Source organism: Sphingomonas sp. LY29 (genome assembly GCF_035593985.1).
Taxonomy (GTDB): Bacteria; Pseudomonadota; Alphaproteobacteria; order Sphingomonadales; family Sphingomonadaceae; genus Sphingomicrobium.
Window position 1 is genome coordinate 1126399 of record NZ_CP141587.1, and the last position, 112132, is coordinate 1238530.

Genomic DNA, 112132 nt, shown 5'->3' on the forward strand with positions numbered 1-112132 from the left:
AAGCCGCGGCAGCCGGCCTGGAAGTCATCGTGTGCGACCACCACCAGTGCGCCGCCCGCCTGCCGACCGCGCATTCGGTCATCAATCCGAACCGCCTTGACGAAAGCGAGACCGGGGCCGCGCACGGGCACCTTGCCGCCGTCGGCATGGCCTTCCTGCTCGGTGTCGCACTCCTTCGCGAGCTTCGCCGCCGCGGCCGCTTCGTCGGCGACGTGCCCGAACCCAAGATCATCGACCTGCTCGACATCGTCGCGCTTGGCACCGTCGCCGACGTCGCCAAGCTGCGCACGCTCAACCGCGCCTTCGTGACCCAGGGCCTCAAGGTCATGGGCCAGCGTCGGAACATCGGCCTCGCCGCGCTGGCCGAGGCGGCGCGGCTGGTGAAGGCACCGACCAGCCGCGACCTCGGCTTTGCACTCGGCCCCCGGATCAACGCCGGCGGTCGCGTCGGCAAATCCGACCTTGGGGTCCGCCTGCTCACCGCCACCGAGCCCGAGGAAGCGCGGGAAATCGCTGCCGAGCTCGACCGGCTCAATGAGGAGCGCCGAGCGATCGAGATGGTCGTACTCGACCAGGCGACGCAGGCCGCCGAAGCGCAGGCCGACCAGCCGATCGTGCTGGTGTCGGGCGCGGGTTGGCACCCCGGAGTTATCGGCATCGTCGCCAGCCGTCTGAAGGAACGGTTCGATCGCCCTGCACTGGTCATTGCCGAGGAAGACAGGGGTATCGGCAAAGGGTCGGGCCGATCGATTCCCGGCGTCGACCTTGGCGCGGCGGTGCTGGCCGCCAAAGACGAGGGATTGCTCGTCGCGGGCGGTGGCCATGCGATGGCGGCGGGACTGACCGTCGCCCCGGGCGGAATTGCTGCGCTCCGCGATTATCTGGTCCAGCGCATCGCCGCCGACGTCGAGGTGGCTCGGGCGAATCGCTCGCTTCAGTTGGACGCGCTGCTTGCCCCCGGCGGCGTCGCCGGCAATTTGTGTGACGCGCTCGATGCCGGGGGGCCGTACGGCGCGGGCTGGCCATCGCCACGTGTTGCCGCTGGACCGGCGCGACTGATGCGCACTGGCATCGTCGGCAACGGCCATGTTCGCGCGATTGCAGTCGGCGATGACGGCAAGTCGTTCAAGCTGATCGCCTTCCGCGCCGCCGACACCCCGCTGGGCCAGGCGCTCCTGTCATCGTCTCCCGACCAGCGCTGGTGGCTGGCCGGATCGATCAAGCGCGACGAGTGGAACGGGGGCAATGCCGCAGAAATGCACCTCGACGACGCCGCACCGGCTTGACCCCTGCGCGCCCATCGCCTAACCGCGCGGCGCACCACTAACGTGGCCCCTTCGTCTAGCGGTTAGGACGCGGCCCTTTCACGGCTGAAACACGGGTTCGATTCCCGTAGGGGTCACCAAAAACCCGTCATGCCGGGGGCATGACGAGATTTTGGTGACAAATTTCTCAGCCTTCATCGCCGCAGCCGCTCCGCGTGCCAGCGAACGTGATCGGCCATGAAGGTCGAGATGAAATAATAGCTGTGGTCGTAGCCCGCATGGCAGCGCAAGGTCAGGTCGATCCCCGCTTTGCGGCATGCCGCTTCCAATAGCTCCGGCTTTAGCTCGCGCTCGAGAAACGGATCGGCCTCGCCGACATCGACGAGGATTTCCGGGAAGCGTGCGCCGTCCTCGATCAACGCGACCGCATCGTGCGAGCGCCAATCGTTGCGGACCGGCCCCAGATAGTTCGATAGTGCCTTTTCCCCCCACGGCACCTGGCCCGGCGCGACGATCGGCGCAAAGGCCGATACACTGCGGAACCGGTCGGGATGGCGCAGCGCCACCGTTAGCGCGCCGTGGCCGCCCATCGAATGGCCGGTGATCGCCTGCCGCGCTGGGTCGATCGGGAAGTGATCAGCGACCAGCGCGGGCAGTTCCTGCGTGACGTAAGACCACATGCGATAGTTGGCTGCCCATGGCTCCTGAGTCGCATCGACGTAGAAGCCCGCACCCAGGCCGAAGTCCCACGCGCCTTCGGGATCGTCGGGAACGCCGTCGCCGCGCGGGCTCGTGTCGGGCGCGACGAAGATGATCCCCGCTTCCGCACAGGCCGCGCGATACTCGCCCTTGTCGGTAACGTTGGCGTGGGTGCAGGTCAGCCCCGACAGATACCAAAGCACCGGCATCGGCTCGCCGTTTTCGGGCTGGGACGGCACGAACACCGAAAAGGTCATGTCAGTGCCGGTCACGGCGGAGGCGTGGCGATAGACGCCCTGCACCCCGCCATGGCTCAGCGCTTCGCTGACGGTCTCAATGCTCATTGCTGCGGGCGATGAAGTCCGCACAGCTTGTTGCCGTCGGGATCGCGCAGATAGGCGAGGTAGAGCGATCCGAACGCGTTCGACCGAAGTCCGGGCGGGTCCTCGATCGCGGTGCCGCCGGCGGCGATGCCGCGCTGGTGCCAGGCATCGACTTCCTCGGGCGTGTCGAAGTGGAAGCCGATCGTCGAGCCGTTGCCATGGGTAGCCACACCGCCGTCGATCGGGTTGGTGACCATGAACACGCTGCCCTTGCGGCCGTAGGACAAACGGCCCTTGTCGTCCTGGCGACCTTCCTTTTCGAACAGGCCGTCGTAGAATTTCTTCGATCGTTCGAGGTCGTTCGATCCGACCATCATGTGACTGTACATGGCACCCTCTCCTTATCGTTGAATCAGTAGACGACGACGCTGCGGATGCTCTCACCCGAGTGCATCAGGTCGAACCCCTTGTTGATCTCGTCGAGCGTCAGGACGTGCGTGATCATCGGGTCGATCTCGATCTTGCCCTTCAGATACCAGTCGACGATTTTCGGCACGTCGGTGCGCCCCTTCGCTCCGCCGAATGCGGTGCCACGCCAGTTGCGGCCGGTGACCAGCTGAAACGGGCGCGTGGCGATTTCCTTGCCCGCTTCGGCGACGCCGATGATGATGCTGGTGCCCCAGCCGCGGTGGCAGCATTCGAGCGCCTGCCGCATCACGTCGGTGTTGCCGGTGCAGTCGAAGCTGTAGTCGGCACCGCCGTCGAGCAACTCGACCAGCTTGGCGACGACGTCGGGCACCAACTTCGGATTGACGAAATCGGTCATGCCGAAGCGGCGGCCCCACTCCTCCTTGTCGGCGTTGATATCGACCCCGACGATGCGGTCCGCACCCGCCATCCGCGCGCCCTGGATGACGTTGAGGCCGATCCCGCCCAGCCCGAACACCACGACATTGTCGCCCGGCGCGACCTTGGCGGTGTTGACCACCGCGCCAACGCCGGTGGTGACGCCGCAGCCGATGTAGCAGGCCTTGTCGAACGGGGCCGCTGGATCGATCTTCGCGACAGCGATCTCGGGCAGGACGGTGAAGTTCGAAAAGGTCGAGCAGCCCATGTAATGGAATACCGGCTGCCCCTTGTAGGAGAAGCGGGTGGTGCCGTCGGGCATCAGGCCCTTGCCCTGCGTTGCGCGGATCGCGGTGCACAGGTTGGTCTTGCCGCTGAGGCACGACTTACATTGGCGGCATTCGGGCGTGTACAGCGGGATGACGTGATCGCCCGGGACGACCGAGGTGACGCCGGCGCCGACTTCGCGAACGATGCCTGCGCCCTCGTGGCCGAGCACGCTGGGGAAGATGCCTTCGCTGTCGAACCCGTCGAGCGTGTAGGCGTCGGTGTGGCAAATGCCGGTCGCCATGATCTCGACCAGCACTTCGCCGGCCTTGGGTCCTTCAAGGTCGAGTTCGACGATTTCGAGCGGCTTCTTGGCTTCGAAGGCAACGGCGGCGCGGGTCTTCATCATGGCTCCTTTAGGCTGGCCCCGCCTGTTGCCACGCCGGACCCGCCCGGCCAAGCCGCCTTGTCGCTCATTCGGGCTTGCGCACCGTCACCCGCAGAAACGCCGCGGGAATTTCGGTCCGTTCGTCTCCGCCCTGGTTCTGATCGTTGAAGAGCGCCGCCAGTTCCTCGCGATACAGGTCGGCGCGCCCATCCTTTTCGGCGGCCTCGAGCGCGTTCATCGTCGGGCCGTAATAATCGAGGAAACGCCCGAGCAGCGCAGAGGGCGGCTCGTCCAGCCGGAACGTAAAGGTGTCGCGCTCGCAGGTGATGTGATCGTCGGGAATGCCGGCGGCGGCGAAGCGTTCGCGCACGATGGCCTCCTGTCCCCACAGCATCGGACTGACGAAGCCTTCGGGCGGCGGCGGCGAGAAGGCCGCGCTGGTCCTTAGAATTTGCGCCACGAGTGTCGGGTCTCCCGGGATCCAGTTGCCCATGACGATCGTGCCGCCGGGCTGCGTCACCCGCACCATTTCGCGCGCGACATCGTCGGGTCGCGGGGCGAACATCGCGCCGAAAACGGTAACGACGTGATCGAAGCGACCGTCCTCGACGCCCGCCAGATCGCTCGCGTCGCCTTCCTCGAAACGGATATTCACAAGGCCTGCTGCTTCGGCCCGGCGCCTGCCCGCCTCGACCAAGTTCGCGGCGATGTCGATTCCGGTGACATCGGCACCTCGTTCCGCCGCGGGGATCGCGGTCGTGCCGTCGCCGCAGCCAAGGTCGAGAACCTTTTCGCCCGGCGTTACGCCGATCCGGTCGACCAGTTCGCTTCCGCTCTGCCGCATGCAATCGGCGATTCGCGTGAAGTCGCCCTTCTCCCACAGTGCCTTGTTGGGGTTCATGCCGTTCTCTCCCGCCAGGATTAACGCCACTACACCGCCCGCTCATACCATCCTTTGCAGGCCGGGTCTTGCCGGTTGCCTCGCTGCCCGTGCTCGGCCAAGCTGCGCGTCAAAAGGGGATGCGAGAATGGGTTGGGCAACGGGACGCCACGCGCTGATTACCGGGGGCGGGACCGGCATCGGCGCCGCCGCTGCGCGAATGCTGGCCAAGGAGGGCGCCAAGCTGTCGCTGCTCGGTCGCCGCGAGGCGCCGCTGAAGGCGGTCGCGGAGGAAGTCGGCGGCCGCGCCATTCCTTGCGACATGACCGACCGACCGGCGATGGAAGCCGCGTTCGACGCAGCGCGCGAGGCCAACGGCACGTTCGATTTCGTGGTTCTCAACGCCGGGATTGGCGACAGCGCACCCTTTGCGCGCACCAGCCGCGCCAGCTTCGACGCGATCATCGCCACCAACCTGACCGCGGTGTTCGACGGCGCGCAACTGGCGCTCGCCGACCTGCTGGCGGGCGAGGACACTCGGTTGATCGTGGTGGCGTCGGTCGCGGGGCTTAAGGGCGGCGCCTATGCCGCGCCCTACGTCGCGTCGAAGCATGGCGCGGTGGGGCTTGTGCGCAGCCTTGCGCTCGAATTCGCCAAGAGCCCTATGACGGTCAATGCCATCTGCCCGGCGTTTGTCGATACGCCGATGGTCGACGACAGCGCGGAGCGGATCAGCCGGGTCACCAAACGCAGCGTCGACGATTCGCGCGGCGCGCTCGCGGCGCTCAACGCCAACGGTCGGCTGGTCACTGCCGACGAGGTCGCGGCGTCGATCCTTAACCTGTGCCATCCGCTCAGCCGGTCGATCAACGGCGCCTGCGTCACCATCGATGGCGGCACCAGCGCATGAGCTTCGATCCCGTAACCTTTGCCCCCAAGCATTTTGGTTGGCGCTTCGTCGACGGGGTCGCGACGATCACCCTCGATCGGCCTGAGAAGAAGAACCCGCTGACGTTTGACAGCTATGCCGAGCTTCGCGACACCTTCCGCGCGCTCATCGTCACGCCGCAGGTCCGCGTGGTCGTGATCGCTGGCGCGGGTGGCAATTTCTGCTCGGGCGGCGACGTGCACGAAATCATCGGCCCGCTGACCAAGATGGCGATGCCCGAATTGATCGCCTTTACGCGTATGACCGGCGACCTGGTCCGCGCGATGCGTGCCTGCCCCCAACCAATCGTCGCCGCGGTCGAAGGCGTCTGCGCTGGGGCGGGCGCGATCCTTGCGATGGCGAGCGACATCCGTTTTGCCTCGCCAAGTGCGAAGACCGCCTTCCTGTTCACCCGCGTCGGACTGGCCGGCGCCGACATGGGCGCCTGCGCGATCCTGCCGCGCTTGATCGGGCACGGCCGCGCCGCCGAGCTGCTGTTCACCGGCCGAAGCATGAGCGCCGAGGAAGGAGAGCGGTGGGGCTTCTACAGCCGTATCGTCGACGACGTTCACGCCGAAGCGGTCGCAGCCGCAAAATCGATCGCCGGCGGCCCCGCCTTTGCGCATTCGATGACCAAGCGGCAGCTCGACATGGAATGGGCGGTCGCGATCGACACTGCGATCGAGATGGAAGCGCAGGCGCAGGCGATCTGCATGGCCACCAACGACTTCACCCGTGCCTACGACGCCTTCGCCGACCGTCGCACGCCGGAGTTCAAGGGTGACTGACTGGCTCGACTGGCCGTTCTTCGAGGAGCCGCACCGCGGGCTGTCGGAACGGCTCGACGCGTGGTGCAAGGGCCGCGCCTTCCCACACGGCGCTGACATCGACGCCGCCTGCCGCGAATTGGTCGCGGAACTGGGCAAGGCCGACTTTCTGTCGCTGTGCGTCGGCGGCGAACGCACGCCCGACGTTCGCAGCCTTGCCATCGCCCGCGCCACGCTCGCCTATCATTCGGGCCTGGCCGACTTCGCCTTCGCGATGCAGGGACTGGGATCGGGCGCGATCAGCCTTGCCGGCGATGAGGCGCAGAAGGCCGAGTGGCTGCCCAAGGTCGCCAACGGCAGTGCCATCGCGGCCTTCGCGATGACCGAACCCGAGACCGGAAGCGACGCCGCCAATGTCGCCATGACCGCGCGCCATGACGGCAACGGCTATCGGCTGGATGGTGAGAAGACCTACATCTCCAACGGCGGGATCGCCGATCTCTACACCGTCATCGCTCGAACCGGAGAGGCCGAGGGCGCGCGGGGCCTAAGCATGTTCATCGTCCGCGGCGACGACCCCGGCCTGAGCGTCGCCGAACGGATCGAGGTGGTCGCCCCCCACCCGCTCGCGCGCCTTCGCTTCGATGGCGTGCGCGGCGAGTTGATCGGCACATCGGGCGACGGCTTCGGAATCGCGATGCGCACGCTGAACCTGTTCCGGGTGACCGTCGGCGCGGCCGCCCTCGGTTTCGCGCGCCGGGCGCTGGACGAAGCGGTCCGCTTCGCCTCGATGCGCAAGCTCGGCAACGCGACGCTGGCGGACAATGCGGTGACTCAGGACCGGCTTGGCGACATGGCCACCGCGATCGACGCATCGGCGCTGCTGATTGCACGCGCGGGCTGGGCGCAGGATCGCGGCGCCGGGGACAATCGCCGTGCCGCCGCAATGGCCAAGCTTCACGCCACCGAGGAAGCGGGGCGCGTCATCGACTTGGCGGTGCAAATGCACGGCGGTCTTGGGGTCACGGTCGGTGCGACCGTTGAATCGCTCTATCGTGAGATCAGGGCGCTGAGGATCTACGAGGGAGCGAGCGAGGTGCAGCGAATGATCATCGCCCGTGACCTGCTCAAGGAGCGCCGCGCATGAAATCCCTGCTACCCCCCGGTTGGCCCAGGCCCAAGGGCTATTCGAATGGCATGGCGGCGCACGGCCGGTTCGTCGTCACCGCCGGCGTGGTCGGCTGGGACGCCGAGGAGCGGTTCGTGTCGGACACACTCGCCGGGCAGTTCGAGCAGTGCCTCCGCAACATCCTCGCCATTCTCGAATGCGACGGCGCGGAAGCGCGCAACATCGCCCGGCTGACCTGCTACGTCACCTCGATCGACGAATATCTTGCCAGCCTGGCGGAGATCGGCGCCGCATGGAAATCGGTGATCGGCCCGCACTATCCGGCGATGGCGCTGGTCGAGGTAGTGCGGCTCGTCGAGCGTGCGGCGAAAGTGGAGATCGAAGCGACCGCGGTGGTGCCCGAATGATGACCGACAGCTTCGTCCGCGATCGCTTGCCGGGCGCCGAGCAGCTGCCCCATTTCGACCTGCTCGACTATCCCGACCGCCTCAACGCCGCCGCCGAATTGCACAAGGGGGGCGAGCCCGGCGCCCTCGCGGTGGTCAACGATCACGGGCGCTGGACCTATCGAGAGTTGGAAGACTTCAGCGGCCGCATCGCGAGGCTGCTGGTCGACGAGGAAGGGCTGGTCCCCGGCAACCGCGTGCTCCTGCGCGGTCCGAACGGCTATACGATGTTCGCGGCATGGCTCGGGGTCCTTAAGGCCGGAGGAGTCGTCGTGGCGACGATGCCGCTGCTTCGACCGGGCGAGATCGCGACCGTCATCGACCGCGCGCAGATCAGCCATGCGATCGTCGACAGTCGCTTCATCGGCGACTTCCGCGACGCGATGGAGCAGACGCGGCACGTCAAGCATCTGGTCAAATATGACGGCGACTATGGCCATGGCGCGCTCGAGGAGCGCTGCGCGAAGCTGACGCCGCTGCCTCCGGTCGACACCGCGCAGGATGACCCCGCGCTGATCGCCTTCACCAGCGGGACGACCGGCGCGCCGAAGGGCTGCGTCCATTTTCATCGCGATATCCTGAGCCCCTGCGACACGTTCGCGGCGACGCATTTGGCGATGAAGCCCGGCGATATCGTCATGACCTCGGCGCCGATCGCCTTCACCTTTGGGTTGGGTGCAACGCTGCTGTTCCCGCTTCGAGCAGGCGCGGCCACCGCCACGATCGAACAACCCAGCCCGCCCGCGATGCTCGACGCCATCGCGAAGCACGGGGTCACGCACCTTGCCACCGCTCCGACCGCCTACAAGGCGATGCTCGGCCAGCCAACGCTCGACGCCGCGCTGGCTTCGCTCACGACCTGCGTCAGCGCCGGCGAGCACCTTCCCTCGGCGACATGGCAGGCGTGGAAGGATCGTACCGGCATCGCCATCGTCGACGGCATCGGATCGACCGAGATGATGCACATCTTCATCGCGGCAAGCGGCGACGCGATCCAGCCCGGGGCCACCGGCCAAGCCGTCCCCGGCTACACCGCGACCATCCTCGACCCCGACGGCAACGAGCTGGCAGCCGGCGAAGGCCGCCTCGCGGTTCGCGGCCCGACCGGGTGCCGCTACCTCGATGACGAGCGGCAGGCCGATTACGTCCAGAATGGATGGAACGTCACAGGAGACACTTACGAGAAAGATGCCGACGGCTATTTCTGGTACCGTGCCCGGTCCGACGACATGATCGTCAGCTCCGGCTACAACATCGGCGCGCCAGAGGTCGAGAATGCACTCCTCGGCCACCCCGCCGTGGCCGAGTGCGCGGTGATTGGCGTCCCCTGCGTGGAGCGCGGGCAAAAGGTGAAGGCGTTCGTCGTGCTGGCCGATTTTGCCGAGCCCAGCGTGGAATTGACCGACGGACTCAAGGCTTTCGTGAAAGAGCGCATCGCCCCCTACAAATATCCGCGCGAGATCGAGTTCGTCGACTCTCTTCCCAAGACCGCGACGGGGAAGCTTCGTCGCGTGGAGCTTCGGCAGCGCTAACCGAAGCCGACCTTCGCCGGCGCCGCTTCCCTGAAATCCTCGCTGTCGCCGACCGGGCGGTCCTTGCCGAAGCGCCCGATGTGTTGCTGCCAATATTCCTCCGACTGGCCGTAGGAGCCGTCGGCAAGGACCCGGAGCGCCGCGCGGTCGCAGATCGTCACGCAGCCGCGCGACGTGTCGACCATGCCGTCGCTGCGCATCTGGTGGAGGACGTTGGTCGCGGTCGGCCGGTGCGCGCCGGCCATCTGTGCAAGCGTATCGTGCGTCACCATGATGCTGTCGCCCTCGATCCGGTCGTGACACATCAGCAGCCAGCGGGCGAGCCGGGCCGCGACCGAGTTCTGCTCGACGGTCAGGATGTTCGACGCCAGCTGCGTGACGAAGGCGGAACCGGACTTTCGAACCAGCACCCTCGATTCCTTCGACGCCGACAGGATACGGTGAAAGTCCTTCGCCCTGATCCTCCAGCCGCGGAGCGTTCCCACTTGCGCGACGACCATCTTGGGGGCGGACGGAACATAGAGGAGCGCGGACATCGGGAGCATGCTGATGGTTCAACTGCATACCAACGCGGCGTTTACCGGTTGACGCCCAACATTGAAGGATAAGTTAATCCGTTTCCTTCAATGAGGAGAAGCAGCATGTATCGTCATCGCCAAGTAGTTTCGTCCGAAGCCGGCAACTTCTTCAACGGTATTTCGCGCGGCCGGTAGGTCGGGCCCATCGGACGTCTTTCGGCCATTGCGGCCATCGCCTCGACGACTATCCTTTCAACGCCTGCCCAGGCTCAACTGCTTCCTCCCGCTCCCTCGTCCATCGTCAGTGTCTGCTCGGGCGTGAGCCTGCCGCGCTCGACGGTGACGGAGATCATCGACGACGTCGTTCTCGGCATCTACGCGCCGATTGAAACCAACCTGAACTCGACGCTCGGCGTGCTTCGCCTGGCGCCGCTCGGTCTGGTCGGACTTCCTACGAACCTCAGCGTCGATGTGACGACGCTGTTGGCAAATGCCGCGGCGGGTCAGCCGATCACGCTCCAGACGATTGCAAGCGATGGCACCCTCGTCGGCCCCAGCAGCCAGTGCGATGCGGCCGCCGACAGCTTCACGCTCGACAACCCCGCCGGCATCGCCATCGGCGGCAACCGCATCACCGGTCTTGGCGCCACGGGCCAGGAAGCCGTCGCGGGTGAGATCGACTCGATCGCACTAGGCAACCGCGCGTCGACCGCTGCTACCGCACTCGGATCGATCGCGATCGGACCTGACGCGGTTGTCGGAGCGGGCGCGGTCGGATCGATCGCGTTCGGCGACGGCGCGAACGCCACTGCCGCGAACAGCGTTGCACTGGGTGCCGGATCGACCGCAACCCGCGCCAATACCATATCGGTCGGTGCGCCCGGCGGCGAACGGATCATCACGAACGTCGCTGCGGGAACGCAGGGCACCGATGCGGTGAACCTGTCGCAACTCAACGCGGTCGCGGCGGCCATTCCGGCTAATGCGGTCGAGTATGACGACGCGACGCGGACCGTCATCACGCTCGACGGTGCGGGTGGGACGCGGATCACCAACGTGCTTGCCGGCGCGGTTACCGCAACCTCGACCGACGCCGTGAATGGCTCGCAGCTGAATGCCGTTCAGACGCAGGTCGACGGAATCCAGACGCAGGTCGCCGGCAACACCACCGCGATCACCAACCTGCAGACGCAGGTCGGCGGCAACACGACCGCGATCACCAACCTGACAGTGCAGGTCGATGCCACCAACACGGCAATCACCGACCTGTCGATCGCCATCGCCAATGGCGCCATCGGGCCGGTGCAATACAGCAATCCGGGATCCCCCACCGTGCCCAATGGCGGTGTTCCGACCAACGACGTCACACTGGTCGGCGCGGCGCCGGGTCCGGTCGGCCTCCACAACGTCGCCAACGGTGTCATCGCCGCCGGGTCGACCGATGCAGTCAATGGCGGCCAGATTTATGGACTGGCGCTGACGGCGGTGAATGCGGTCCAGTATCAAACCGACGCCGGCGGCAACCGCACCAACACCGTCGTCCTTCAGGGCGGCAACGCGGCGGCGCCGGTGACCATCACCGGCCTGGCACCGGGCGCGCTCAATGCGACGTCGACCGATGCGGTCAACGGGTCGCAACTGTTCGCCACAAACCAGGCGGTCGTCACCGCGCAGGGGACGGCCAACACTGCGCTCGCGCTTGGCCAGAACAGCGTCCAGTATGACAATGCGGCGCGCACCAGCGTAACGCTGGCGCCGGGCGGCGCGGTACCGGTCACGCTGCGCAACGTGGCGGCGGGCACGGCCAACACCGACGGCGTCAACGTCGGTCAGCTGAATGCCGCCACCGGTAATGCGGTCAACATCGCCAATGCCTACACCGACTCGCGGATCGAGGCGCTCGACTTCGACCTTCGCGGCGCTCGTCGCGATGCACGGGCCGGGTCGGCGGCTGCGCTTGCGGCGGCGGGCATGCCCCAGGCAATGGACGCCGGGCGCACGATGGTGGCCGGCGGCGTCGGCACCTATCGCGGGCGCAGCGCGATGGCGATCGGCGCTTCGCACCGTACCGCGAACGGCCAGTCGATCTTCAAGGTCGGCCTGACCTACGACAGCAGCGAAAAGGTCGGAGCGAACGCCGGGGTCGGCTTCCAGTTCTGATCCGGGGCATGGGGAGGGGCAGCGCCCTTCCCCATCGTCCGTCAGCGGCGCCAGAGTTGCAGGGGCCGCACCAGCGCGGGGATTTTCTCGTCGCTCTCCGGCCGCGAGAGCAGCCGCTCCATCATCCGCCACCCGCGGGTAACGGTGGATTTCTGCCACAGGTCGGTAACCCAGACTTCGCCCGACAATTGATGGTCGTCGATCGTCGCTTCAAGCTCCATCCGCGTCGCGAATACTGCCATCCCGCCCACCTTGCGGACATAGATGTCGCCGAAGCGATAGGATGAGCAGAAGATGCGCGTCCGCGCCGCTTCGATCCAGCTGTTCGAATCCAGGATCATGCTCGGCTTGGTCGCGAATACCATCCGGAAATTGCGCGAGGTGAGCGACTTCAGGGCGCGTGTGTCGCCGCCCACCCACGCCCGCATCCAGCGGTTTTCGAGCGTTTCGATGACAGGCAGCAGGTCGGCCATGCTATTCGAACTCGACGATGACCTGGTCGACGGCAAGGCTTTCACCGACGCCTGCCGATACCGACTTCACCGTGCTCGCCTTGGTCGCGCGAAGAATATTCTCCATTTTCATCGCTTCGACCACCGCGACCGGCTGTCCGGGCTCGACCTTGTCGCCCGCCGCGACTTCCAGCCGCGTCAGCAGGCCCGGCATCGGTGCCAGCAGGAAGCGCGACAGGTCGGGCGGCACCTTTTCGATCATGTGGCGGGTGAGGTCTGCGATATGCGGCGCCATCACCGATACGCGATGCGCGGCACCGCGCGTGGTCAACAACCAGTCGCGACCCTTGCGCGCGACTTGCACCACGCGCTTGCGGCCGTCCATGCTGGCGACCAGCAGCGGATCGCCCGGCGCCCAGTCGCCGACGACGTCGATTTCCTCGCCATCGTCGATACTGACGAGGTTGCCTTCGTCATAGGGCGTCACCGTCGCTTCGTAATCGCGGCCCGCAATCCGGACGATTTGGGTCTCCTCGGGGAAGACCGGTTCGCCCAATTGCCCGTCGATCAGCGCGGCGCGCGTGTCGTGGGTCAACTCAACGATCGCGGCCAGCGCGGCAAGGTCGGTCAGCAATTCGTCGTCGGCGGGCGCACCGTGGAAGCCGTCGGGATATTCCTCGGCGATGAAGCCGGTGGTCAGCGCGCCGGCGCGGAAGCGCGGATGCTGGAGAAGCGCGGACAGAAAATCGATGTTGTCCGACAGGCCGTTGATCTGGAACGCGTCGAGCGCCTCGACCTGCGCGTCGATCGCGCCTTCGCGCGTCGGCGCCCAGCTGATCAGCTTGGCGATCATGGGATCGTAGAACATGCTGACCTCGCCGCCCTCGGTCACGCCGTCGTCGACACGAATGCGCGCATCCTCGTCGCTCGACGCTTCGGGCGGCCTGTAGGTCGTCAGGCGCCCGGTGCTGGGCAGGAAGCCGCGATAAGGGTCCTCGGCATAGACTCGGCTTTCGATCGCCCAGCCGTTCAATTTCACATCGTCCTGACCGAACGCCAGTTTCTCGCCGGCAGCGACGCGGATCATCTGCTCGACGAGGTCCAAGCCGGTGATCTCTTCGGTGACAGGATGCTCGACCTGAAGCCGCGTGTTCATTTCCAGAAAGTAGAAGCTGCGGTCGGCGCCGACGATCAGTTCGACCGTCCCCGCCGAATAGTATCCGACCGCCGCCGCCAGCGCGACCGCCTGCTCGCCCATCGCTTTCCGCATCTCGGGCGTGACGAACGGCGACGGCGCTTCCTCGATCACCTTCTGGTGACGCCGCTGGATCGAGCATTCGCGCTCGCCGAGGTAGAGAATCGTGCCATGCTGGTCACCCAGCACCTGAATTTCGATGTGGCGCGGGTCCTCGATGAATTTCTCGATGAACACGCGGTCGTCGCCGAAGCTCGACAGGCCTTCGCGCTTGGTCGCCTCGAAGCCTTCGCGAATATCCTGCTCACTATAGGCAAGCCGCATGCCCTTGCCGCCGCCGCCCGCCGACGCCTTCATCATCACCGGATAGCCGATGTCGGATGCGATCTTCACCGCCTCGTCGGTGTCGGCGATTTCACCCAGGTAGCCCGGCACGACCGACACGCCCGCCTGCTTGGCAAGCTTCTTCGATTCGATCTTGTCGCCCATCGCCGCGATTGCGCGGGGCGGCGGTCCGATGAAGGCGATTCCGGCGTCGGCCAGCGCCTTGGCGAAGCTCTCGCGCTCCGACAGGAAGCCATAGCCCGGATGCACGGCTTCGGCGCCGGTGGCCTTGCACGCATCGATGATCAGCTCGGCCTTGAGGTAGCTTTCCGCCGCCGGCGCGGGGCCAAGGCGAACGCTCTCGTCTGCCAGCCGCACATGCGGGGCGCGCGCGTCGGCGTCGGAATAAACCGCGACCGTCTTGATCCCCATTCTCCGCGCGGTGCGGATGACGCGGCAGGCGATTTCGCCGCGGTTGGCGATCAGGATCTTGGAAAACATGGCGGCTCCGGAAACGGACAGGCGTTTCGCCTATGCCGTTCCCGACCCGTCATTTCAATGTCACCATTTGGGATGGCGATGGGCGACGTGGTTTTCCGACCTTGCTACCAGCGAATCCCATTCGGCCAGCAACGCCTTGGCCTGGGCCGGACCGCCCGCCCGCTTGGCCAGCGCGTTCATCCAGCGGACCTCGTCGGGCGACGTCGCCCAGCTCATGTCACCCGGGCCGCCGCGCATCGGAAAGACGACGACCGCATCCCAAGGCCCGGTTTGCATGTGGAGGTCGATGACCCCTCCGCCGCCGAGGTCGCGATCGGCCGCCGCGAAATATTTCTCGACGATCTCCATCGCCCGTTCGCGCTTGCCGGAATGGAATTTGACCATCTCGATCGAGTGCCAGGTGACGTCGGTCATCCGCTCGGCCTTGACCTCCTGGGCGGAAACGCTGGTTACAGGAACACACAGGGCCGCAACTGCGGCCGCCAAAGCAAATGCCTTCATGGTGTTTCTCCCCTGTGAGAACCACCGTCATACCATTTAACTACGGTTAACTCGAATCATTTCGGGGGCAGATCGACCGGAGGTTTGTTGTGCCCGAGCAACCGCAACACCTCGTCCGCAGCGTCGGCCAGGTTCGTTCCCGGTCCGAAGATCGCCTGCACGCCCGCCTCGCGCAGCATGGCGTAATCCTGCGCAGGAATGACGCCGCCTGCGACGACCTTAATGTCGGCGCGGCCCATGTCCTTCAAATGCCCGATCAGTTCGGGGATCAGCGTCTTGTGCCCAGCGGCAAGGCTCGAGGCGCCGACGACGTCCACGTCTTTCTGCACCGCAGTTTCAGCGGCTTCGCGAGGCGTCTGAAACAGCGGTCCCGCGACCACCTCGAATCCCAGGTCGCCGAACGCCGACGAAACGAGGTTGGCGCCGCGGTCGTGGCCGTCCTGACCCATCTTGGCGACGAAGATGCGTGGGCGGCGGCCCATCCGCTGCGCAACGCTTTGCGTGCCCGCCACGGCCTCGTGCCAGCGTTCGTCATCGCGCTTGCCGTAGATTCCGCTGACCGGGGTCGGTGTTGTTGCATAGCGGCCGAAGACGCGTTCGAGTGCATCGGAAATCTCGCCGAGCGAACAGCGCAACCGCGCCGCCTCGACCGCGAGGGCCAGCAGATTGTCGCCCGACCGAGCGCCCGCTTCGAGCGCATCCAAGGCCGCGCGTGCCTGCGCCTCGTCGCGACTGGCGCGCATCTTTTCCAGCCGCGCGATTTGACCCGCGCGGACCTTGGCATTGTCGACTTCGAGGATGTCGAGGTGCGCTTCCTCGGCTAATCGATAACGGTTGACCCCGACGATCACCGTCTCGCCCGTATCAACCTTGGCCGCACGTGCAGCGGCGGCTTCCTCGATGCGCTGCTTGGGCAGGCCCTCGGCGACCGCCTTGGTCATGCCGCCATGCGCTTCGACCTCGTCGATCAGCGCCTGCGCCTTTTCCTCGAGTTCGCGCGTCAGCGCCTCGACATACCAGCTTCCGCCGACCGGATCGGCAACGGCGGTGACGCCACTTTCCTCGGCCAGGATCAGCTGCGTGTTGCGCGCCAGACGCGCGGAGAAGTCGGTGGGAAGCGCGACCGCTTCGTCGAGGCTGTTGGTGTGGAGCGACTGCGTCCCGCCCAAGACCGCGGCCAGCGCCTCGATCGTCGTGCGGATGACGTTGTTGTACGGATCCTGTTCGGTCAGGCTGACGCCGCTGGTCTGGCAGTGGGTTCGAAGCAGCTTCGACTTTTCGGTCCGGGCGCCAAGGTCGGTCATGATCCGGCCCCACAACGTCCGTGCCGCACGAAGCTTCGCGACCTCCATGAACAGGTTCATGCCGATTCCGAAAAAGAAGCTAAGGCGCGGCGCAAAGGTGTCAATGTCCTGCCCCGCAGCCGCCGCGGCGCGGACATAGGCCATGCCGTCGGCGAGCGTGTAGGCAAGCTCCTGCACCGCCGTCGCCCCGGCCTCGTGCATGTGATAGCCGCTGATGGAAATGCTGTTGAACTTCGGCATCTCGGCCGACGTGTAGGCGATGATGTCGCTGACGATCCGCATCGAAGGTTCGGGCGGATAGATGTAGGTGTTGCGAACCGCGAACTCTTTCAGAATGTCGTTCTGGATCGTGCCGCTCAGCGCCTTGCGATCGACCCCCTGCTCCTCGCCCGCGACGATGTAGAAGGCCATGATCGGCAGTACCGCGCCGTTCATCGTCATGCTGACCGACATCTCGCCAAGCGGGATGCCGTCGAACAGCAATTTCATGTCCTCGACGCTGTCGATCGCCACGCCCGCCTTGCCAACGTCGCCGGTGACGCGCGGATGGTCGCTGTCGTAACCGCGGTGGGTCGCAAGGTCGAAGGCCACCGACAGGCCTTTCTGCCCGGCCGCGAGGTTGCGGCGATAGAAAGCGTTCGATTCCTCGGCGGTCGAGAAGCCGGCATATTGGCGGATCGTCCACGGCCGCCCCGAATACATCGTCGCATAGGGACCGCGCGTGTAGGGCGCGACGCCGGGATAGCCGCTGTCGATGTGCGCGGCGTCCTCGGGCCCATAGACGGGCTTCAGGGTGATGCCCTCAAGGGTTTCGCGGCTGAGGTCGCGGCCCTTCGATTCCTTGGCGGCCAGCTGGTCCCATTCGTCGCGCTTCGATCGGTCTGTCATGCGCCATCGCATAGTCGCGACCGCACCCGAACCTCAAGGGCGCGCGCGGATCAGCAGGTCGGCATCCGGCTACGTCCCTGAAGCCGATAGCGGCCGTTCGACCAGGCATAGGTGTCGCGGAAGCGCATCGAACCCGAATAGTTGACGACGAACGAGCGCCCGGGGACGATCGCACCGATCTTTCCCTCGATGCTTCGGCGGTTGTTGCCATTCTCGTACACCGTCGGGATCTGCGCGATCTCGACCGGCCCGGCGGGGGTGAGCGCGGTCAGTGTCGCGGTGGCGCAGGTCAGCCCCTGCCCGGTGAAGCCGCCTTCGGCGTAGATGACCGGGCGCGGCCCGAAGGCGCGTGACACGCTCCATTCGCTCAACGATCCCATCGATCCGCCGACCACCGCCGACGGATAGGCGCGGCCGCGCACGAAGCCGTTGCCGGCACGGCGCAGGTAGAAGGCGCCGATGCGGCCGGGGCTGACATGGCTGAACTGGCCGACGCTGCCGGGTGCGACCAGCACTGGTCCGAACGGCGTCGCCACCAATTGCCCGCCGCTGAAGCGGACGTTCTCGCCGCCGGTCCGAAGCGTCGTGCTGCCGGGGCGACCCCATGCGGCGCGCTGCGCGGAGGCGAGTTGCACGCCGCTCGATTGCGCGGTGGCGGGCGGGGCGACCGCGAGGATCGACAGGGCGGACAGAAGCAGGACGGGACGCATCGACATTCTCCCTCGAATACAGCGTCATCAACGCGGTACCGCGAAAAATCGATCCGCCGCGTCAGTGCGCCTGGCGGGGGCTTTCCATGATCTCGGTCAGCACGCCGCCCATGTCCTTGGGGTGGAGGAAGAAGATCGGCGTCCCGTGCGCACCGATGCGCGTCGGCCCCAGGATGCGAACACCCTTGGCGTCGTACCAGGCGCGCGCTTCCTCGATGTCGTCGACCTCGAAACAGAGGTGTTGTTGCCCACCGAGCGGATTCTTCTCGAGAAACTTCACGATCGGCGAATCCGCACCGAGCGGCTCGATCAACTCCACCTGCATATTGGGCGCATCGACGAAGCACACCCGGACGCCCTGCGCGGGCAGGTCGAACGGATCATGCACCGTCGTCGCGCCCATATGATCGCGATACAGCGCGACCGACTGCTCGATCGAGGGCGTTGCAACGCCGACATGATTCAACCTACCCAGCTTCACGCACTTGCTCCTGCCCAATGTGTCGTTCCGCCGAGTTGGCGGCAACCAAGAATGCACTCCCAAACAAGATCACCAACGCAGCGCCAACCAGCCCCGACCGGCCGACCGCCACGTCAACTGCCGCCGCCAAACGGATTTGAAGCCCGCCAACATGATCAAGCCCCCGATCGCGGCAAATGCCGCCCCAGCGAGCCGGAAGTCCCTGGGCATTTCGGGATAGGGAGCAACATAGTTCTTGGTGAAAAAGCCCATCGTCTTGGGATCGAACTGCGGTGCTTTCCACCAGGCGACCGCTGCCAGCGTAGCAACGATGACCAGCCCGAGGACTTCCTTGGGAAAGTCTCTCTTCACGATTCGATGCCTTTTGGTGGCAGTCCGCAATGGGAAAGCAAGTCGCACCTCGTTATTGTGCCGCCGACATTGCTGAGTCCCAAACGGATGTTCGCCATCAAAGCGGGATGTTGTCGTGCTTCTTCCAAGGGTTCTCAAGCTGCTTGTCGCGTAGCTTGCGGAGGCCCAGCGCGACCCGCCGCCGCGTCGAGTGCGGCATGATCACTTCGTCAATGAAGCCCTTGCTCGCCGCCACGAACGGGTTGGCGAAGCGCTCTTCATATTCGCGGGTTCGCTCGGCCTGCTCCTCGGGCGTCTTGCCGCGGAAGATGATCTCGACCGCCCCCTTGGCCCCCATCACCGCGATCTCGGCGGTCGGCCAGGCATAGTTCAAGTCGCCGCGCAGATGCTTCGACGCCATGACGTCGTAGGCACCGCCATAAGCTTTGCGCGTGATGACCGTAATCTTGGGCACCGTCGCTTCAGCGTAAGCGAACAGCAGCTTGGCGCCGTGCTTGATGATGCCGTGATGCTCCTGCCCCACGCCCGGCAGGAAGCCCGGCACGTCGACGAAGGTCACGATCGGAATTTCGAACGCGTCGCAGAAACGCACGAACCGCGCGCCCTTCTTCGACGAGTTGATGTCGAGGCAGCCCGCCAGCACCATCGGCTGGTTGGCGACGATGCCGACGGTGCGGCCTTCGACGCGGGCAAAGCCGACGATGATGTTGCCGGCATGGTTCGGTTGAATTTCGAAGAAGTCGCCCTCGTCGGCGACCTTCCGGATCAGCTCGTGCATGTCGTACGGCTGGTTGGCCGAGGGCGGGATCAGCGTGTCGAGGCTGTCCTCAATCCGGTCCCACGGATCCTCGGTCGGGCGCGTCGGCAGTTCGTGCCGGTTCGACAGCGGCAGGAAATCGAAGAAGTCGCGCGTCGCGAGCAGCGCGTCGATGTCATTCTCGAACGCCACGTCGGCGACCCCGGACTTGGTCGTGTGCGTCACCGCGCCGCCCAATTCCTCCTGCGTCACCACTTCGTTCGTGACCGTCTTCACCACGTCGGGTCCGGTGACGAACATGTAGGATGAATCCTTCACCATGAAAATGAAGTCGGTCATCGCGGGCGAATAGACTGCCCCGCCAGCGCACGGGCCCATGATCAGCGAAAGCTGTGGCACCACACCAGATGCCAGCACGTTGCGCTGGAACACCTCGGCATAGCCGCCAAGGCTCGCAACGCCCTCCTGGATGCGTGCGCCGCCACTGTCGTTCAGCCCAATCACCGGCGCCCCGACCTTCAGCGCGGCGTCCATGATTTTGCAGATCTTCTGCGCATGCCGTTCCGACAGGGAGCCGCCGAACACGGTGAAATCCTGCGCGAAGACATAGACCAGCCGGCCGTTGATCGTCCCCGATCCGGTCACAACGCCGTCGCCCGGAAACTTCTGCGTCTCCATGCCGAAGTCGACGCAGTTGTGCTCGACGTACATGTCGACTTCCTCGAACGAGTCGGGGTCGAGCAGCACCGACAGCCGCTCGCGCGCGGTCAGCCGCCCCTTGGCGTGCTGCGCATCGATGCGCTTTTGCCCGCCGCCCATCCGCGCCGCGTCGCGGCGTGCTTCCAATTGTTCGATCGTCGTAGCCATGGGCTGCGCTTTTCCACGCCTGCCGCGCGCGGTCAAACGGGGCTTTGCGGAAACAACTGCGTCGCGGCAGTGTTGGACTGGTCAGCAGGAGGGATGAATGCCGGCACGACAACATTGGCCCGAGCGGATGTGGCTGGTCCGGCACGGGCAGAGCCAGGGCAATGTCGCCCGCGACGCCGCGCATGAGGCCGGGCATCTCGTCATCGACCTCGACCTTCGCGACGTCGACGTGCCGCTGAGCAAGCTTGGCCATCAGCAGGCCGAGGCGGCGGGTCGCTGGTTCGCCGCGCTGCCCGAGGATGAAAAGCCCGAGATCCTGCTCTCCTCCCCCTACGTCCGTGCGATCCAGACCGCGGAGGCGATCTGCAAGGCGGGCGGGTTGGCAGGCGGCGCGAAGCCGACGATCCTCGACGAACGACTGCGCGAGCGCGAGTTCGGGGTGTTCGACGGCCTGACCACGCTGGGCATCCGCGACAAATATCCCGACGAAGCCGCACACCGGAACAAGATGGGCAAATTCTACCACCGCCCCCCCGGCGGCGAGAGCTGGGCCGACGTCATCCTTCGACTGCGATCGATGATGAACACGATCAATCTTCACTATGCCGACAAGCGTGTGCTGGTCGTCGCGCACCAGGTCGTCGTGCTATGCATGCGCTATGTGCTCGAGGAACTCACAGAGCAGCAGATCCTCAGCATCGACAAGCAGGCCGAGATCCTCAACTGCGGCATCTGCGCATTCGATTTCGAACCGAACGAGCAATCGCTGTGCGTGCCCACGCTGGCGCTGTGGAATCACGGCGCGCCGATGGAGCAGGAGGGGACCCCAAAGACTGCCGAGCCCGACATGATCACCGGCACGCGATGAGCGATCCCGCGCCTCTCGACCGCCAATTGCTCGGCCGGCACCCGCTGCCGCCGATCGAGGGCGGCGACAAGGATAGCCATGGGACGGTGCTGATCGTCGCCGGATCCCGCGACGTACCCGGCGCGGCGCTTCTGGCGGCACATGGCGCGATGCGGAGCGGCGCGGGTAAGCTGCAGATCGCCGCGCCCGACGTGATCGCGGTTCCGCTCGGGATCGCGATGCCCGAGGCGATGGTGGTCGGACACGCCAGCCACGCCGACGGCGGCTTCGCGACCTCCGCCATCGCCGACCTCGCCGAGCTGGGAGAGAAAGCAGACGCGATCGTCGCGGGGCCGGGGCTCGCATCCAATCGCGCCGGGCCGCCGCTGGCATCGGCGCTGCTGAGCCTCGGCAAGCCACTCGCGCTCGATGCCGCCCTGCTGCACATCTTGCCCGGTTGCGCCGAGCAATGCCGCGCCAGCAAGGTCCCGCCGATCCTGCTTCCGCACGCCGGCGAACTGGCAGGCCTGCTCGATTGCCCGATCGAGGAGGTCGAGGCCGATCCGCTCGGCGCCGGACACCGCTGCGCCGACCGCTACGGCGCGATGGTGCTGGTCAAGGGCTCACAGAGCCACGTCGTCGCGCCCGACGGGTCTTGTTTCCATTATCCGGGCGGCGGCCCCGGCTTGGGAATTTCTGGATCGGGCGATGTGCTCGCGGGCATCGTCGGCGGTCTTCTCGCCCGCGGCGCCGACCCACTCACCGCACTGATTTGGGCGGTCTGGCTCCATGGCGAAGCCGGCCGCGCGCTGGCTCTAAAGGTCGGCACGGTCGGCTTCCTTGCCCGCGAGATCCCGGGCGAGGTCCCTGCGCTGCTGCCTACTCGTTGAGGTAGTTTTCCAGCTCGTCCCCGGCGAGCTTCACGACGTGGATGACGTTGGTCGACCCGGTCGTCTTGAACGGCACGCCCGCCATGATCACCATCCGGTCGCCGGGCGCGGCGAGGTGGTGGCGAAGCGCCATGCGGCGCGCCTTGCCGACCATTTCCTCGAAGCTCGACACGTCGCGGGTGTGGACGGCGTGAACGCCCCACTGCAGCCCCAACCGCCGCGCCGCCTTCAGGCTGGCGGTCATCGCCAGCGTCGGCACCGGCGCGCGCTCGCGGGCAATCCGGCGCGCGGTCGATCCCGACGAGGTGTAGCAGGCCATCGCCTTGGCCGAGAGAATGCGCACGATCTGCGCCGCGCTTTCCGACAAGGCGTCGGCGGCGGTAGCTTCGGCAGGCGTCTCGGTGAAATGGATGCGCGCCGCGTAGACAGGGTCGGCTTCGACGCTCTGGCCGATCTTGTCCATCATCTGCACCGCTTCGATCGGGTAGGATCCCGCAGCGCTTTCGGCCGACAGCATCACCGCGTCCGCGCCTTCGTAGATCGCGTTCGCAACGTCACTGACTTCGGCGCGCGTCGGGGTCGGGCTGACGATCATCGATTCGAGCATCTGCGTCGCGACCACCACCGGCTTGCCCGCCTGCCGAGCCGCGGCGACGATCCGGTTCTGAAGCGGCGGAACACCTTCGGGCGGAAGCTCGACGCCAAGGTCGCCGCGCGCGACCATCACCGCGTCGGCAAGCTCCAGGATTTCGTCGAGCCGCTCGATCGCCTGCGGCTTTTCGATCTTGGCGAGCAGCGCCGCCCGGTCCCCGACCAATTCGCGCGCCTCGGCGACGTCCTCGGGCCGCTGCACGAACGACAGCGCGATGTAATCGGCGCCCTGCGTCAGCGCGAACTGCAGGTCGCTCCGATCCTTTTCGGTCAGCGCGGGGATTGGCACGACCACGTCGGGCACGTTGACGCCCTTGTGATTGCTGACCTTGCCGCCGACCATCACTTCGGCCTCGATCCGGTCGCTGGTGACCTTGAGCGCCTTCAGCCGAACCTTGCCGTCGTCGATGAGCAAGCGGTCGCCGTCCTGCAACGCCTCGAACAATTCGGGATGGGGAAGCTCGACACGCGTCTCGTCGCCGTCGGCGGGATCGCGGTCGAGGATGAAGGTCTTGCCCGCCTCCAACATGACCGAGCCGTTCTTGAAATCACCGACCCGGAGCTTGGGCCCCTGAAGGTCGAACAGAATCGTCGTCGGCCGGCCGAGCGGCTTTTCCAATCCGCGGATCGTCTCGACCAACGCCGCCTTGCTGGCCTGGTCGCCGTGGCTCATGTTGATGCGAAAGGCGTCCGCGCCCGCTTCCATCAGCGCGCGGATCATCTGCGGGCTCGACGAAGCCGGACCCAGCGTCGCCAGGATTTTTACCTTGCGCGCTCTTGGCTTGAGCATCGTCATAATTCCTTTTTCAGATCGGCTGTGGCGCGCCTGCCATAGCGGGTCGCCCGTCTCGTTCAACCGGGTTGAGGCGCGCCGAGCGGTCGCTTAGGACCACCGCCGAACGACCCGGACCGGGCGAATCGAAAAGGAAACATGATGAGCGAGGACAATGTCGCAGCGGACCAGCTGCGGCTGTTTATCGAGCGGATCGAACGGCTCGAGGAAGAGAAGAAGGGCATCGCCGACGACGTGAAGGACGTCTACGCCGAAGCCAAGTCGAACGGCTACGACACCAAGACGATGCGCGCGATCGTCCGCTTGCGGAAGATGGAAAGCCATGCGCGGCAGGAAGCCGACGCGCTGCTCGAAACCTATCGCAACGCGCTGGGCCTCGCCTGATCCCGCTGATCCGATGATGACGGGCGGGCCCTTAAAGCCCGCTCAGCATCATCGACAGGAACAGTCCGTTCGATAGCGCATGGATGGTGACGTTACCCCACATGCCGAAGCGGACGCGGGCGTATCCGTTGATCAGGCCCGCCACCAGTTGCGGGACCACGAACAGCAGCAGCAACGCCGACGGCGGCTGCTTGTAATTGGTCAGGTGGACCAGCCCGAATGCGATCGCCTGTCCGAAATAGACCAGTGGAAAAATCCTGGCGAACCATTGCGGCGCCTGCCCGTGATGCCGACCGCGCCACCAGGCCACCAGGATCGCCGCCAACGCCGCGCCAATCGCGGCCATTCGCGTCCATGCGGGCGCCTGAAGCCCTAGCAGCACCCCGACAAGTACTACGGCGACCACTGCAATCGCGATGACGACGAGGCTGGTGCGTCGCCCATTGATCCAGCCGCGGAAGAAGATTTCCTCGACCAGCGGAATGCCCAGCGCGCCGAGTGCGAGCGTGAACAGCGGACCGTTCTCGGTGAGCGCCTCGAATTGCGGCGTATCGACCGACGCGCTCTCTGCCAAATGGGTCAGCAGCACCGCCAGTGGCAGCGCGATGGCGATGTTGAGCAGCAGCAGCCACCCGACCGCCCCCAGGGAATGGCCGTCGAACGGCTCGGTCCGCTCGGGCAGGCGCGGTCGCCGAACGAAGGCCGCGAAGTCGCGATAGATCGCCAAAGGGCTAGGTCGCACCGGGGTGCGGCTTGTCGGCTGCTCGGTCATTCGGTTAAGGGGACGCCTTTCTTCACGCCAGGAGCCCCGCCCGCATGGCCGGCCATTCCAAATTCAAGAACATCATGCATCGCAAGGGTGCGCAGGACAAGAAGCGCTCGGGCATGTTCTCCAAGCTCAGCCGCGAAATCACCGTCGCGGCCAAGATGGGCCTGCCCGACCCCGACATGAACCCGCGCCTGCGCGCCGCGGTGAACGCGGCCAAGGCGCAGTCGATGCCCAAGGACAATATCCAGCGGTCGATCGACAAGGCCGCGCGTGGCGATGCCGAGACCTATGAGGAAGTTCGCTACGAGGGTTTCGGCCCCGGCGGCGTGTCACTGATCATCGAAGCATTGACCGACAACCGCAACCGCACTGCCACCAACGTGCGCACCGCGGTCAGCAAGAATGGCGGCAATCTGGGCGCGAGCGGAAGCGTCAGCCACGCCTTCGACCGCGTCGGCCTGATCAACTATCCCGCCAGCGCGGGTGACGCCGACAAGGTGTTCGAAGCCGCGCTCGAAGCCGGCGCCGAGGACGTCACTTCCTCCGATGACGGCCACGAAATCTGGACCGAGATCGGCGCACTCCACGAAGTCGCCAAAGCGCTCGAGCCGGTGCTCGGCGAAGCCGAGGGCGCGAAGCTCGCGTGGCGGCCGCAAGTCATGGTCGACGTCGGCGAAAGCGATGCGGGAACGCTGCTCAAGTTGATCGACGTGCTCGACGACGACGACGACGTGCAGACCGTGTGGGGCAATTACGAAGTCAGCGACGACGTGATGGAGCGGCTGGGTTGACCCTTTCCCCCTCTCCGCGTGGAGAGGGTTTGGTCGTCCTCGGTCTTGATCCGTCGCTGTCGTGCACCGGCTGGGGCTTGATCCGCGCGTCGGGCAATCGCCTGACCCACCTTGGCAACGGTCAGTTGAAGACCGACGCCAAGGAACCGATGCCGCGCCGCCTGTCGCACCTCGCCAGCCAGCTTGAGTCGATCCTTGTCGATACCGCCCCCGACGCGGCGGCGGTCGAGGAAGTGTTCGTCAACAAGAACGCTCAGTCGACGCTCAAGCTGGCGCAGGCGCGCGGCGTCGTGCTGATGGTTGCGGCGCGTGCCGGCATCGACATCGGCGAATATGCCGCGCGGCTGGTGAAGAAGGCCGTCGTCGGGGTCGGCAGCGCCGACAAGAGCCAAGTTCATGCGATGGTCCAGCGGCTTCTTCCCGGCGCCACCATTGCCGGCGCCGACGCCGCCGACGCGCTCGCCGTCGCGATCACCCACGCGCACCACTTGGCGAGCGGGCGAAGCGGCCTTACGCAAGGCCGATGATCGCCCGCCTCACCGGCATTCTCGCCGAAACCAGCGCCGACGGTGCCGTCCTCGACGTCGCCGGGGTCGGCTATGCCGTGCTGGCCTCGACCCGGACGCTCGACGCCATCGGCCCGATCGGCGGCGAGGTCATGCTGCTGACCGAATTGCAGGTGCGCGAGGATTCGATGACGCTGTTCGCCTTCGGCTCGACCGGCGAGCGCGAGGCGTTCCGTCAGTTGACCAGCGTGCAGGGCGTCGGCGGCCGCGTCGCGCTGGCGATCCTGTCGGTGCTCGACCCTGCCGAACTAGCCGCTGCGGTCAGTCACGGGGACAAGGCGATGGTCGCCCGCGCCAACGGCGTCGGCCCCAAGCTGGCGATGCGGATCGTCAACGAACTCGCCGGCAAGATGGGCAGTCCCGCTCTCGCCGCCGTCGCCGGCGCCGCCCCACCACGCGGTACTACCGCACAGGACGCCCTCAGCGCGCTCGCCAACCTCGGCTTCAAGCCCGCCGAAGCCAGCGCCGCGGTCGCCGCCGCGGTCGCCGATCTTGGCGACGGGGCGACACTTGATAGCCTGGTCAGGCTAGCCCTAAGAAAAGCGGCGAAATAATCGGGACGGGGGTTGGGAATGTCGAAAGGTCGTATTGCTTTGTGTGCGCTGTCGGCGGTCGCGCTGGCGTCGTGCTCGATCGGGGTGAAGAAGACTCCCGGGATGAACCTCTACTCCGCCGGCGATTTCGCGAAGGCGATCCCGGTCCTCGAACAGGAAGTGAAAGACGGACAGGTGTCTGCACGCTACTCGCTCGGCCTTGCCTATCGCGACGGAACCGGGGTGACGCGCGATGCGGACAAGGCAGAAATCCTGCTTACCGGCGCAGCGATCGGCGGCGATCCGCGCGCCGTGTCCGCCATTCGCGCCATGCTGGAGCCGCCGCGGTGCGACAAGGACAAGCGCCTGCGCAGCCATTGGGGCGGGATCGGGCTGATGCATCGCAACCTGGTCACGGGGGTCGTCGAACTCAACTCGGCCCCTCCGGTCATGCTCCGGCAGATGGCCGAAATCTACGAGGAGCCTTGCGAAGGCCGTCCACGCCAGCCGCAGGCGGCGGCGGCCTTGAGAGGACTGTCGGGGGGTCCGCGGCGTGTCTGGATCTACGTTCCGGGCTGATGCGATCATGACCGCCCACACCGCCTCCTGCCGCTGCGGCCAACTCAGCGTGACCGCGACCGGCGAGCCGGTGCGCGTGTCGGTCTGTCATTGCCTTGACTGCAAGAAGCGCAGTGGCTCCGCCTTCGCGGCGCAGGTTCGCTTTTCCGCCGAGGCGGTCCTGGTCGAGGGCCAGTCGCGCGAATATCTGACCACCAACGACAAGGGCGTCACTCGCTTCCACTTCTGCCCCGAATGCGGAATGTCGCCCTTCTATCGTCACGACCATGCGCCGGAAACGATCGCCATCGCGATCGGCGCGCTCGACGACGCGTTCGCCTTCACGCCCGATTTCTCGGTGTGGGAAAATCGCAAGCACGATTGGGTTGCGATTTCGGGCGATAGCGTCGAGCACGACTGACATGGCCACCGACCCGACCCGACTGACCACGCCCGAGCGCACCGCCGAGGATGCCGACGCGGCGCTGCGTCCGAAGAGCCTCGACGAGTTCGTCGGGCAGCAGGGCGCGCGCGAGAATCTGCGCATCTTCGTCAACGCCGCCCGCGCGCGCGGCGAGGCGCTCGACCATGTCCTGTTCTTCGGGCCGCCCGGCCTCGGCAAGACGACGCTCGCCGGAATTCTCGCGCGCGAGATGGGTGTCGGCTTTCGTGCCACCAGCGGCCCCGTGATCGCCAAGTCGGGCGACCTTGCCGCGCTGCTGACCAATCTTGAAGACGGCGACGTCCTGTTCATCGACGAAATCCACCGCCTTAATCCGGCGGTCGAGGAAGTGCTCTATCCGGCGATGGAAGACCGAGCGCTCGACCTGATGATCGGCGAAGGCCCGTCGGCACGAAGCGTCCGGATCGACCTGCCGCGCTTCACCCTCGTCGGCGCCACTACCCGGCAGGGACTGCTGACCACCCCGCTGCGCGATCGCTTCGGGATTCCGATCCGCCTCAACTTCTACACTGTTGGCGAGCTAGAACTCGTCGTCAGCCGCGCCGCACGGTTGCTCAACGCACCGCTGTCGCGGGACGGCGCGCACGAGATTGCCCGCCGCAGCCGCGGCACCCCTCGAATTGCCGGCCGCCTGCTCCGCCGGGTGCGCGACTTCGCCCATGCCGCCGGTGCGGCCCAGATCGACGCCGAAGCCGCCGACCGCGCGCTTGGCCGCCTCGAGATCGACCAGCTTGGCCTCGATGCGATGGACCGCCGCTACCTGACGATGATCGCCGACCTCTACGGCGGCGGCCCCGTCGGCATCGAGACCCTCGCGGCGGGACTCAGTGAGCCGCGCGACACGCTCGAAGACGTGGTCGAACCCTATCTCATCCAGCTCGGCCTGATCGCGCGCACTGCCCGTGGGCGCTGCCTCAACGGCCGCGGCTACAGTCACCTCGGCCTCAACCCGCCCCCCGGCGCGCAGACCGGCCTGTTCGATGTTGGAGATCCCGCCAAATGATCCGTCCGTTCGTCCTTGCCCTTGCCCTTGCCCTTGCCCTTGCCCTTGCCCTTGCCGCCCTGATCGAGACGCCCGCCTCGGCGCAACCCGCCGCCGCCCCGGCCGCGACCGATTATGACCGTCCCGGCAACTGGCTGTGCCTGCCCGGCCGCACCGACCCCTGCGCCGTCACCGTCAAGGCGACCGAGCTCAACCCGTCGGGCTATGGCAAGCCGCTGATCACTGGCCCGTCGCGCGACGCCGACGTCGATTGTTTCATCGTCTATCCGACCGTCAGCCGCGATCAGGGAATGAACAGCGACCTCACCCCGGGCGACGGCGAGGAGCGCGCCTCGATCGTCAGCCAGTTCGCCCGCTTCGCCAGCGGCTGCCGAACCTTTGCGCCGATGTATCGTTCGATGACGCTTGGCGCGGTGACCGCCGCCGCCGCTGGCGCCAACGTCGCCGGTCCGGCGATGCTTGCCTACGGCGACGTCGCCGCCGCGTGGCGCACCTATCTTTCCAAATATAACGAGGGCCGCCCGTTCGTCCTGATCGGCCACAGCCAGGGCTCGCTGATGCTCCAACAGCTGATCGCGCGCGAAATCGAGGGTAAGCCCGCCGCGAAGCAGATGCGCCTCGCGATCATTCCGGGCTTCAACGTCATGGTCCCGCAGGGCAAGCTGGTCGGCGGCACGTTCAAGTCGACCCCGCTGTGCAGCCGCGCGATGCAGACCGGCTGCGTGATGAGCTGGGTCAGCTATCGCGAGCGCAACGCGCCCCCCGCCGGTGCGATTTTCGGGATCGCCGACAAGCCGGGGATGACCGTCGGCTGCGTCAACCCGGGCAAGCCCGGCGCGACCGGCTGGGTCCCTCTCGAATCCTACTGGAACACGCGCTCGACCCTGCCCGTCCCCGGCGGCCCGATCACCTGGTCGAGCGAGGGTGCCCCGCCCACCCCATTCGTCCGCACGCAAGGCCTCGTCTCGGCACGCTGCGTCAACGACGGCCCGCGCGGCTATCTGTCGATCCGCACCAACGCCGATCCCGCCGACAAGCGCACCGATCGCATCGGCGGCGAGGTCGGCGCGCTCGGCTTCTTCATTCCCGGTTGGGGCATGCACCTGATCGACATCAGCGCGGCGCAGGGCAACCTCGCCCGCCATGTCGAGGCACTCAATCTTCGAGCCAGAACAACTCTTCAACCGGCTCGGTAAGCACCGCCGCAATTCGAAGCGCCAGCACGGTCGAGGGAACGAAAACGCCGTTCTCGACCGTATTGATCGTTTTCCGAGAGACGGCACAATGATCGGCCAGTTCAGCTTGGGTCAGCCCAAGCTGCGTACGCCTGTCCTTGATTCGATTGACGAGCCTCACGCGTCGTCGTCCGCCACCCCTCGATTGAGCCAGGCGTAACGCAGACCCGCCGTCAGCATGCCACCGTTGACCAGAATGAATATCAATTTGGGTCCGTCAAAGGTGATCCACCGGTCAGCCACAATCATGCCGACGCCCAATGTGGCAACTGCTGCCAACCCCCAGCGCGACGCCTCTCCGCTGATGGCGCGATGCCATTCGTCGTTGAGGATCGCGTTCTCGCGCTCACCGAGCCATCGAACCTTCCAGGCGCTCAAATATACGAATTCCACCAGTATCAGGAATGCCCAGGCGACGATGCCGAGATAAGCGGTGAACGGCGATCCGCCCTCGCGAAAGATCAACGACGCCTGCTGGAAGAACAACAGCGGCAGAAACCAGGCGTTCATTCCCCGCATCTGCTCGATATCTTCGGCACTCGGCTGATCGAATGTTGCCTTGCTGCGATAGGCCATGAATGCCCCCCTTTTTGTAACCTTGAGGTTACGTGTAACCTTGACGTTACATGGAAGTCAATTGTCAGTTTGAAGGCTCGGCTGGGCGACGCAGGGTTGCGGCGCACCATTCATGCTCGCTAAGGCGGGCCGCAATGGAGCCATCTCCCTTCGACAAGCCGTATCGCGGCGGGTTCGTAGGGTCGGAGCACCGCTTCGCCCTGACCGTCTTCTACGAAGACACCGACACCGCCGGGATCGTCTATCACGCCAACTACCTCCGCTTTTTCGAGCGGGCGCGGTCGGACATGCTGCGCGTGGCGGGCATCGACCAGCGCGCGGCGATCGAGGACGGCATCGGCACCTACGCCGTCAGCGAAATGGCGATCAAATGGCGCCGCCCCGCAAAGCTCGACGACGACTTGCTGATCCTCAGCCGGGTCACGCAAGTGCGCGCCGCATCCTGCGCCATTCATCAACGAGTCATGCGCGGAAACGAACTCTTGGCCGAGGCCGAGGTCGTCGCCGCGCTGCTGAGCCCGGAGGGTCGGCCGCGGCGTCAGCCGGCCGAGTGGGTGGACATCTTCAAACGCCTGGAAACCAAAGGGGAATAATGCCCGCGCTGCAGACAACCGCCGACTTGATGTCGCCGCTCCACCTTTTCGCGCAAGCCGACATCGTCGTGAAACTGGTGATGGTCGGCTTGCTCGCCGCCAGCGTGTGGACGTGGGCGATCATCTTCACCCACGCCATCCGGCTGAAGCGCATCAATCGCCAGACCGAGGCCTATGAGCGCGATTTCTGGGCGGCGAGCGATATCGACGCCTTCCACGCCAAGCGCGGCGAGGAAAAGCTGCCGACCGCAAGCGTCATGTCGGCCGCGCTCGACGAATGGCGCCGCTCGACCCGCGGCGTGGTGGTGGACCGCGCCGGCACCCGCGAACGCCTCGCCAGCCGGATGAACGCCGCCGTCGCTGCCGAGCTCGAGCGGCTCGGCGACCGGCTCAACATCCTTGCCACCGTCGGATCGGTCGCGCCGTTCGTCGGGCTGTTCGGAACGGTGTGGGGCATCATGCGCAGCTTCACCGCGATCGCGGGCGCCAATAACACCAGCCTGGCGGTCGTTGCGCCGGGCATTGCCGAGGCGCTGTTCGCCACCGCGATCGGGCTGTTTGCCGCCATTCCTGCGGTCATCGCCTACAACCGCCTGACGCATGGCCTCGACCGGCTCGAAGCGCGTCTCGGCCGCTTCGCCGATCGCTTTCACGCAACGCTGAGCCGCGAGCTCGAGGTCGAAGTCGGCGGCGGTCACTGATGGGCGCTAGCCTTCCTTCGTCGGGACGCCGCCGCGGCCGCCGCGCGCCGATGGCGGAGATCAACGTCACGCCGCTGGTCGACGTCATGCTGGTGCTGCTGATTATTTTCATGGTCACCGCGCCGCTGCTGGTCGCGGGCGTGCCGATCGACCTGCCCGAAAGCCGCGCCGGCGCGCTCGACCAGCAAGCCGAGCCGGTGCAGGTCGCAATCGACGGGACGGGCGCGATCACGGTCGACGACGTTCCGGTCGCCGAGGCCGCGTTGGCTGCCAAGCTGATGGAAATCGCCGCGCAGCCCGCGCCCGCCGAGGGACGGCGCATCTACCTGCGCGCCGACCGCGGGCTGGATTATGGGCGCGTGATGCGGGTGATGGGCGAACTCAACCGCGCCGGCCTCAACCGCGTCGCGCTGGTCTCGGTCGGGGGAGAGGGCCAATAGCCATCGACCGGGCAGAGCTTGCCGGGACCGGGGCGGCGCTGGCGTTTCACGTCGCGCTGGTCGCCGCCCTGTCGCTCAGCCTGGCCAGCGTCGACACGCCGCCCGAGCCGCCGTCGATGGATGTCGAACTGGTCGAGGAAGTCGGCCTGACCGCCGCGGCGCCGACCCCGATCGCCGAGCCGCCTCCTGCTTCGCAAGCGCCCGAAATGGGCGAGGACGAGCCGGTCGCACCCGCGCCCGCCCCGGTCGACCCCGCCCCGCCCCTGCCGCGCGAGGTGCCGATCCCGACCCCGCGACCGCCCGAGCAGGCAGCGCCAAAACCCACGCCCCGCCCTGTCCCCGCGAAGCCCGCGCCTCGCCCGACGCCCGCCAAGCCCGCCCCTGCAAAGCCGGCGCCGGCGAAGGCGGCTCCGGCCAAGGCGGCGCCTGCAAAGCCTGCGCCCGCCAAGGCTGCACCCCGCGTGTCGCGGCTTGGCGATGACTTCCTCAAGGGCATCTCCGAAGCCCCGTCGCGCCCTTCGCGGTCCGAAGCTCGCCCCTCGGCCGCGCGCTTCGACGCCGCTGCGAAGGCCGACGTCGCATCGGCTATCGCCGCGCAGATCCGCCCGTGCGCCGAGCAGCAGCGCGACCTCGGCCCCGGCGCCAACCGCATCCGCGTCGTCCTCAACCTTCGCCTGTTTCCCAACGGCCGCCTCAAGGGCACCCCGACCATCGTCCGCACTAGCGGCGTCGACGACGAGAACGGGCAGTATGAAAAGCTCGTCGCCGACCAGGCGATCGCCAGCTACCGCCAATGCGCGCCGCTACGGCTCCCCGCCGACCTCTACAATACGCCCAGCGGCGGGTGGGCGAACATCAACATGACCTACCGAGTCCCATGAGGAGTGCCCCGATGAGCATCCGCCTGTTCGCCCTGCTGACCCTGCTCGCGCCGATGCCGGCGCTGGCGCAGGAAGAGCCGCCCCCCGTCGAGGTCGAGATCGTCGGCGGCGGCGTGAAGGGCAATGTCACCATCGCCATTCCCGCCTTCCCCAGCCAGGCGGGTCCCGGCGACGGCGTCGGGCGCCAGATCGCCGAAGTGATCAGCGCCGATTTGCGCTCGACCGGGCTGTTCACGCCGCTCGGACCCAACGGCGTCGCCACCTACGGCGCATCGCAGGCGGCGACCCCGGCCTATCCGACGTGGCGCGCGGCGGGCGCTTCCGCACTCGTGTCCGGCTATGTGGAGAGCGGCGCCGGCGGTCGGCTGACGCTCGCCTGCTATCTGTTCGACGTGACCGCGGGCCGCGAGCTTGCGCGGCAGGGCTTCGCGGTCAACGCTGGCGACTGGCGCCGCGCCGCGCACAAGTGCGCCGACCTTGTCTATTCGCGTCTGTCGGGTGAACAGCCGTTCCTCGATACGCGCGTCGTCTATGTCGCCGAAACCGGTCCGAAGAATGCGCGCGTAAAGCGGATCGCGATCATGGACAGCGACGGATCCAACCATCGCTACCTGACGCCCGGGCAGGCGACCGTGCTGACCCCGCGCTTCAGCCCGCGCGGCGACAAGCTGGTCTACATGAGCTATCAGGGCCGCCGTCCGCGCGTCTACGTGATGGACATGGCCAGCGGCTCGACCCGCCTGCTCGTCCCCGGCACCGCCTTCACCTTCGCCCCGCGCTTTTCGCCTGACGGCAACCGCATCGTCTTTTCGATGGCTAGCGGCGGCAATACCGACATTTATGTCGTAGGCGCTAATGGCGGCACTCCGCAGCGTCTGACATCGACCCCGGGCGCCGACACCGCGCCCAGCTTCTCGCCCGACGGTCGGCGCATCACGTTCGAAAGCGACCGATCGGGCAGCCAGCAAATCTACGTCATGAACGACGACGGGTCGGGCCAGCGCCGGATCAGCTTCGGCGGCGGCGCCTTCGCCACCCCGGTGTGGAGCCCGCGCGGCGACCTGATCGCCTTCACCAAGATCGGTGGCGGCGCTTTTCGTGTCGGCGTGATGAATTCGTCGGGCAGCGGCGAACGCCTGCTGACCAACGCGTGGCAGGACGAGGGGCCGAGCTGGGCCCCCAACGGCCAGTTCGTCATGTTCCACCGCACCGCACAGGGGTCGGGCAACGCGACCCTCTACTCGGTCAGCATCAATGGCGGACAGCCACGCCGAATGCCGACCCCCGTCGGCGGATCCGATCCCAGCTGGTCGCCGCTCAACGATTGAGCCGCCGGCAACCCATTTGAAGGAGTGACATCATGAACAAGACCATCCTCATCGGCATGACCGCGCTGGCTCTGACTATCGGCGGCTGCGGACGAAAGACCCCGGTGGCCGATGCGTCGAGCGGCGCCATCGATCCCAATGCCGGAGCGCCGGTGACCGCGGCCGACGATTCGGTCGATCTCGTCGAACTGCCGGCGATGCAGGCCGACCTCGTCGCCAAGGCGGGCAGCGACACCATCTATTTCGGGACCGATCAGTACGGGCTCGACCAGGCGTCGCGTGCGACGCTGGGGGCTCAGGCGCGCTGGATGCTCGCCAACCCATCGGTGCGCGGGTCGATCGAAGGCCATGCCGACGAACGCGGCACCCGCGAATATAATCTCGCGCTGGGCGAGCGGCGCGCCAACAGTGCCAAGGACTTCCTGATCGCCAGCGGCGTGCCAGCAGGCCGTCTGACTGTGATCAGCTGGGGCAAGGAACGCCCGGCCGCGCAAGGGTCCGACGAAAGCGCCTGGGCGCAGAACCGCCGGGCCGTGACGGTGGTGGTAAAGTAAGTCTTACGCGGCGTAGCGCTGGTGCGTGCCCTGGCCCAGCCAGCTGCGCGCCTGGCGCTGCGCTTCGGCGATTTCGCGCGCGGTCATCTCGTAGGAGATTTCGGCGCGGCAAGCCTGCGCGCGGGTGTCGCCCGACAGCGCGGCGAGGTTGAACCACTTGTGCGCTTCGATCAGGTCGACCGGGGCGCCCCCGCGGCCCGTCGAGTAGCTGACGCCAAGGTCGTAATAGGCTTCGACGTCGCCACGCTCGGCGTCGGCTAGTCGGCTACGAATTAGGAAGTCCGCGCTCTTCTGACTGATGGCCATTTCAAATTCCCCTGTTTCCCTCTGTGGAACGGAGAATTCGGCTCAAAGCATGTTCAAATGGTTAACGCGGCAAAAACCCTAATTGGAAACTGTTGCCGAAACGACACGAATGTTATCGATCAGTCGGGTCGTTCCGATCACTGCGGCCGCCAGAAGTCGCATCTCGCCTTCAGCGGTCCTGACCGGTTCGAGCGTAGCGGCGTCCACCAGCGCGACATAGTCGATCCGCTCGAAACCCGCATCGCGGAGCGATTGCCGCGCCGCGTCGAGCACCTCGCTCACCGGCTCGCCTTCAGAAATCTCGCGCCGTGCCTGTTCCAGCGCCATCGGCAGCGCAAGCGCCCGCTTCCGTTCGTCAGCGCTGAGGTAGGCGTTGCGCGAAGACAGGGCGAGGCCATCGGCATCGCGGACCGTCTCGACACCGTGAATGGCGATGCCAAGGCCAAGGTCGCGCTCCATCCGGCGGATCACCGCGAGCTGCTGGAAATCCTTTTCGCCGAAAATCGCTGTTGTCGGTCGCACCGCCAGGAACAGCTTGGCGACCACCGTCGCGACCCCGTCAAAATGACCCGGCCGCGCCGCGCCGTCCCAGCGCTCGCTGACCCCGGCGACATGCACCGTGGTCTCGAATCCCTCGGGGTATAACTGCGTCGCGGTCGGGGTCCACAGCAGGTCGCATCCAGCCTCCCCCAGCAATGCGGCGTCCTCGGCCTCGCGCCGCGGATAGCGATCGAGGTCGTCGGTCGGCGCGAACTGAAGCGGATTGACGAAGATCGTAGCGGCGACGCGGTCGGCCCTGGTCCGCGCTTCGGCGATCAACGCGAGGTGCCCGGCGTGGAGCGCCCCCATCGTCGGGACGAGGGCGATCGTCTCGCCGTTCGCGCGCCATGGCGCCAGCGCGGCGGCCAAATCGCTCAATTCACGAACAATTTGCATGCGATTCGGGCCTTCGATAGAGCTTGGCATCGGGGCATCGTCTGTAACGGCGGGCCGAGGGGATCAACAAGGGGCACGTCGATGGCCATGGGCCAGCCGCATTTCATCATCTTCGCCAACGAAAAGGGCGGCACGGGCAAGTCGACCACCGCGGTCCACACCGCCGTTGCGCTCGCCGCCTCGGGCCACCGCGTCGCCGCGCTCGACCTCGACCAGCGCCAGCGCACTATGACCCGCTATCTCGAAAACCGCGATGCGACGATGCGTCGGCTCGACAAGAAGCTTCCGCACGCAGTCTACGAAGTGCTTGAGGATCAGCGCGAGGAAGCGCTCGAGGCCGCGATCGAGCGCCTGTCGGAACAGGCCGACGTGATCGTCATCGACACGCCCGGCCGCGACGATCCGATCGCCCGGGCCGCGATCCAAAAGGCCGACACGCTGGTCACCCCGATGAACGACAGCTTCGTCGACCTCGACCTCATCGGACAGGTCCACCCCGAAAATTACAAGATCACCAAGCCCAGCTTCTATGCGGAAATGATCTGGAACAGCCGCACCCAGCGCGCCAAGGCGACCGGGCGAAGCGTCGACTGGGTCGTCCTGCGCAACCGCCTGCAGCACATCGAATCGCACAACCTTCGCCGCGTCGGTGCCGCGCTCGACGAGCTGGCGCGCCGCGTCGGTTTCCGGGTGATTCCGGGCCTCGGCGAACGCGTGATCTACCGCGAACTCTTTCCCAAGGGACTGACCCTGCTCGACCTTGCCGACATTGGCGAAGTCGCGGTGGGACATATTGCCGCCCGTCAGGAGTTACGCGAGATGATCGCGGGGTTGGCCATCCCGGCGCGGGCCGACATCGGCCAGGCGCCGAAGGCTGCCGCTGCGGGCTGAGCCGTTTCTACACAGGAATTCCAATGCACCAGTTCAATCGTACCATCCTGCGCGAATATGACGTGCGGGGCATCGTCGGATCGACCCTGTTTCCCGAGGACGCGCGCGCGCTCGGCCGCAGCTATGCCGCGCTGGCGATCGGCGAAGGCGCCAAGCGGATCGCGGTCGGCCGCGACGGCCGCACCCATTCCCCCGAGATGGAAGCCGCGTTGCTCCAAGGCCTGACCGAAGGCGGGCTCGACGTGGTCAAGATCGGCATGGGCCCCTCGCCGATGCTCTATTTCGCGGTCGCGACGCTCGACGTCGACGGTGGCATCCAGGTTACCGGCAGCCACAATCCGGCCGACTATAACGGTTTCAAGATGCTGCTGAACGGCCGCTCGGTGTTCGGCACTGAGATCCAAGACCTCGGCCGCCGCGCCGCGGAAGGCGACTGGACCGAAGGCCAGGGCCAGGTCAGCGAGACGGACGTGATCGACGATTATGTCGATGCGCTGGTCAAGGGCTTCGACGGCAATGCCTATCGGATCGGCTGGGACGCGGGCAACGGCGCCGGCGGTCCGGTGCTCGAAAAGCTGGTGAAGCGCCTGCCGGGCGAGCACTTCACGCTCTACACCGACGTCGACGGCCGCTTCCCCAACCACCATCCCGACCCCACGGTCGAGGCGAACCTCGCCGACCTCAAGAAGCTCGTCGCCGACAAGAAGCTGGACTTCGGCATTGCCTTCGACGGCGACGCCGACCGCATCGGCGCGGTCGATGGCGAGGGCCGCGTGATCTGGGGCGACCAGTTGCTGATGGTACTCGCCGGTCCGGTACTGAAGGACTTGCCGGGCGCGACGATCATCGCCGACGTGAAGGCCAGCCAGACCCTGTTCGACCGCATCGCCGAAATGGGCGGCACTCCGCTGATGTGGAACACTGGCCATAGCCTGATCAAGTCGAAGATGAAGGAAACCGGTGCACCGCTCGCAGGCGAGATGAGCGGTCACATCTTCTTCAAGCATGAATGGTACGGCTTCGACGACGCGCTTTACGCCGCGGTCCGCCTGATCCGCGCGGTCAGCCAGAGCGGCAAGTCGTTGACCCAGCTCAAAAGCGAGATGCCGGTGTCGGTCGCGACCCCCGAGCTTCGCTTCCAGGTCGACGAAAGCCGCAAGTTCGCAGTCGTCGGCGAAGTCGCCGAGCGGCTCGCGGCCGAGGGCGCCTCGGTCGACAAGACCGACGGCGTTCGCGTCAAGACCGACGACGGCTGGTGGCTGCTCCGCGCTTCGAACACGCAGGACGTTCTCGTCGCGCGCGCCGAAGCTAGGGATCAGGCCGGGCTCGATCGCCTGATGGGCACGGTCAACTCGCAGCTTGAAGCGTCAGGTATCGAAGCGGTCGAAGCCGCGCATTAGGTCGGTCGGATCAGGGGCCTTTGTCCGCCTTGGGCAAAGGCGCCTCCGCCTCCCGCGCTCGCCGCAGCGCCATCGCGCGGCGGTAGGCCGAATATTCGTCGTTGCCGGTCTGGAATGGCTCGCGCCAATCCTCGCCCTTCACCGCCTGCGTAACCGCCTGGATCGTCTTGATCGCCATGGGCAGGATCGGGATGACGCCCGAGCCTTGGCATTTCGTCGGCAGATTGTGACAGCTCTCGGCAGTCGCGGCCTCCTTGCGGCCGCGCTCGCTGATCGGCGGCGCATGGCGCGATCGCTCGCCGGCAAGGATGTCCGGGTCAATGCGATAGTCGGGAATGCGCTTGGCACAGACCACGGCGTCGATATCGTCCTCCCCTTCCGGACATGGCGGGGGCATCAGATCGATGACCAGAGGCGCCGGATTGCTCGCGGCACCCGGCTGGCTTCCCGCCAGGACAATCGCCGTCCAGATGCTCGCGACCATCAGATCTTCCTCTCCAGCCGACCAAGCCTAGGCGGATTCCCCGAAACGACAACGCGTCCGATGGACGCATCCCGCTTGAGCCACGCGTCATCGAAGTGACATTGCGGTTTCATCGCCCGTACCTTTTTGCAGGCTACCTTGGCGAAGCGGGAGGAACCGGAGATGAACAAAGCCCATCGATCGAGAAAGACTGGCTTCGCGGTGCTGCTAGGCGGCGTGGTCGCGGGGCTGGCGTTGTTCGCTGTCCGTCGCCAACCGGCGTCCGACCCTTGGGCGGACTGGCTGGCAACGCACTAGGACAGACAAGTGGCCAAGTTACCGTCGGCCGCTTTTCGCGCTTGCTCGCTCTGAGCCGGGCCGGGCTCGATCACCGCGACGATGCACGGCGTTGGCTGAAGCCGCGCCACGACCAGCTTGCTTGAGTCGGGCCGCGACGGCGCCGAACCGTCGGCGACGCCAAGCCGGAAGGTCAGCGTCTCGGGACGCGCCGGATCGGCCCCGCGCCACTCGGCGGTCGGTCCGAGGGTGCTGAACGCGCCTTTCGCGACCAGCTCGTTGAGCTTGATGTCGGTCTTCGCCCCGCCCGGCGCGACGACCTCAATCCCCTGCCGAAGATCGCTCTCGCTGACTTCAAGCGCATAGCCTGCGGGTCCACCGCAGCGGCGAAGGACATAACCCGCCTCCTCGCGATTCTCACGGACGACGCGGCAGTTGGCGGCATCCAGCTTGGCGAAATTGCTCATCCGCGCCGGAGTATTCGAATGTGACGCAGGCGTTGCGGCCTCGGTCTGCGACGACGAGTTCGGCATCACCGGCGCAGCCTCGGCCGCTTCGGACTGATTCTCGACCGGCTGCGGCTGCTCGGTCGCGCCACACGCGGCCAGGCTCAGCGACAGCATGACGATGCTCGTCCTCATTCTTCCTCCTCATCTTCATAGCCAACCAGATTGAGTTCGCGCGACTTGATCTGGTGGGTCATGCACCAGTGCATCAGCGCATCCTCGCGGCCGTGGGTGATCCACACTTCCTTCGGCGCGACCTCGCGGATCGTGGTGGTCAGTTCGTCCCAGTCGCTGTGATCGGAAATGACCAGCGGCAGCTCTACATTCTTCTGCCGCGCGCGTTGACGGATCCGCATCCACCCCGATGCCATCGCGGTGACCGGATCGGGCAATCGCCGCGACCAGCGGTCATTAAGCGCCGACGGCGGGCAGATGATGATCCGCCCCTGCAACTCTTCCTTCTTCGCGCCCGCAACGGGCCGAAGCTCGCCGAGCGGAACGCCAAGCTCCTCGTACAGGCGGCACAAACGCTCCATCGCGCCATGGTAGTAGATCGGCTCGTCGTGTCCCCGCGCGCGGATTTCGGCGATCACCCGCTGCGCCTTGCCCAGCGCATAGGCGCCGACCAAGATGCAGCGCTCCGGCTCGGCGCGAAGGCGGTGAAGCAGCCGGTCGATCTCGCTGCCCGTGTCGGGATGGCGGAAGACCGGTAGGCCGAACGTCGCCTCGGTGATGAAGATGTCGCACGGCGTCACCACGAACGGTGCGCAGGTCGGGTCCGGGCGGCGCTTGTAGTCGCCCGACACGACCACTCGCTCGCCCTGATAGTCGAGGATGATCTGCGCCGATCCCAGCACATGGCCGGCGGGGACGAAGCTGACGTCGACCTCGCCCAGCCGAACCGTCTCGCCATAAGCGACCGGGTTGGCCGACTGCTGACCATAGCGGACGTCCATGATCGCCAGTGTTTCGGGCGTCGCCCACACCGCGCCATGACCGCCGCGCGCATGGTCGGCATGGCCGTGCGTCACCAGCGCCTTGTCCTTTGGTTGTGACGGATCGACCCACGCCCCGGCGGGTTTGACGAAGATGCCTTCGGGAAAAGGCTCGATCCAGGAACCCGGACGCGGCATTGCGGGGTTATAGCCGATGAGACGCCGGCAAGTTCCCGGCCCAGTCGAGAGGAATGACATGGAAGAAGGCAGCCTTTGGCCCATCGCGACGATCGTCGGCCCGATCATCCTGCTGGTGGCATTCGTGTGGGTGATCCTGCGCAACCGCCAGGCGAAGACCCCGCGCGACGTCACCGAACGCGCGACGCATGACCTGTATCAGGCCGAAGATCGCGACGCGAAGGCCGCCGAGCGTCGGAACGAGGACATCTGACCGACCTTCCCGATGTCATTGCCGGCTGGTTCGATAAGCGCGGCTGGGCGCCGCGCCGGCACCAGTTGGCGATGCTCGACGTCGCGCGGAAGGGCGACCACGCGCTGCTCGTCGCCGCCACCGGGGCGGGCAAGACGCTGGCAGGGTTCCTGCCGACTCTGGTTGACCTGATCGAGCGACCGACCGAAGGCCTGCACACGCTTTACGTGTCGCCGCTCAAGGCGCTCGCGGTCGACGTGCAGCGCAACCTGCTCGGCCCGATCGCCGAGATGGACCTGCCGATCCGGGTCGAAACGCGTAGCGGCGACACGCCGTCGGATCGCAAGGCGCGTCAGCGGGTGAAGCCCCCGCAGATCCTGCTGACCACGCCAGAATCACTGTCGCTGCTGCTGAGCTATCCTGACAGCGAGGCGATGTTCGCGGGCCTCCACACCGTCGTCGTCGATGAAATCCACGCCTTCGCCAAGGAGAAGCGCGGCGACCTGTTGTCGCTCGCGCTGTCGCGGCTGCAAGCGATCCGACCCGAAGTGCGCCGCGTCGGCCTGAGCGCGACCATCGCCGATCCCGACGCCTATCGCGCGTGGCTTGCGCCCGACGGCGACATCGACACCGTCGCGATGGTCCAGGGCGATCCCGGCGCCGAGCCCGACCTCACCATCCTGATCCCCGACGGCCGCGTGCCATGGTCGGGCCATTCGGGCCGTTATGCGGCGAAGCAGGTCATGGAGCTGATCGAACAGCACAAGACGACGCTCGTCTTCTGCAACACGCGCAGCCTCGCGGAGCTGATCTTCCAGGAATTGTGGACCGCCAACGACGCGCAACTCCCGATCGGCATCCACCACGGCAGCCTAAGCCTCGAGGCCAGGCGCAAGGTCGAGGCGGCGATGAGCGACGGCCGCCTGCGCGCGCTCGTCGCCACGGCCAGCCTCGATCTCGGCATCGACTGGGGCGACGTCGACCTCGTCGTGCAGATGGGCGCGCCGAAGGGAAGCTCGCGCCTGCTCCAGCGCATCGGCCGTGCCAACCACCGGCTCGACGAGCCGTCGCGCGGAATGGTCGTGCCCGGGAACCGCTTCGAATATCTGGAGGCACGGGCGGCGCTCGACGCGGTCGACGCAAAGGAGCTCGACCCCGAGATCTTCCGCCCGGGCACGCTCGACGTGCTTGCCCAGCATATCCTCTCGGTCGCGTGCGCGGCACCGTTCGAGGAGGCCGCGCTGCTTGCCGAGGTGCGCACCGCCGCGCCCTACTCGGGGCTGACCGACGAGACGTGGCGCCAGGTGCTCGAATATATCGCGACCGGCGGCTACGCGCTGCGCGCCTACGACAAATTCAAACGGCTGGTCGAAGACAGGCCCGGCCACTGGCGCGTCACCCGGCCCGCGGTGATCGCACAGCATCGCCTCAATGCCGGGGTGATCGTCGACAATCCGATGATGGACGTCCGATTCAAGAACGGGCGGATGCTCGGCCGTGTCGAGGAAGGCTTTGCCTCGACGCTGACGATCGGCGACCACATCTTCTTCGCGGGCCTCAGCCTTGAGGTCGTCGGCATGAAGGACAGCGACATTCTCGTCCGCGCCTCGACCAAGCAGGCGCGACTGGTCACCTACGGCGGGCAGCGCATGTCGATGTCGACTCACCTCGCCGACCGGGTCCGCGGCTACTTGGCCGACGACCGCGACTGGCACCGCTTCCCCGACGACGTGCGCGAATGGCTGGAAGTGCAGAAGCGCCGCTCGATCCTGCCGCAGCCCGACCAGCTGTTGGTCGAGACCTTTCCGCACGAAGGTCGCCACTTCATGTGCGCCTACAGTTTCGAAGGGTGGAACGCGCACCAGTCGCTCGGCATGCTCGTCACCAAGCGGATGGAGAGCGCGGGCCTCAAGCCGCTCGGCTTCGTCGCCAACGACTATGCCATCGCCTGCTACGGGCTGGAGCCGGTCACCGACCCGCGTCCTCTCTTTTCGCCCGACATCCTCGAACAGGAATTCGTCGAGTGGATCGAACAATCGCACCTGCTGAAGCGCGCCTTTCGCGAGGTCGCGGTGATCGGCGGACTGGTCGAGCGCCAGCATCCGGGCAAGCGCAAAACCGGCAAGCAGGTCAGCTTTTCGACCGACCTCATCTACGACGTGCTTCGCAAGTACGAACCGGGCCACCTGCTGCTGAAGGCGGCGTGGGAGGATGCGCGGGCGCGGATGACCGAGCTTGGCCGGCTCGCCCGGCTGGTCGATCGGGCCGCCGAGACGATGGTCCATGTCCAGGCCGAGCGCGTCACCCCGCTCGCGGTGCCGCTGATGGTCGTGATCGGGCGCGAGTCGGTACCGGCGGGGACTGCAGAGGACCAGTTGCTGATCGAGGCCGAGGCACTCGCCGCCGAGGCGATGCGGCTCGACTGATCCGCCTCGACGAGGGTGGACGCATAAGGCATGATCGCCCCATGCGCCGCATCCTCATCTTGTCCGCCCTGCCGATCGCCCTGTCGGGCTGCGTCGTCGGCACCATCGCCAGCACCGCGGTCGATGTCGTCACCCTTCCGGTCAAGGCCGCGTCGGCGGGCGTCGATGCGGTGACCACCAGCCAGTCGGAAGCCGACGAGAAGCGCGGACGCGAACTTCGCAAGGCCGAGGAAAGAGCCGGCAAGCGCGACCGCGAATGGCAGCGTCAGTGCAAGAAGGCACAGGACCGCGGCGAACCCTGCCCGCCGCGCCCCGCCTCCGACATCAACTGAGCAGCGTCGTCCCGCGTCTCACCGCGAGGGACGGACTGGACCCGGCCCGCTCGCTCGTTCAGACGGTCTTACGTGCGCTACTTCCTCGACACCGAATATAATGGCTTCGGCGGAGCCTTGCTCAGCCTGGCGCTGGTGCCCGAAGACGGCGGCGAAGAGTTTTATGCGACCATCGCGCATGACGGCCCGCTCGACCCCTGGGTCGAACGCCACGTCGTGCCGTACCTCGACATGGTCCCCGAATCGTTGAAGGCGCCGCGCCTGTCGCGCCTCGCCGCGGCGGAATCGCTCGCGCACTGGCTGGCGCATGACGAGGCGCCCGACATCATCGCCGACTGGCCCGAGGACTTGTCGCACTTCGCGATGCTATGGGTGATCGGCCCGGGCCAGATGCTTCACGCGCCGCAGTTCACGCTCCGCTTCGTGCCGATGCCCGGCTTTTCGACCGCGGCGAACAGCGCGGTGCCGCACAATGCGCTGCACGATGCCCGGTCGCTTCGCGATCACGTCATGGGGTTGGAATAGCGCGCGAAAGCGGGTTACAGCGCCGCTCATGGTTCCCTTTTCGTTCGCCGGTCACGAATTCCTCGCCAGCCCCGATGGCGCGCTGCACTGGCCGGCTGAGGACGCCCTGCTGGTCGCCGACCTGCATCTGGAAAAGGCGAGCTGGTTCGCGCGGCTCGGCCAGATGCTGCCGCCCTATGATTCGATCGCGACCCTGTCGGCGCTGGAACGCGACATCGAGCGCAGCGGCGTTTCGCGCCTCTATTGCCTTGGCGACAGTTTCCACGACCGCTTCGGCTGCGACCGGCTGCCCGACGATGCGCGCGCGTTGCTGACCTCGCTCACTGCGCGGCTCGATTGGGTGTGGATCACCGGCAATCACGACGCGGGCTTCGTCGATCATTGCGGCGGCCGGATCGTCGAGGAGATGACGGTTCGCGGGCTGGTGCTTCGGCACGAAGCCGTCGCCAACGACCCCGCCCCCGAACTGTCGGGCCATTATCACCCCAAGCTTCGCCTGCGCATGAAGGGGCGGCACGTGTCGCGGCGGTGCTACGTCACGACCGCGACCAAGCTGATCCTGCCCGCTTATGGCTCGCTGACCGGCGGGCTCGACGCGCACCATCCCGAGATCATGCGCAAGGTCGGCCCCGGTGCGTCAGCGCTGGTCCCGGTCACCGACCGAGTCCTGCGCTTTCCGATCGCCGCCTAGGCGAGCTTCGCGGGGATCAGCCCTCGCACCATGTTGCCGATGAAGAAGCCCCCCTCGAGGTCGGCCTGCGTCAGTTCGGCTTCGACCGCGCGCCCTTCCTCGATCAGCGTCGAGCGAAGGATTCCGGGCATCCTCGCGCGCGCCGCCGGCGGAGTCAGCAGGCGGCCATCGCGCTCGACGAAGATGTTTGTGAAGCTGCCCTCGGTCAGCGCTCCGTCGGGGGCGACGAAGATCGTCTCGTCGGCGCCGCCGTCGGCTCGCGCCTGATCATAGAAGCGCCGGTCGCTGGTCTTGTGCGCCAGCCGGAAGTCGCTTTCGTCGACCGGCAGCGGCCGCACCGCGACCCGCGCTTCGCGGAACGGCCGGTCTAGCGGTTTGACCTGGATCGCCATCGCTCCGGTCGGCGACAGCAGGAGCCGCACCACGCCGGCCTCCTTGCGCCCGAAGGTCGCGGCCTGAAGCTCGTTGCGCGCGCCGTGGCGGTCGAACTTGAAATCGAGCGCCTTCGCGGATGCTCCCATCCGGTCGAGGTGCCTCGGCAATTCGACGATCCCGCTGCTGGGATCGAACCGCATCGTTTCGATCAGGTCAAAAGACTGACGCTCGGCCCTCACATAGTCCCCCTTGAGCAAGCACTCGTCCCATTCCTTAGTCGGCACGCTGTCCACGACAAGCCCCGAGCCGAGCCCGATCGTCGCGACATCGCGCGAGGTCTGCCATTCGAAGGTTCGGATCAGCACGTTGAAGGCCGCATCGCCTGCGCCGCCTGCACCGTTCGGCTCGATCCAGCCCATCGACCCGGTATAGGCCCCGCGCGGATCGGGCTCGAGCATCCGCAGCGCGGTCATCGCCGCGATCTTGGGCGCGCCGGTGATCGACCCGCACGGGAAGATCGTTTTCAGCACGTCGATCGCATCGAGCCCCTCGCGGAGCCGCGAGGTGATGCGGCTCGTCAGCTGGTGGAGTGTCGGATAGGTTTCGACCGCAAACAGGTCGGGCACCGCGACGCTGCCCGTCTCCGACACGCGCGCCAGATCGTTGCGCATCAAGTCGACGATCATCAGATTTTCCGCGCGCTGCTTCTCATCGGCGGCAAGTTCCTCGGCCTCGGAACGGTCGGCGGCGGGATCGGCACGGCGCGGTGCGGTTCCCTTCATCGGCCGCGCTTCGACCGTGCCATCGCGAAGCGTGAAGAATTGCTCGGGCGACAGCGACACCAGCGCGCGGTCGTCGTGGATCAGCACGCCGCCCCACCCGGCACGCGACGACCGCCGCAACCGGGCATAGAGCGCCTTCGGATCGCCAGCGACCGCAACGTCGCACCGAAAGGTCAGATTGGCCTGGTAATAGTCCCCGGCGAACAGCGCCTCGCGAACCTTCCGCACCCCCGTTTCATAGTCGGCCTGCGCAGTACGCGGTCGCGGGTTTCCGGCGTAAGCACCAGCGGGCGATGGCAGGATGTCGGCGAGGTCGGGCGTGTCGAACCCTTCGAACAGCCCGAAGCAGAGCAACGGCCCTTCGCCGCGACGGAACAGGTCGGTCAGCTTGGGATCGAACGCGAAGCCCGCTTCATAAGCGAGATAGCCCGCCGCATGTCGCCCCGCCGCCAATCCGGCACGGACCCGCTCTAGCGCGGGTTCGACTTCCTCGATCTGCCACGCGACGACCGTCTCGACCGGATCGCGATACAATCGCGGCGGCGCGCCGTTCGCCCTGGCGTCGTCGAAGAGGATCCACATGGCCTCGCCATTGCCCTGCCCGGCGACGCTTCGTAAACCCCGCCTCAATTCCAAGGGGAAATATCGATGCGTCACCTGCTGCTGCTGTCCGCCCTCCTGCTCGCCATGCCCGCCACGGCGCAGACGATCGACGCCCGGACCAAGGCGCGGATCGATCGCATCCTCAAACGCACCCCGCTAATCGACGGGCACAACGATCTGCCCTACGCCCTGAGAGAGGACTATGGGTTAAAGGTCGAGGGCCTTGCCGCGGGCACCGACTCCCGGACGCCGCCGCTGATGACCGACATGGCGCGGCTTCGCGTCGGCCGCGTCGGCGGCCAATTCTGGTCCGTTTATATCCAAGGCACCGTCGTCGGCGACGAGGCGATCCGCCAGACGATCGAACAGATCGATGCGGCGAAGCGGCTGATCGCCGCCTATCCCGATGACCTTGAGCAGGCCCGCACCGCCGACGACATCGTCCGCATCCACCGACGCGGCCGGATTGCGTCGATGTTCGGGGTGGAGGGCGGGCGCCAGATCGGCGGGTCGATGGCCACGTTGCGCCGCTTCCACGATCTGGGCGTGCGCTACATGACGTTGACCCACAACCAGACCACCGAGTGGGCCGACAGCGCGACCGACGAGCCGAAGCATAAGGGCCTCTCGTCGTTTGGACTGACGGTGGTCAAGGAAATGAACCGGCTCGGCATGCTTGTCGACCTCAGCCACGTCTCGCCCGATGTCATGCGCCAGGCGATCGCCGCGAGCCGAGCGCCGGTCATCTTTTCGCACAGCTCGGCGGGGGGCATTTCGCCGCACCCGCGCAACGTGCCCGACGACGTATTGCAGCTGCTGCCCGCCAATGACGGCGTCGTCATGGTGACGATCGTCCCCGGCTTCATTTCGAAGGACGTATGGGCCTGGTCGGCCAACCGCGCCGGTGAGGAAGCCCGGCTTGGTCAGATCCACCGCGCCAGCAAGGCCGCAGTGGCGGACGGGCTCAAGGCGTGGGAATTGGCCAACCCCCGCCCTCCCACCGACGTCCGGCTGGTCGCCGACCACATTGAACATGTCGCCCGCGTTGCCGGCCATGACCATGTTGGCATCGGCGGGGATTATGACGGCATTCCCTACACCCCGACGGGTCTCGAAGGTGTCGAGGATTATCCCAATATCTTCGCCGAGCTCATTCGCCGCGGATGGAGCGACGCCAACCTTGCCAAACTGGCGGGCGGGAATGTTCTTCGCGCGCTGCGGCGGGCCGAAGCGGTGTCGGCATCGATGAAGGACGTGCCCCCGGCAATCGACGAACTTCGCTGATTTTCGACGAAGCGGCTTGCCGCCCGGGGGACGTGCCGCCAAGCTGGCGGCCTGATCTCCTGGGGGAATGTCGAATGAACCGTCTCGTCCTTGCCGCGCTGTTTGCCGGCGTCGCCGCCTCGCCTGCCTTCGCTCAAGTCGCCAAGCCCGCCGCGCTGACCGCCGACGGCGTCCCCGCCGTTCCCGACGCGCTTGCCGCCGCCAGCCGCCCCTACATGGAAGCGCGCGCGGCCGGGTTCGCCGGATGGAATGCGCGCGACCGCTCGATGCTGATCTCGACCCGTTTCGGCAACGTCAGCCAGCTTCACCGCGTTGCCGGTCCAGGCATGGATCGCCGCCAGATCAGCTTCGAAGTCGAACCGCTGGGCGGAAGCTGGTCCCCGACCGGCGACACGCTGGTCGTCAGCAAGGACAATGGCGGCGACGAATTCTTCCAGATCTACACGCTCACCGACGGCAAGCTGACGCTGCTGACCGCGGGCGGGAAAAGCCGCAACGGCCTCAGCGGCTGGAGCCATGACGGCAAGCTGATCGGGTTCAGCTCGACCGAGCGCAACGGCACCGACAGCGACCTCTACGTGATGGATCCGCGTGACCCCAAGACCAAGCGCCGCGTCGCCGAGGTCAAGGGCGGCGGCTGGGGTATCGCCGACTTCGAGCCTGGCAACCGCCGCGCGGTCGTCGTCGAATATGTTTCGGTCACCAAATCGAATCCGTACCTGCTCGACCTCGCCAGCGGAAAGATGACCCCGATCGGCGATCATTCGAAGGCGATCGCCTACGGCGGCGGTCAGTTCGCACCCAACGGGACGCTGTGGGTCACCTCGGACGAGAATAGTGACGTCCAGCGTCTCGGCCGCCTCGACCTCGCCACCGGCCGCTTCACGCCGATCTCGGCGACCGGTAAATGGGACGTCGACGGCTTCGACATCAGCGAAGACGGCCGCACCATCGCCTTCGTCACCAACGAAGCGGGCATCGACCGCCTGTCACTGATGGACGTCGCCAGCGGCCGCATCCGCCGCGTCGAGAATATTCCCGCCGGCACTATCGGCGGCTTGGAATTCGCGCCGTGGGGGACGCTCGGTCTTTCGCTCAACTCGGCCAAGTCGCCGACCGATGCCTATTCGCTCGATCCGCAGTCGCTCAAACTGACCCGCTGGACGCAGAGCGAAACCGGCGGACTCGACCCCAACGTCAATGTCGAGCCGCAACTGGTCGAGGTGAAGAGCTTCGACGGCGAAACCGTGTCGGGCTTCCTCTACCGCCCCGACCCGCGCAAATTCCCGGGCAAGCGTCCGCTGATCGTCAACATCCACGGCGGCCCCGAAGGCCAGTCCCGTCCCGGGTTCCAAGGCCGCAACAATTACCTGCTTAACGAGCAGGGGATCGCGATCTTCTATCCGAACGTGCGCGGCTCGACCGGCTATGGCAAGCGCTTCGTCAGCCTCGACAACGGCCCGTTCAAGCGCGAGGATTCGGTCAAGGACATTGGCGCCTACCTCACCCGGCTGAAGGCCGACCCCGCGCTCGACGCCGGCCGGTTCGCGGTCACTGGCGGCAGCTACGGCGGCTACATGTGCTACGCCTCGGCCATCGCCTATGCCGACACTTTCAAGGGCGCCTTGTGCAACGTCGCGATCAGCAACTTCGTGACCTTCCTTGAGAACACGCAAAGCTATCGCCGCGACCTTCGCCGGGTCGAATATGGCGACGAGCGCGATCCCGCGCAGCGTGCCAAGCTGATGGACATCTCGCCGCTCCGCCGCATCTCGGAGATCAAGGCGCCGCTATTCGTGGTGCAGGGCGCCAACGACCCGCGCGTGCCGAAGACCGAGGCCGACCAGATTGTCGCCGCGGTCCGCAAGCAGGGCGGCACTGCCTGGTACCTCGTCGGCGAAAATGAAGGCCACGGGTTCGCCAAGAAGGAAAACCAGGACTATCTGTTCTGGAACACCCTCATGTTCTGGGACCAGACCCTGCTCAAGAAATGACCGACGCCCCCATCCCCCCGCTCCGCGCCGCGATCATCCCGGTGACCCCGCTGCAGCAGAATTGCAGCCTGATCTGGTGCACCGAGACGATGCGCGGCGCGTTCGTCGATCCCGGCGGGGACATCGACAAGCTGACCGCGGCCGCTACGCAGGTTGGGGTCACGATCGAGAAGATCCTGATCACCCACGGCCATATCGACCATTGTGGCTCGGCGGGAATCCTCGCCGAGCAGCTTGGCGTGCCAATCGAGGGGCCGCAAGAGGAAGACCGCTTCTGGATCGCCCGGCTCGACGAGGATGGCGCCGCCTACGGCGTCGTCGGCAAGCCGTTCGAGCCCGATCGCTGGCTGGAGGATGGCGACCAGGTCACCGTGGGCAAGCTGACCTTCGACGTCGCCCACACGCCGGGCCATACGCCCGGCCACGTCGTCTTCCACAACCCGGCTTCGAAGCTCGCGCTGGTCGGCGACGTGCTGTTCGCCGGATCGATCGGCCGCACCGACTTCCCGCGCGGCGACCATCAGGCGCTGCTCGATTCGGTCGTGCAGAAGCTCTGGCCGATGGGCGACGACACCCACTTCATTCCCGGCCACGGCCCGACCTCGACCTTCGCCCGCGAGAGGGCGAGCAATCCGTTCGTGGGCAACGCGGTATTGGGCGCGCCAGCGTCCTAGCGCTTGCGCCGCCCGCTCATTTCGCTATAGGGCGCCTTCGTTCGCGACAATCCGGCCGCCGCCTTGGGGTTCACCCCTCAGGAGCCATGGCGAGGAGCGTCGCCAATTTTTTTGGTACCCTAAGCGAGGAAGAGCCGAGATGGCCGTCCCTAAAAGAAAAACGTCGCCGTCGAAGCGCAACATGCGCCGCAGCCACCATGCGCTGTCGCCTGTGAACTTCCAGGAATGCTCGAACTGCGGCGAACTGAAGCTTCCGCACAATCTCTGTTCGGCCTGCGGCCACTACAACGGCCGCGAGATCGTTTCGACCGACGCCTAACCGGTCATCGCGAAAGGGTGACTGATCAGTGGCGTTAAGCCCGCGAATCGCGATCGACGCCATGGGTGGGGACATCGGGCCGACGGTCATCGTCGGCGGGATGGCCCGCGCCCGGCGCAAGGACCGCAGCTTAAGCTTCGACCTTTACGGTGACGAAGCGCTGATCGCACCCGAACTCGCCAAGCACCGTCCGCTGGCCGAGGCGGTGACGATCCACCACACCACCGATTCGATCGATTCGAGCGAGAAGCCCAGCCAGGCGATCCGCCGGGCCAAGACCACTTCGATGGGCTTGGCGATCAACGCGGTGAAAGAAGGGCGCGCCAACGCGGCCCTCTCGGCCGGAAACACCGGCGCGCTGATGGCGATGGCCAAGCTTGCGCTCCGCACCATGCCCGGCATCGACCGGCCCGCGCTCGCGGCGCTGCTGCCGACGATGAATCACGACCTCGTCATGCTCGACCTCGGCGCCAACACCGAGTGCGATGCCCAGAACCTGGTCCAGTTCGCGGTCATGGGCGCCGCCTATTCGCGCAGCGTGTTCGGCGTCGCCAAGCCGCGCGTGAAGCTGCTCAACATCGGCACCGAGGAACTCAAGGGCACCGGCGAGCTGAAAGAGGCCGCCGCGCTGTTGCGCGAGGCGAGCTATCTTCCGCTTCGTTTCGACGGCTTCACCGAAGGCGACAAATTGTCGCGCGGCGACGTCGACGTGGTCGTGACCGACGGCTTCTCGGGCAACATCGCGCTCAAGACCGCCGAAGGGACCGCGCGCTTCGTCACTGACCTGCTGCGCCGCGCCTTTACCTCGTCGCTGCGCTCGAAGGCCGGCTTCGCGCTGTCGAAGCCCGCGCTCAATCTGCTCAAGGTCCACCTCGACCCCAACAACCACAATGGCGCGGTCTTCCTCGGCCTCAACGGCCTGGTGGTGAAAAGCCATGGTGGCGCCAACGTGAAGGGCATCGCCAATGCGATCGCGGTCGCGGCGTCGCTGGTGAAGAACGACATCACACGCAAGATCGGCGAGGATCTCGACAACTTCCGCGCCCATGCCTTCAACGACGAGCCGGCTGAATGACCCTTCGATCCGTGGTGATGGGAACCGGGTCTGCGCTACCCGCGCGCCGTGTCGACAACGCCGAACTGGCCGAGCAAGTCGATACGTCCGACGAGTGGATCGTCGAGCGCACCGGAATCCGCACGCGCTACATCGCCGGTGAAGGCGAGACCACCGCGACGCTTGGGGCAGACGCCGCCCGCCGCGCGCTTGAGGCCGCTGGAATCGCCGCGACCGACATCGATCTGATCGTGCTGGCCACCGCCACACCCGACCAGACCTTTCCCGCCACCGCGACCAAGGTGCAGACGATGCTGGGCATCGGCGATTGCATCGCGTTCGACGTCGCCGCGGTCTGCTCGGGTTTCCTTTACGCGCTTTCGGTCGCAGATTCGATGATCCGCGGGGGAAGCGCCCGCCGCGCGCTCGTGATCGGTTCGGAAACTTTCAGCCGCATCCTCGACTGGGAAGATCGCACCACCTGTGTCCTGTTCGGCGACGGGGCCGGCGCGATCGTCCTTGAAGGCCAGGACGGCGAATCGGGCATCCTTTCGACCAAGCTCCACGCCGACGGCCGTCACAATCAATTGCTGTTCGTCGACGGCGGCCCCTCCACCACCGGCACCGTCGGCAAGCTGCGCATGAAGGGCCGCGAGGTCTTCCGTCACGCGGTCACGAACCTCGCCGCCGTGCTTAACGAAGTGCTTGGCGACGCCGGCCTCACGCCCGCCGATGTCGACTGGGTCGTCCCGCACCAGGCCAATGCGCGGATTCTCGACGCGACCGCCAAGAAACTTGGCTTGTCGCCCGACAAGGTGATCGTCACGGTCGACCGCCACGCCAACACCTCCGCCGCCTCGGTGCCGCTGGCGCTCGACGTCGCAGTGAAGGATGGGCGAATCAAGCGCGGCGACCTGTTGGTGCTGGAAGCGATGGGCGGTGGCTTTACGTGGGGCGCTGCCGCAATCCGATATTGAACTGACTGAAAAATCTGCCAAAAGTCGAATTGCCGACATGGCAACTTTGCGATAGCGTAACGATCGGCGCGAGTGTGCGCCAACAAGGGGGCGGAGAAATTTATGGCAGACGCGGGGATTGCCCGTTCGCATCCGGGACTGCAGTCGGGGACGCTGACGCGGGCCGACCTTTCGGACATCGTTCACAACCGCCTGGGCCTGTCGCGCGCCGAGAGCGCCGGCGTGGTCGAACGCATTCTCTATCACATGTGCCATTCGCTCAGCGAAGGCCAGAACGTGAAGATCTCCGGCTTCGGCACCTTCATCCTGCGCGACAAGGGCGAACGGATCGGGCGCAATCCGAAGACCGGCGTCGAAGTGCCGATCGCGCCGCGGCGGGTGATGACCTTCCGCGCCAGCCAGATCATGCGCGACCGAATCGCGAAGTAGGCGGACAGGCGTGGACAGCGGCGGCAAGGCGCCGGATGCGTTTCGCACCATCGGCGAACTGAGTGCGGAGCTTGGCGTCGCGCAGCACATCCTGCGCTATTGGGAAACCAAGTTTCCAGCGCTCAAGCCGCTGCAGCGCGCCGGCAATCGGCGTTATTATCGCCCCGCCGACGTCGCGCTCGCGCGGCGGATACATCGTCTGCTCAACGAGCAGGGATTCACCGTCAAGGGCGCCCAGAAGGCGCTGCAGGGCGATGACGAGCCTGTCCACGTGCCTGCTCCGGTGGCCGCGGCGCCGGTTGCTCCAGCACCGTCAGTCGCGGCGAAGGTCGCTCCCGGGATCGACCGCAACCGCCTGATCGCGATCCGCAACTCGCTCGCCGCCGCGCTCGCCGAATAGGCGCTGACGAACCCGCGCCAGCGCCGCGTCGAGCGGCAGGCGTGACACCGATACTTCGGGCGGAAACGCCGTCAGCAGTCGCGATGGCATCGCGCTCGACAAAATCACGAACAGGCCGCGATCGCCCTGTCGGCGGATCAGTCGGCCGAACCCTTGTGCCAGTCGCGCCCGAACCAGCCGGTCGTCATAGGCGCTGCCCCCGCCTGCCAGACGCCGCGCCGCATGAAGCACGGTCGGCCGCGGCCACGGCACCCGCTCCATCACCACCAGTCGCAGCGACTCACCCGGCACGTCGACCCCGTCGCGAAGCGCGTCAGTGCCGAGCAACGATGAGCGCGGGTCGTCGCGGAAGATGTCGACGAGCGTCCCGGTGTCGATCGGATCGACGTGCTGCGCCAATAGCGGCAGGCCCGCCCGCGCCAGCCGGTCGGCAATCCGCGCATGCACCCCGCGCAATCGCTGGATCGCAGTGAAGAGGCCCAATGTCCCGCCCCCCGCCGCCTGGATTAGCCGCGCATAAGCCCCCGCCAATGCGGCAAGGTCGCCGCGCGGCAGGTCGGTAACCACCAGCACTTCGGACTGCGCGCCATAATCGAACGGGCTCGCGGCTTCGAAATGCCCGGCCTTGCCCGCCAGATGCGCGGCGCCACTTCGCGCTTCGGCGCTTGGCCAGCCCTCGGCTCCGCGCAACGTCGCCGACGTAACCAGTACCCCATGCGCGGGCTCAAGCACCGCCTTCGCCAACGGCCGCGTCGGATCGAGCCAGTGACGATGAAGCCCCATGTCATATTCGCGCCCTTCGACCCGGTCGATCGCCAGCCAGTCGACGAAATCGGGGTCGGGCGACGATCCGATCCGCCCAAGCAGAGCGATCCACGCCGCGAGCGTTTCGCGCCTCCAGGTCAGCCCGCTGATCGCCCCCTCAACCCGTGCCCGCGCCGCCGAATCGAGCCAGTCGGGCGCATCCTCGAGGATCGCTTCCAACCGCCGCGAAAGCTCAGCGAGAGGCCGCGCCAGCGCGTCGAGCGCCTCCAGCGCGCCCGCCGCCGCCGCGATCAGCGCGCCGTCGGGTTCGGCCAACTCGGTTTCCAGCCCATAGCCCGCTTCCTGCGCCTTCGACCGCGCGTAGACCGTGCCGCGAACCTCGTGCAGCAGCTTTTCAACTGGCCCGAACGGATCGCCCTCCGACAAGCGCTGCAGCCAGCCATCGGACGGCAGTGCCCGCGCCGCCTCGACCGCCGCGTCGAGTGCCTCGTTGCCCTGGTCGTCGTACGAACAGACGTCGAGCAACCGCGCCGATAGCCCGCGCCGTCTGCCACGCGACTTTCCTTCGGGGCCGACGATCCAGCGACGAAGCTCGATCGCTTCCTGCCCGGTCAGCGCCGCGGAAAAGGTCGAATCGGCGGCATCGAACAGGTGATGGCCTTCGTCGAACAGGATCCGCGTCGGCGCGTCGGGCCGTCCGCGTGCCGCATTGACCATCACCAGCGCATGGTTGGCGATGACGATGTCGGCCTCGCGTCCCGCCCGCTCGGCGCGCTCGATGAAGCACTTCCGATAATGCGGGCAGCCGGCATAGACGCACTCGCCGCGACGGTCGGTCAGCGCGGTCGCTCCCGCCCGGCGGAACAGGCTGGGGAGCCAGCCGGGCAGGTCGCCTCCGACCATGTCGCCGTCCTTGCTGTACGCCGCCCACCGCCCGACCAGATGCGCCAGGATCGCCGCGCGCCCGAGAAACGCGCCCTGCATCGCGTCTTCCAAGTTGAGCAGGCAAAGGTAATTCTCTCGCCCTTTGCGGACGACGATCCGCTTCTTGCGCTCCGCGGCGTCGGGAAACAGCTTGTGCCCCTCGGCATCGAGCTGGCGCTGCAGCGCCTTGGTGTAGGTCGACACCCACACCGTCCCGCCGGCACGGTCCGCCCACAGCGACGCCGGCGCCAAATAGGCCAATGTCTTACCGATGCCCGTGCCCGCCTCGGCGAGCAGCATGTTCGGCTCGCCCGCCGCCCGGCGCGGCGAAAAGATCGAGGCGACTGATTCGGCCATCGCCGCCTGCCCCTCGCGCGGCTCGGCACCCTTACCCGTGAGCCGTCCTAGCGCGCTGCGCGCCTCGCCGACCGGGATCGACAGCGTCCGCGGCGGCGGGCGTTCGGCGCCTTCCTCCCACTGCGGCAGCCGCGTGAATAGCATCCGCTCACCGCGCTCGGGCTGGGCCAGCCGCGCACCGATCAGCGGCGCCCATGGCCAGCCCAGTCGCGCCAACGTGGCATTGGCGGTCCACGCCCCCTCGCGTTCGGGCCAGTGCGGATTGTCGAGCGTCGCCAGCAGTGCGTCGGCTATCGCGATCAGCGTGGGCGCAGCCTCTTCGTCGCGCGCGGGCGGCTCGACTCCGACCGCGCGCGCCATGCCGGCGACGGTCGGAACCGCGAACCGCGCGGGATGGATGAAGGCGAATAGTTCGAGCAGGTCGAGACCCGATACCTCGGGCGTGCCCAGCCGCTGCCCGACCAGCGGCGCGTTAAGCAGGATATGCGGCGTCTCCGCCAGCCGGCCGATCGCCTGCCCGCGCGGCACCTCGCGCACCGCGCCACGCTCGGCAATCCAGATGCCGGCATGGGTTGCATGGAGGGACGGAAGAGGCAAAGGAACGGCCACGACGCCCCCGTCATGGAGGGGCCGGAACGAAAGGGCAACAGTTGAGCGCCGCTGATCTTCGCACTGCCGCCATCGCAGCCAAGGCCTGGCCGTATGAGGAAGCGCGAAAGCTGCTCAAGCGCTGGCCTGACGGAAAGCCGAACGGTGAGGCGATCATCTTCGAAACCGGCTATGGCCCCTCGGGCCTGCCGCACATCGGCACCTTCAACGAAGTGCTGCGCACGACGATGGTGCGCCACGCTTATTCCGAGCTGACCGGCGGCGCGCCGACGCGCCTGATCGCGTTCAGCGACGACATGGACGGGCTTCGCAAGGTCCCGGACAATATCCCGAATGGCGAGATGCTGACCGCGAACCTCGGCAAGCCGCTAACGCAGATTCCCGACCCGTTCGGCGAATATGAAAGCTTCGCGCATCACAACAACGCGATGCTTCGTCGCTTCCTCGACCGGTTCGGCTTCGACTATGAGTTCGTCTCCTCGACCGACACCTATCGTTCGGGTCGCTTCGACGACGCGCTTCGCCAGGTTCTGCGCCATTGGGACGACATCCTCGGCGTGATGCTGCCGACGCTGCGCGAAGAACGCCGCTTGACCTACTCGCCGGTCCTGCCGATCTCGCCCACTTCGGGCCGGGTGCTGCAGGTGCCCGTCACCGTGGTCGATGCCGACGCCGGCACGATCGCCTTCACCGACGAAGACGGCGCCCGCATCGAGCAATCGGCGCTCGGCGGCCTGTCGAAGCTTCAGTGGAAGGTCGATTGGGCGATGCGCTGGGTGGCGCTGGGCGTGGATTATGAAATGGCGGGCAAGGACCTGATCGATTCGACCATCCAGTCGGGCAAGATCGCGCGCGTCCTCGGCGGCCGCCCGCCCGAAGGCTTCAATTACGAGATGTTCCTCGACGAAAAGGGCGAGAAGATTTCGAAGTCGAAGGGCAACGGCCTTAGCCTCGAGCAGTGGCTGACCTATGGAAGCGAGGAGAGCCTCGCCTTCTTCGCCTACCGCGAGCCGAAGAAGGCCAAGAGCCTGCACATCGGCGTCATCCCCCGCGCGGTCGACGACTATTACCAGTCGCGCGAGAAATATGCGGACCAGCCGATCGAGCAGAAGCTGGGCAACCCGGTGCATCACATCCACGGCGGCAAGGTCCCGACCGAGGGGTTGCCAGTCTCGTTCGGTCTGCTCCTGAATGTCGCTGGCGTTCTAGGTGCCAACGCAAACGAAGATCGCATCTGGCAAATGTTGGCGCGCTATGCCGACGCGACAGCCATTGCGTTTCCCGAGCTCGAGAAGCTGATACCTTTGGCGTTGGCCTTCAATCGCGATTTCGTCGCCCCGACGCTCAAGCGCCGCGCGCCGACCGAAATCGAAGCGGCCGCGCTTCGCGACCTCGACGGCGAACTGGCGAAACTTGATCCCGACACGCCGGGAGACGAGATACAGAACATCGTGTTCGAAGTTGGCAAGCGGCACGAGTTCGAAAGCCTGCGCCACTGGTTCCAGGCACTCTACGAAGTGCTGCTCGGGTCCGCGCAGGGCCCGCGCATGGGCAGCTTCATCGCGCTTTACGGCATTGACAACAGCCGCCGCCTCATCGCCGAAGCGCTCGCCTAGAGTCTTCGGCCGTGGCGCGGAGTTTCAAGCCGGCGCTGGCCTTCATCTTCGTCACCGCAGTGCTCGACATCATGGCGATGGGGATCGTCATCCCGGTCCTGCCCGCGCTGATTGAGGAATTTTCTGGATCGAACGCCAGCGCGGGCCTGTGGAACGGCGCGCTGGTCGCGGCATGGGCGGCGATGCAGTTCATCTTCTCGCCGATTATCGGCTCGCTGAGCGACCATTATGGCCGCCGTCCGACGATCCTGCTGTCGACTGCGGGTCTTGCCGCCGACTGGGTGCTGATGGCGCTGGCGCCGAATCTTTGGTGGCTCGCGCTCGGCCGGATTCTCGGCGGGATCACCTCGTCCAGCTTCACCACCGTCTTCGCCTACATGGCCGACATTACGCCGCCCGAAGAGCGGTCGCGCGCCTACGGCCTGATCGGCGCCGCCTTCAGTGCGGGCTTCGTCGCAGGGCCGCTGGTCGGGGGCGTGCTCGGCGAATGGGGACCGCGCGTGCCGTTCTGGGCGGCCGCGGCGCTGTCGGGGCTCGCCTTCCTCTACGGCCTGTTCGTGCTTCCCGAATCGCTCGCGCCCGAGAAGCGCATGGCGTTCAGCTGGCGCCGCGCCAATCCGTTCGGCGCGCTCCGCCTGCTCCGCTCGCACCCCGAACTGTCGGGCTTGGCCGTGGTCAATTTCCTGCTCTACTTCGCCCATCACGTCTTCTCGGCGGTGTTTGTGCTCTATGCCGCGGCGCGGTACGGCTGGGGCGCGCTCGAGGTCGGGCTGCTCCTCGCGATGGTCGGCGTGCTCGACATGCTCGTGCAGGGTCTGGTCGTCGGGCGCGTCGTCAAGAAGCTTGGCGACCGCCGGACGATGGTCATCGGCCTGATCGGCGGCGCGGTCGGGATCGCCTGCATGGGCCTGGCCCCGACGCCACTCGCCTTCATCGCCGCGATGTTCCCCAACGCCATCTGGGGGCTGGCGATGCCGACGCTGCAATCGCTGATGACCCAGCGGGTGAGCGAAAGCGAGCAAGGCCAATTGCAGGGTGCGAATAACAGCGTTGCCAGCATTGCCGGCGTGATGTCGCCGCTGTTTTTCGGCTGGGTGTACACGCTGTCGGCGACGACCATGCCGGGCTTGAGCTTCCTGATCGCGGCCGGCGTCCTCCTCGCCGGCGCGCTGATCGGTGCATGGGTCGCGCGACAGGCTTCGAAGGTCGCTGCTAGCGCGCCCTGAGCTTGTCGCGGTGCACGGGTTCGGCGGGCTTTTCGGTCGCGTCGATGCGACGCGCTTCGGTCGCCGAGAGCCCGGCCTTTTCCAGCGCGACGACCAGCGCCGTTTCGGGCGGCACCGCGATGTCAGGCGCGACGCCGACACCTTCCCAATCCTTGCCCGTCTTCACGTCGAACGTCCTTCCGACCGGCATGAAGGCGGTGAAATTTTCGCCGATGGGCGTTGGCCCGCCGAAGTGATTGGCGCCCGCTGTCGCCTCGCCGATCAGCGTGCCGCGCCCGGTCGACTTGAACGCCAGTGCGAAATGCTCGCCCGCCGACCCGGTCACGTTCGAGGTGAGGAGATAGATTGTTGCATCGCGCAGCGGCGTCGCCTTCCCAGGTCGTGCGACGTGAGTCGCGCGGACATGGTCGGCGTCCTTCGCGAACTCGAGAGTCGCCGCTTCCCCGAATGGCGATCCGTGCCGGTCGAAGATCGATCGCGGCATTTCCAGGGTCACCAGCGGAGTCCGCGCGGCGAACAGATAAGGGAAGATCTCGTCCATCTCGCCCAGCCGCCCGCCATGATGACTGCGAAGGTCGAAGATCATCGTCTTCGCGTCGCTATGCTTCGCCATGAACGAACGGGTGGCGCGACTTCCTCGTCGGTCGATATGAAGGCGGTAAAGCGGATGTAGGCGACGCCGGGCGCAAGCCATTTCGCCGATTGGATCAGCGGTGGTCCTCTCCACTCGCCCTCGCCACCATCGCGCCGCCGCGGAGGCTCAGCGACGGAGACGCCGAGGTGGCCGTCTTTCTGCACCGCCATCAGGTCGGCGGTCATCCGCGTGGCCAGGTCGCCCCGGCTGCCCGCGTCATACTTGCCCGCCGCCGCATTGGCGCGAAGCATGGCCGCATAACGTCCGCCCTGCTCGGGGTAGACGAAGTTCTGGGTCAGCTCGTCGGCAAGCTTCGTCGCAACTGCGCGTCCCTCGCCCGACTGCAACGGCGCATCTTTGAGCGATGCCGCGTCGTCCACGGCGACGGCGGGCTTGGCAGTCGGAACCGGTTGCCCCGCGGACATCGCCGCGGCGATCGCGAAAATGGTGACAGAGATCATGGTCGTTCCTTGGCTGGCATGGTCTGTAGCGTGTTACACCAATAACACACGTCGAGCCATGCCGCCGGTCGAACGACCACCGCCGTTAATCGACGGTCAGGACGCTTTCTGCGCGGCGATCCAGCGGTCGATCTTTTGCTCCAAGATCGCGAGCGGAAGCGATCCGGTCATCAGCACTTCGGCGTGAAAAGCCTTGATGTCGAACTTCGGCCCCAGTTCCGCCTCGGCCTTGCGGCGCAGGCGCTGGATGGTCATCGCCCCGGTCTTGTAGGCGACCGCCTGGCTCGGGATGGCGATGTAGCGCTCGACCTCCGCGGTGGCGTCGGTCCGGCCCATGCTGCTGTTGGCCAGCATGTAGGCGATCGCCTGGTCGCGGGTCCAACCTTTCGAATGAAGCCCGGTGTCGACCACCAGCCGCATCGCGCGCAGCATCTCGTCGTCGAGCGTGCCTTGCCGCTGAATGGGATCGTTGAACACGCCCATGTCGTAGCCCAGCGTCTCGGCATAGAGCGCCCAGCCTTCGACATAGGCGGTGTTCCCGCCAAAGCGCATGAACGCCGGCAGCGCCTCATTCTCCTGCGCCAGGCTGATCTGGAAGTGATGCCCCGGCGAACCTTCGTGCAGGTAGAGCGTCGTCGCGCCGACGATCGTCCGCGACGGCAGATCGTAGGCGTTGAAATAGAAAATGCCGGGCCGCGAGCCGTCGGGCGTGCCCTGCTCATAGCTTCCGCCCGCCTGGAATTTCTCGCGGAATTCCTCGTAGGGGCGGATTTCCAGCTTGGCCTTCGGGATGGTCGAGAAATAGGTGGGAAGCTTGGCGTCGATGGTTTTCCCGACGTCGTAATAGACCTGCGTCAACGCGGCGCGCGTCGGCTTCTTGAACTTTGGATCGGTCCGCAGATAGTCGAAGAACTTGGGCAGATCGCCCCTGAAGCCGACCTCGGTGCGGACCTTTTCCATCTCCGCCCGGATCCGCGCGACTTCGCTCAGGCCCGTCTGGTGGATTTCGTCAGGCGTCAGCGGCAGCGTCGTCGTCTGTTCGATCAGGTGGCCGTAAAGCTGCTGGCCGCTCTTCATGTACATCAGGCCGACGCCTTCGCGCGCTTTGGGCAGATAGCTTGCCGACAGATAGTCGCGCAGCCGCTTCATCGCCGGGTAAAGGTCGTTGGTGATTGCGGCGCGATAGGCGGTGGTCAGGCGCGCCTTGTCGGCGGCGCTGAACGTCGCGGGCAGGTTGACGATCGGCGCGTGGAAGGGCGAATCCTCGACCTTCTGCTTCAGCTGCGTATCGAACTGCTCGATCATGTTGCGCGTGGTCAGCTTGGTCTCGAATACGCCGCTCGCTTCGCCCTCGCGAAAGCGCGCCAGCGCGGCATCGAGGAAGCGGACATAGCCTTCGTGCCGCTTGAGCGCATTGTCATAGTCGGCAACGGTCTTGAACGGCGCGCCGCCGCTGCCGCTCGAAAAGCTGGGGTAGAACGTCTGGAAGCCCGAGAAATGGTTAATCGGGCGAACCTCGGTCAGCGCCAGGATCGCGGGGTCGTAATTCTTCAGAGTATCCTTGGTCGTGAATTCGAACACGTCATAGGCAAGCTGGTCGGTCGGATTGAGGCTGGCGCGATCGACGGTGCGCAGCGCGGCGAGGTCGGCCTCGCCCGCCGCCTTCTCGGCCGCGTAATAGTCGTCGCTGATGTAGTCGCCGAACTGGTCGGCGTAGCGCATGTCCCCGCGGAACAGTGCCGACAGCGGGTTGCGCTTCAGCTGCGCCTCGTCGCTTTCCTTGAAGATGCGGAACAGGCGGTCGTGCGCGGACTCAGCTGGCGCGGCGGTCTCGGCAACGGGGATCGGCGGCGCGTCCACGACCGGCGCGGGCGTGGTACCGGTCGTGCATCCCGCCAGCGCGATCGCGGCGGTCGAAAGGGCCAGAAGAAGCTTGGTCGTCATCGCGGTCACACCCCTGTTTCAGGCGCGCTCGCGCCCCATCCATTGCACGCCGCAAAAGGGGCGCCGCGGCCATGCCGCAACGCCCCTTCGACCAATGACCGCCGTTCGTCTACCAGAAGAAGCTGTGCACCACGTCGACGACCTGTCCGGTGTAGATATTCACCAGCAACGCATCGTCATAGTAACGCACCCAGCGATAGGGTCCGTAGGCCGGCGGCAGGCGATACTGCCACGGATCGTTCAGCCAATAATTCGACCCATAATAGCTCGATCCGAGACTGAAGCCGATCGACAGGCGGCGATAGCCCCAGCCGTATGGATCGTAATAGCGGCCGACCCGGAACAGCGAGCGGTTCTGGTCGCGATAGCGCTGCCACGAATAGCGGCGATCCTGGCGCCAGTCGCCGCGCCAATTGTCGGTGCCACGCCACGTCCGCACGCCATCGCGGTCGCGACGGTCGTTGTCGTTCCAGCGCTGCCCGTCGCGGCGGTCGTTGCCCGACCAGCGGCGATCGCCGTCGCGCGATCCGTCGTTGGTGCGGTCGTCACCCGACCAGCGTCGGTCGCGATCACGGTCGCGCGATCCGTCGCGGCTACGGTCGTTGCGCCGCTCGATCTCATTCTGCTGCATCGATTGCAGGGTCGCATCGCGGACGCGCCCCACGACCCCGCCGATCGGACGAACCTGTCGGCGGGTCTGCTCGACGTCGCCCCGGCGTTGTTCCCGCGCACCGCGGGCGACGAGTTCGCGGCGCTCTTCGCGCTGCGGTTCGGCGGCGCGTTCCTGCCGCGGTTCGGGTGCCGGGCGATCGCGCGCCGGGCGCGCCGCACGGTCGCCGCGTTCGCGAATCCGCTCGGCGCGAGTCTCTGCGTCCTGCGCAACCGCCGCTGCCGGCACCAGCGCCGACGCCACCATCAATCCCATTAGAAACTTACGCATCTCGAACCTCCGGCACGAAGATCCGGCATCAATTGCCGTCGGATGCAGATTGTGCCTCCGCCGATGAGCCGACGCTTAACGACGGTGAAGCGTTTCGTTCAGTATTGGGCGCCGGCCGGGGCGGAGCCGCGAGCGCCGCGCTGGCCGCAGCCGCGCGCGCGATCGCCTTCATGATCCTTGGCGTCGCGCCGCAGCGACAGATGTTCGGCAAGGTAGCCAGTTGCTCGGGCGACGGATTGGGCGTCGCGCGCATCAGCGCCGCCAGCGCCATGATGAAGCCCGGGTCGCAGCGACCGCACTGGCTGACCTGCTCGGCCGCCCACGCCTGTTGGAGCGGATGCGCGCGGTCGGCCGATAGTCCTTCGATTGTCGTCACGTCGGCGCCTTCGGCTGCGGCGATGCTCAACTGGCACGACAGCATCGCGCGCCCATCGACGATCACCGTGCAGGTCCCACAATCGCCGCTGTAGCAGCCATGCTTGGTCCCGGTCAGGTTCGAGGCGTCGCGAAGCGCGAACAGCAATGGCGTCTCAGGATCGAGCCGGTAGCGAATGGCCTCGCCGTTGACGGTCATGCTGGTCATGGCGAGAGCCTAGTCGGCGGCGCGATGCTTGCAAAGCCGCCGCGCCGCCGACTAGGGCGTGGGCCATGGCACAAATCGACACCCGTCTCGGCCCTGTCGGCATCGACCAGCGTGGGGATGGCACCGCGATCCCGATCGTCTTCCTGCACGGGGTCGGATCGGACAAGTCGGTGTGGGCGCCGCAGCTTGCCCATTTCGGCACCGACCGCCGCGCCATCGCCATCGACTACCCCGGCTATGGCGAAAGCGCACCGCTCCCCGAGGCCACGCGCGACGATTTTGCCGCGGCGGTGTTTGCGGCGATGGACGCTCTTGGAATCAAGTGCGCGCACGTCTGCGGCCTGTCGCTCGGCGGCGTGGTCGCCATTGCCATGGCCGCCGCGGCGCCCGAGCGCTGCGCCTCGCTGGTCCTCGCCGACAGCTTCGCGGTTCATCCGGAAGGCCAGGCGATCCACGACCGTTCGGTTGCGGCGAGTCAGGCGATGTCGATGCGCGACCTGGCGGAGGCCCGCGCGGGACTGCTCCTTGGCTCCGCCGCGACCGACGCGATGCGCGCCGAAGTCATCGCCACGATGGCCGGGATCGATCCCGCCGCCTATCGCCTCGGCGCGGCAGCGGTATGGCTCGCCGACCAGCACGACCGCGCCGCGCGGATCGACTGCCCGACGCTGATGCTCTGCGGCGACCAGGATGCGATTACGCCGCTCGCGCTCAGCGAAGACCTGGCCCAACTCGTCCCCGGCGCGTCGCTGGAAGTCATCGCCGACGCCGGTCACCTTACCAATCTGGAGCAGCCGCGCGTCTTCAACGACATGGTCGACCGCTTCCTCGCCAAGGTCGAGAATCGCCAATAGGTTAGCGCCGCTTTTACCATAGGGTTTCACCGCCTGTTGGTCTTGTCCTGCGAAAAGCAGCGACATGGCAAAGGCTTCGCTCCGCAACGCACGCCGCTGGATCGCCGGGATCGTCCCCGCCGCGGCCCTGCTCGTACCCGTCGCGGCCGCGGCGCAGATCGCCCCGCCAACCCGGAGCATGTCGAAGACCGAGGCGATCCTCGGCGGCGGCAGCGCGCTTGGCGCGATCCTCGCTCAGCAGTCGGCACAACCGACACGCCTGGCGATGGCTTCGACCCCGACGCTTCCCTATTATCGACCCGCCATTCAGCGCTTTGCGCCGGCGCCGGTGTCTACCGACCAGCCCGACGTCTTCAACAGCGTGGCCTTATCGATCGGCGGAAGCCCGCTCGACCGCCGCTGGGACGCCGTCGCGCGCCGCGGCATTGGCGGAGAGGCCGGCGCCTTCGCGGCCTCGCTCCGATCAAGTGACGAGACGCAGCGGATCGAGGCAATCAACGCCTACGTCAACGCCCGCGTCCGCTTCGTCGACGACCGCGTGCAGTTCGGGGTCGGCGACCGCTGGATGGCGGCGTCCGAAACGCTGTCGCGAGGACGTGGCGATTGTGAGGATTATGCGATCGCCAAGCGCGCGCTGCTTCGCGCCGCCGGCTTGGCCGACAAGGACCTCTACCTTGTTGTTCTTAAAGACACGCTACGCCGCGCCGATCATGCCGTGCTCGTCGTCCGCAGCGAAGGTCGTTTCCTGGTGCTCGACAACGGCACCGATCGGATCGTCGATTCCAGCGCGATGTCGGATTACCGGCCGGTGCTGACCTTCACTGAGGCGCGAACCTACACCCACGGATATCGCCGCAACGCGATGCCGCCGGTCACCTATGCCAGCTACGAGCCGCAGACGCCGATCGCGATCGCCGACGCGCGCTTCGAGCCGGCGTCGGGCGATCGAGATTTACCCGAAGTTGTGCGCACGTCGGTCAGCCTCGTCCCCGCGCCGACCCCCTTCACGATCTAGCGTTCGCGCAGCGCGTCGCTGCGGGCTTTCAGCACCGGCTTGAGCAAATAGCTCAGCACGCTCTTGCGCCCGGTGATGATCTGCGTGTCGGTCATCATGCCCGGCGTGATCGGCAAACGGCGACCCGACGCGACCAGATAGCTGCGGGTCGTCTCGACGATGACGGTGAAGAATGCCTGGCGCTCGACCTCGTCGTAGATGCTGTCGGCCGACACCTGCACCACGCGGCCGTCGAGCCCGCCGTAGGAGGAGAAGTCATAGGCCGTGACCTTGACCAGCGCGCGGTCGCCGACCTTGATGAAGGCGATGTCGCTCGGCTTGACTCGCGTCTCGACCAGCAGTTTGTCGCCCATCGGGACGACTTCCATGACTTTTTCGCCGGCCTGCACGAAGCCGCCGATCGTTGTCACCTGCACGTCGTTGACCACGCCATCGACCGGAGAGCGGAGTTCGCTGCGGTCGAGACGTCCGCGCGCGCCGCGCAGCGACTGCTGGTTGACCGCGATCTTGGCGTTGATCTGACTGCGTTCGTTGAGCGCGTCCTGGCGGAAGGTGAACTGCGCCTCGTTGGCCTGGCTCAGCGCTTCGCTGACCGCGGCATTGGCGCGGTTGGCCTGCTCACGCGCGGCGGCGATACGACCCTGAAGGTCGACAACCTCGCGGCGCGCGGTGATCAGTTCGGTCTGCGGAACGATGTTCTTTGCCGCGAGCGGCTCGAGCATCTCGACCTGGCGCTGCGCCAGTGCGACGCTGCTCTGCAGGCTGGAGATGGTGGCATTGGCTTCTGCCGCCTCGCGGCGACGCTGCTCGGCCGACGAGCGAAGCGCCGACACGCGGCTGCCAAGCGCTTGGCGACGGACCGCGCTGAGCGCCGCTTCGTCACCGCCGCCCGAAATGCCGGTGTTCATCCCTTCCGACTGCAATCGACTGGCGCGATCGGACAGCGAGGCGGTTTCCGCCTGAATCTGGCCCAGCTCCGAGGAACTTTGCGTATCGTCCAGTCGTGCGAGTAGCTGTCCACGACGAACGCGCTGACCCGACCGGACCATCAGCTCGCGAACCGTCGCCGGCTCCGACGCCTGGATCAGCTGAACCTTGCTCGACGGGATCACCTTGCCCGTGCCCGCGGTGACTTCGTCGACCTGCGCCAGCATCGCCCACAGGATGAACAGCGCGAAGCCGACCGCGACCGACACGATGATCAGCCGCGCACCGGTCAGCGGTTCGCGGCGCTTGGCCCGAACGGCGCTATCGAAAGGAAGGGTGGCCATGATCGTGTCGCCTTTGAACTATCGCGCCGCGATGACGGCCGCCGGGGCCGCCGGCACGGGAGTGGTCACTGCCTGCTGGACCGCGATCGCCTTCGACGCGGCGCCGGTTTCGGACGGCATCGGGATGCTGAGCGTCCAGCCCTTGCTGGTATCGAGTAGCCCGCCGACGTCATTCGGGGCGCGTGCGATCGGCGGACCGGCGACGACCGGAACTTCCTCGGTCGCGACGACGGTACCGTCGGTAAGAACGGCCTCGCGGAGCGGCGGACGAAGCGCCGACGGATCTGCCGGCTCCCCGATGTAGCGACCCGTGAATGCTGCGGTGGAACCCCACGCGCCGGGCCAGCGGTAGAAGATGTGTGCGCCAAGCTTCGAAATCTTGGACAGCATCGGCGCCCAGTAAGGCGCGACATAATCGGCATGGTAGTGCGTCGCCGCCCCGACCGAGCGCTCGACATATCCGGCCAGCGCCGCCTTGGCGACCGCTTCGGCCTGCTTCCACGCGCCCAGCGCGGGCGCACGATACAGCGAACCGTCGCAGGTGAAGCTGAACTGGCAGACCGGCTGGCGAGCGCCTTGGTAGACGACCCCGCACACCGACTTCGGGAAGGCCGGATGGCGCATCCGATTGAGCACGACCTGCGCCACCGCGCGGCGGCCATCGACGGGTTCGAACCCGGCCTCGTAATAGACTGCCTGCGTCAGGCACAGCAACGCGCGGCGATGGTCGGTCGGGTCGGCATTCGCCAAGTCGAATGGCCGCGCCGCCGCGATCGGCCCGCCCGCGAACGGCATCGACGCGTTGATCAGCTTGGCCTTGTCGCCCGTCGCGCGCGTATCGACCAGATGCTCGCCGCTGGTCGCATCGACTAGCTTGGCGGCCTGCCCCGGCGCGATCAGCGCGGCCACAGGTGCCGACGCACGCGTGGGTTGCGCGGTGAAGCTCGCGCCACCGACGACCGCCAGCAGCGCAGCAATCACCATCCCGCCCACGGCGAGGCGGCTGCGAACGATCTTGGCGGCGGTCATTGGATGGTTTCCTTGTTGGTGGCGTTGGCCAAGCGGCCCATCACTTCGTCCCGCGGTCCGTCGGCGATGATGCGGCCAGCGTCGATCACGATCAGGCGGTCGCAGATCGACAGCATGTTGTGGCGGTGAGTCGACACGATCAGCGACTGGTCGGGCGCCAGCGCCGTCTTCAGCCGCTCGATGAAATACATTTCGGTCTGCGTGTCCATCGCGCCAGTCGGCTCGTCGAGGAACAGCATCTTCGACGGCGACACCAGCGCGCGCGCCAGCACCAGCAGCGAACGCTGCCCGCCTGACAGCAAGGATCCGCGCTCACCCACCGGACGATCGAAGCCCGCCGCGTCGCGCGACAGGAAAATGTCCGCGCCCGATCGCACCACCGCGTCGATCAATTGCTGGTCGTTGGCCTTGGCCGCGCCGAGCATCAGATTGTCGCGCACCGAGCCTGAGAAGAGCTCGGCGTCCTGCCCGACGAAGCGGAACTCGTCGCGCAGCTGGTGCGGGTGATACTGACGGCTGTCGAGCCCATCGACCAGCATTTCGCCATCGGTCGGCGCATAGAGCCCGCACATCAGGCGGCCGAGCGTCGACTTGCCCGATGCGACGCGCCCGATGATTGCGATCCGCTCGCCCGGCCGAACCGACAGGTCGATATCGCTCAGGCTGTCGATGCTCGCGCCCGGATAGCGAAAGTTGACGTGCTTCAGGTCGATCTGTCCGACGCGCACTTCGGGAACGATGCTGCGCGCCGCGACTTGCCGCTCGTCGGTCGCATCCATCATCCGCTGGAGCGAATCGAGCGTCGTCATCGACTGGCGCGCGCGCGTGATCAGGAAGGCGAACTGGCCGATCGGCGACATCGCGCGCCCGGCGAGCATGACGATCGCGATGATCGCGCCCATGGTGATGTCGCCGGCATTGAACAGATAGAAGCCGCCGACCACTAGTCCGACGCTGATCGCCTGCTGGCAGATCGAAGCCAGGTTGACCGCGACCGAAGTCAGCCGACGCATCCGTTCCTGCGTCGCCGCCGACATCGACGCGTAGCGGCGCCAGCGACCGAGCATCTGGCCTTCAGCGCGCGCCGACTTGAGCGTTTCGATGCCCGCAATCGATTCGACCAGCACCGAATGCTGCAGCGAACTGTCGGCCTGCGCGTCGATCGCCGCGCTCGACATGCGCCGCTGGAGGACGAAGCCAACCGCGATCATTGCCGCGATCCCGACGATCGGCACGAACACCAGCGGTCCCGCGATGATCGCGATCAGCACTAGGAAAATGCCGAGGAAAGCGATGTCGACCACCAGCACGACCGAGGTCGACGCGAAGAAGTCGCGAACGCCTTCATATTCGCTGATCCGCTTGGCGAACGCGCCGGTCGAGCCCTGACGCTCGGCCATCGGCAGGTTCATCACCTTTTCAAACAGCTTCTGCGAATATTTGGCGTCGAGCCGCCGACCGATCTCGTCGACCAGTTGCGACCGCGCGATGCGCAGGATGAAGTCAAAGGTCAGCGCGAGCACCACGCCGATGGCGAGCACCCACAGCGTCGGAATCGCCTTGTTCGGGATCACACGATCGTAGACGTTCATCGTGAACAGCGGCACCGCGAGCGCGAGCAGGTTGACGATCAGCGCGGCCAGAAGCACCGGCCAGAATTCGCGGCGCACCTTCCACACTTCGGACCAGAACCAGTGGGTGCGCCGGACCTTGTCCCATGGGCGCTCGCCCGCGCGTTCACGCGTCGGATCGGCTTCGATCGCGACCGCCTGGCCGGTGAAGAGGGGTTCGAGGTCCGCGGTCGGGACCCACATCGCCTCGGCCGTGCCGGGCGCGAAGACCAAGGCCTCGCCGCCCTTCATCTCCATCAGCACGATCGCGCGGTCGTCGCTCAATTCGACGATGGCGGGAAGCTGTTGAAGCCGCCAGCCGGCCAGGCGGCGACGCGACAACGGCTCGCCGCGCATTCCGACCTGCTCGAGCGCGGGCTCGATCTGGTGGAACGGCAACGAGCCGGTCGCCGAGAGCGCCAATCCGGCACGCAGCAAGACCGGGGAAGATGGTCGGTCCGCGTGCCGGGCAACGTAACTCAGGCATTCGAGGACGGGGTCGATCTCACGCGAAGGCGCAGATTCCAGCCATTGCATGATACTCAACACCCGTCCCTTTCACTTACTGTCCGTCCACCGGCGCCGGGGCCGGCTCCGCGGGAACGGGCTCGACCGGAACCGGCTCGGCAACCGGCGCCGCGGCCGTAGTCGTTCCTACCGTGTCGGGCGGACCCATCCGCGGATACGGAATGCTGTTTTCCTGGCGATCCGATGCTGGGATCGGATTGACCCGATAGCGCGACCGCTCGTCGCTCCATGCCGCGGTCGGCATCGACACGCCCATCGCCTCGATCAGGCGGTTTGAAGCGGCGAGCACCCGATACTGGGCGTAGAGCTTGGCAAGGCGAGCCGTCTCGGCCTGTGCCTGGACGTTCTGGCGCGTGTTCTGCGCATCCAGCACGTCGAGCAGCGAACGGCGGCCGACGTTGAACTGCTCGCGATACGACAGCAGCAGGTCGTCCGACACGCGGCTCTGCGTTTCGAGCTCGCTCACCAACCGCGTCTGGTTGGTCAGCCGGCTCCATGCCGCGCGGGTGTCCTCCTCGGCGCTGCGCGTGACCTGGAACAGGCGGGCGTGCGCTTCGTCGGCGCGATGCTTCTGCTCGCGCACGTTGGCGGTGTTGGTGCCGCCGTCGAAGATTTTCCAGCGCATCACGACGCGCGCGCCGAGGTCGCGGGTGCGACCCTGGAAGCCGTCGATGTCGTCGCCGTAGCGGGCGGTGCCTTCAAGGTTGAAGCGCGGTCCAAGCTCCGACTGCGCGACGGTCACGACTTCGCGCGCGGTCGACAGGTCGGCGATCGCTTCCTGAACCCGCGGGTTGTTGTCGCGGGCCACTGCTTCCGCTTCAGCCAGCGACGCCGGCATGGCGGCGGCCAGGTCGGGCGGCATGGTGACCTGGTCGATCGGAACGCCGGTCAGCGTCTGGAACTGGATGCCGGCAGTGTCGAGGTCTTCGCGCGCCTCGGTCACCCGGGCCCGCGCCGACTGAAGGCGCTCTTCGGCCTGCTGCTGATCGGCGATCGAAATCGATCCGCGCGACACGCCTTCGCGAAGGTCGCCGGCAAGCCGTTCGTGGAAGGTCGCATTGTCCGACGCGATCGCGACCAGCCGCTGTTGCAGCAGATAGTCGATGTAAGCGCGGCTGACGTTGAGCGCGACATATTCGCTGCGCTCTTCGATGCGCGCCGCGGCGGCGTCGGTGCGCGATGCCTGGCGACGAATTTCGGCGTTGCGGGTGCCCATGTCGAACAGCAATTGGTCGACGACCACCTGGCCTTCGACGGGCTCAAGCCGATCGCCGGCGATGCCGAGCGCACGACGCGTCGGGTTGCGCAGCTTGCGCACGCCCGCCGATGCCTCGACCGACACGCGCGGCAGCCACAGGCCCTCGGCCTGGCGGCGTTCCTCGCGGGTTGCCGCTTTGTTGGCGACGGCCTGCCGAATCTCGGGATTGCTCGTCAGTGCGGCTTGAACCGCGTCGCGCAGATCGACCGCATAGACCGGCGAAGCGCAAAGCAGCGCCCCCGGCACGATCAACGTCCAGTGCTTCCTCGTCATGTCTTCCCCCTTCTGGTCAGTACGCTTGGCCTCCCCCCGTCCACCGGGGAGAGACCCGATTGGGTTAGCCGTTAACTGCCGGCTGAACCGCGTCATGATGGAGCTGCATGGCATCCATCTTGAACATCATGTCGGCGATCGGAGCGCCAGCCTCGCCTGCGCCCATGTCCCAGGCCGGCACGTGCTCGACCATCGGGCTTGCCAGCGCATGACCCGCGCCCTGGCCGGCATCGCCGACCGCGGCATCGATGAGCGCGTCGACCGCTTGCCCATGCTCGTTTCCGGCAAGGGCGTCGGCGAGGATCTTCTCCACCAGACCGTTCACCTTCGACTCGGGCGCTAACCCTGCCGACGCAAGCACTTCGGCCGACGGCATCGCGATCGACGGGGCGACCAGGCTGGCGGGCGACATGTCGTTTGCCGGACCCTGATCGACGTCGTTCGCTGCATGATCGGGCGTACCGGCGGCGTGGCCGGCGGCCGCATCGAACGTCGCGGCGTCGCCGCCACGGTCGCCGGAGCGTCCGCTGCCGTCCGGCGCCGCAATGGCTTCGGACTGATCGATCGTGTCGGTCGACAGGCGATTGATCGACCCGCTGCCGTCATTGCCATCGAGGTGGTCGGCCGCGACTTTCGACACCTGCATGTCGGTGATCGAGTTCGTCGTTTGCGACGATGCGTCACCTAGATCCTCGGCTGCCACCGGGGCGGCAAGGCCGACCGTCGCGATGGCACCCGCCATCACCGCCGTGTTGACGTTTGCCGCAACCCGCGCTTCTTCCAGCGTGCGGAAGCCCCCGATGAAGCTGCTGTCGGGCGCCGAATTGCTTGTCGTCGCAATCAGCGTCGCGGGTGCGACTACCGGCGTCAGGATGACCGTCTGGGTCGATCCATCGGAGAGGTCGTAGCGGATGGTCGTATTGACGCCGGTGTTGACCGTCGAAACTGTCTGCCAGTTGTTCCCGCCACCGTCGACGTCGACCTGCAGCAGGCCGGTCGTGGTGAGCCGGAGGAACTGGCCGGTTACGACATTGGTCGCGGCGGTCACGCTCAAGATCTCGGTGATGTCGATGATCTCGCCAGCGGTGTAGTCGTTGATGATATCGACGTTGCCCGGCCCGTTGGTGATCGCCGCATTGCTGAGGATGAACGTGTCCACGCCGGTGCCACCCGTCAGCGAATCCGCGCCGACCCCGCCCCGCAGGACGTCGTCGTTGGCGCCGCCGTCGAGCAGATCGTTGCCGCCGTTGCCGTACAGGAAGTCGTTTCCGCCGAACCCGTTGAGCGTGTCATCGCCGCCGTTCCCGGCAATGGTATTGTTGTCGCCGTTGCCGTTGATGACATTCCCGCTGCCGTCGCCGGCCGAGCTGCCGGCGAACAGCGGAATGATCGTTGTCTGCACCTGTGACGTGACACTGTCGCCGTCCGCGTCGGTTCCGACGACCGTGAAGTTCTGGTCGATTGGCGTGCCGGCGCTGGTCGATCCCACAGAGAAGATGTTGAGATCGAAGGACTTGTTGATGTTGCCCGGGTGCTCGACGAGGACCGCGTTGAAATCGGTCGCGGTGTCGATGCCGTACTGGTCGCCGGCCTGCATCCCGACGAACGTCACCGACCCGTTGGCGTTTTTCGTCACCGATACGCCGGTCGTACCGATCGCGGTGGTCGACCCGACGGCCAGGCCTGTGATGTCGAGGCTCTGCTCGACCCCCGCGCCATTCGGATCGACATAGACCTTGGTGATCGCGACGAGCACTTCGCCGTCGGCCGCCAGCGTTCCGGTCGTCCGGGGCAGGTTCTGGTCGTCGTCCGCAAGGATTGCATTGACGAGGATGTCGACCGCCGCGCCCGACTGGGTCTGCGACACCAACTGTTCGAAGTGCGTCGTCTCATAGTGGCCGGCATAGGAGAAGCCGGTCGGCTGACCCGCGTCCGTCGTGATGCCGGTGACGATGTCGATCCGAAGCGCGGCGCCGGGATTGATCGCTTGGCTGTCGACGCCGATACCGGTCTGGCTGCTGTTGACGGTGCCCTGCCCGCCGCCGGCACTGCGGCCCGACAGCAGGATGTCGATATCGCCTGGATTGTTGGTCCCGTTGTCGGCGCCCAGCGTCCGGATTCCGACGTTGCCCGACTTGGTGTTGGCAAGATCGGTGAACGACGTTTCGGTGCCGTTGGAAATCACCGAGTTAACGTCGAAGGTGTAGGTGCCCGTCACCGGATCGAGCGTGACCGTGTAACCGATTGTGCCCGCCACACCCGTGCTGTCGGTCGTCGCGCGGATCGTGCCCGTGCCGTCGCCAAACAGGTACAATTGCTGGCTGCCGACGCGGAGCACGTTGCCGTTGAGGTCGGTCGCGACCTGGCCGTTGGTGATGTCGAACACAAGCGTTCCATACCCGTCGGCCCCGATCGTAAGGTTGAGCGGCGCCGTGATCGGTGCGCTGTTCCCGTTGAGCGACGCGACCGAGGTCGGCGTGAACGGCGATGGCATGTCGTCGTCGAACGTGATCGCGAGATTGGCGTCGTCGAAATCGCCGTCGCTGTCGGTGACGCGGAAGGTCAGGTTGGCGATCGCGTCATTCTCGGCCGCGCCTGCGGCGTGAAGGACGTTGTCGACCAGTGTGACGGTATAGTCGCCCGTTGTCGGGTTTACCTGAACGGTGAACAGCAGGCCGCGCGGCCCGGTTGCATTGAGCGTGTTGGTGCCCGCATTCCAGGTGTAATTGACGGTTTCGGTCCCGACCGTTCCGCTCGTCCCGCCCATGCCGGCAAGGCTGAAGCTGGCGACCGTATCGCCGCCGGTCGTGGCCGTGAACTTGCCGTGATAGATGGCTTCGCTCGGATTGACCGGTGCTTCCTCGAGCGCGTTGGCGTTGAGGTCGCCGTTCGTGCTGGCCGCGTTGCCGCCCGCCAGCCCATCGTCATCGACCGCCGCGACATTATCTGCCGCCGTCGGCGTGGAATCCGGGATCAGGTTCAGCGTGACCGTCGCCGTCGACGTATCCCCGTCAAAGTCGGTGATCGTGTAGGTGAAGGTCGGGTTACCCTGCTGGCCCGCAACCGGGGTGAAGGTGAACTGCCCCGTGGCGGCGTTATAGGTCACGGTGCCCTGCGATGGCTGGGTGAAGGTGACGTTGACCGTCGGATTATTGTCGGTGTCGACCCCATCGGCGCCGAACTGATCGTTGCCGAAGACGCCGAAAGTGATCGGCGCGTTCTCGGTCGTCTGGTTGACGCTGTCGTTGGTGGCGACCGGGCCGTCGTCGGCGAAACGGATGTTGCCGCCCAGGTCGATGACTTCCGAGTCCGTCGCGACGTCGCCGTCGCCGTCCGTCAGGCTGGACGACGCAGTCAGCGAGATCTTGCCGTTGGCAAGGATCGCGAACTGATCGTCGAATGGCGCTGTCGTCACGCCTTCTACCGAGTGATCGACCTGCTGATACTGGGTCAGCGTGACCACGCCCAAACCGTTCACGGCGATCGAGAACACCACCGCCGGGTCGGCCGCGCCGGTCGGTGCCGACAGGGCGGTCGATCCGTAGATCACCCCGCCGACGTTGTAGAGATTGATCGCGACGCCGTGGCTGGACAGCCCCGACACCGCCGACGTCACCGCCAAGGTGTAGGCGATCGGGGTCGCGGTGCCGCCATCCGCACCCGGTGACGACGAAAGCTGGAACACACCGCCGAAGTTCGCGGTGGAAACCGCCGTGTCTTCCGCGGTCGGAATGCCGTCGGTCTCCGCGTCCTGCGTCGTCAGCAGGATGCCGCCTTCGTTGGTCTGCGTCACATTCACGATCGGCGTGTCGTCGTCGACGTTGATGCTGATCGTGCCCGGCGCCGGATCGCCGTCAGCGTCGGTGACGGTGTAGTTGACCGTGAAGGTCGCATTGTTCTCGTCGCTACCTGCGGTGTGCATGATCGGTGCGTTCTGGACCACCGAGTAGGTGCCATTGGCATTGACCGTGACCGTCAGGACGGTGGTCCCGCCCTGCTGGACCACGACCACGCCCGCGCCGCCCGACACGTAAGTGAAGCCTGCCGGAGCGCCGGCGGTGCTGACCGAGAAGGTCAGCGTGCCGTCACCGCCCGAACCGGGCAGCGTGCCGCTGGCATTGACGGAGTTGGGATCGTCGCCGGTGCCATTCGGATTGCCGCCCGGCAGCGCGTCGTCGTCAAGCTGGACGTTGACGTTGCCCGCCGTCGGCACGTTGTCGCCGATCGAGATGGTCAGCGTCGCGGTGACGCTGTCGCCGTCGCCGTCGGTGAGCGTGTAGGTGAAGACTTCGTTCTGGCCACCGCCGGCACCGGGGGTGCGGGCATAACTGTAGTCGCCATTGGCGAAGATCGTCAGCGTGCCAAACTGGCCGGCAATCGTCGTCGATCCGCCAGCCGGGACTGCGACGCCGGGCGCCGCATTCTGGCTGTTGTCGATGAAGCTGATGCGGCCGCCATCGGCACCCGGCGCGTCGGCGTTGCCGTCGCTCGCATTGCCATCCTCGGCCACTGCCACTTCAGCGCCAGTCAGGACGTTGCCGGTCGCCGGACCGTTCGACCCGACCGCGATCGCGTCAGTATCGTTGGTTGCAGAAGGTCCGTCGTCGCGGAAGCTGATCGAAGTGCCGATGCCGATGCTCGACGACGCAACGTCGCCATCCTTGTCGGTGATCGTCGCCACAACGCTGATCAGGTTCGCGGCGCTCAGCGTCGCAACCTGGTCGGGTCCGGTGTCGGGGGTGTGGACGATCGCACGAAGCTGGTCGAGCGTGACCGTGCCCGCGGCATTGATCGACACGGTAAAGGCGATCGGCCCCGCCGCGCTGCCGACGCGGCCTTCGACCACGCCACTGGCGTTGACGTAAAGCAGGATCGCCTGACCGGTGGCCGTATCGATCAGGCCGGAATTGGCGCCAGTGGCGCTGATCGTCACGCTGTAGACAGTCGTGCCCGCTCCGTCCGCGCCGTAGGCGCTGGTGAAGTTGTCGGCGAAGTTCGCGGTCGCGTTGAGTGCAAGGTTGGTTTCATCGACCTGCAAGGCGTCCGGCGCCGCCACCGCGCTGATCGTCGGACCATCGTCGGTAAAGGTAAGACCGCCACCGATGTTGACCGTCTCGCTATCGACGTCGCCGTCGCCATCGGTGACCGTCGCGGTCAGGGTGACGAGGTTGGCCGCGGCCAGCCCTTCGACATCGTTGGCGGTGACGTTGGGATCGTGGATCACTGCACGGATCTGGTCGAGGGTGACCGTTCCCGCCGCGTCCACGCTAACCGTGAAGGCGATTGCACCAAGTGCGCTGCCGACGCGGCCTTCGACCACGCCGCTGCCGTTGACGTAGAGCAGGATCGCCTGGCCGGTGGCGGTGTCGATCAGGCCCGAATTGGCGCCTGCCGCCGACACGCTCAGCGCGTAAGCGGTCGTGCCCGGGCCATCGGCGCCATAGGCAATCGTGAACAGACCGGCGAAGCTACCGCTGGCGTTGAGGGCAAGATTGGTTTCGTCGACGTTGAGCACCGGCACCGGCGCGCCGGTCGGCGTCACCGCAGGGCCGTCGTCGGCAAAGCGGATGTTGCCGCCAAGGTCGAGGCTTTGGGTCGAGCTTGCGCTGTCCCCGTCCTTGTCGACGATCGTCGCAGTGCCGTTAAGGATCACCAGCCCGTTGCCGAGCAGCGCGAGCTGCGCGTCATAGTTGCTGCCCGAACCGGGGAGCGCATGGTCGATCTCGGCGAACTGGGTCAGCGTCACCACGCCAGAGGTCGCATTGACCCCGATCGTGAAGATCGTGTTGCCCGCGGTCACCGCGCCGGCGCTGCCCGCGGTCGAACCGACCACGACGCCACCGATCAGATAGAGGTTGATCGCCGCGCCATTCGAGCTGAGGCCAGACACGCTGTTGGCGACGGTGAAGTTGAAGTTCCAGCTGGTCGTGCCCGCTCCGTCGGCGCCATAGCTCGACGAAGTGATGCCGAAAGCGCCGCCGAAGTTGGCGGTTGAGGTCGCGACGTCCTGGTCAGTCGGGACACCGTCGGTTTCCGCATCCTGCGTGGTCAGCGTCACCGTGTTGCCGTCGGTCACGCTCGTGGTGATCGCCGGGCCGTCGTCGGTAAAGGTCAGCTGTCCGCCGATCGCAATGGTCTCGCCTTCGCTGTCGCCGTCGGCATCGGTTGCGGTCGCGGTCAGCGTGACGAGGTTGGCGGCCGCCAGTCCTTCGACGTCATTTGCCGACAGGTTGGGATCGTGGAACACGGCGCGGATCTGGTCGAGCGTGACGTTGCCAGTGGCGTTGACGCCGATCGCAAAGGCGATTGGTCCCGCGGCGCTGCCGACGCGGCCTTCGACCACGCCACCGGCAGTGACGTAAAGCAGGATCGCCTGCCCCGTCGCGGTGTCGATCAGGCCCGAATTGGCACCCGCCGCGCTGATTCCCAGCGAGTAGACGAGGCTGCCGGCGCCGTCGCCGCCATAGCTGACGCTGAACGCGTTCGCGAAGCTGGCAGTGGCGTTCTGGGCAAGATTGGTCTCGTCGACGTTGAGCGTCGGCAGCCCGGTCGTGCTGCGCGTGACCAGCGGCGAGTCGTCCTCGACCGTCAACGTGATCGTCGCCGGGGTGGTGACCGTTCCGTCGCTGACGCTCACCGGGATGACGATCCCGGCGAGGTCTTCCACGGCCGCATTGGCGTGGTCGAGCGGACCCGACAGGACGACTGTGTATGCGCCCGTGTTGTCGATCGTGACGGTGACGACAGGAACGCCCCCGGCCGAACCGGTCAGAACCTGGCCATTGCCGCTCAGCGCCCAGGTCACCGGAACGCCATCGGAGGTGTAAGCACCCGCGGGGATCCCGAGCGTGACCGTCAGCGGTTCGCCGTCGGCGTCGCTGATGGTGATCACGCCGCTGGCGGTCGCGCTATTGGTGGTGTCGGTCGGCGCGCCCGTCGTGTCGGGGTTGCCGCCGGGAAGGCCTTCTTCGGACACGGTCACTGCCGACGACACCGCCACCGGCGCGTCGTTCGCGCCGTTGATCGTGATCGTCAGCGTCGCGGTATCGACGTCGCCGTCGCCATCGACGATGGTGTAGGTGAAGACTTCGGTCAGCGTCTCACCGTCGTCGAGGCCCTGCACTGCGGGCAGGCCGGAATTGACGGCATAGCTGTAGCTGCCGTTCGCGTTGAGGACGAGCTGTCCATAAGCACCCGCGAGCGGCGTGCCGAGCGCGCCGACCGTCGCGCCGAACGCAACCGCCGAGACGACCGCATTGTCCGCACCGACATTGTCGCGAACGCCGTCGGTCGCATTGCCGTCGGTCCCGCCGATGCCCGTCAGGACGTTGCCGTCTGCGGCGATCAGGCTGTCTTCGCCGACGCTGTCAACGTCGTCGATCGCGATCGGCGCATCGTCGATGATCTGGATGACCAGCGTGTCGCTGGCGACGTCGCCGTCCTGGTCGGTGATCTGGATCGCGAAGTCGTCGAACGTCGCGTCGCCCGACGTATTGTCGGCCAGCGTGTAGCTGTAACCGATCTGGCCCGTCGCGGCGTTGTAGCTGGTGATGGTCAGCGTGCCGAAGGCGCCAACGAAGGTCTGCCCGACCGTACCGGTCACGGCCACGCCGTCGATAGTCACCGTCGCGGGGCCATCGGGCGCGTTGAAGGAGATCACGCCGGTGGTGGTCTCGCTGCCGTCATCATTGTCGCTGCTGTTGCCGTCGGCGGCTTCGCCGGTGCCGGCGGGCTCGCCGCCGTTGCGCGTCGGGAGGCCGACTTCCGACACCACGGTGCCGGCTTCGCCCTGGTCGGGAGCGTCCAGCGTTACGCCGCTGTCGGCAATCGAAATCGTCAGCGTGGCGTTGGTCGAATCGCCGTCGCCGTCGGTCAGCGTGTAAGTGAACACGTCGCTGACGCCGCCCGGCGTGCCCGCGTTGCGGACATAGGAGTAGCTGCCGTCGGCGGCGATCGTCAGCACGCCATATTGGCCGTTCACCACCAGGTTGCCCGCGGTGAAGCTGGTATCGCTGTTCGCAGGCACGTTGTTGCTGGCAATGCCCGAGACGGTCGCATTGTCGGCGCCGACATTGTCCTTGCCGCCGTCGCCCTCGGCGTCGGTGATGACGTTGCCGACCGCCGGGCCATAGCTGCCCGACGCGATCGAATCGGTGTCGTTCACCGCGATCGGTGCATCGTCGACGATCGTGATGACAAGGTTGGTCGACGAGGTGTCACCATCGCTGTCGGTGACGGTGATCCCGAAATTCTCGGACGTCGCATCGCCCGACGTGTTGTCGCTGAGGACGTAGCTATAGGTGTAGCCCGCGATCGCGTTGCCGCTGATCGTCAACGTGCCGTAGGCGCCCTGCACCACGCCACCGTTGGTGACGTTGACTGCGTTCCCGCCGGCGTCGAGCACGACCAGGCTGGCGACGGTGTCGGTGCCGGTCGTGACGATCAGCGTGCCCGCGGCGAGTTCGCGCGGATCGTCGTTGTCGGTGCCGTCGCCGTCGGCTGCTTCGCCGGTGCCGGCGGGCTCGCCATTCCGGCTCGGTAGGCCGGCCTCGTGCACGATCGTGTCGCTGCCCTGCGCAATAAGGACCAGCGGGATCGAGTCCGGCTGGAGCTGGATGGTCACGGTCGCGACATCGCTGTCGCCGTCGCCGTCGACGATCCGATACTGGAAGGTGACGATACCTTCTTCGCCAGCGCCGGGCGTGTAGGTGAAGGTGCCGTCATTATTGTAGACGAGGGAGCCGCTGCCGCTGAGCGAGCCCGCAACCAAGTTCACGGCCACTGCCGGATTATTGTCCACGTCGACGCCATCGGCACCCGGAACATCGTTCGCGAAGACGTTGATCGTCACCCGCGTGTTCTCGGTCGCCTGCGTGACCGAATCATCGTTGGCGTTGGGCACGTCGTCGATAATGCGGATGACCAGATTGTCATTGGCGACGTCGCCATCGGCATCGGTCACCGACACCGCGTAGCTGACCGAGGTCGCGTCGCCCGAGGTGTTGTCGGTCAGCGTGAAGCTGTAGCCGATCGCGCCCGGGGCAATGCTGGTGATGGTGAGGACACCGACGCCGGTCACGACGAAGGTCTGCCCGACCGTCGTCACCGCGACCCCGTTGATCGCGACCGTCGCGGGCGCATCGCCCTGCGTGAAGTTGATTGTTCCCGCAGTCGTCTCGCTGTCGACGTCATTGTCGCTGCCGTTGCCATCGGCGGCTTCGTCCGAGCCGGCAGGCTCGGTGCCGCGGATCGGCAGGCCGGCTTCGCTGACCTGGGTGCCAGCGCCCGTGGCGGGCACGCGCAGCGTCGGCGCGGTGTCGCCAATCGAGATCGTGAGGGTCGAGGACGACGTGTCGCCGTCGCCATCGGTCAGCGTGTAGTTGAAGACGTCGTTGACGCCGCCCGGCGAATTGGGATTCCGGGCATAGGAGTAGCTGCCGTCGGCCTTGATGGTCAGAACGCCATATTGGCCGTTGACGACCAGATTGCCGCTCGCGTCGAAGCTGGAGTCGCTTCCACCCGCACCGCTGACGAGTGACACGGTCGCGTTGTCGGCGCCCACCGTGTCGGCAGCGTTGGTGTCGCTGTCGCCGATGTCGCCCGCGGCGGCATCGGTGATGACGTTGCCGGTCGCGAGCGCATAGCTTCCCGCGGCGACGCTGTCGGTGTCGGGACGTGCGGTCGGCACGTCATCGATGATGCTGACGGTCAGCGTCGCGGTGTCGGTGTCGCCATCGCGGTCGGTTAGCACGACCGTGAACAGGTCCTGCGTCGCGTCGCCGTTGGTGTTGTCGGCGAGCGTGTAGCTGTAACCGATCGCACCCGACGAAATGCTGGTGATGGTCAGCGAGCCATAGGTGCCCGCGATAACCTGGCCGACGCCGGTGACAGCGATGCCGTTGATGGTGACGACGCTAGGCGAATCGGGCGAATCGATGACGATCGTGCCGACGGTGGTTTCGGCGGTCGAGGCCGAGTTGGAACCGGCGGGTTCGCCGCCGCGCGCGGGGAGCGCGTTTTCATTGACTGAAGCGGTGGCGTTTTCGACGCCGGCGGGCTGGTCGGGGGTCTGTATGACCACGTCCGGCTCGCGATCGAGCGCGTCGTAGATCTCGCGCACTTCGGGCGGCGTGTAGGTCATCTCGGTCGGCGGAAGCAGGTCGCCGAGCGGAACGCCCGGATCGAGCGGTCGAACGACTTCGGCAAAGTTGCCGCCGCTCGACTGGGTCGGCTGGAATCCGGCTGCCGGCTGGACTTCCTGGCCGATGAGCAGCGTTGCAAGGTTGGTCGCAGGCACTTCGACGCCGTCGAGCACCAGCTGCGGCACGAACACCGCGCCATCGATGATCACCATCTGCGATCCGTCGGGCAGCGTGACGACCAGGTTGCGGCCGACGACCATGATGTCGCTCAGTTCGACGCCCGCGGGCAGGATGACGGTGCCGTCGGGGCCGACGACGACCTGACGCGCATTGGCCTGCACCTGCGCCTGCGTCTTGCCGATCTCGACGGTCAGCGTGGCAGTGTCGCTATTACCCTGCCGGTCGGCCAGCGTGTAGGTGAAGACGTCGCGGCTGTTCTCGGGCGTGCCGGCCTTGGGCGTGTACTGATAGTTGCCGTTGGCATCGAGGCTGAGCTTGCCGAACTCGCCGTTGACGTTGAAGCCGCCACCCGCCGGGTTGCTGTCTTCGCCGCCGGCGCCGCGAACCGCGGTGATGCGGGCGTCGCCGCCGGTGACGTCGGCGCCGAGCGAACCGCTTTGCGCGCCCTCGCCCGTGATGATGTTGCCGGTGGCGGGACCGCGGTCGCCCGCGGCGAGGGCATCGTTGTCGTCACGCGCGATCGGGCTCTGGCCCTGGTCGTCGTTGCTTTGTCCAACTGCCTGCGAAGAATCTTCGTACCGCATAGCCACCCTCTTTTTCGCCGCTGCATCGGAAATCCGACGCATTTGGTTTCGTGAGTGCGGGGCGGCGTTAACCGGTCGGCGATAATCCGAACGGTTAACAATCGAAACGCCCCCGCGCTCGAACCGACTGAAAACACTGAAAATCGAAAACTTTCAAGCCTCGGCCCAAGAGACGGAGTTAACCGAAGAAGCCGAGAGTGTTAACAAGCGTTTACAAATTGGTTAACGATCAGTCGTTTTGAAAGTAATCGTCCTTGGTGACTTTGCTAAAGCCTCCCTTTTCTGCAGATGTTGATAAGCTCGACCATGACCTGACCTCTATTTACAGCACGAATAGAATCGGGATTTTCGACAAGGTCGTATCGATTCACGCGATAGCTTCGACAGTTATCAGGAATTTAACGGCGGACATGTCCGTCTGTGTCGTGGACTCGGCGCGCGAACTTCGGACTCGCCCGCCGGAGTCAAAATTTGCCAATCGTCCCACTTTGGGAAGAATCGCGACACTTGCCCGTCGGCCGACCCGGTCATTGCGGCCGCGACTCGGAAAAGTGCCGCGCGGGGATGCAAGGGGCTGCTCGCCACGCTAGCGATGGTTACCAAGGAGCGCGTGAATGAAGATTGCCTGCATCGGTGGCGGCCCGGCCGGCCTCAACTTCGCCATTTCGATGAAACGGCGCGATCCCTCGGCTGAAGTCCACGTGTTCGAACGCAATGCGGAGGGCGTGACCTTCGGATGGGGCGTCGTCTTCTCCGACCAGACGGTCGAAAACCTGCTCGCCAACGATCCAGTCTCGGGGCAGGCGATTTCCGACGAATTCGCCCATTGGGACGATATTGAGGTCCACGTCCACAGCGAGTGTGTCCGCTCGTCCGGACACGGCTTCATCGGCATCGGCCGCAAGCGTCTGCTCGAAATCCTTGCCGCCCGAGCGCGCGAGTTAGGCGCGGTCCTCCATTATGAGCACGATTGCCCCGCCGCGCTCGACGCGTGGGGCGATTACGACCTCGTCATCGCCGCCGACGGCATCAACAGCCGCATCCGCGATGCCTACGCCGACCAGTTCGGCATCGACGTCGACGAGCGCGCCAACCGCTTCATCTGGCTCGGCACGCCGAAGGTGTTCGACGCCTTCACCTTCGCCTTCGTCGAGACCCCGGCGGGCTGGGTGTGGGCGCACGCCTATCGCTTCGCCGACGATTGCTCGACCTTCATCGTCGAATGCGCGCCCGACACGTGGGCCGCGCTCGGCTTCGACACGATGGACCAGGCCGAAACGATCGCGGCCTGCGAGGAATTGTTCGCCGACTATCTGGACGGCCAGCCGCTGCTCAGCAACGCCGCGCACCTGCGCGGTTCGGCCGCATGGCTGACCTTCCGCCGGATCCTGTGCGAGCGCTGGCATCACGACAAGATCGTGCTGATCGGCGACGCCGCGCACAGCGCGCATTTCTCGATCGGATCGGGCACCAAGCTGGCGCTGGAAGATGCGATCAAGCTTGCCGAGGTCCTCTGCCGCCCGGGACTGTCACGCGCCGACGCACTGGCCGAGTTCCATTCCGAGCGGTCGGTTGAAGTGCTCAAGCTTCAGAACAGCGCGCGCAATTCAACCGAATGGTTCGAAACCGTCGGCCGCTATCTCGCCTTCGAACCGTGGCAGTTCGCTTACTCGCTGCTCACCCGGTCGCAGCGGATCAGCCACGAGAATCTGCGGCTGCGCGATCCCGACTGGCTCGACCGCGCCGAGCGCCAGTTTTGGCTGACCGCGACCGGCGCGGAGAAGTCGGCCCCGCCGATGTTCGCTCCGTTCAAGTTGCGCGACCTCACGCTTCCCAACCGCATCGTCGTCTCGCCGATGGCGACCTATTCGGCCGAGGGCGGCACGCCGAACGACTTCCACCTCGTGCATTATGGGGCCCGCGCGGAAGGTGGCGCGGGCCTTGTCTTCACGGAAATGACCTGCGTCTCCGAGACCGGACGGATCACGCCGGGTTGCACCGGCATGTATATGCCCGACCATGTGCTCGCATGGCGGCGCGTGACCGACTTGGTCCATCGCCACAGCGCATCGAAAATCTGCCTCCAACTCGGCCATTCGGGCGGCAAGGGGTCGACCCAGCTTGGGTGGCAGACGATGGACGCGCCCCTGACCGAGGGAAACTGGCCGCTGCTGGCCGCCTCCGCCGTCGCGTGGAGCGAGGGCAACGCCACGCCGACCCCGATGACCCGCGCCGACATGGACGAGGTCCGCGACCAGTTCGTCGCCGCGACCCGAATGGCGATCGACGCGGGCTTCGACATGGTCGAGCTTCACGCCGCGCACGGCTACCTGCTGTCCAGCTTCATCACCCCGCTCACCAACCATCGCACCGACGAATATGGCGGCAGCCTCGACAATCGCCTGCGCTTCCCGCTCGAGGTGTTCGAGGCGATGCGCGCGGTATGGCCGTCCGACCGGCCGATGTCGGTCCGCATCTCCGCCACCGACTGGGCCGGTGACAAGGGCGTTACGCCCGACGAGGCGGTCCTCATTGCTCAGGCCTTTTCGCGCGCCGGCGCCGACCTGATCGACGTCAGCGCGGGGCAGACCTGGGTCGATGCAAAGCCGGTCTATGGTCGCCTGTTCCAGACTCCCTTTTCCGACAAGATTCGCAACGAAGGACGCCTAGCGACGATGGCGGTCGGCAACATCACCGACCCCGACCAGGCCAATGCGATCCTCACCGCCGGCCGCGCCGACCTCGTCGCGCTCGGCCGCCCGCACCTCGTCGACCCGATGTGGACGCTGCGCGCCGCCGCCGCGGCGGGATACCGCGACCAGTTCGTGCCGCCGCAATACCTCAACGGCATGAGCCAACTCGCCCGCACCCTGCAGCGCGAAGCCGCGGCGGCGCTGCGGGCTTGACGCCAAACCTATGCTTCCGCTTCCTCAACCCAGCACCTATTGGGGCGCGGTGAGCACGCAGCCGCCATCAGCAGACAAGGACGACCGGCGTCTGACGCTGCTTCTCCCCGACCTTGGCGGCGGCGGGGCCGAACGTGTCGCCGTCACGCTCGCCAACGCCTTTATGCGCCAAGGCCATGACGTCGACGTCGTGATCATGCGGCCGGGCGGCGTGCTCCGCGACCTGCTCGATCCGGCCATCCGCGTCGTTGATCTCGACGCGCCGCGCATCCGTGACGTGCCGCGCCGCTTCGCCGCCTATCTCAAGCAGGCCAGGCCGCATGCGGTGCTTGTGTTCATGTGGCCGCTGACGGTGGCCGCCGTACTCGCCCGCTCCATTGCCCGGACCCCGACACGCCTCGTGCTCAGCGAACACAGCATCCTCAGTCACGAGTATCAGGGCAAGGGCGTGCAGCGCCTGCTGCGCTGGACGATCCACGCTTTCTACGGACGGGCGCAGGCACGGGCGACCATCTCCGAAGGCTCGGCTAAGGACCTCGCCCACCTCAGCGGCCTCGGACGCGACGCGTTCGAAGTCGTCGGCAATCCGCTCGACCTTCCCGACCTGCCGCTCCGCCGATCGAGCGAGGTCGACGCGCTATGGGGATGCCCGCCCGGCGCGCGCATCCTCACCATCGGGAGCATGAAGCCCGAGAAGAACCACCCAGACTTGGTCCGCAGCCTCGCGCTGCTCCCCAACGCTCGCCTGATGATCGTCGGCGACGGCCAGGGCCGACCTCACCTAGAAGCCTTAGCCAAAGAGCTTGGCGTATCCGATCGCCTCATCATGCCTGGCTTCCGCATCGACCCATGGCCCTTCCTGGCGTCGGCCGACGTGTTCGCGCTCTCCAGCCGCTACGAGGGCTTCGGACTGGTGCTGGTCGAAGCGCTCCACGCCGGCTTGCGCATCGTCAGCACTGACTGCCCCTTTGGACCGCGCGAGATCCTGGCGGACGGCAAATATGGAAAGCTCGTCCCGGTGGGCGACGAACAGGCGATAGCCGCCGCACTAACCCAAGCGCTCGCCGAACAGCCCAACCCCGACCGGCAACGCGCCCGCGCGCAGGAAACCGCCGGCAGCACGTCGAGCGACCGTTATCTTCAACTGATGCTGAGTTAATTTGTAGGCAGCGACGGCAGGCGCCGACCCAGTCGGCAGTGGCGGAGACGGAGGGATTCGAACCCTCGATACAGTTTCCCGTATGACGCTTTAGCAAAGCGTTGGTTTCAGCCACTCACCCACGTCTCCGGGAACTGGCGTCGGCGGCGGGCTTTAGCGAACAGGTCGCAGCCGTTCAACCGCCCAAAGCAACGAAACGCGTCCGAAAGCATTTTACTGGCCGAGGCAACGCGACTCTCCTACGCGTCGCCCATCTGCAACGAGGTGACGTGGTGAGAGAGACGGTCCGGCCCGCCGGGGACGATTCCCTGTTGATGACGATGGCGGGCAATCGGCTGCTCGCGACCTTTCCGACCGACCTTCGGGACACGCTCCACGATTCCGTCGAGCAATTGTCGCTCGAGGTCGGCGATTCGGTGCTTCGCCGCGGCGAGGATGTCAGCCACTCGGTGTTCCCGCTCGGCCGCACGACCGTGTCGCTGATGATCGACCTCCAGGACGGCCGCTCGGTCGAGGTGGCGACGATCGGCAGCGAGGGCGCAGTCGGCGGCATCGTGAGCTGTGGCCACGCTCCCGCTTTCTCTCGCGGCGAAGTAATGGTCGGCGGCGCGGCGCTCCGCGTATCGAAGCAACTGATCGAAGAAGCGAAGCAGCAGTCGCCGCACCTTCGCAACCTGTTCTGCCGCTATGCCGACTATCTCCTTGCGCAGATCATGCAGACGGTAGCCTGCAACAGCTTCCATCCGATCGAGGCCCGCGCCGCGCGCTGGCTGCTGACCGCACAGGATCGCGCCGGTGATCGGCTCGACCTGACGCAGGAGGCACTCGCCGGACTGCTCGGGGTGCAGCGCACCTCGGTCAACGCCGCCGCCAAGCAGCTTCAGGACGAAGGACTGATCTCGACCCGTCGCGGCGTTATCGAACTGCTCGACCGCGAGGGGCTGGAGGCGCGCGCCTGCGAATGCCATGCGCGGGTCGAACAATTCTTCGGCGAGATCATCGGCAAGCGCGGAACCGGTCGCGACGCCTAGGGCGCGACCGACCAGTCGAGCGTTTCCCCGGCCAGGAACGGCACCACGGCCAGTTCGCCCTCGCCGATGCGCGCCGGAACCGTCGCCGGTGTGCGGGTCAGGGTGATCGACCCCTCGTTGACCGGAAGCCCGTAAAAGGCCGGGCCATGCAGGCTGGCGAAGCCTTCCAGCCGGTCGATCGCGCCTTCTTCGTCGAATATCCTCGCATAGGCTTCGATCGCGAAGGGCGCGTTGAACAGCCCTGCGCATCCGCACGCGCTTTCCTTTGCGCCGACATTATGCGGCGCAGTGTCGGTGCCGAGAAAGAATTTGGGCGATCCGCTCACCGCCGCCTGCCGCACCGCCAGCCGGTGCTCCTCCCGCTTCACCACCGGCAGGCAATAGGCGTGCGGCCGAAGCCCACCGGCGAACAAGGCGTTACGATTGAGCAGCGCGTGTTGCGGCGTGATCGTCGCCGCGACGGTCGCGGGCGCGTCGGCGACGAACTGCGCCGCGTCGCGCGTCGTGATGTGCTCGAACACGATCTTCAGCGCCGGAAAGTCACGAACGATTCCCGTCAGCACGCGGTCGATGAACACTGCCTCGCGGTCGAAGATGTCGACGTCGCCATTGGTGACCTCGCCATGGACCAGCAGCGGCATGCCGATCGCTTCCATCCGCGCCAGCACTGCAGAGACGCGGGCGATGTCGGTTACACCATGCGACGAATTGGTCGTCGCCCCCGCCGGGTACAGCTTGGCGGCGACCCACGCGCCTTCGGCATGACCCCGCGCCAGTTCGTCGGGATCGCTTTCGTCAGTGAGGTAGGCGGTCATCAGCGGGGTAAAGTCGTGCCCCGCCGTCGCTTCGAAGATGCGCGAACGATAGGCAGCGGCGGCGGCCACGGTCGTCACCGGCGGCGACAGGTTCGGCATCACGATCGCCCGCGCGAACGTCCGCGCGGTATAGGGCGCGACCTGCGCCAGCATCGCGCCATCGCGAAAATGCACATGCCAGTCGTCCGGTCGACGAATGGTGATGCTTTGCTGGCCCAATTCCCACGCTCCGCTCTTTGTTTTGACGGGCCCAGCCCCTAACTCATCGCAATGGACGCCACCACCCTCCCCGACCGCGCCGTGGTCCGCCTGACGGGGGAAGAGGTTCGCTCCTTCCTTCAGGGCCTCGTTACCGCCGACGTTTCCGGTGCGCTTCCGGTCTGGGGCGGCCTGCTCAGCCCGCAGGGCAAATGCCTGTTCGATTTCATCGTGTGGGCCGACGGCGACGACGTGCTGCTCGATTGCGAAGCCGCGGCAGCCGACGATCTGGTCAAGCGCCTTTCGATCTACCGCCTCCGCCGCGCGATCACGATCGCCAGGGACGCGACGCTCGCGGTCCACTGGAGCCGCGATGGCGACGCCCCGCTCGATCCCCGGCTTGCCGCGCTCGGCCATCGCTGGCTTGCTCCCGCCACCGCGCCCGCCGGCGGCTGGCTCGCGCATCGCCTGTCACTCGGGGTATGCGAGGGCCGCGCCGAACTTGGCGACTTGCTCTGGCTCGAATGCAACGCCGACGAACTTCACGGCGTCAGCTTCACCAAGGGCTGCTTCGTCGGCCAGGAAAATACCGCGCGAATGAATTGGCGGTCGAAGGTCAATCGCCGGCTGTTCGTGCTTCCAGTCGGTGCCGCACCCGACGCGCGCGTCCGCGTCCGCTATCCCGAGGTTGGACTGGAGGTCGCGCACCTGCGCATTGACGAGGTCCCCGAGACGGCGATCCGGCCGGAGTGGATGGATGGTTGACGTCGCGGTCGCGGTCCAACCGACCGAACAGATCGTCATCGTCACCGGACGCGGGCTGCAAAGCAACGATTCGCCCGCCGCGCGCGGAACGCTCGATCGCCGCGATCTCGACCGCGCCGCGTCGGGCCGGATCGACGACGTTCTCCGCAACGTTGCCGGGCTTGCCGCCTTCCGCCGCTCGGATTCGCGCTCGGCACATCCCACCAGCCAAGGGCTGACCCTGCGCGGTCTTGGTGGCAACGCCGCCAGCCGGGTTTCGCTTCTCCTAGACGGCGTCCCGCAGGCCGATCCGTTCGGCGGCTGGATCGCGGTCGCCGCGCTCGACCCGCACGGCCTCGACCAAATCCGGTTTCGCCGCGGCGGCGGGATCGACGCGCTCGCGGGCAGCCTCGACATCGACAGCCGCACGCCCGACGCCACCGACATCGACCTGTCGCTGTCGGCAGGAAGCCGCGCCTCACTCGACGGCCGGCTGTTCACCGGCACGCGCTGGTCGTCGGGCTTCGTCAGCCTCTCGGCCAGCGGATCGCGCACCGATGGCTTCGTGCCCATCGTCTCCGCCGATCGCGGGGCAGCGGACCAGCGCGCCCCGACCAGCCAAGCGTCGGGTCGCGTCCGCCTCGTGCAATCGATCGGCTCGAAGGTCGAAGCGCAGGCCAATCTGGCGCGCTATGCCGACACGCGTACGCGCGGCACAGACTTTAGCGACAATCGCCAGCGCGGCACCGACGCCTCGCTTCGGCTGGTCGGCAGCGGCCCGAGCCGCTGGTCGGCGCTCGCCTACGTCCAGGACCGCACCTTCGACAGCCAGTTCGCGGCGGTCGCCGCCGGGCGCGGCTCGGCCAGCCTCACGCTCGACCAGCGCGTCCCCGCCACCGGCTGGGGCGCCCGCGCCGAAATCGCGCCCGCGTTCGGGAACATCACGACCCGGATCGGCGCCGAGTGGCGGCGGGTCTCCGGCGAAACCGACGAGGCCTTCCGCTTCATGGCCAGTGCGCCGACACGTCTGCGCGAAGCAGGCGGGCGCAACGATGTCGCCGGCCTGTTCGGCGGGCTTGGCTGGCGCGGCGGCGGATGGACTCTGGGCGTCGAGGCGCGCGCCGATCGCTGGCGGATGGCGGATGGCCGGCTCACCGAAACCGACCTCGCCGGGACGTTCTTGCTCGACGACCGCTTCGCCGACCGCAGCGGATGGCAAGGGTCGGGACGACTGTCCGCGGGCAAGGAATTGGGCGGCGACATCGCGTTCCGCGCCGCCATCACGCGCGGATGGCGCCTGCCGACGCTCAACGAACTCTACCGCCCCTTCCGCGCCGGCACCGATGCCACCGCCGCCAATCCGGAACTCGATCCGGAAACCTCGCGGGGTGTCGAGGCGGGCATCGACTACACGCCGCGCGGCGCGCGCCTGTCGGCCACCCTGTTCGCCAACCGCCTGCGCGGCGCAATCGCCAACGTCAGCCTCGGTTCGGGACCCGGCAATTTTCCAGGGGTCGGCTTCGTGGCCGCGGGCGGCGCCTATCGCCAGCGCCAGAACATCGACGCGATCCGCAGCCGCGGGCTGGAAATCGACGGCGACTGGCAGCGCGGCCCGTGGCGCGTTACCGGCAGCTACGCGTTCACCGACGCGCGCATGCGAAGCGACGGCGTCGCCGCCGCGCTCGACGGCCGCCGCCCGGCACAGGTCGCCAAGCATTCCGCGTCGGCATCGCTCGGTTGGGAAAGTGGCCGGACCGCGTTTGCCACCACCGCGCGCTTTGTCGGCCGACAGTTCGAGGACGACAACAACGACCGCAGCCTGCCCGCGGCGCTCACCTTCGACGGTCTTGCGCGCGTCGGCCTGTCGCGGCGCCTCTCCGTCGAGGCGCGTGTCGAAAATTTGCTCGACCGACAGGTGCTGGCAACCGTCGGCGGCGACGGCACCCGCGAACGAGCGCAGCCGCGCACCCTGTGGGTCGGCTTACGCCTTCGCTGAGTCCGACCGCCGCGAGTAGATGCGGGCCAGCGCGACCGCGCCGATCCCGACCCAGATGACATTCAGGATCGCCGACGGCCACGCGCCGTTCCAGCTCGAATTAGCGATGAAGCCCGCCGCCCCGAACACGTTCAGCGCCTGGTAAACCGGGCTCTTCGCATTGAGCCGACCCGCGGTCAGCAGGAAGTAGCTGGCCAGGATCAGGATCGCCCCGATCCACCCGACCACTTCCATCAACAGGTCGAGCGTCATGCCGCCAGGTTTCGAAGCACGTACTGAAGAATCCCGCCCGAACGATAATATTCAAGCTCGTTGAACGTATCGATCCGGCAGCGCGCGGTGATGGTCAGCGTCTCGCCATTGGCGCGAGTCACCTCGACCGACACGTCCTGCCGCGGCTGGATGTCGGCAACCCCGGCGATGGAGAAGGTCTCGGTCCCGTCGAGCGAGTAGGTCGCCGCGCTTTCCCCGTCCGCGAACTGCAGCGGGAGTACGCCCATGCCGACCAAGTTCGACCGGTGGATCCGCTCGAAGCTTTCCGCGATGACCGCGCGAACGCCGAGCAGGATGGTCCCCTTCGCCGCCCAATCGCGCGACGATCCGGTGCCATATTCCTTGCCCGCCAGCACAACCAGCGGCGTGCCCGCCTCTTGGTACGCCATCGCTGCGTCGTAGATCGGCACGACATTGCCGTCGGGACCGCGCGTCATGCCACCCTCGACGCCGTCGAGCATGCGGTTGCGAATGCGGATGTTGGCGAAAGTGCCGCGCATCATCACCTGATGATTGCCGCGCCGCGCGCCGTAGCTGTTATATTCGCTGCGGGGCACCTGATGTTCGCTGAGGTAGCTGCCCGCCGGGCTGTCGACCTTGATCGATCCCGCCGGCGAAATGTGGTCGGTGGTGATCGAATCGCCGAACAGCGCCAGTGCCCGCGCACCGTCGATGTCAGTCAGCGGCTTGGGCGTCATCGTCATGCCCTCGAAATAGGGCGGGTTCTGGATGTAGGTTGACGAAGCCGGCCAAGCATAGGTGTCGCCGCCGCTGACCGCGATCCCCCGCCAGCGCTCGTCGCCATGGTAGACGTCGGCATAGCGAGCGCGGAACATGTCCGAATGCACGTGCGCGTCGATCAGCGCGCGCACCTCGTCGTTGGTCGGCCACACGTCCTTCAGGAAGACGTCGTTGCCTTCGCGGTCCTGGCCGAGCGGCGTCTTGTTCATGTCCTTCGTCACCGTCCCGGCAAGCGCATAAGCGACGACCAGTGGTGGCGAAGCGAGGTAGTTGGCGCGGCAGTCGGGCGACACGCGCCCTTCGAAGTTGCGGTTGCCCGACAGCACCGACGCGACGACCAGGTCATGGTCGGCGATGGTCGAGCTCAGTGCGGGCGCGAGCGGCCCCGAATTGCCGATGCAGGTGGTGCAACCATATCCGACCAGGTTGAACCCGATCGCGTTGAGGTCCTCGCTCAGCCCTGCGGCATCGAGATAGTCGGTCACGACCTGGCTTCCGGGCGCCAGGCTGGTCTTGACCCACGGCTTGCTGTCGAGGCCAAGCGCACGCGCCTTGCGCGCGACGAGGCCGGCGGCGACCAGCACCGACGGGTTCGACGTGTTGGTGCAGCTGGTGATCGCGGCGATCATCACGTCGCCATGGCCAAGGTCGAAATCCTCGCCCCCGACCGCGACGCGCTTCTCGTCCGACTTCTTGTAGGTGCTCTCCAGCTCGGCATTGAACAGCTCGTCGACGTCCGACAGTCGGACGCGGTCCTGCGGGCGCTTCGGCCCGGCCAGGCTCGGCTCGACGCCCGACATGTCGAGTTCGAGCGTGTCGGTGAACAGCGGCTCAGGCGATGAGGCGTCGCGCCACATGCCCTGCGCCTTGGCGTAGGCGCGGACCAGTTCGATGCGGTCGTCCTCGCGGCCGGTGAGCTTGAGATAGTCGATCGTGCGCTCGTCAATCGGGAAGAAGCCGCAGGTCGCACCATATTCGGGCGCCATGTTGGCGATCGTCGCGCGGTCGGCGAGGCTGAGCGCGTCGAGACCGGGGCCGTAGAACTCGACGAAGCGCCCGACGACGCCCTTGGCGCGAAGCATCTGCGTCACCGTCAGCACCAGGTCGGTGGCGGTGATGCCTTCCTTCAGTTCGCCCGACAGGCGGAACCCGACGACTTCAGGGATCAGCATGCTGACCGGCTGGCCGAGCATCGCGGCCTCGGCCTCGATCCCGCCGACGCCCCAGCCGAGCACGCCAAGGCCGTTGACCATCGTCGTGTGGCTGTCGGTGCCGACCAGCGTGTCGGGATAGGCGACCGTCTCGCCGTTCTGGTCATCGCTGGTCCACACCGTCTGCGCGATATTCTCCAGGTTGACCTGGTGGCAGATGCCCGTGCCCGGCGGCACGACCTTGAAATTGTCGAAGCTCTGGCTGCCCCACTTGAGGAACTCGTAGCGCTCGGCGTTGCGCTGATATTCCAGAGCGACGTTATCCTCGAACGCGCGAGGGGTTCCGAATTCGTCGACCATGACGCTGTGGTCGATCACGAGGTGGACCGGGACCTGCGGATTGATCTTCTGCGCGTCGCCGCCCAGTGACTTCATCGCGTCGCGCATCGCGGCAAGGTCGACCACAGCAGGAACGCCGGTGAAATCCTGCATCAGTACGCGCGCCGGGCGATACTGGATCTCGCGGTTGATGCGGCGATCCTTCAGCCAGTCGGCCATCGCCTTCAGATCATCATGGGTAACGGTGACCCCGTCCTCGAAGCGCAGGAGGTTCTCCAGCAGCACCTTCATCGAGTACGGCAGGCGCGACACGTCGCCGAGCGCGGCGGCGGCCTTTTCAAGGCTGTAATAGGCGTAGGTCTTGCCCCCGGCCTCCAGCGTCGAGCGGGTGTTGAGGCTGTCCTGGCCGGTCGGGATCATTCGTCGTTTCCTCTTGGATCATGCGTCGCGGATTGAAGCCGCGGCAAGGCGGCGGCGATTGGCCGCGCCCCTAGCAAGAATGACCGGCGATGACAAAGGCTGCGGGCGGCCGCGCCGCTACAGCCAGCCCTTGCGGCGGGCGATCATGAATGGGATCACCGCGCTGGCGACAATCGCGATCAGCGCCATCGGATAGCCGAACAACCATTTTAGTTCGGGCATATGTTCGAAATTCATGCCGTAGATGCCCGCGATCAGCGTCGGCGGCATGAACACGACGGCGAACACCGAAAAGATCTTCATCACCAGATTCTGCTCAAGGCTGATCATCCCCAGCGCGGCGTCGAGCAGGAAGGTCAGATTGTCGGCCAGGAAGTCGCTGTGATCGTCGAGCGCGCGGGCATCCGCAATCAGGCTCTGCAGGTGCCGCATCTGCGCGCTATTCTCGCCGATCGTCTCGCAGGCGTTGAGGAAGCCGAGCATCCGGCTGGTGCTGACCGAGCTTTCGCGGGTCCGCGCCAACAGCCGCTGGATTTCGCCAATGCGCAGCATCAGCGCCTCGTAGCGAAGCTCGGGGCTGCGGCGCTCCGACCGGGCTCGTCGGTCGAAGATATGGTTCGACACCGCCTCGACCTCGCGCCCTACGCGCTCGAACTCGTCCGCCAGCCGGTCGACCAGCGCGTCGAGCAGGCGGATCAGAACCGTCAGCGGCTTCTGGGTCAGATCGGGATCGGAGTAAGCGTGATCGGCGAAGGCGATGAACGGCTTCGGGTCGATATAGCGCAGTGTCACCAGATGCGTGTCGGACAGGATGAAGCTGATCGGGTCGGTCGACGGCTTACCCTCTTCGACCCCATAGAGCACTGACGCGGTCATGAAGATCACGCCATTCTTTTCATAGAGTCGGCTCGACGGCTCGATCTCCAGCATTTCCTCGCGCGTCGGGATGTTGGTGCCGATCAGCTTCTCGGCGACCTTTTCCTCTTCGTGGGTCGGCTCCAGCAAGTCGATCCACACCGCCTTGTCGAGGCCAGTCGCTTCGCGCGCATGGACCGGGCAGGCGGGACAATCGGGGCCGAACATTCGAAGCATGGCGGCGATGACTGCGGCACGCGGAGCCGCTTGGCAAGCATCGCGGCGCGCACTAGCCTTGCGTCATGGGGGCCATGTTCGCCCGGCCGCGGCCGGCGCTTTCACTGATCGTCGTGCTCGGCGTCACGCTCGCGATCCTGCTTGGCATGGAGCGCCCGCCGATCTGCGATTGCGGGTCGGTTGCATTGTGGGGCCGCGTCGGCCCTGAACAAAGCCAGATGATCGCCGACTGGTATAGCGCCAGCCACGTCGTCCACGGCTTCCTCTTCTACGCCGCACTCCACCTCGTCGCACGCCGCTGGAGCGTCGAGCGCCGCTTCGTCGTCGCGCTGCTGGTCGAGGCGGCATGGGAGATCGCCGAAAACACGCCGATGGTCATCGACCGCTACCGCGAGGCGACAATTGCACTTGGCTACAGCGGCGACAGCATCGTAAACAGCTTGAGCGACATCGTCATGATGGCGATCGGCTTCCTCGCCGCGCGTAAATTGCCACTGTGGGCAAGCGTGCTGATCGTCGTGCTGCTCGAACTGGTGCCGCTGTTCATGATCCGCGACAATCTGGTGCTCAACGTGTGGATGCTGCTCGCGCCCAACGACGCACTCAGGGCATGGCAGGCCAGCGCCTAGAGCGCGCCGATCGTCGCCAGCTGATCCGCCGAGACGCCGGCCGAGAATCGCGCCACCGGGCGAAGCGTCGCGCTGTCGCCGCGGTCGGCATAGGCCTGATGATAGCGTCGCGCGAAGCTCAGCATCCGTGACACCTCGACCTTGTAGAGCGCGTCGATGTCGCCGCGCTCGATCCGCGCGAGCCGTGTTGCATCGCCCGACACCAGCTGCCCGTCGGGAAGCAGGTTGATGCGCCGTCCTGCCAGCGACAGCTGCGCGCTGGTGCCTTCGAACGCCTGTGCCAGCCGCTCGCCATGCGCGCGCACGGCAGGATTGCGTCCGCGCGTCGCGGCGGCGCGACCCGCCGCAATCATGAAACGGTCGAGAGAGGTCGCCCGCGCCACATAGGCGCGCGCGTTCGGGATCCCCGCGGCCGGTTGGGTCACCCCCGTCGGCGGAACCGGTCGGGTCGGGGCCGGACGCTGCGTCTGGCACGCGGACAGCGCCGTTCCAAGCAGCGCGATCGCGGCGATCCGGCGGGCGATCACCGGCCGAGCATCGCGTCGGGCTTGACCACCCGGTCGAAGGTCTCGGCATCGACCAGCCCCAGCTCGAGGCCCGCTTCCTTCAGCGTCAGCCCCTTCTTGTGGGCGTGCTTGGCGATGCTCGCGGCATTGTCGTAGCCGATCTCGGGAGCCAGCGCGGTCACCAGCATCAGCGACTTGTTCATCAGGTCGGCGATGCGCGTCTCGTCGGCGGTCATTCCCTCGACGCAGCGCTCGGCGAAACTGACCATCCCAGTCGCGAGCAGGTCGATCGAGCGGAGCACGTTGGCGCCGATCATCGGTTTGAATACGTTGAGCTCCAGGTGTCCCTGGAGCCCGCCGACGGTCACCGCGACGTGATTGCCCATCACCTGCGCCGCGACCATCGTCAGCATCTCGCACTGGGTCGGGTTGACCTTGCCCGGCATGATCGAGCTGCCCGGCTCATTCTCGGGAAGCTGCAGCTCGCCGAACCCACAGCGCGGACCCGATCCCAGCAGACGAATGTCGTTGGCGATCTTGGTCAGCGCCACCGCCAGCGTGTTGAGCGTGCCCGACAGGTGGACCAGCGCATCGTTCGACGCCAGCGCCTCGAACTTGTTCGGCGCGGTCTCGAACGGCAGCTGGGTCAGGTTGGCGATTTCCTTGGCGAAGGCCTCGGCAAACCCCTTGGGCGCGTTCAACCCGGTGCCGACCGCAGTACCGCCCTGTGCCAGCTTGAAGACTCCGTGCAGCGCGCCCTCGATCCGCTTGCGGCTGGTGTAGAGCTGCGCGGCATAGCCGGAGAATTCCTGCCCGAGCGTCAGCGGCGTCGCGTCCTGAAGGTGGGTCCGGCCGATCTTGACGATATGGTCCCACGCCTCGGCCTTCGCGCCGATCGCCTTGAACAGCGTGTCGAGCGCCGGGAGCAGCTGGCGGCTGACCGCCTTCGCCGCGGCGATGTGCAGCGCGGTCGGGAAGCTGTCGTTCGATGACTGGCCCTTGTTGACGTGGTCGTTGGGGTGGACCGGCTCCTTGCCGCCCTTGCTTCCGGCGAGCTGCTCGTTGGCGCGGCCGGCAATGACCTCGTTCGCGTTCATGTTCGACTGAGTGCCCGACCCGGTCTGCCAGATTACCAGCGGGAACTGGTCGTCCAGATCACCCCGCGCGACCTCGCCCGCCGCCTGCTGGATCGCCTCGGCCAGCGCGGGATCGAGCCCGCCGATCCGTGCATTGACGCGCGCCGCGGCCTGTTTGACGTACCCCAGCGCGTGGACAATCTCGACCGGCATGCGCTCGCGGTTGTTGAAGGGGAAGTTGCCAATCGACCGCTCCGTCTGCGCGCCCCAATAACTGTCACCGGGGACCTGGATTGGTCCAAAGCTGTCGGTTTCGGTGCGGGTGGTGTTGGCCATTTTATGAAGCGCCCTGACGAGTGGATATTGGCCGAGGCCACTAACCAGCAGTGCGCGATGAGTCGAGCGCAAGCACGAGGCGCGGCGGCGAGTGACGTGCTCGTCATGCCCCCGGCATGGCTGCGCGCGTCACTTCTTCCGGGTGAAGTCCACGCTGACGACGTTCGATCCGTCCTCGATCGGCTCGGCGAGGGGGACGTCGTTCTGGGCCGGATCATGCTCCTCATGCCCATCCGGCGCGCCTTCGGCCTGAAACTTGAGGCTGAAGTCGACCGCGGGATCCACGAAGTCGGTAACCGCCGCAAACGGGATGACCAGGGTCGAGGGGATTCCGCCGAATGACAGGCCGACCGAGAACTGATCGTCCTCGACCTTCAGGTCCCAATAGCGATGCTGGATGACGATCGTCATCTCGTCGGGAAAGCGTTCGGACAGATGCTTGGGGATCGAGACGCCCGGCATCTGGGTCTTGAAGGTGATGTAGAAGTGATGCGAGCCGGGCAATCCGCCGGTCCGCTCGATTTCGTGAAGCACCCTGCCGACCACGGCGCGCAGCGCTTCCTGAACGATCTCATCGTAGGGAATCAGGGACTCAGGCGCATCGTCGGTCATGATTTTTCGTGGTAGCGAGCGCTCCCACAGCGTCAAGCGGAGTCGCCTTTTTCAATGCCCATCGATGCCAATCAGCCTTACGACGACAGCAATATCTTCGCCCGGATCCTTCGCGGCGAGCTTTCCGCAAACAGGGTGATGGAGAGCGAGCACAGCCTCGCCTTCCACGACATCGCCCCGCTCGCCCCGGTTCATGTCCTCGTCATTCCCAAGGGCGCTTACGTCAGCTGGGACGATTTCTCCGCCAAGGCCAGCGAGGCCGAGATCGTCGATTTCACACGGACCATCGGCGAGGTGGCGCGCAGCGTCGGCGCCGATACCAAGGGGTATCGCTTGCTGTCTAACGTCGGCCAGCGCGGCGGACAGGAAGTGCCGCATCTCCACGTGCACATTTTTGGCGGACAACCGCTTGGGCGGATGCTGGCGACATAAGGGATTGCCCTCCCCGTCCGAGTCGCTAGGCTCCGCGCCCATAAGAAGGCCGGACTACGGCCGGACAAGATTATCCAAGGGGATCCACATGATATTCGGCCGCGTCAAACCGATCGACGCCATCCTGGCGACGGCGGAGCGCAAGTCGCTTCACCGCTCGCTCGGCGCACTCCAGCTCACCCTGTTCGGCATCGGCTGCATCATCGGCACGGGTATCTTCGTGCTGACCGCCGCCGGCGCGCAGAAGGCCGGTCCCGGCCTTATGCTCGCCTTCGTCATCGCCGGGCTGGTCTGCATCGTCGCCGCGCTCTGCTACGCGGAAATCGCGTCGATGCTTCCGGTCGCGGGTTCGGCCTACACCTACAGCTATGCCACGATGGGCGAATTCCTCGCCTGGACGGTCGGCTGGGCGCTGGTCCTCGAATATGCCATCGCCGCCTCCGCGGTGTCGGTCGGCTGGTCGGGCTATTTCAGTGGGACTATCCTCAACGAATTCTTCGGATATTCCCTACCAACCGCGCTTAGCGCCGGGCCGTTGGCCCTGGGCGGCGTCGAAGGCGGGCTGATCAACCTTCCCGCGCTCGTCATCGCGCTGCTGATCACCTGGTTGCTGATGATCGGCACCAAGGAATCGGCGGTGTTCAACTCGATCCTCGTCGCGATCAAGATCACCGCGCTGACGATCTTCATCTTCCTGACCCTCCCCAAGGCAACCGCCGCCAACTTCAACCCCTTCCTTCCCGCCGGCGTGTTCGGTGGCTTCGGATCGGGCGTCGGCGCGGTCGGCGCGGCGGCGACGATCTTCTTCGCCTACGTCGGCTTCGACGCGGTTTCGACCGCGGCCGAAGAGACCAAGAACCCACAACGCAACGTGCCGATCGGCCTGGTCGGCAGCCTGTTGATCTGCACCATTTTCTACATCCTGGTCGCGGCGGGTGCGATCGGCACCATCGGCGGTCAGCCGATCATGGGGCCGAACGGCGTTCCCTTCCCGGCGGGTTCGGAAGCGCTGGCGGTGCAGTGCGCCATGCCGCAATATGCCGACGCACTGGTCTGCTCGAACGAAGCGCTGGCACACGTCCTTCGCCAGATTGGCTTCTCGACGGTCGGTAACGCCCTTGGCATCGCCGCCTTCCTGGCGCTGCCGTCGGTCATCCTGATCCTGCTGTTCGGCCAGACCCGCATCTTCTTCGTCATGGCGCGCGACGGCCTGCTTCCCGAGAAGCTCGCTGCCGTTCACCCGAAGTGGAAGACGCCGTACGTCGTCACCGCGCTGACGGGCATCGTCGTCGCCATCGCGGCGGCGTTTCTGCCGGTCGGCCAGCTCGCCGACATCGCCAATGCGGGCACGCTCTACGCCTTCATGATGGTGGCGATCGCGGTGATGATTCTGCGCAAGTCGGATCCCAATCGCGTCCGCAGCTTCCGCACTCCGGCGCTGTGGCTGATCGGGCCGCTGACCATCGCGGGCTGCATCTTCCTGTTCCTCAACCTGCCGTTCGAGGCGATGATGGTCCTGCCGATCTGGACCGCGATCGGCTTCATCGTCTACTTCGGTTACAGTCGCAGCCATAGCCATCTGGGCCAAGGCCGCGTCGAGGTTCACGAAGGCGAGATCGACGAGCTTGCGCCGCATATCCCGGGGATCGACGAACCCCGCGGCTAAGACATCGGCTCAACAAAAAAGGGGCGGTCCGGACAAACCGGGCCGCCCCTTTTGTTTGGGTCGAAAGGATCAGGCGAGGATGTCGCCGGCCAGCGCCTTGAGGTCGGCTTCGGGTCGCGCGCCATAGTGCTGGATCACTTCGGCGGCGGCGATCGCGCCAAGCTTGAGCGAGGCTTCGAGGCCAAGGCCGCGCGCCTGTCCGGCGAGGAAGCCCGCCGCGAACAGGTCGCCCGCGCCGGTGGTGTCGACCAGCCGCTCGATCGGCTCGGCGGGGACCGACGCGCGCTCGTCACCCGCGATGGCGACCGCGCCCTGTTCGCTGCGCGTGACGACCAGCAGCGGCACCTTGGCCGCGACCGCATCGACCGCCGCGTCGAAGCCGTCCTCGCCCGCCAGCTCGACGATCTCCGCCTCGTTGGCGAAGAGGATGTCGATCTTGGCTTCGTCGATCAGTCGGAGGAAGTCGGCGCGGTGACGCGAGATGCAGAAGCTGTCCGACAGGGTGAAGGCGACCTTGCGACCGGCGGCGTGGGCGGCGTCGATCGCAGCCTCCATCGCGGCGCGCGGTTCGGCCGGGTCCCACAGATAACCTTCGAGGTAGACGATGCCGGCATCGGCGACCGTGCCGAGATCGACGTCCTTCGACTGCAGCATCTGCGCCGCGCCGAGAAAGGTGTTCATCGTCCGCTGCGCATCCGGAGTGACGAGGATCAGGCAGCGCGCAGTCGCGCCGACGTCGTCACGCTGCGGCACGAGGAAGTCGATGCCCTGCGCTTCGATGTCGTGGCGGTAGATCTGGCCGAGCTGGTCGGTCGCGACCTGGCCGATGAAGGCGGTGCGGATGCCGAGCGCGGCGAGGCCTGCCGCAGTGTTGCCCGCCGACCCGCCGCTGACTTCGCGGCCCGGGTTCATCTCGCCATAGAGACGGACAGCCTCGGCCTCGTCGATCAGCCGCATCGAGCCCTTGTCGAGCCCTTGGGCACCAAGGAAATCGTCGGTGGAATCGGCGATCACGTCGACGATCGCATTGCCGATGCACAGCACGTCGAACCGGGGATTGGTCATGAAGTTGATCCTGTCGGAAAAAGAAGCCGGGCGCCTAGCCGCCCCCGTTGAGCGCTGCAAGCTTGCGCGGTCGCGGCGGCGCCGCCACAACGCCACTCATGCGTTTCATCCTGCCGGCTTTCGCCATCTTGCTTCTCGCCGCGTGCGGAGGCCCGCCGCCCCCGATCAACATCCCTGCCCCCGTCGAGGAAGCGCCCGAGCGCGGCGACCTGATCGGGCTTGACGCCAACGGACTGGTCCAGCGGTTCGGGACACCGCGGCTGCAGGTGAAAGAAGGCGTTGGCACCAAGTTTCAATTCACCAGCCCGGCCTGCATTCTCGACGCCTATCTCTACTCGTCAGGCACGTCCGGCGTGGCGCGGGTGACGCATGTCGACACCCGCAACCGCGCCGGCAACGACATCGACCAGGGCAATTGCATCGCCGCGCTTCAGGCGCGCTGAAGCCGCTCGACCGCCCAGTGCGCGGCGTCGGCGACGACCGGGTCGTCGCTGGCGAGGTGCGGAGTCACCACCTCGACCAACCCCGTGTCGCCGCTATTCCCCGCCGCGATCAGGCAATTGCGGGTCATTCGCGCCACCCCGATCCGCTTGATCGGCGAGCCTGAAAACATCTCGCGGAAAGAGGCGTCGTCGAGCTTGAGCAAGTCCGCCAGCGCGGGCGCGACCAGTTCGGCGCGGGGGTGGAAGGCGATGTTCGCCTGCGCCTGTTCAGCAAAGCGGTTCCACGGGCACACCGCCAGGCAATCGTCGCAGCCGTAGATGCGGTTCCCCATCGCTTCGCGAAATTCGTGCGGGATCGGCCCGGGATACTCGATCGTCAGGTAGGAGATGCATTTGCGAGCATCAACCTGATGCGGGGCGACGATCGCGCCGGTCGGGCAGGCAACTATGCAGCGCGTGCAGCTTCCGCAATGCTCGGCCGCCGGCGCGTCGGGTTCGAGGTCGAGGTCGGTGTAGATCACGCCGAGGAACAACCAGTTGCCGTGCGTGCGGCTAAGCAGGTTGCTGTGCTTGCCCTGCCAGCCGATTCCTGCCGCGGCCGACAGCGGTTTCTCCATCACCGGCGCCGTATCGACGAACACCTTCAGGTTCGCGCCAGCCTCCTCGGCCAGCCAGCGGCCCATCGCCTTGAGCGCCTTCTTCACCACCTTGTGATAGTCGGCGCCCTGCGCATAGACCGAAATGCGGCCGCGATCGGTGATCTCTGCCAGCGCCATCGGGTCGGTCGCGGGCGCGTAGCTCATCGCCAGCGCGATGACCGAACGCGCGTCGGGCCACAGGCCTTGCGGGCTGGCGCGCTGTTCGGCGCGGGCCTCCATCCAGCCCATCTCGCCATGCTTGCCGTCGGCCAGCCACTGATGGAGCCGCTCGCCGGCCTCGGGCGCCGCATCGGCGCGCGCAATTCCGCAAGTGACGAACCCCAGTTCGTGCGCCTTGTCGAAAATCCGCTGCTTCAGGCTTGCCATGGCCCGGGCAGCATTTACCGATGTCGGCCATGGGGGAAAGACATATCGCCGCCGAGGCCCGCGACCTCGTCAAGCTGTTCGACGGCAAGCGCGCGGTCGACGGCGTCAGCCTGACCGTGCCCGAAGGAAGCATCACCGGCATCCTCGGGCCGAATGGCGCGGGCAAGACGACGACGATCCGGATGCTGCTGGGCATCATCGACCCGACGTCCGGCAGCCGCACGCTGTTGGGCCATGCCAAACCGCTCGAGGCGGCGCGCGAGGTCGGCTATCTGCCCGAGGAACGCGGGCTTTACCCGGCGATGCCGGCGGCGGAAGCGATCGCATTCATGGGCGCGCTGCGCGGGCTGCCGCTGGCCGAGGGCCGTCGCCGGGCCGTCACGCTGCTGGAAGAGCGCGGGCACGCCGACTGGGCCAAGCGGCCGATCCGCACCTTATCGAAGGGCATGGCGCAGACCGTCCAGTTGCTCGGGACGATCGTCCACAAGCCCAGGCTGATCGTCCTAGACGAGCCCTTTTCGGGCCTCGACGCGCTCAATCAGGAGAAGCTTGAGCAGCTGATCCGCGACCAGGCCGCGGCGGGGACGACGGTCATCTTTTCGACCCATGTCATCGCCCACGCCGAGCGGTTGTGCGAGCGGGTCGCGATCATCGCCGGAGGAAGGGCTGCATTCGAAGGCGCAGTCGACGAAGCGCGTGGGCGCCTGCGGCCGATCGTTCATCTCCGCACCCGCGCCGAAGACGGACCGTGGCGAAGCGCCCTGCCCGCCGAAGCGCGCAACCTTGGCGGCGAGTGGCGCTTCGAACTGCCCGAAGGCGGGCCCGAGCCGATGTTGAAGGCGCTCATCGACGGCGGGGCGGGGATCGAGACGCTCAGTATCGAGCGGCCCGGACTGCACGACGCCTTCATCGCGATCGCCGGCGAGGCCGCCGCGCGCGACATGGCCAATCAGGAGCAAGCGGCATGAAGTGGCCCGAGACCATCCGTGCCGCCGCGGTCATCGCCCGCCGCGACTTCACCGCGACCGTCCTGACCAAGACCTTTTTGCTGTTTCTGCTGGGGCCTTTGTTCCCGATCGGGCTCGGCTTCATGTTCGGCGGGATCGGCGCTCAAACAGAGCGCAACGCGCCTCCGCCGACGATCGCCGTCATTTCGTCGGCCGAGGACTTCGCGCTGCTCAAGCAGTCGCGCGACCGGTTGGCGGTGCTTGCCGACGATCGGCCGATGGTCGACCTTCGCCGCGTTGCCGCCAGCGGAGACAGCTACGAACAAACGCAGCGGCTGCTGGCGGACAAGGACAAGCCGACCATCGGCGTCCTGACCGGTGGGCTCGCCACGCCCGAATTGAGCGGCGCGGTCAGTTCCGAAGGCAACACGCTGAAGCAGGTCGAACTGTTCGTCACTGACGCGCGCCAGCTTCGATCCGCGCCGATTCCGCCAGGCCAACAGGTCAAGCTGATCATCAAGAAGCAATCGGCAAGCTCGCTCGCCTACGGACGTGGCCTCACCGCGCGAGCGGGTCAGGCGTTACTGTTCCTACTCACCATCCTGCTTGCCGGCATGCTGCTATCGCAATTGATCGAGGAGAAATCGAACAAGGTGATCGAGGTGCTTGCCGCCGCCGTCCCGGTCGACGCGATCTTCCTGGGCAAGCTGTTCGCGATGCTTGCCATGTCGCTGGTCGGAATCGCGGTATGGGCATCCGCCGGCGCGGTCGCGATCGGGCTTTATGCCGAGGGCGGACTTGGTGCCTTGCCCTCGCCAGCGGTTGGCTGGCCGGCCTTCCTGCTGCTGGTCGGGCTCTATTTCTCGATGAGCTACTTGCTGATCGGATCGACCTTTCTTGGCATCGGCGCGCAGGCGTCGACCGTGCGCGAAGTGCAGACGTTGTCGATGCCGGTGACGATGGCGCAGGTCGTGCTGTTCGGCGCCGCTTCGCTCGGCGTCGGCCGCCCCGATAGCCCCGAGGCGATCGGCGCGGCGATCTTCCCGCTATCCTCGCCCTTCGCAATGATCGCGCGCGCGGCCGAGCAGGAAGCGCTGTGGCCCCACTTCGTCGCGCTGGCGTGGCAGGCGCTGTGGGTCGCGCTGATCATCAAGGGCGCCGCCGCGATTTTCCGCCGCAGCGTGCTGAAATCGGGGCCGGCATGGCGCTGGCCGTGGCAGCGCAAGGACCGGCTGGCCTAGGCGATCGCCTCACGCGCGTTGGCGGTGAGTTGCTCCATCAGACGCTTGTGCGGGAAGGGTCCGTGGCTGATCCGCGCGACGCCCGCCGCGGCCCACTCTGACTTCGACGGAGCGCCGGGGAAGGCGATCGCATTGAGCGGCAGCGGCACTTCACGAGCCACCCGCTCGATATGCTTGGCATCGGCGATGCGTGGGACGAAGAAGCCGCTCGCGCCCGCATCGGCATAGGCCTTGCCGCGCTCGATCACCGCGTCGATCAGCGCATCGTCGGCGTCGGCGGCCTTGATCATCAGGTCAGTGCGCGCATTGATGAAAAAGTCGCTGCCAACTGCCTCGCGGATCGCGCGAAGCCGCGCAACCTGCCCGTCGAGGGGGTGAACGCCCTCTCCGCCGACGACTTGATCCTCGAGGTTGCAGCCGACCGCGCCGGTCTCGGCGAGGCGCGCGACGTTCGCCGCCGCTTCGGCGGAATCGGTTGAGTAGGCACCTTCGAAGTCCACTGACAGCGGCAGGTCGACCGCCGCCATGATCCGGCGCGCATTGTCGAACACATAGTCGAGCGGCACCTTTTGCGCGTCGCCATAGCCGCTGGCGTCGCCAACCGGATGGCTGCCCGTGGCCAGCGCCTTCGCGCCCGCCCCCGCAACCGCGAGCGCGCTGCCCGGATCCCAGATATTGTAGAGAACGACGGGGTCGCCGGGCACGTGCAGCGCGGCAAAGGTGTGGAACTTGCTCATTCGGTCATCGCCTTCGTCTGTTGCCAAAGTTCGACCTTCACGCCGTCCGGATCGAGGATCCAGGCGAAGCGGCCATAGTCCTCGTCCTGCCGTCCAAGGATTTCGATGCCCTTGGCTTCGAGGTCGGCAATCATGCCGTCAAGGTCGTCGACGCGCAGGTTGATCATGAAGCGCTCGCTACTCGGCGCGAAATAGTCGCTTTCGGCCTTGAATGGCGACAGCAAGGTGAAGCCGTCGGGATCGTCGTCCTTGAATGGGAACATCGCCCCCCATTCGCCGCCGACCCCGAGCGTTTCTTGATACCAGGCCTTGGTCCGTTCCGTGTCGGCGACCTTGTAGAAGATGCCGCCCAATCCCGTGACCTTGGCCATGATATCCCTTGTCCTAGCGTGAAACCGGTCGCGACGAGACGATCTTGCCGGCGCTGTCGGTGACAACTTCAAGCAGGCCGCCGCTACTGTTGCGGACCTGTCGTACGGTCTGACCCGCCGAATTCACCGTCCGAGAAACCTCGGTCAGCCCGGCGCGCGCGAGGTCGAGCACCTGGCCGTTGGAAAGCAGCGAGGACGCAACCCCGCCGACCGATCCGACCGCATTGTTGGCAACGTTGCCGACCGTTCCGACGGTGCTGTTGACCGAGTTGAGCAGGCCGCTGACCAGTTGCGGGTTCTTCTCGACCGTGGCGAGCGTGCGTTCGATGATCGCCCGGACATTGTCGAGGCGGACGATCAACGTCGCCTGAGCCTGGACGCCCTTCAGACCGATCTTGACCTGGTCGACGTGGACGTCGGCACCCGCGGTCAGCTTGAGCAGGTTCGCAAGCCGCGCGTCGAGCGCGATGTTCACGTCGAGATTGGCGACGTCGATCGTCAGTTCTTCGACCGACAGGTTGGGAACGTCGAGCAGCACGTCGGGCTGATCGCCGCCCTGCATTGCCTGCTGGGCGAGCGGCGACGGCGCACGCGGCGCCTGCTGACGCTGCTGAGCGAGCGCGGGCGTGGAAACGAAGACGGTCGCGGCCAGCGCGACGAGCAATTTACGCATGAAATACTTCCCCTGTTAACGGGGAAGCTAACGCGGCCTTGCGGCGTCGGTTGCAGGCTGCGGTTGCGTCCCCGAAATAATTTCGTTCGGATCGCCGATCCTCGCATCGAGTTGAAGCTCGTAGCGGTTCGACGAAGTGCGTTTCGCACTCGCGACCGATCCCGCGTCGGGGGTCGAAGTGGCGCTCACCGTCGCCTGCCCCTTGCGATCGACCTTGACCGATCGCGCGGAGACGGTGGCGCGGAGCGACACGTCGGCCGGCGGCGCGACCGCAGCCTGGATCGCAAGCAGCACCAGGATCAATGCACGAACCGCGCGACCACGTCGCGATAGCTGCGGCTGACCTTCACCTGCGCGCCCGAATCGAGCACGAGGAAGCATTCGCCGTTCGTGTGCGGCTTGACCTGCTTGACGAGGTCGAGGTTGACGATCGTCGAGCGGTGGACGCGCTGGAAGCGGCGCGGATCGAGCCGCTTTTCAAGATCCTTCATCGTTTCTCGAAGGATCAGCGTGTTGTCGCCCGTCTGGATGCACATGTAGTCGCCGGCGGCGTCGATGCGTTCGATCGTATCGACGTCGACGCGGAAAATCTGCCCCTGGTCGCGGATGTTGATCATCTTTTCGAAGCGGTTGGCAGCGGGGCCGTCGGTTGCGCTGTCGGCCAGTTCCTCGGCCGCTTCGGGGGCATGTTCGACCAGCGCTTCCTTCAGCCGCTCGGCCTCTTCCGCGCCGCGCTTCTCCGCCAGTCGCTGCCGCACCCGGTCGAGCGTCGCGGCAAGCCGGTCTTCCTCGACCGGCTTCATCAGATAGTCGATTGCCTGCACGTCGAACGCACGGCGGGCATGGTCCTGATAGGCGGTTACGAAGACGAACAGCGGCGGCTCGACCTCCATCATTCCCGAAATCACCGAGAAGCCGTCGAACCCGGGCATTTGGATGTCGAGGAAGACGAGGTCGGGCTTGTGCGTTTTGATCTGGCGGATCGCCTCGCGGCCGTTGGCGGCGGTGGCGATGATCTCGACGTCTTCATGCGCCTCCAGGCGGAGGCGGAGGCCTTGCGTCGCCAGCGGCTCGTCGTCGACGAGGATGGTACGAATGGTCATGGGATGTCCCTTTGGTCGGTATCGAGGGGAATTTCGATGATAACGCTAAAGCCCCCCCGTTCGTTCGAACGCATCGAAAAGCCATGCGCCGGACCATAGGCTTGCGCCAGACGGTCCTGAATGTTCGCCAGTCCGACTCCGGTCGAAGGTCCGTCGACGGGCGCGCCGCCGGTGCCAGGCCCGCTGTCGGCAACCTCGATCCGCACCGCGTTGCCCTCGCGCCGGGCGGTGATCCAGATGTCGGCGCCGGTTTCGGACGGGGTAACGGCATATTTGATCGCATTCTCGATCAGCGGCTGGAGCAGAAGCGACGGCAGCCGCGCGCCGATCGTCTCGGCATCGATCCTGAAATGCGGGCGAAGGCGATCCTCGAACCGCATCTTCTCGATCTCTAGGTAGAGCTTGAGCGTTTCCACTTCCTGCACCAGCGTAACCTTGGCGGTCGGCTCGTTGGCGAGGGTGTAGCGAAGGAACGACGACAATCGCGACAGCATCGCATTGGCGCGCTCGGTCTGCTTCAGCAGCACCAGCGTCGAGATGCTGTTGAGCGTGTTGAACAGGAAATGCGGGTTGAGCTGGTAGCGAAGCATCGCAAGCTGCGCGCTCGACGCCTGATTTTCCAGGCGTCCGCGCTGGTCGATTTCCTCTTCGAGCAGCAGGTAATAATTGATCCCGTAATACATCGCCGACCAGGCGGCTAGGATCGAGAAATCGAGGATGATCGCGCCGAAGAACTCCGAGCCCTTGGGCTGGAAATCGGGGCGGACGAAGGTCGACAGGCTCCACGTTTCGATGAACGAAAAGGCGGCCGACGCGAACACCACGGTCGCAAGGCTCGCGACAACGGTCCAGATCGCCTTCAGCGTGATCAGCCGCCGATAGAGCGAAGCCATCAGCAGCGTGATCGAATAGCCTGTCGCGGTCAGCAGCAGCAGGTGGACGACGAACATCGCGCCCATCGAATTGGCGAAGCCCGACAGCGCGCGAAGCACGAAGAATCCGGTCCAGCCGATCGACTGCAGCACCCAGAAAGCGCGGTTCTTGTCGTCGAAGAAGGGCCGGTCGAGGCCGATGCCGCGTGCGATTGGGCCATCGCGCGGGGCGATCGCCAAAGGCGAAGCGGCACGTGCCGCCACCATTCGCGCGCTATCGCTTGCCATGGGGTGCCGTCGCTGCGTCGGAAAGTGGCATCGATGCGATATAGTCCCATGAGGCCGTCGCGCCTAGGCTTGGCGTTGCGCCGCCCTCCGCGCTAGGGTGGGACCGAGAGGAAGTTCGATGAGCGAGGCTGGCCCGCAGGCGACATTCCGGTCGATGGACGAAGCGACGCCGTCGGACTGGCAGGCGATCGGCAGCCACTTCATGCCCTACGCCGGCGCGCTCGCCGACCGCGTGCTCACCCACCTCAGGCTGCTCGACGGCGACTATGGCGGTTTTCCGGTCGATCGCCTTCAGCACAGCCTGCAGACCGCGACCCGCGCACACCGCGCGGGGGAGGCCGACGATTATGTCGTGATGGCCCTGCTCCACGACATCGGCGACACGCTGGGCAGCTACAACCATCCCGACATCGCCGCCGCGATCCTCAAGCCCTTCATCTCGCCCAAGCTTCACTGGATTTGCCAGAATCACGGCATCTTCCAGGGCTATTATTTCTTTCACTACCTCGGCCTCGACCGCAATTTGCGCGAGCAATATCGCGGGCACGAACATTTCGAGGACACCGCCCGCTTCTGCGAGCTTTACGACCAAACGGCGTTCGACAAGGATTACGACAGCGAGCCGCTCGAATATTTCGAGCCGATGGTTCGCAAGCTGTTCGAGCGCCCGATCAACAGCATCTACATGGCGACCGCCGAGTCCGGCTGAGTAACGCCCAACACTGGAGAGACGAATTGTCCTTTCGCGTCCTGATCGCCGCTGCCGCGGCGTTGTCGCTCATGTCCTGCAAGGCGTCCGAAGCGCCGCCTCCCGAAGCGGGCGCAACGGCGCGTATGGCCCCGATTCTCGACTCGCCCGATGCGGTCGACGTCCATAGCTTCGCCAAGCCGCTCGAAGCGCGGGTGACGCATGTCGCGCTCGACCTCGGCGTCGATTTCGCGACGAAGCGCATCGGTGGGACCGCGACTCTCGATCTGCAGGCAAAGCCCGACGCGAAGGAAATCATTCTCGACGATAAGGGGCTGGAGATTGAGGCGATCACCGACACCGCGGGCAAGGCGCTGTCATACAAGGTTGGCGCGGTCGACCCGACGCTTGGCGCACCGTTGAGCATCGCCATGGGTGACGCGCGCAAGATCGTCATCCGCTATAAGTCGGCGCCGGATTCGGGGGCGCTGCAATGGCTCACGCCAGAGCAGACCGCGGGCAAGAAGCAGCCGTTCCTGTTCAGCCAGGGCCAGGCGATCGAGAACCGCAGCTGGATCCCGACGCAGGATTCGCCCGGCATCCGCCAGACGTGGGAAGCCAAGATTCGCGTCGATCAGCCGCTGACCGCAGTCATGTCCGCGCCGCGATCGGGCGAACCGACCGAGGCCGACGGCAAGCGCGTCTTCTCGTTCGGCATGGACAAGCCGGTCGCTCCCTATCTGATCGCGATTGCCGTCGGCGACCTTGCCTTCAAGGACCTTGGACCCCGCACGGGCGTATGGGCGGAGCCGGTGACGCTGCCCGAGGCGGCGACCGAACTGGCGGATACCGAGAAGATGGTGACCGCCGCGGAGGCGCTCTACGGACCCTATCAGTGGGGCCGCTACGACATGCTCGTCCTGCCGCCGTCCTTCCCATTCGGCGGAATGGAAAATCCGACGCTGACCTTCCTGACGCCGACCTTCATCGCCGGCGACAAAAGCCTGGTCAGCCTGATCGCGCACGAGCTTGCGCACAGCTGGTCGGGTAACCTTGCCACCAACGCGACCTGGGCCGACTTCTGGCTCAACGAGGGCATGACCACCTATGCCGAGCGGCGCATCGTCGAGGAGGTCTATGGCCCCAAGGTCGCGGCTCAGCAGGTCGCGCTAGGCGTCGATGCGATGAACAAGGGCATCACCGACAATGGCGGCGCGGCGGGCGCGGACACTCGGCTGCACATCGACCTGAAGGGGCGCCATCCCGACGATGGGCTGACCGACATCGCCTATGAAAAGGGCGCGGCCTTCCTTCGCACGATCGAAGCGACCGTCGGACGCGAGCGGTTCGACGCATGGTTGAAGGGCTGGTTCGAGCGGCACGAGTTTCAGCCGGTCACCTCGGCGATCTTCCTGTCGGACATTCGCGAGCATCTCGTCCGCGGCGATCAGGCGCTGGAAGCCAAGCTGCAACTCGATCGCTGGGTCAACGATCCGGGCGTCCCCGACAATGTCGCCAAGCCCGACCCGGCCGCATTTGCTGCGGTCGACGCCGCGGTGGCCGCCTTTGCGGGAGGGACACTCCCTGCCGAAACCGCGTGGAGCGGCTGGACGACCGACGAGCGGCTGCGCTTCCTCAATCGACTCGACCGCAAGCAGTCCGCCGACCGTCTGGCCGCGCTCGACCGGAC

At 66.3% G+C, this 112132-nt stretch carries 105 protein-coding genes and 2 tRNA genes (2 of these 107 running past the window's edge); 57 read left to right on the forward strand and 50 right to left on the reverse strand.

What is annotated here, in order from left to right; genetic code table 11:
* Positions 1–1286, forward strand: partial view of a single-stranded-DNA-specific exonuclease RecJ gene (gene recJ / locus SH584_RS05685; protein WP_324809258.1) — the 3' portion only. Its footprint begins 472 nt before the window's first position; only the last 1286 of its 1758 coding nucleotides appear in the window; the start codon falls outside the window, past its left edge; its stop codon occupies positions 1284–1286.
* A gap of 44 nt (positions 1287–1330) precedes the next feature.
* Positions 1331–1405 (forward strand) — tRNA-Glu (locus SH584_RS05690).
* A 54-nt stretch (positions 1406–1459) separates the two neighbouring features.
* Here SH584_RS05690 and fghA read toward each other — a convergent pair.
* From fghA to SH584_RS05710, 4 genes are all read right to left on the reverse strand, one after another.
* A complete protein-coding gene (gene fghA, locus SH584_RS05695) occupies positions 1460–2308 on the reverse strand; it encodes an S-formylglutathione hydrolase (RefSeq protein ID WP_416385156.1) in 849 nt (282 codons plus the stop codon).
* Complete coding sequence (locus tag SH584_RS05700; protein ID WP_324809259.1) at positions 2305–2676, reverse strand: VOC family protein; 372 nt, start codon at positions 2674–2676, stop codon at positions 2305–2307. Before SH584_RS05700 ends, fghA begins: the two co-directional genes overlap by 4 nt.
* A gap of 23 nt (positions 2677–2699) precedes the next feature.
* Positions 2700–3806, reverse strand: a complete 1107-nt coding sequence (locus SH584_RS05705; protein ID WP_324809490.1) for an S-(hydroxymethyl)glutathione dehydrogenase/class III alcohol dehydrogenase — start codon at positions 3804–3806, stop codon at positions 2700–2702.
* A gap of 67 nt (positions 3807–3873) precedes the next feature.
* A complete protein-coding gene (locus tag SH584_RS05710) occupies positions 3874–4689 on the reverse strand; it encodes a class I SAM-dependent methyltransferase (protein ID WP_324809261.1) in 816 nt (271 codons plus the stop codon).
* Positions 4690–4816: 127 nt separating this feature from the next.
* On the opposite strand from SH584_RS05710, the gene SH584_RS05715 reads away from it, so the two are divergent.
* The 5 genes from SH584_RS05715 to SH584_RS05735 are packed head-to-tail and all read left to right on the forward strand — an operon-like array spanning position 4817 to position 9470.
* Complete coding sequence (locus tag SH584_RS05715; RefSeq protein ID WP_324809263.1) at positions 4817–5578, forward strand: SDR family NAD(P)-dependent oxidoreductase; 762 nt, start codon at positions 4817–4819, stop codon at positions 5576–5578.
* Complete coding sequence (locus tag SH584_RS05720) at positions 5575–6384, forward strand: enoyl-CoA hydratase family protein (RefSeq protein WP_324809265.1); 810 nt, start codon at positions 5575–5577, stop codon at positions 6382–6384. Before SH584_RS05715 ends, SH584_RS05720 begins: the two co-directional genes overlap by 4 nt.
* Positions 6377–7510, forward strand: a complete 1134-nt coding sequence (locus SH584_RS05725; RefSeq protein WP_324809267.1) for an acyl-CoA dehydrogenase family protein — start codon at positions 6377–6379, stop codon at positions 7508–7510. Before SH584_RS05720 ends, SH584_RS05725 begins: the two co-directional genes overlap by 8 nt.
* The gene (locus SH584_RS05730) at positions 7507–7899 is read left to right on the forward strand and encodes a RidA family protein (RefSeq protein WP_322842138.1); all 393 of its coding nucleotides are present in this window, start codon (positions 7507–7509) and stop codon (positions 7897–7899) included. The genes SH584_RS05725 and SH584_RS05730 overlap by 4 nt, the downstream gene beginning before the upstream one ends.
* Positions 7899–9470: an AMP-binding protein gene (locus SH584_RS05735; protein ID WP_324809268.1), complete on the forward strand. Its 1572-nt coding sequence runs from the start codon at positions 7899–7901 to the stop codon at positions 9468–9470. Before SH584_RS05730 ends, SH584_RS05735 begins: the two co-directional genes overlap by 1 nt.
* Here the strand turns inward: SH584_RS05735 and SH584_RS05740 are convergent.
* Positions 9467–10006 carry a Crp/Fnr family transcriptional regulator gene (locus SH584_RS05740; RefSeq protein WP_324809269.1) on the reverse strand — a complete coding sequence of 180 codons (540 nt, stop codon included), beginning with the start codon at positions 10004–10006 and terminating at the stop codon, positions 9467–9469. The genes SH584_RS05735 and SH584_RS05740 overlap by 4 nt on opposite strands.
* A 300-nt stretch (positions 10007–10306) precedes the next feature.
* Between SH584_RS05740 and SH584_RS05745 the strand changes: the two genes are divergently transcribed.
* Positions 10307–12148, forward strand: a complete 1842-nt coding sequence (locus SH584_RS05745; RefSeq protein WP_324809271.1) for a YadA family autotransporter adhesin — start codon at positions 10307–10309, stop codon at positions 12146–12148.
* Positions 12149–12189: 41 nt separating this feature from the next.
* Here the strand turns inward: SH584_RS05745 and SH584_RS05750 are convergent, their stop codons facing one another.
* From SH584_RS05750 to SH584_RS05785, 8 genes are all read right to left on the reverse strand, one after another.
* Positions 12190–12621 carry a nuclear transport factor 2 family protein gene (locus tag SH584_RS05750; protein ID WP_322842134.1) on the reverse strand — a complete coding sequence of 144 codons (432 nt, stop codon included), beginning with the start codon at positions 12619–12621 and terminating at the stop codon, positions 12190–12192.
* Between the two features lies 1 nt (position 12622).
* Positions 12623–14620 carry an acetyl/propionyl/methylcrotonyl-CoA carboxylase subunit alpha gene (locus tag SH584_RS05755; RefSeq protein ID WP_324809273.1) on the reverse strand — a complete coding sequence of 666 codons (1998 nt, stop codon included), beginning with the start codon at positions 14618–14620 and terminating at the stop codon, positions 12623–12625.
* A 60-nt stretch (positions 14621–14680) separates the two neighbouring features.
* Complete coding sequence (locus SH584_RS05760; protein ID WP_324809275.1) at positions 14681–15121, reverse strand: hypothetical protein; 441 nt, start codon at positions 15119–15121, stop codon at positions 14681–14683.
* 56 nt (positions 15122–15177) lie between these two features.
* On the reverse strand, positions 15178–17313 hold the full coding sequence (gene scpA, locus SH584_RS05765; protein ID WP_324809276.1) for a methylmalonyl-CoA mutase: 2136 nt from the start codon (positions 17311–17313) through the stop codon (positions 15178–15180).
* A 50-nt stretch (positions 17314–17363) separates the two neighbouring features.
* Positions 17364–18023, reverse strand: coding sequence for a hypothetical protein (locus tag SH584_RS05770; RefSeq protein ID WP_324809278.1), 660 nt, complete (start codon positions 18021–18023; stop codon positions 17364–17366).
* 61 nt (positions 18024–18084) lie between these two features.
* Entirely contained in the window at positions 18085–18504 is a 420-nt protein-coding gene (mce, locus tag SH584_RS05775) for a methylmalonyl-CoA epimerase (RefSeq protein WP_324809280.1), read from the reverse strand.
* A gap of 69 nt (positions 18505–18573) precedes the next feature.
* Entirely contained in the window at positions 18574–18855 is a 282-nt protein-coding gene (locus tag SH584_RS05780) for a hypothetical protein (protein ID WP_324809281.1), read from the reverse strand.
* A gap of 97 nt (positions 18856–18952) precedes the next feature.
* Positions 18953–20479, reverse strand: coding sequence for an acyl-CoA carboxylase subunit beta (locus SH584_RS05785; protein WP_322842127.1), 1527 nt, complete (start codon positions 20477–20479; stop codon positions 18953–18955).
* 97 nt (positions 20480–20576) lie between these two features.
* Here SH584_RS05785 and SH584_RS05790 point away from each other — a divergent pair, with 97 nt between their 5' ends.
* Positions 20577–21347, forward strand: coding sequence for a histidine phosphatase family protein (locus tag SH584_RS05790; protein ID WP_324809284.1), 771 nt, complete (start codon positions 20577–20579; stop codon positions 21345–21347).
* Positions 21344–22216, forward strand: a complete 873-nt coding sequence (locus tag SH584_RS05795; RefSeq protein WP_324809286.1) for an NAD(P)H-hydrate dehydratase — start codon at positions 21344–21346, stop codon at positions 22214–22216. The genes SH584_RS05790 and SH584_RS05795 overlap by 4 nt, the downstream gene beginning before the upstream one ends.
* On the opposite strand, the gene pyk is transcribed toward SH584_RS05795, so the two are convergent.
* Positions 22206–23663 carry a pyruvate kinase gene (gene pyk, locus SH584_RS05800; protein ID WP_324809288.1) on the reverse strand — a complete coding sequence of 486 codons (1458 nt, stop codon included), beginning with the start codon at positions 23661–23663 and terminating at the stop codon, positions 22206–22208. The two genes, SH584_RS05795 and pyk, sit on opposite strands and share 11 nt — an antisense overlap.
* A gap of 138 nt (positions 23664–23801) precedes the next feature.
* On the opposite strand from pyk, the gene SH584_RS05805 reads away from it, so the two are divergent.
* A complete protein-coding gene (locus tag SH584_RS05805; protein ID WP_322842123.1) occupies positions 23802–24044 on the forward strand; it encodes a DUF2312 domain-containing protein in 243 nt (80 codons plus the stop codon).
* 31 nt (positions 24045–24075) lie between these two features.
* On the opposite strand, the gene SH584_RS05810 is transcribed toward SH584_RS05805, so the two are convergent.
* Positions 24076–24816 (reverse strand): CPBP family glutamic-type intramembrane protease, encoded by a 741-nt coding sequence (locus SH584_RS05810; protein ID WP_324809291.1) that lies wholly within the window; start codon positions 24814–24816, stop codon positions 24076–24078.
* A 44-nt stretch (positions 24817–24860) separates the two neighbouring features.
* Here SH584_RS05810 and SH584_RS05815 point away from each other — a divergent pair, with 44 nt between their 5' ends.
* The 7 genes from SH584_RS05815 to SH584_RS05845 are packed head-to-tail and all read left to right on the forward strand — an operon-like array spanning position 24861 to position 29923.
* A complete protein-coding gene (locus tag SH584_RS05815) occupies positions 24861–25604 on the forward strand; it encodes a YebC/PmpR family DNA-binding transcriptional regulator (RefSeq protein WP_324809292.1) in 744 nt (247 codons plus the stop codon).
* Between the two features lie 29 nt (positions 25605–25633).
* Positions 25634–26131, forward strand: coding sequence for a crossover junction endodeoxyribonuclease RuvC (ruvC, locus tag SH584_RS05820; protein ID WP_324809492.1), 498 nt, complete (start codon positions 25634–25636; stop codon positions 26129–26131).
* Positions 26128–26724 (forward strand): Holliday junction branch migration protein RuvA, encoded by a 597-nt coding sequence (gene ruvA / locus SH584_RS05825; RefSeq protein ID WP_324809293.1) that lies wholly within the window; start codon positions 26128–26130, stop codon positions 26722–26724. Before ruvC ends, ruvA begins: the two co-directional genes overlap by 4 nt.
* An 18-nt stretch (positions 26725–26742) precedes the next feature.
* Positions 26743–27282 carry an SEL1-like repeat protein gene (locus tag SH584_RS05830; protein WP_324809295.1) on the forward strand — a complete coding sequence of 180 codons (540 nt, stop codon included), beginning with the start codon at positions 26743–26745 and terminating at the stop codon, positions 27280–27282.
* A gap of 7 nt (positions 27283–27289) precedes the next feature.
* Positions 27290–27682: a GFA family protein gene (locus tag SH584_RS05835; RefSeq protein WP_324809296.1), complete on the forward strand. Its 393-nt coding sequence runs from the start codon at positions 27290–27292 to the stop codon at positions 27680–27682.
* A gap of 1 nt (position 27683) precedes the next feature.
* Positions 27684–28727, forward strand: a complete 1044-nt coding sequence (gene ruvB / locus SH584_RS05840) for a Holliday junction branch migration DNA helicase RuvB (protein WP_324809298.1) — start codon at positions 27684–27686, stop codon at positions 28725–28727.
* Positions 28724–29923 carry a DUF3089 domain-containing protein gene (locus SH584_RS05845; RefSeq protein ID WP_324809299.1) on the forward strand — a complete coding sequence of 400 codons (1200 nt, stop codon included), beginning with the start codon at positions 28724–28726 and terminating at the stop codon, positions 29921–29923. Before ruvB ends, SH584_RS05845 begins: the two co-directional genes overlap by 4 nt.
* On the opposite strand, the gene SH584_RS05850 is transcribed toward SH584_RS05845, so the two are convergent.
* Complete coding sequence (locus SH584_RS05850) at positions 29883–30083, reverse strand: helix-turn-helix transcriptional regulator (protein ID WP_322842115.1); 201 nt, start codon at positions 30081–30083, stop codon at positions 29883–29885. The genes SH584_RS05845 and SH584_RS05850 overlap by 41 nt on opposite strands.
* The gene (locus SH584_RS05855; protein WP_324809301.1) at positions 30080–30538 is read right to left on the reverse strand and encodes a hypothetical protein; all 459 of its coding nucleotides are present in this window, start codon (positions 30536–30538) and stop codon (positions 30080–30082) included. The genes SH584_RS05850 and SH584_RS05855 overlap by 4 nt, the downstream gene beginning before the upstream one ends.
* A 134-nt stretch (positions 30539–30672) precedes the next feature.
* Between SH584_RS05855 and SH584_RS05860 the strand changes: the two genes are divergently transcribed.
* From SH584_RS05860 to pal, 6 genes are all read left to right on the forward strand, one after another.
* Positions 30673–31131: a YbgC/FadM family acyl-CoA thioesterase gene (locus SH584_RS05860; protein WP_322842113.1), complete on the forward strand. Its 459-nt coding sequence runs from the start codon at positions 30673–30675 to the stop codon at positions 31129–31131.
* Entirely contained in the window at positions 31131–31832 is a 702-nt protein-coding gene (tolQ, locus tag SH584_RS05865) for a protein TolQ (protein ID WP_322842112.1), read from the forward strand. Before SH584_RS05860 ends, tolQ begins: the two co-directional genes overlap by 1 nt.
* Positions 31832–32272, forward strand: coding sequence for an ExbD/TolR family protein (locus SH584_RS05870; protein WP_324809304.1), 441 nt, complete (start codon positions 31832–31834; stop codon positions 32270–32272). The genes tolQ and SH584_RS05870 overlap by 1 nt, the downstream gene beginning before the upstream one ends.
* Positions 32273–32388: 116 nt before the next feature.
* Positions 32389–33153, forward strand: a complete 765-nt coding sequence (locus SH584_RS05875; protein ID WP_324809306.1) for a cell envelope biogenesis protein TolA — start codon at positions 32389–32391, stop codon at positions 33151–33153.
* Positions 33154–33164: 11 nt separating this feature from the next.
* Complete coding sequence (tolB, locus tag SH584_RS05880; protein WP_324809308.1) at positions 33165–34481, forward strand: Tol-Pal system beta propeller repeat protein TolB; 1317 nt, start codon at positions 33165–33167, stop codon at positions 34479–34481.
* A gap of 32 nt (positions 34482–34513) precedes the next feature.
* The gene (pal, locus tag SH584_RS05885) at positions 34514–35035 is read left to right on the forward strand and encodes a peptidoglycan-associated lipoprotein Pal (protein ID WP_324809310.1); all 522 of its coding nucleotides are present in this window, start codon (positions 34514–34516) and stop codon (positions 35033–35035) included.
* Positions 35036–35038: 3 nt separating this feature from the next.
* Here pal and SH584_RS05890 read toward each other — a convergent pair whose 3' ends face one another.
* Positions 35039–35341 (reverse strand): SEL1-like repeat protein, encoded by a 303-nt coding sequence (locus SH584_RS05890; RefSeq protein WP_324809312.1) that lies wholly within the window; start codon positions 35339–35341, stop codon positions 35039–35041.
* A gap of 78 nt (positions 35342–35419) precedes the next feature.
* The gene (gene panC, locus SH584_RS05895) at positions 35420–36277 is read right to left on the reverse strand and encodes a pantoate--beta-alanine ligase (RefSeq protein ID WP_324809314.1); all 858 of its coding nucleotides are present in this window, start codon (positions 36275–36277) and stop codon (positions 35420–35422) included.
* 87 nt (positions 36278–36364) lie between these two features.
* Here panC and SH584_RS05900 point away from each other — a divergent pair, with 87 nt between their 5' ends.
* A complete protein-coding gene (locus SH584_RS05900) occupies positions 36365–37168 on the forward strand; it encodes a division plane positioning ATPase MipZ (protein ID WP_324809494.1) in 804 nt (267 codons plus the stop codon).
* A 23-nt stretch (positions 37169–37191) separates the two neighbouring features.
* Complete coding sequence (pgmG, locus tag SH584_RS05905; protein ID WP_324809316.1) at positions 37192–38568, forward strand: phosphoglucomutase/phosphomannomutase PgmG; 1377 nt, start codon at positions 37192–37194, stop codon at positions 38566–38568.
* A 10-nt stretch (positions 38569–38578) separates the two neighbouring features.
* On the opposite strand, the gene SH584_RS05910 is transcribed toward pgmG, so the two are convergent.
* Positions 38579–39052: a hypothetical protein gene (locus SH584_RS05910; RefSeq protein ID WP_322842104.1), complete on the reverse strand. Its 474-nt coding sequence runs from the start codon at positions 39050–39052 to the stop codon at positions 38579–38581.
* Between the two features lie 162 nt (positions 39053–39214).
* Here SH584_RS05910 and SH584_RS05915 point away from each other — a divergent pair, with 162 nt between their 5' ends.
* Positions 39215–39349: a hypothetical protein gene (locus SH584_RS05915; RefSeq protein WP_324809318.1), complete on the forward strand. Its 135-nt coding sequence runs from the start codon at positions 39215–39217 to the stop codon at positions 39347–39349.
* Here SH584_RS05915 and SH584_RS05920 read toward each other — a convergent pair.
* The gene (locus SH584_RS05920; RefSeq protein ID WP_324809319.1) at positions 39346–39969 is read right to left on the reverse strand and encodes a hypothetical protein; all 624 of its coding nucleotides are present in this window, start codon (positions 39967–39969) and stop codon (positions 39346–39348) included. The two genes, SH584_RS05915 and SH584_RS05920, sit on opposite strands and share 4 nt — an antisense overlap.
* Entirely contained in the window at positions 39966–40967 is a 1002-nt protein-coding gene (locus SH584_RS05925; RefSeq protein WP_322842102.1) for a ligase-associated DNA damage response exonuclease, read from the reverse strand. Before SH584_RS05925 ends, SH584_RS05920 begins: the two co-directional genes overlap by 4 nt.
* A gap of 58 nt (positions 40968–41025) precedes the next feature.
* Between SH584_RS05925 and SH584_RS05930 the strand changes: the two genes are divergently transcribed.
* From SH584_RS05930 to pdeM, 5 genes are all read left to right on the forward strand, one after another.
* Entirely contained in the window at positions 41026–41220 is a 195-nt protein-coding gene (locus SH584_RS05930) for a hypothetical protein (protein WP_324809320.1), read from the forward strand.
* Between the two features lie 17 nt (positions 41221–41237).
* Positions 41238–43625: a ligase-associated DNA damage response DEXH box helicase gene (locus tag SH584_RS05935; RefSeq protein WP_416385170.1), complete on the forward strand. Its 2388-nt coding sequence runs from the start codon at positions 41238–41240 to the stop codon at positions 43623–43625.
* A 41-nt stretch (positions 43626–43666) separates the two neighbouring features.
* Positions 43667–43957, forward strand: a complete 291-nt coding sequence (locus SH584_RS05940) for a hypothetical protein (protein ID WP_324809322.1) — start codon at positions 43667–43669, stop codon at positions 43955–43957.
* 72 nt (positions 43958–44029) lie between these two features.
* Positions 44030–44482, forward strand: coding sequence for a hypothetical protein (locus tag SH584_RS05945; protein WP_324809324.1), 453 nt, complete (start codon positions 44030–44032; stop codon positions 44480–44482).
* 28 nt (positions 44483–44510) lie between these two features.
* Complete coding sequence (gene pdeM / locus SH584_RS05950) at positions 44511–45173, forward strand: ligase-associated DNA damage response endonuclease PdeM (protein ID WP_324809326.1); 663 nt, start codon at positions 44511–44513, stop codon at positions 45171–45173.
* Here pdeM and pabB read toward each other — a convergent pair.
* Positions 45170–46912, reverse strand: a complete 1743-nt coding sequence (gene pabB, locus SH584_RS05955) for an aminodeoxychorismate synthase component I (protein ID WP_324809328.1) — start codon at positions 46910–46912, stop codon at positions 45170–45172. The two genes, pdeM and pabB, sit on opposite strands and share 4 nt — an antisense overlap.
* A 66-nt stretch (positions 46913–46978) precedes the next feature.
* Here pabB and SH584_RS05960 point away from each other — a divergent pair, with 66 nt between their 5' ends.
* From SH584_RS05960 to SH584_RS05995, 8 genes are all read left to right on the forward strand, one after another.
* Positions 46979–48217, forward strand: a complete 1239-nt coding sequence (locus SH584_RS05960; protein WP_324809330.1) for a dipeptidase — start codon at positions 46979–46981, stop codon at positions 48215–48217.
* A 74-nt stretch (positions 48218–48291) separates the two neighbouring features.
* A complete protein-coding gene (locus SH584_RS05965; RefSeq protein WP_324809332.1) occupies positions 48292–50211 on the forward strand; it encodes a S9 family peptidase in 1920 nt (639 codons plus the stop codon).
* Positions 50208–50885: an MBL fold metallo-hydrolase gene (locus SH584_RS05970; protein WP_324809333.1), complete on the forward strand. Its 678-nt coding sequence runs from the start codon at positions 50208–50210 to the stop codon at positions 50883–50885. Before SH584_RS05965 ends, SH584_RS05970 begins: the two co-directional genes overlap by 4 nt.
* 139 nt (positions 50886–51024) lie before the next feature.
* Positions 51025–51204, forward strand: coding sequence for a 50S ribosomal protein L32 (gene rpmF / locus SH584_RS05975; RefSeq protein WP_322842093.1), 180 nt, complete (start codon positions 51025–51027; stop codon positions 51202–51204).
* A gap of 28 nt (positions 51205–51232) precedes the next feature.
* On the forward strand, positions 51233–52279 hold the full coding sequence (plsX, locus tag SH584_RS05980; RefSeq protein WP_322842092.1) for a phosphate acyltransferase PlsX: 1047 nt from the start codon (positions 51233–51235) through the stop codon (positions 52277–52279).
* On the forward strand, positions 52276–53235 hold the full coding sequence (locus SH584_RS05985; RefSeq protein ID WP_324809336.1) for a beta-ketoacyl-ACP synthase III: 960 nt from the start codon (positions 52276–52278) through the stop codon (positions 53233–53235). Before plsX ends, SH584_RS05985 begins: the two co-directional genes overlap by 4 nt.
* A gap of 102 nt (positions 53236–53337) precedes the next feature.
* Positions 53338–53664 carry an integration host factor subunit alpha gene (locus tag SH584_RS05990; RefSeq protein ID WP_322842090.1) on the forward strand — a complete coding sequence of 109 codons (327 nt, stop codon included), beginning with the start codon at positions 53338–53340 and terminating at the stop codon, positions 53662–53664.
* A gap of 10 nt (positions 53665–53674) precedes the next feature.
* Positions 53675–54064, forward strand: coding sequence for a MerR family transcriptional regulator (locus SH584_RS05995; protein ID WP_322842089.1), 390 nt, complete (start codon positions 53675–53677; stop codon positions 54062–54064).
* Here SH584_RS05995 and SH584_RS06000 read toward each other — a convergent pair.
* Positions 53978–56719 carry an ATP-dependent DNA helicase gene (locus SH584_RS06000; RefSeq protein ID WP_324809339.1) on the reverse strand — a complete coding sequence of 914 codons (2742 nt, stop codon included), beginning with the start codon at positions 56717–56719 and terminating at the stop codon, positions 53978–53980. The two genes, SH584_RS05995 and SH584_RS06000, sit on opposite strands and share 87 nt — an antisense overlap.
* A 41-nt stretch (positions 56720–56760) precedes the next feature.
* Between SH584_RS06000 and SH584_RS06005 the strand changes: the two genes are divergently transcribed.
* Positions 56761–58335: a lysine--tRNA ligase gene (locus tag SH584_RS06005; protein ID WP_324809341.1), complete on the forward strand. Its 1575-nt coding sequence runs from the start codon at positions 56761–56763 to the stop codon at positions 58333–58335.
* An 11-nt stretch (positions 58336–58346) separates the two neighbouring features.
* On the forward strand, positions 58347–59561 hold the full coding sequence (locus tag SH584_RS06010) for a TCR/Tet family MFS transporter (protein WP_324809343.1): 1215 nt from the start codon (positions 58347–58349) through the stop codon (positions 59559–59561).
* Here SH584_RS06010 and SH584_RS06015 read toward each other — a convergent pair.
* The 5 genes from SH584_RS06015 to SH584_RS06035 all read right to left on the reverse strand — a co-directional run bounded on the left by SH584_RS06015 (position 59548) and on the right by SH584_RS06035 (position 64123).
* Positions 59548–60174, reverse strand: coding sequence for a S41 family peptidase (locus SH584_RS06015; protein ID WP_324809345.1), 627 nt, complete (start codon positions 60172–60174; stop codon positions 59548–59550). The two genes, SH584_RS06010 and SH584_RS06015, sit on opposite strands and share 14 nt — an antisense overlap.
* Complete coding sequence (locus SH584_RS06020) at positions 60144–60656, reverse strand: S41 family peptidase (RefSeq protein ID WP_324809347.1); 513 nt, start codon at positions 60654–60656, stop codon at positions 60144–60146. Before SH584_RS06020 ends, SH584_RS06015 begins: the two co-directional genes overlap by 31 nt.
* Before the next feature lie 96 nt (positions 60657–60752).
* Complete coding sequence (locus SH584_RS06025) at positions 60753–62600, reverse strand: DUF885 domain-containing protein (protein WP_324809349.1); 1848 nt, start codon at positions 62598–62600, stop codon at positions 60753–60755.
* A gap of 109 nt (positions 62601–62709) precedes the next feature.
* Positions 62710–63540 (reverse strand): RcnB family protein, encoded by an 831-nt coding sequence (locus SH584_RS06030; RefSeq protein WP_324809351.1) that lies wholly within the window; start codon positions 63538–63540, stop codon positions 62710–62712.
* A gap of 28 nt (positions 63541–63568) precedes the next feature.
* Complete coding sequence (locus SH584_RS06035) at positions 63569–64123, reverse strand: (2Fe-2S)-binding protein (RefSeq protein WP_324809353.1); 555 nt, start codon at positions 64121–64123, stop codon at positions 63569–63571.
* Positions 64124–64188: 65 nt separating this feature from the next.
* Here SH584_RS06035 and SH584_RS06040 point away from each other — a divergent pair, with 65 nt between their 5' ends.
* Positions 64189–64977 (forward strand): alpha/beta fold hydrolase, encoded by a 789-nt coding sequence (locus tag SH584_RS06040; RefSeq protein WP_324809355.1) that lies wholly within the window; start codon positions 64189–64191, stop codon positions 64975–64977.
* A gap of 64 nt (positions 64978–65041) precedes the next feature.
* Positions 65042–65992 carry a transglutaminase-like cysteine peptidase gene (locus SH584_RS06045; protein ID WP_324809357.1) on the forward strand — a complete coding sequence of 317 codons (951 nt, stop codon included), beginning with the start codon at positions 65042–65044 and terminating at the stop codon, positions 65990–65992.
* Here SH584_RS06045 and SH584_RS06050 read toward each other — a convergent pair.
* The 5 genes from SH584_RS06050 to SH584_RS06070 form a co-directional block, all read right to left on the reverse strand.
* Positions 65989–67263 carry an HlyD family type I secretion periplasmic adaptor subunit gene (locus SH584_RS06050; RefSeq protein ID WP_324809358.1) on the reverse strand — a complete coding sequence of 425 codons (1275 nt, stop codon included), beginning with the start codon at positions 67261–67263 and terminating at the stop codon, positions 65989–65991. The two genes, SH584_RS06045 and SH584_RS06050, sit on opposite strands and share 4 nt — an antisense overlap.
* An 18-nt stretch (positions 67264–67281) precedes the next feature.
* The gene (locus SH584_RS06055; RefSeq protein ID WP_324809360.1) at positions 67282–68292 is read right to left on the reverse strand and encodes a cell wall hydrolase; all 1011 of its coding nucleotides are present in this window, start codon (positions 68290–68292) and stop codon (positions 67282–67284) included.
* On the reverse strand, positions 68289–70439 hold the full coding sequence (locus tag SH584_RS06060) for a type I secretion system permease/ATPase (RefSeq protein WP_324809498.1): 2151 nt from the start codon (positions 70437–70439) through the stop codon (positions 68289–68291). Before SH584_RS06060 ends, SH584_RS06055 begins: the two co-directional genes overlap by 4 nt.
* A 25-nt stretch (positions 70440–70464) precedes the next feature.
* Positions 70465–71961, reverse strand: a complete 1497-nt coding sequence (locus tag SH584_RS06065; protein ID WP_324809361.1) for a TolC family outer membrane protein — start codon at positions 71959–71961, stop codon at positions 70465–70467.
* A gap of 64 nt (positions 71962–72025) precedes the next feature.
* Positions 72026–82867 carry a beta strand repeat-containing protein gene (locus SH584_RS06070; protein ID WP_324809363.1) on the reverse strand — a complete coding sequence of 3614 codons (10842 nt, stop codon included), beginning with the start codon at positions 82865–82867 and terminating at the stop codon, positions 72026–72028.
* A 614-nt stretch (positions 82868–83481) separates the two neighbouring features.
* Here SH584_RS06070 and SH584_RS06075 point away from each other — a divergent pair.
* Together SH584_RS06075 and SH584_RS06080 are read left to right on the forward strand one after the other, a co-directional pair.
* Positions 83482–85773 (forward strand): bifunctional salicylyl-CoA 5-hydroxylase/oxidoreductase, encoded by a 2292-nt coding sequence (locus tag SH584_RS06075; RefSeq protein WP_324809365.1) that lies wholly within the window; start codon positions 83482–83484, stop codon positions 85771–85773.
* A gap of 49 nt (positions 85774–85822) precedes the next feature.
* Positions 85823–86932, forward strand: coding sequence for a glycosyltransferase (locus SH584_RS06080; protein ID WP_324809367.1), 1110 nt, complete (start codon positions 85823–85825; stop codon positions 86930–86932).
* Positions 86933–86971: 39 nt separating this feature from the next.
* Here SH584_RS06080 and SH584_RS06085 read toward each other — a convergent pair.
* Positions 86972–87061, reverse strand: a tRNA-Ser gene (locus tag SH584_RS06085).
* Between the two features lie 143 nt (positions 87062–87204).
* On the opposite strand from SH584_RS06085, the gene SH584_RS06090 reads away from it, so the two are divergent.
* Positions 87205–87963: a Crp/Fnr family transcriptional regulator gene (locus tag SH584_RS06090; RefSeq protein WP_324809369.1), complete on the forward strand. Its 759-nt coding sequence runs from the start codon at positions 87205–87207 to the stop codon at positions 87961–87963.
* On the opposite strand, the gene pyrC is transcribed toward SH584_RS06090, so the two are convergent.
* A complete protein-coding gene (gene pyrC / locus SH584_RS06095; protein ID WP_324809371.1) occupies positions 87960–88997 on the reverse strand; it encodes a dihydroorotase in 1038 nt (345 codons plus the stop codon). The genes SH584_RS06090 and pyrC overlap by 4 nt on opposite strands.
* 51 nt (positions 88998–89048) lie before the next feature.
* On the opposite strand from pyrC, the gene ygfZ reads away from it, so the two are divergent.
* A complete protein-coding gene (gene ygfZ / locus SH584_RS06100) occupies positions 89049–89741 on the forward strand; it encodes a CAF17-like 4Fe-4S cluster assembly/insertion protein YgfZ (RefSeq protein WP_324809373.1) in 693 nt (230 codons plus the stop codon).
* Entirely contained in the window at positions 89734–91716 is a 1983-nt protein-coding gene (locus SH584_RS06105) for a TonB-dependent receptor (RefSeq protein ID WP_324809375.1), read from the forward strand. The genes ygfZ and SH584_RS06105 overlap by 8 nt, the downstream gene beginning before the upstream one ends.
* Here the strand turns inward: SH584_RS06105 and SH584_RS06110 are convergent.
* The 3 genes from SH584_RS06110 to SH584_RS06120 form a co-directional block, all read right to left on the reverse strand.
* Positions 91702–91968: a CBU_0592 family membrane protein gene (locus SH584_RS06110; protein ID WP_324809377.1), complete on the reverse strand. Its 267-nt coding sequence runs from the start codon at positions 91966–91968 to the stop codon at positions 91702–91704. The two genes, SH584_RS06105 and SH584_RS06110, sit on opposite strands and share 15 nt — an antisense overlap.
* Entirely contained in the window at positions 91965–94640 is a 2676-nt protein-coding gene (gene acnA, locus SH584_RS06115; protein WP_324809379.1) for an aconitate hydratase AcnA, read from the reverse strand. Before acnA ends, SH584_RS06110 begins: the two co-directional genes overlap by 4 nt.
* A 117-nt stretch (positions 94641–94757) precedes the next feature.
* A complete protein-coding gene (locus SH584_RS06120; RefSeq protein WP_324809381.1) occupies positions 94758–95732 on the reverse strand; it encodes a magnesium transporter CorA family protein in 975 nt (324 codons plus the stop codon).
* A gap of 65 nt (positions 95733–95797) precedes the next feature.
* Here SH584_RS06120 and SH584_RS06125 point away from each other — a divergent pair, with 65 nt between their 5' ends.
* On the forward strand, positions 95798–96361 hold the full coding sequence (locus SH584_RS06125; RefSeq protein WP_324809383.1) for a DUF2585 family protein: 564 nt from the start codon (positions 95798–95800) through the stop codon (positions 96359–96361).
* On the opposite strand, the gene SH584_RS06130 is transcribed toward SH584_RS06125, so the two are convergent.
* The 3 genes from SH584_RS06130 to SH584_RS06140 all read right to left on the reverse strand — a co-directional run bounded on the left by SH584_RS06130 (position 96358) and on the right by SH584_RS06140 (position 98891).
* Positions 96358–96888 (reverse strand): DUF4142 domain-containing protein, encoded by a 531-nt coding sequence (locus SH584_RS06130; RefSeq protein ID WP_324809385.1) that lies wholly within the window; start codon positions 96886–96888, stop codon positions 96358–96360. The genes SH584_RS06125 and SH584_RS06130 overlap by 4 nt on opposite strands.
* Complete coding sequence (gene fumC / locus SH584_RS06135; RefSeq protein WP_324809387.1) at positions 96885–98279, reverse strand: class II fumarate hydratase; 1395 nt, start codon at positions 98277–98279, stop codon at positions 96885–96887. The genes SH584_RS06130 and fumC overlap by 4 nt, the downstream gene beginning before the upstream one ends.
* Before the next feature lie 129 nt (positions 98280–98408).
* A complete protein-coding gene (locus SH584_RS06140) occupies positions 98409–98891 on the reverse strand; it encodes an SspB family protein (RefSeq protein WP_324809388.1) in 483 nt (160 codons plus the stop codon).
* Between the two features lie 54 nt (positions 98892–98945).
* Here SH584_RS06140 and SH584_RS06145 point away from each other — a divergent pair, with 54 nt between their 5' ends.
* Positions 98946–99323, forward strand: a complete 378-nt coding sequence (locus SH584_RS06145) for an HIT domain-containing protein (RefSeq protein WP_324809389.1) — start codon at positions 98946–98948, stop codon at positions 99321–99323.
* An 88-nt stretch (positions 99324–99411) separates the two neighbouring features.
* Positions 99412–100989 (forward strand): amino acid permease, encoded by a 1578-nt coding sequence (locus tag SH584_RS06150; protein WP_324809391.1) that lies wholly within the window; start codon positions 99412–99414, stop codon positions 100987–100989.
* Between the two features lie 69 nt (positions 100990–101058).
* On the opposite strand, the gene SH584_RS06155 is transcribed toward SH584_RS06150, so the two are convergent.
* The gene (locus tag SH584_RS06155) at positions 101059–102054 is read right to left on the reverse strand and encodes an adenosine kinase (protein WP_324809393.1); all 996 of its coding nucleotides are present in this window, start codon (positions 102052–102054) and stop codon (positions 101059–101061) included.
* 98 nt (positions 102055–102152) lie between these two features.
* On the opposite strand from SH584_RS06155, the gene SH584_RS06160 reads away from it, so the two are divergent.
* On the forward strand, positions 102153–102497 hold the full coding sequence (locus SH584_RS06160; protein WP_324809395.1) for a hypothetical protein: 345 nt from the start codon (positions 102153–102155) through the stop codon (positions 102495–102497).
* Here SH584_RS06160 and queG read toward each other — a convergent pair.
* Positions 102485–103522, reverse strand: a complete 1038-nt coding sequence (gene queG / locus SH584_RS06165) for a tRNA epoxyqueuosine(34) reductase QueG (RefSeq protein WP_324809397.1) — start codon at positions 103520–103522, stop codon at positions 102485–102487. The two genes, SH584_RS06160 and queG, sit on opposite strands and share 13 nt — an antisense overlap.
* Positions 103523–103551: 29 nt before the next feature.
* Between queG and SH584_RS06170 the strand changes: the two genes are divergently transcribed.
* A complete protein-coding gene (locus tag SH584_RS06170) occupies positions 103552–104490 on the forward strand; it encodes an ABC transporter ATP-binding protein (RefSeq protein WP_324809398.1) in 939 nt (312 codons plus the stop codon).
* The gene (locus SH584_RS06175) at positions 104487–105710 is read left to right on the forward strand and encodes an ABC transporter permease (RefSeq protein WP_324809400.1); all 1224 of its coding nucleotides are present in this window, start codon (positions 104487–104489) and stop codon (positions 105708–105710) included. Before SH584_RS06170 ends, SH584_RS06175 begins: the two co-directional genes overlap by 4 nt.
* Here SH584_RS06175 and SH584_RS06180 read toward each other — a convergent pair.
* From SH584_RS06180 to SH584_RS06205, 6 genes are read right to left on the reverse strand one after another with little or no spacing between them, the layout of a single operon-like run.
* On the reverse strand, positions 105707–106447 hold the full coding sequence (locus SH584_RS06180) for an isocitrate lyase/PEP mutase family protein (protein WP_324805587.1): 741 nt from the start codon (positions 106445–106447) through the stop codon (positions 105707–105709). The two genes, SH584_RS06175 and SH584_RS06180, sit on opposite strands and share 4 nt — an antisense overlap.
* On the reverse strand, positions 106444–106818 hold the full coding sequence (locus SH584_RS06185) for a VOC family protein (RefSeq protein ID WP_324805588.1): 375 nt from the start codon (positions 106816–106818) through the stop codon (positions 106444–106446). The genes SH584_RS06180 and SH584_RS06185 overlap by 4 nt, the downstream gene beginning before the upstream one ends.
* Before the next feature lie 13 nt (positions 106819–106831).
* Positions 106832–107491, reverse strand: coding sequence for a hypothetical protein (locus SH584_RS06190; protein ID WP_324805590.1), 660 nt, complete (start codon positions 107489–107491; stop codon positions 106832–106834).
* Between the two features lie 27 nt (positions 107492–107518).
* On the reverse strand, positions 107519–107785 hold the full coding sequence (locus SH584_RS06195; protein ID WP_324805592.1) for a hypothetical protein: 267 nt from the start codon (positions 107783–107785) through the stop codon (positions 107519–107521).
* Positions 107786–107790: 5 nt separating this feature from the next.
* The gene (locus tag SH584_RS06200; RefSeq protein ID WP_322842051.1) at positions 107791–108594 is read right to left on the reverse strand and encodes a LytR/AlgR family response regulator transcription factor; all 804 of its coding nucleotides are present in this window, start codon (positions 108592–108594) and stop codon (positions 107791–107793) included.
* Positions 108591–109754 carry a sensor histidine kinase gene (locus SH584_RS06205; protein ID WP_324805595.1) on the reverse strand — a complete coding sequence of 388 codons (1164 nt, stop codon included), beginning with the start codon at positions 109752–109754 and terminating at the stop codon, positions 108591–108593. The genes SH584_RS06200 and SH584_RS06205 overlap by 4 nt, the downstream gene beginning before the upstream one ends.
* Before the next feature lie 118 nt (positions 109755–109872).
* On the opposite strand from SH584_RS06205, the gene SH584_RS06210 reads away from it, so the two are divergent.
* Positions 109873–110463: an HD domain-containing protein gene (locus tag SH584_RS06210; protein WP_324805597.1), complete on the forward strand. Its 591-nt coding sequence runs from the start codon at positions 109873–109875 to the stop codon at positions 110461–110463.
* A gap of 26 nt (positions 110464–110489) precedes the next feature.
* Positions 110490–112132: the 5' portion of a M1 family metallopeptidase gene (locus SH584_RS06215; protein WP_324805599.1), read on the forward strand. Its footprint extends 289 nt past the window's final position; only the first 1643 of its 1932 coding nucleotides appear in the window; its start codon is at positions 110490–110492; its stop codon lies beyond the right edge, outside the window.

What these genes read in the sequence shown, in the direction of transcription:
- fghA (WP_416385156.1), bottom strand. Translation starts at nt 2,308, where the DNA reads ATGAGCATTGAGACCGTCAGCGAAGCGCTGAGCCATGGCGGGGTGCAG.
- SH584_RS05700 (WP_324809259.1), bottom strand. Translation starts at nt 2,676, where the DNA reads ATGTACAGTCACATGATGGTCGGATCGAACGACCTCGAACGATCGAAG.
- SH584_RS05705 (WP_324809490.1), bottom strand. Translation starts at nt 3,806, where the DNA reads ATGAAGACCCGCGCCGCCGTTGCCTTCGAAGCCAAGAAGCCGCTCGAA.
- SH584_RS05710 (WP_324809261.1), bottom strand. Translation starts at nt 4,689, where the DNA reads ATGAACCCCAACAAGGCACTGTGGGAGAAGGGCGACTTCACGCGAATC.
- SH584_RS05715 (WP_324809263.1), top strand. Translation starts at nt 4,817, where the DNA reads ATGGGTTGGGCAACGGGACGCCACGCGCTGATTACCGGGGGCGGGACC.
- SH584_RS05720 (WP_324809265.1), top strand. Translation starts at nt 5,575, where the DNA reads ATGAGCTTCGATCCCGTAACCTTTGCCCCCAAGCATTTTGGTTGGCGC.
- SH584_RS05730 (WP_322842138.1), top strand. Translation starts at nt 7,507, where the DNA reads ATGAAATCCCTGCTACCCCCCGGTTGGCCCAGGCCCAAGGGCTATTCG.
- SH584_RS05735 (WP_324809268.1), top strand. Translation starts at nt 7,899, where the DNA reads ATGACCGACAGCTTCGTCCGCGATCGCTTGCCGGGCGCCGAGCAGCTG.
- SH584_RS05740 (WP_324809269.1), bottom strand. Translation starts at nt 10,006, where the DNA reads ATGTCCGCGCTCCTCTATGTTCCGTCCGCCCCCAAGATGGTCGTCGCG.
- SH584_RS05750 (WP_322842134.1), bottom strand. Translation starts at nt 12,621, where the DNA reads ATGGCCGACCTGCTGCCTGTCATCGAAACGCTCGAAAACCGCTGGATG.
- SH584_RS05755 (WP_324809273.1), bottom strand. Translation starts at nt 14,620, where the DNA reads ATGTTTTCCAAGATCCTGATCGCCAACCGCGGCGAAATCGCCTGCCGC.
- SH584_RS05760 (WP_324809275.1), bottom strand. Translation starts at nt 15,121, where the DNA reads ATGAAGGCATTTGCTTTGGCGGCCGCAGTTGCGGCCCTGTGTGTTCCT.
- scpA (WP_324809276.1), bottom strand. Translation starts at nt 17,313, where the DNA reads ATGACAGACCGATCGAAGCGCGACGAATGGGACCAGCTGGCCGCCAAG.
- SH584_RS05770 (WP_324809278.1), bottom strand. Translation starts at nt 18,023, where the DNA reads ATGCGTCCCGTCCTGCTTCTGTCCGCCCTGTCGATCCTCGCGGTCGCC.
- SH584_RS05785 (WP_322842127.1), bottom strand. Translation starts at nt 20,479, where the DNA reads ATGGCTACGACGATCGAACAATTGGAAGCACGCCGCGACGCGGCGCGG.
- SH584_RS05790 (WP_324809284.1), top strand. Translation starts at nt 20,577, where the DNA reads ATGCCGGCACGACAACATTGGCCCGAGCGGATGTGGCTGGTCCGGCAC.
- SH584_RS05795 (WP_324809286.1), top strand. Translation starts at nt 21,344, where the DNA reads ATGAGCGATCCCGCGCCTCTCGACCGCCAATTGCTCGGCCGGCACCCG.
- pyk (WP_324809288.1), bottom strand. Translation starts at nt 23,663, where the DNA reads ATGACGATGCTCAAGCCAAGAGCGCGCAAGGTAAAAATCCTGGCGACG.
- SH584_RS05805 (WP_322842123.1), top strand. Translation starts at nt 23,802, where the DNA reads ATGAGCGAGGACAATGTCGCAGCGGACCAGCTGCGGCTGTTTATCGAG.
- SH584_RS05810 (WP_324809291.1), bottom strand. Translation starts at nt 24,816, where the DNA reads ATGACCGAGCAGCCGACAAGCCGCACCCCGGTGCGACCTAGCCCTTTG.
- SH584_RS05815 (WP_324809292.1), top strand. Translation starts at nt 24,861, where the DNA reads ATGGCCGGCCATTCCAAATTCAAGAACATCATGCATCGCAAGGGTGCG.
- ruvA (WP_324809293.1), top strand. Translation starts at nt 26,128, where the DNA reads ATGATCGCCCGCCTCACCGGCATTCTCGCCGAAACCAGCGCCGACGGT.
- SH584_RS05830 (WP_324809295.1), top strand. Translation starts at nt 26,743, where the DNA reads ATGTCGAAAGGTCGTATTGCTTTGTGTGCGCTGTCGGCGGTCGCGCTG.
- SH584_RS05835 (WP_324809296.1), top strand. Translation starts at nt 27,290, where the DNA reads ATGACCGCCCACACCGCCTCCTGCCGCTGCGGCCAACTCAGCGTGACC.
- ruvB (WP_324809298.1), top strand. Translation starts at nt 27,684, where the DNA reads ATGGCCACCGACCCGACCCGACTGACCACGCCCGAGCGCACCGCCGAG.
- SH584_RS05845 (WP_324809299.1), top strand. Translation starts at nt 28,724, where the DNA reads ATGATCCGTCCGTTCGTCCTTGCCCTTGCCCTTGCCCTTGCCCTTGCC.
- SH584_RS05855 (WP_324809301.1), bottom strand. Translation starts at nt 30,538, where the DNA reads ATGGCCTATCGCAGCAAGGCAACATTCGATCAGCCGAGTGCCGAAGAT.
- SH584_RS05860 (WP_322842113.1), top strand. Translation starts at nt 30,673, where the DNA reads ATGGAGCCATCTCCCTTCGACAAGCCGTATCGCGGCGGGTTCGTAGGG.
- tolQ (WP_322842112.1), top strand. Translation starts at nt 31,131, where the DNA reads ATGCCCGCGCTGCAGACAACCGCCGACTTGATGTCGCCGCTCCACCTT.
- SH584_RS05870 (WP_324809304.1), top strand. Translation starts at nt 31,832, where the DNA reads ATGGGCGCTAGCCTTCCTTCGTCGGGACGCCGCCGCGGCCGCCGCGCG.
- SH584_RS05875 (WP_324809306.1), top strand. Translation starts at nt 32,389, where the DNA reads ATGGATGTCGAACTGGTCGAGGAAGTCGGCCTGACCGCCGCGGCGCCG.
- tolB (WP_324809308.1), top strand. Translation starts at nt 33,165, where the DNA reads ATGAGCATCCGCCTGTTCGCCCTGCTGACCCTGCTCGCGCCGATGCCG.
- pal (WP_324809310.1), top strand. Translation starts at nt 34,514, where the DNA reads ATGAACAAGACCATCCTCATCGGCATGACCGCGCTGGCTCTGACTATC.
- SH584_RS05890 (WP_324809312.1), bottom strand. Translation starts at nt 35,341, where the DNA reads ATGGCCATCAGTCAGAAGAGCGCGGACTTCCTAATTCGTAGCCGACTA.
- panC (WP_324809314.1), bottom strand. Translation starts at nt 36,277, where the DNA reads ATGCAAATTGTTCGTGAATTGAGCGATTTGGCCGCCGCGCTGGCGCCA.
- SH584_RS05900 (WP_324809494.1), top strand. Translation starts at nt 36,365, where the DNA reads ATGGGCCAGCCGCATTTCATCATCTTCGCCAACGAAAAGGGCGGCACG.
- pgmG (WP_324809316.1), top strand. Translation starts at nt 37,192, where the DNA reads ATGCACCAGTTCAATCGTACCATCCTGCGCGAATATGACGTGCGGGGC.
- SH584_RS05910 (WP_322842104.1), bottom strand. Translation starts at nt 39,052, where the DNA reads ATGGTCGCGAGCATCTGGACGGCGATTGTCCTGGCGGGAAGCCAGCCG.
- SH584_RS05915 (WP_324809318.1), top strand. Translation starts at nt 39,215, where the DNA reads ATGAACAAAGCCCATCGATCGAGAAAGACTGGCTTCGCGGTGCTGCTA.
- SH584_RS05920 (WP_324809319.1), bottom strand. Translation starts at nt 39,969, where the DNA reads ATGAGGACGAGCATCGTCATGCTGTCGCTGAGCCTGGCCGCGTGTGGC.
- SH584_RS05925 (WP_322842102.1), bottom strand. Translation starts at nt 40,967, where the DNA reads ATGCCGCGTCCGGGTTCCTGGATCGAGCCTTTTCCCGAAGGCATCTTC.
- SH584_RS05930 (WP_324809320.1), top strand. Translation starts at nt 41,026, where the DNA reads ATGGAAGAAGGCAGCCTTTGGCCCATCGCGACGATCGTCGGCCCGATC.
- SH584_RS05940 (WP_324809322.1), top strand. Translation starts at nt 43,667, where the DNA reads ATGCGCCGCATCCTCATCTTGTCCGCCCTGCCGATCGCCCTGTCGGGC.
- pdeM (WP_324809326.1), top strand. Translation starts at nt 44,511, where the DNA reads ATGGTTCCCTTTTCGTTCGCCGGTCACGAATTCCTCGCCAGCCCCGAT.
- pabB (WP_324809328.1), bottom strand. Translation starts at nt 46,912, where the DNA reads ATGTGGATCCTCTTCGACGACGCCAGGGCGAACGGCGCGCCGCCGCGA.
- SH584_RS05960 (WP_324809330.1), top strand. Translation starts at nt 46,979, where the DNA reads ATGCGTCACCTGCTGCTGCTGTCCGCCCTCCTGCTCGCCATGCCCGCC.
- SH584_RS05965 (WP_324809332.1), top strand. Translation starts at nt 48,292, where the DNA reads ATGAACCGTCTCGTCCTTGCCGCGCTGTTTGCCGGCGTCGCCGCCTCG.
- SH584_RS05970 (WP_324809333.1), top strand. Translation starts at nt 50,208, where the DNA reads ATGACCGACGCCCCCATCCCCCCGCTCCGCGCCGCGATCATCCCGGTG.
- rpmF (WP_322842093.1), top strand. Translation starts at nt 51,025, where the DNA reads ATGGCCGTCCCTAAAAGAAAAACGTCGCCGTCGAAGCGCAACATGCGC.
- SH584_RS05985 (WP_324809336.1), top strand. Translation starts at nt 52,276, where the DNA reads ATGACCCTTCGATCCGTGGTGATGGGAACCGGGTCTGCGCTACCCGCG.
- SH584_RS05990 (WP_322842090.1), top strand. Translation starts at nt 53,338, where the DNA reads ATGGCAGACGCGGGGATTGCCCGTTCGCATCCGGGACTGCAGTCGGGG.
- SH584_RS06015 (WP_324809345.1), bottom strand. Translation starts at nt 60,174, where the DNA reads ATGGCGAAGCATAGCGACGCGAAGACGATGATCTTCGACCTTCGCAGT.
- SH584_RS06020 (WP_324809347.1), bottom strand. Translation starts at nt 60,656, where the DNA reads ATGATCTCTGTCACCATTTTCGCGATCGCCGCGGCGATGTCCGCGGGG.
- SH584_RS06025 (WP_324809349.1), bottom strand. Translation starts at nt 62,600, where the DNA reads ATGACGACCAAGCTTCTTCTGGCCCTTTCGACCGCCGCGATCGCGCTG.
- SH584_RS06030 (WP_324809351.1), bottom strand. Translation starts at nt 63,540, where the DNA reads ATGCGTAAGTTTCTAATGGGATTGATGGTGGCGTCGGCGCTGGTGCCG.
- SH584_RS06035 (WP_324809353.1), bottom strand. Translation starts at nt 64,123, where the DNA reads ATGACCAGCATGACCGTCAACGGCGAGGCCATTCGCTACCGGCTCGAT.
- SH584_RS06040 (WP_324809355.1), top strand. Translation starts at nt 64,189, where the DNA reads ATGGCACAAATCGACACCCGTCTCGGCCCTGTCGGCATCGACCAGCGT.
- SH584_RS06045 (WP_324809357.1), top strand. Translation starts at nt 65,042, where the DNA reads ATGGCAAAGGCTTCGCTCCGCAACGCACGCCGCTGGATCGCCGGGATC.
- SH584_RS06050 (WP_324809358.1), bottom strand. Translation starts at nt 67,263, where the DNA reads ATGGCCACCCTTCCTTTCGATAGCGCCGTTCGGGCCAAGCGCCGCGAA.
- SH584_RS06055 (WP_324809360.1), bottom strand. Translation starts at nt 68,292, where the DNA reads ATGACCGCCGCCAAGATCGTTCGCAGCCGCCTCGCCGTGGGCGGGATG.
- SH584_RS06060 (WP_324809498.1), bottom strand. Translation starts at nt 70,439, where the DNA reads ATGCAATGGCTGGAATCTGCGCCTTCGCGTGAGATCGACCCCGTCCTC.
- SH584_RS06065 (WP_324809361.1), bottom strand. Translation starts at nt 71,961, where the DNA reads ATGACGAGGAAGCACTGGACGTTGATCGTGCCGGGGGCGCTGCTTTGC.
- SH584_RS06070 (WP_324809363.1), bottom strand. Translation starts at nt 82,867, where the DNA reads ATGCGGTACGAAGATTCTTCGCAGGCAGTTGGACAAAGCAACGACGAC.
- SH584_RS06075 (WP_324809365.1), top strand. Translation starts at nt 83,482, where the DNA reads ATGAAGATTGCCTGCATCGGTGGCGGCCCGGCCGGCCTCAACTTCGCC.
- ygfZ (WP_324809373.1), top strand. Translation starts at nt 89,049, where the DNA reads ATGGACGCCACCACCCTCCCCGACCGCGCCGTGGTCCGCCTGACGGGG.
- SH584_RS06105 (WP_324809375.1), top strand. Translation starts at nt 89,734, where the DNA reads ATGGTTGACGTCGCGGTCGCGGTCCAACCGACCGAACAGATCGTCATC.
- SH584_RS06110 (WP_324809377.1), bottom strand. Translation starts at nt 91,968, where the DNA reads ATGACGCTCGACCTGTTGATGGAAGTGGTCGGGTGGATCGGGGCGATC.
- acnA (WP_324809379.1), bottom strand. Translation starts at nt 94,640, where the DNA reads ATGATCCCGACCGGCCAGGACAGCCTCAACACCCGCTCGACGCTGGAG.
- SH584_RS06120 (WP_324809381.1), bottom strand. Translation starts at nt 95,732, where the DNA reads ATGCTTCGAATGTTCGGCCCCGATTGTCCCGCCTGCCCGGTCCATGCG.
- SH584_RS06125 (WP_324809383.1), top strand. Translation starts at nt 95,798, where the DNA reads ATGGGGGCCATGTTCGCCCGGCCGCGGCCGGCGCTTTCACTGATCGTC.
- fumC (WP_324809387.1), bottom strand. Translation starts at nt 98,279, where the DNA reads ATGGCCAACACCACCCGCACCGAAACCGACAGCTTTGGACCAATCCAG.
- SH584_RS06140 (WP_324809388.1), bottom strand. Translation starts at nt 98,891, where the DNA reads ATGACCGACGATGCGCCTGAGTCCCTGATTCCCTACGATGAGATCGTT.
- SH584_RS06145 (WP_324809389.1), top strand. Translation starts at nt 98,946, where the DNA reads ATGCCCATCGATGCCAATCAGCCTTACGACGACAGCAATATCTTCGCC.
- SH584_RS06150 (WP_324809391.1), top strand. Translation starts at nt 99,412, where the DNA reads ATGATATTCGGCCGCGTCAAACCGATCGACGCCATCCTGGCGACGGCG.
- SH584_RS06155 (WP_324809393.1), bottom strand. Translation starts at nt 102,054, where the DNA reads ATGACCAATCCCCGGTTCGACGTGCTGTGCATCGGCAATGCGATCGTC.
- SH584_RS06160 (WP_324809395.1), top strand. Translation starts at nt 102,153, where the DNA reads ATGCGTTTCATCCTGCCGGCTTTCGCCATCTTGCTTCTCGCCGCGTGC.
- queG (WP_324809397.1), bottom strand. Translation starts at nt 103,522, where the DNA reads ATGGCAAGCCTGAAGCAGCGGATTTTCGACAAGGCGCACGAACTGGGG.
- SH584_RS06170 (WP_324809398.1), top strand. Translation starts at nt 103,552, where the DNA reads ATGGGGGAAAGACATATCGCCGCCGAGGCCCGCGACCTCGTCAAGCTG.
- SH584_RS06175 (WP_324809400.1), top strand. Translation starts at nt 104,487, where the DNA reads ATGAAGTGGCCCGAGACCATCCGTGCCGCCGCGGTCATCGCCCGCCGC.
- SH584_RS06180 (WP_324805587.1), bottom strand. Translation starts at nt 106,447, where the DNA reads ATGAGCAAGTTCCACACCTTTGCCGCGCTGCACGTGCCCGGCGACCCC.
- SH584_RS06185 (WP_324805588.1), bottom strand. Translation starts at nt 106,818, where the DNA reads ATGGCCAAGGTCACGGGATTGGGCGGCATCTTCTACAAGGTCGCCGAC.
- SH584_RS06190 (WP_324805590.1), bottom strand. Translation starts at nt 107,491, where the DNA reads ATGCGTAAATTGCTCGTCGCGCTGGCCGCGACCGTCTTCGTTTCCACG.
- SH584_RS06200 (WP_322842051.1), bottom strand. Translation starts at nt 108,594, where the DNA reads ATGACCATTCGTACCATCCTCGTCGACGACGAGCCGCTGGCGACGCAA.
- SH584_RS06205 (WP_324805595.1), bottom strand. Translation starts at nt 109,754, where the DNA reads ATGGCAAGCGATAGCGCGCGAATGGTGGCGGCACGTGCCGCTTCGCCT.
- SH584_RS06210 (WP_324805597.1), top strand. Translation starts at nt 109,873, where the DNA reads ATGAGCGAGGCTGGCCCGCAGGCGACATTCCGGTCGATGGACGAAGCG.